General features: G+C 66.4%; 100 protein-coding genes, 2 tRNA genes and 1 riboswitch (2 of these 103 running past the window's edge). Of the genes, 54 read left to right on the top strand and 48 right to left on the bottom strand.

Features of this window, described 5'->3' with window-relative positions; all coding sequences use genetic code 11:
* The 3 genes from yihA to dapE form a co-directional block, all read left to right on the top strand.
* A protein-coding gene (gene yihA / locus IP65_RS11500; protein WP_171793292.1) for a ribosome biogenesis GTP-binding protein YihA/YsxC crosses the window boundary here: on the top strand, positions 1-479 show its 3' portion. The gene continues 148 nt to the left of window position 1, outside the view; the window shows 479 of its 627 coding nt (coding positions 149-627); its start codon lies off the left edge, out of view; the stop codon is at positions 477-479.
* 175 nt (positions 480-654) lie between these two features.
* Entirely contained in the window at positions 655-1323 is a 669-nt protein-coding gene (locus IP65_RS11495) for a glutathione S-transferase family protein (RefSeq protein ID WP_022676808.1), read from the top strand.
* Positions 1320-2471 carry a succinyl-diaminopimelate desuccinylase gene (gene dapE, locus IP65_RS11490; protein WP_156306543.1) on the top strand — a complete coding sequence of 384 codons (1152 nt, stop codon included), beginning with the start codon at positions 1320-1322 and terminating at the stop codon, positions 2469-2471. Before IP65_RS11495 ends, dapE begins: the two co-directional genes overlap by 4 nt.
* 112 nt (positions 2472-2583) lie before the next feature.
* Here dapE and IP65_RS11485 read toward each other — a convergent pair whose 3' ends face one another.
* Genes IP65_RS11485 through gluQRS form a run of 5 tightly spaced genes read right to left on the bottom strand, consistent with a single transcriptional unit; the run spans position 2584 to position 5533 of the window.
* Positions 2584-2904 (bottom strand): hypothetical protein, encoded by a 321-nt coding sequence (locus tag IP65_RS11485; RefSeq protein ID WP_022676806.1) that lies wholly within the window; start codon positions 2902-2904, stop codon positions 2584-2586.
* A 55-nt stretch (positions 2905-2959) separates the two neighbouring features.
* Positions 2960-3829 (bottom strand): 3-hydroxyacyl-CoA dehydrogenase NAD-binding domain-containing protein, encoded by an 870-nt coding sequence (locus IP65_RS11480; RefSeq protein WP_054131797.1) that lies wholly within the window; start codon positions 3827-3829, stop codon positions 2960-2962.
* A gap of 25 nt (positions 3830-3854) precedes the next feature.
* Positions 3855-4415: a cob(I)yrinic acid a,c-diamide adenosyltransferase gene (locus tag IP65_RS11475; RefSeq protein WP_054131796.1), complete on the bottom strand. Its 561-nt coding sequence runs from the start codon at positions 4413-4415 to the stop codon at positions 3855-3857.
* A gap of 18 nt (positions 4416-4433) precedes the next feature.
* Positions 4434-4667, bottom strand: a complete 234-nt coding sequence (locus IP65_RS11470; RefSeq protein WP_054131795.1) for an HIG1 domain-containing protein — start codon at positions 4665-4667, stop codon at positions 4434-4436.
* Positions 4664-5533, bottom strand: coding sequence for a tRNA glutamyl-Q(34) synthetase GluQRS (gene gluQRS / locus IP65_RS11465; RefSeq protein WP_231627665.1), 870 nt, complete (start codon positions 5531-5533; stop codon positions 4664-4666). The genes IP65_RS11470 and gluQRS overlap by 4 nt, the downstream gene beginning before the upstream one ends.
* Positions 5534-6156: 623 nt before the next feature.
* Here gluQRS and guaA point away from each other — a divergent pair.
* Entirely contained in the window at positions 6157-7728 is a 1572-nt protein-coding gene (gene guaA, locus IP65_RS11460; RefSeq protein ID WP_022676802.1) for a glutamine-hydrolyzing GMP synthase, read from the top strand.
* A gap of 58 nt (positions 7729-7786) precedes the next feature.
* On the opposite strand, the gene IP65_RS11455 is transcribed toward guaA, so the two are convergent.
* Positions 7787-8527: a MauE/DoxX family redox-associated membrane protein gene (locus IP65_RS11455; protein WP_054131793.1), complete on the bottom strand. Its 741-nt coding sequence runs from the start codon at positions 8525-8527 to the stop codon at positions 7787-7789.
* An 88-nt stretch (positions 8528-8615) separates the two neighbouring features.
* On the opposite strand from IP65_RS11455, the gene IP65_RS11450 reads away from it, so the two are divergent.
* From IP65_RS11450 to IP65_RS11425, 6 genes are all read left to right on the top strand, one after another.
* Positions 8616-9044 carry a MerR family DNA-binding protein gene (locus IP65_RS11450; protein WP_054131792.1) on the top strand — a complete coding sequence of 143 codons (429 nt, stop codon included), beginning with the start codon at positions 8616-8618 and terminating at the stop codon, positions 9042-9044.
* A gap of 123 nt (positions 9045-9167) precedes the next feature.
* Positions 9168-9941 (top strand): trehalose-phosphatase, encoded by a 774-nt coding sequence (gene otsB, locus IP65_RS11445; protein WP_054131791.1) that lies wholly within the window; start codon positions 9168-9170, stop codon positions 9939-9941.
* Positions 9942-9952: 11 nt separating this feature from the next.
* Positions 9953-11782: a glycoside hydrolase family 15 protein gene (locus IP65_RS11440; RefSeq protein WP_231627664.1), complete on the top strand. Its 1830-nt coding sequence runs from the start codon at positions 9953-9955 to the stop codon at positions 11780-11782.
* Complete coding sequence (locus tag IP65_RS11435; RefSeq protein ID WP_054131877.1) at positions 11779-13182, top strand: trehalose-6-phosphate synthase; 1404 nt, start codon at positions 11779-11781, stop codon at positions 13180-13182. The genes IP65_RS11440 and IP65_RS11435 overlap by 4 nt, the downstream gene beginning before the upstream one ends.
* Positions 13183-13296: 114 nt before the next feature.
* Positions 13297-14112: a siderophore-interacting protein gene (locus IP65_RS11430; protein ID WP_054131790.1), complete on the top strand. Its 816-nt coding sequence runs from the start codon at positions 13297-13299 to the stop codon at positions 14110-14112.
* Between the two features lie 6 nt (positions 14113-14118).
* Positions 14119-14544 (top strand): GNAT family acetyltransferase, encoded by a 426-nt coding sequence (locus tag IP65_RS11425; RefSeq protein ID WP_054131789.1) that lies wholly within the window; start codon positions 14119-14121, stop codon positions 14542-14544.
* A 6-nt stretch (positions 14545-14550) separates the two neighbouring features.
* Here the strand turns inward: IP65_RS11425 and pgeF are convergent, their stop codons facing one another.
* Entirely contained in the window at positions 14551-15312 is a 762-nt protein-coding gene (pgeF, locus tag IP65_RS11420) for a peptidoglycan editing factor PgeF (RefSeq protein ID WP_054131788.1), read from the bottom strand.
* Complete coding sequence (gene pepN, locus IP65_RS11415) at positions 15309-17918, bottom strand: aminopeptidase N (protein WP_054131787.1); 2610 nt, start codon at positions 17916-17918, stop codon at positions 15309-15311. Before pepN ends, pgeF begins: the two co-directional genes overlap by 4 nt.
* Before the next feature lie 223 nt (positions 17919-18141).
* Here pepN and IP65_RS11410 point away from each other — a divergent pair, with 223 nt between their 5' ends.
* On the top strand, positions 18142-18966 hold the full coding sequence (locus tag IP65_RS11410; RefSeq protein WP_054131876.1) for an epimerase: 825 nt from the start codon (positions 18142-18144) through the stop codon (positions 18964-18966).
* Here IP65_RS11410 and IP65_RS11405 read toward each other — a convergent pair.
* Positions 18876-19799, bottom strand: a complete 924-nt coding sequence (locus tag IP65_RS11405) for a DMT family transporter (protein ID WP_054131786.1) — start codon at positions 19797-19799, stop codon at positions 18876-18878. The genes IP65_RS11410 and IP65_RS11405 overlap by 91 nt on opposite strands.
* A complete protein-coding gene (locus tag IP65_RS11400) occupies positions 19796-20812 on the bottom strand; it encodes a low specificity L-threonine aldolase (RefSeq protein WP_054131785.1) in 1017 nt (338 codons plus the stop codon). The genes IP65_RS11405 and IP65_RS11400 overlap by 4 nt, the downstream gene beginning before the upstream one ends.
* A 72-nt stretch (positions 20813-20884) precedes the next feature.
* On the opposite strand from IP65_RS11400, the gene IP65_RS11395 reads away from it, so the two are divergent.
* A complete protein-coding gene (locus IP65_RS11395) occupies positions 20885-21181 on the top strand; it encodes a GNAT family N-acetyltransferase (RefSeq protein WP_022676789.1) in 297 nt (98 codons plus the stop codon).
* A gap of 37 nt (positions 21182-21218) precedes the next feature.
* Here IP65_RS11395 and IP65_RS11390 read toward each other — a convergent pair.
* Positions 21219-21293: transfer RNA gene (locus IP65_RS11390), tRNA-Thr, on the bottom strand.
* 150 nt (positions 21294-21443) lie between these two features.
* Between IP65_RS11390 and IP65_RS21710 the strand changes: the two genes are divergently transcribed.
* From IP65_RS21710 to IP65_RS11340, 11 genes are all read left to right on the top strand, one after another.
* Entirely contained in the window at positions 21444-21608 is a 165-nt protein-coding gene (locus IP65_RS21710; protein ID WP_167542861.1) for a hypothetical protein, read from the top strand.
* 75 nt (positions 21609-21683) lie between these two features.
* Positions 21684-22370 (top strand): 2,3-diphosphoglycerate-dependent phosphoglycerate mutase, encoded by a 687-nt coding sequence (gpmA, locus tag IP65_RS11385; protein ID WP_028657981.1) that lies wholly within the window; start codon positions 21684-21686, stop codon positions 22368-22370.
* A 32-nt stretch (positions 22371-22402) separates the two neighbouring features.
* A complete protein-coding gene (gene purE, locus IP65_RS11380) occupies positions 22403-22900 on the top strand; it encodes a 5-(carboxyamino)imidazole ribonucleotide mutase (protein WP_054131784.1) in 498 nt (165 codons plus the stop codon).
* Positions 22897-23967, top strand: coding sequence for a 5-(carboxyamino)imidazole ribonucleotide synthase (locus IP65_RS11375; RefSeq protein ID WP_054131783.1), 1071 nt, complete (start codon positions 22897-22899; stop codon positions 23965-23967). Before purE ends, IP65_RS11375 begins: the two co-directional genes overlap by 4 nt.
* Positions 23968-23970: 3 nt before the next feature.
* On the top strand, positions 23971-24483 hold the full coding sequence (locus tag IP65_RS11370) for a dihydrofolate reductase (RefSeq protein WP_054131782.1): 513 nt from the start codon (positions 23971-23973) through the stop codon (positions 24481-24483).
* On the top strand, positions 24480-25409 hold the full coding sequence (locus IP65_RS11365; protein WP_171794908.1) for a bifunctional riboflavin kinase/FAD synthetase: 930 nt from the start codon (positions 24480-24482) through the stop codon (positions 25407-25409). Before IP65_RS11370 ends, IP65_RS11365 begins: the two co-directional genes overlap by 4 nt.
* A 109-nt stretch (positions 25410-25518) precedes the next feature.
* Complete coding sequence (locus tag IP65_RS11360; protein ID WP_054131781.1) at positions 25519-26571, top strand: glycerophosphodiester phosphodiesterase family protein; 1053 nt, start codon at positions 25519-25521, stop codon at positions 26569-26571.
* Between the two features lie 223 nt (positions 26572-26794).
* Complete coding sequence (gene ileS, locus IP65_RS11355; protein ID WP_054131780.1) at positions 26795-29551, top strand: isoleucine--tRNA ligase; 2757 nt, start codon at positions 26795-26797, stop codon at positions 29549-29551.
* On the top strand, positions 29548-30066 hold the full coding sequence (gene lspA / locus IP65_RS11350; RefSeq protein ID WP_022676780.1) for a signal peptidase II: 519 nt from the start codon (positions 29548-29550) through the stop codon (positions 30064-30066). Before ileS ends, lspA begins: the two co-directional genes overlap by 4 nt.
* A 3-nt stretch (positions 30067-30069) precedes the next feature.
* Positions 30070-30483 carry a DUF3035 domain-containing protein gene (locus IP65_RS11345; RefSeq protein WP_022676779.1) on the top strand — a complete coding sequence of 138 codons (414 nt, stop codon included), beginning with the start codon at positions 30070-30072 and terminating at the stop codon, positions 30481-30483.
* Positions 30484-30805: 322 nt separating this feature from the next.
* Positions 30806-32869 carry a TonB-dependent receptor gene (locus IP65_RS11340; protein WP_054131874.1) on the top strand — a complete coding sequence of 688 codons (2064 nt, stop codon included), beginning with the start codon at positions 30806-30808 and terminating at the stop codon, positions 32867-32869.
* Positions 32870-32926: 57 nt separating this feature from the next.
* On the opposite strand, the gene IP65_RS11335 is transcribed toward IP65_RS11340, so the two are convergent.
* The gene (locus IP65_RS11335; RefSeq protein ID WP_054131779.1) at positions 32927-33775 is read right to left on the bottom strand and encodes a class III extradiol ring-cleavage dioxygenase; all 849 of its coding nucleotides are present in this window, start codon (positions 33773-33775) and stop codon (positions 32927-32929) included.
* A 423-nt stretch (positions 33776-34198) separates the two neighbouring features.
* Here IP65_RS11335 and IP65_RS11330 point away from each other — a divergent pair, with 423 nt between their 5' ends.
* A complete protein-coding gene (locus IP65_RS11330; protein WP_054131778.1) occupies positions 34199-37594 on the top strand; it encodes a glycosyltransferase in 3396 nt (1131 codons plus the stop codon).
* Between the two features lie 108 nt (positions 37595-37702).
* On the opposite strand, the gene IP65_RS11325 is transcribed toward IP65_RS11330, so the two are convergent.
* Together IP65_RS11325 and IP65_RS11320 are read right to left on the bottom strand one after the other, a co-directional pair.
* Positions 37703-39067, bottom strand: coding sequence for a HAMP domain-containing sensor histidine kinase (locus IP65_RS11325; protein ID WP_231627663.1), 1365 nt, complete (start codon positions 39065-39067; stop codon positions 37703-37705).
* Between the two features lie 49 nt (positions 39068-39116).
* A complete protein-coding gene (locus IP65_RS11320; protein ID WP_022676774.1) occupies positions 39117-39803 on the bottom strand; it encodes a response regulator transcription factor in 687 nt (228 codons plus the stop codon).
* A gap of 66 nt (positions 39804-39869) precedes the next feature.
* Between IP65_RS11320 and IP65_RS11315 the strand changes: the two genes are divergently transcribed.
* Positions 39870-40622, top strand: a complete 753-nt coding sequence (locus tag IP65_RS11315; RefSeq protein WP_231627662.1) for a virulence factor — start codon at positions 39870-39872, stop codon at positions 40620-40622.
* Between the two features lie 23 nt (positions 40623-40645).
* Here the strand turns inward: IP65_RS11315 and IP65_RS11310 are convergent, their stop codons facing one another.
* Together IP65_RS11310 and IP65_RS11305 are read right to left on the bottom strand one after the other, a co-directional pair.
* Positions 40646-41581: a hypothetical protein gene (locus IP65_RS11310; protein WP_054131777.1), complete on the bottom strand. Its 936-nt coding sequence runs from the start codon at positions 41579-41581 to the stop codon at positions 40646-40648.
* Positions 41578-42144, bottom strand: coding sequence for an RNA polymerase sigma factor (locus IP65_RS11305; protein WP_231627661.1), 567 nt, complete (start codon positions 42142-42144; stop codon positions 41578-41580). The genes IP65_RS11310 and IP65_RS11305 overlap by 4 nt, the downstream gene beginning before the upstream one ends.
* Between IP65_RS11305 and IP65_RS21705 the strand changes: the two genes are divergently transcribed.
* The 3 genes from IP65_RS21705 (at position 42127) to IP65_RS21335 (ending at position 46082) form a co-directional block, all read left to right on the top strand.
* Positions 42127-42486 (top strand): hypothetical protein, encoded by a 360-nt coding sequence (locus IP65_RS21705; RefSeq protein ID WP_166643336.1) that lies wholly within the window; start codon positions 42127-42129, stop codon positions 42484-42486. The genes IP65_RS11305 and IP65_RS21705 overlap by 18 nt on opposite strands.
* Positions 42487-42630: 144 nt before the next feature.
* Positions 42631-45768, top strand: a complete 3138-nt coding sequence (locus IP65_RS11300) for an autotransporter domain-containing protein (protein ID WP_054131776.1) — start codon at positions 42631-42633, stop codon at positions 45766-45768.
* A 137-nt stretch (positions 45769-45905) separates the two neighbouring features.
* Positions 45906-46082, top strand: coding sequence for a hypothetical protein (locus tag IP65_RS21335; protein WP_156306541.1), 177 nt, complete (start codon positions 45906-45908; stop codon positions 46080-46082).
* A 12-nt stretch (positions 46083-46094) separates the two neighbouring features.
* Here the strand turns inward: IP65_RS21335 and IP65_RS11295 are convergent, their stop codons facing one another.
* From IP65_RS11295 to metA, 14 genes are all read right to left on the bottom strand, one after another.
* On the bottom strand, positions 46095-47036 hold the full coding sequence (locus tag IP65_RS11295; protein WP_054131775.1) for a prephenate/arogenate dehydrogenase family protein: 942 nt from the start codon (positions 47034-47036) through the stop codon (positions 46095-46097).
* Positions 47033-48190 (bottom strand): histidinol-phosphate transaminase, encoded by a 1158-nt coding sequence (gene hisC / locus IP65_RS11290; protein WP_054131774.1) that lies wholly within the window; start codon positions 48188-48190, stop codon positions 47033-47035. The genes IP65_RS11295 and hisC overlap by 4 nt, the downstream gene beginning before the upstream one ends.
* A gap of 41 nt (positions 48191-48231) precedes the next feature.
* Positions 48232-50484 (bottom strand): bifunctional diguanylate cyclase/phosphodiesterase, encoded by a 2253-nt coding sequence (locus IP65_RS11285; protein WP_231627660.1) that lies wholly within the window; start codon positions 50482-50484, stop codon positions 48232-48234.
* A gap of 225 nt (positions 50485-50709) precedes the next feature.
* Positions 50710-52122 carry an ammonium transporter gene (locus IP65_RS11280; protein ID WP_107716457.1) on the bottom strand — a complete coding sequence of 471 codons (1413 nt, stop codon included), beginning with the start codon at positions 52120-52122 and terminating at the stop codon, positions 50710-50712.
* 23 nt (positions 52123-52145) lie between these two features.
* Positions 52146-52484 (bottom strand): P-II family nitrogen regulator, encoded by a 339-nt coding sequence (locus IP65_RS11275; RefSeq protein ID WP_022674711.1) that lies wholly within the window; start codon positions 52482-52484, stop codon positions 52146-52148.
* A 175-nt stretch (positions 52485-52659) separates the two neighbouring features.
* Positions 52660-53388: an endonuclease/exonuclease/phosphatase family protein gene (locus IP65_RS11270; protein ID WP_054131773.1), complete on the bottom strand. Its 729-nt coding sequence runs from the start codon at positions 53386-53388 to the stop codon at positions 52660-52662.
* A 17-nt stretch (positions 53389-53405) separates the two neighbouring features.
* On the bottom strand, positions 53406-54275 hold the full coding sequence (locus tag IP65_RS11265; RefSeq protein ID WP_054131772.1) for an alpha/beta fold hydrolase: 870 nt from the start codon (positions 54273-54275) through the stop codon (positions 53406-53408).
* 147 nt (positions 54276-54422) lie between these two features.
* The gene (locus tag IP65_RS11260; protein ID WP_022676507.1) at positions 54423-55946 is read right to left on the bottom strand and encodes a peptide chain release factor 3; all 1524 of its coding nucleotides are present in this window, start codon (positions 55944-55946) and stop codon (positions 54423-54425) included.
* Between the two features lie 12 nt (positions 55947-55958).
* Positions 55959-56846, bottom strand: coding sequence for an aldose 1-epimerase family protein (locus IP65_RS11255; protein WP_054131771.1), 888 nt, complete (start codon positions 56844-56846; stop codon positions 55959-55961).
* Between the two features lie 150 nt (positions 56847-56996).
* The gene (gene pheT, locus IP65_RS11250; protein WP_054131770.1) at positions 56997-59387 is read right to left on the bottom strand and encodes a phenylalanine--tRNA ligase subunit beta; all 2391 of its coding nucleotides are present in this window, start codon (positions 59385-59387) and stop codon (positions 56997-56999) included.
* Positions 59384-60484, bottom strand: a complete 1101-nt coding sequence (gene pheS / locus IP65_RS11245; RefSeq protein WP_054131769.1) for a phenylalanine--tRNA ligase subunit alpha — start codon at positions 60482-60484, stop codon at positions 59384-59386. The genes pheT and pheS overlap by 4 nt, the downstream gene beginning before the upstream one ends.
* A gap of 237 nt (positions 60485-60721) precedes the next feature.
* Entirely contained in the window at positions 60722-61084 is a 363-nt protein-coding gene (rplT, locus tag IP65_RS11240) for a 50S ribosomal protein L20 (RefSeq protein WP_054131768.1), read from the bottom strand.
* 12 nt (positions 61085-61096) lie between these two features.
* Positions 61097-61300 (bottom strand): 50S ribosomal protein L35, encoded by a 204-nt coding sequence (gene rpmI / locus IP65_RS11235; RefSeq protein ID WP_054131767.1) that lies wholly within the window; start codon positions 61298-61300, stop codon positions 61097-61099.
* 261 nt (positions 61301-61561) lie between these two features.
* Positions 61562-62458, bottom strand: a complete 897-nt coding sequence (gene metA / locus IP65_RS11230; protein ID WP_054131766.1) for a homoserine O-succinyltransferase — start codon at positions 62456-62458, stop codon at positions 61562-61564.
* Between the two features lie 72 nt (positions 62459-62530).
* Positions 62531-62642: riboswitch (SAM-I-IV-variant riboswitch) on the bottom strand.
* A gap of 144 nt (positions 62643-62786) precedes the next feature.
* On the opposite strand from metA, the gene IP65_RS11225 reads away from it, so the two are divergent.
* Together IP65_RS11225 and bfr are read left to right on the top strand one after the other, a co-directional pair.
* The gene (locus IP65_RS11225) at positions 62787-62966 is read left to right on the top strand and encodes a bacterioferritin-associated ferredoxin (RefSeq protein ID WP_022676501.1); all 180 of its coding nucleotides are present in this window, start codon (positions 62787-62789) and stop codon (positions 62964-62966) included.
* A gap of 97 nt (positions 62967-63063) precedes the next feature.
* On the top strand, positions 63064-63543 hold the full coding sequence (gene bfr, locus IP65_RS11220) for a bacterioferritin (protein WP_054131765.1): 480 nt from the start codon (positions 63064-63066) through the stop codon (positions 63541-63543).
* Positions 63544-63667: 124 nt separating this feature from the next.
* On the opposite strand, the gene IP65_RS11215 is transcribed toward bfr, so the two are convergent.
* The 3 genes from IP65_RS11215 to IP65_RS11205 all read right to left on the bottom strand — a co-directional run bounded on the left by IP65_RS11215 (position 63668) and on the right by IP65_RS11205 (position 66617).
* Positions 63668-64951: an amidohydrolase family protein gene (locus IP65_RS11215; RefSeq protein WP_022676499.1), complete on the bottom strand. Its 1284-nt coding sequence runs from the start codon at positions 64949-64951 to the stop codon at positions 63668-63670.
* Positions 64952-65028: 77 nt separating this feature from the next.
* Entirely contained in the window at positions 65029-65799 is a 771-nt protein-coding gene (locus IP65_RS11210) for an SDR family NAD(P)-dependent oxidoreductase (RefSeq protein WP_054131764.1), read from the bottom strand.
* A gap of 26 nt (positions 65800-65825) precedes the next feature.
* Complete coding sequence (locus IP65_RS11205) at positions 65826-66617, bottom strand: inositol monophosphatase family protein (protein WP_054131763.1); 792 nt, start codon at positions 66615-66617, stop codon at positions 65826-65828.
* 151 nt (positions 66618-66768) lie between these two features.
* Between IP65_RS11205 and IP65_RS11200 the strand changes: the two genes are divergently transcribed.
* Positions 66769-67713, top strand: a complete 945-nt coding sequence (locus IP65_RS11200; RefSeq protein WP_054131762.1) for a helix-turn-helix domain-containing protein — start codon at positions 66769-66771, stop codon at positions 67711-67713.
* A gap of 24 nt (positions 67714-67737) precedes the next feature.
* Here IP65_RS11200 and IP65_RS11195 read toward each other — a convergent pair whose 3' ends face one another.
* Positions 67738-68673: a ribose-phosphate pyrophosphokinase gene (locus tag IP65_RS11195; RefSeq protein WP_022676495.1), complete on the bottom strand. Its 936-nt coding sequence runs from the start codon at positions 68671-68673 to the stop codon at positions 67738-67740.
* Between the two features lie 170 nt (positions 68674-68843).
* Between IP65_RS11195 and IP65_RS11190 the strand changes: the two genes are divergently transcribed.
* Together IP65_RS11190 and IP65_RS11185 are read left to right on the top strand one after the other, a co-directional pair.
* Positions 68844-70511: an NAD+ synthase gene (locus IP65_RS11190; protein ID WP_054131761.1), complete on the top strand. Its 1668-nt coding sequence runs from the start codon at positions 68844-68846 to the stop codon at positions 70509-70511.
* Positions 70512-70657: 146 nt separating this feature from the next.
* Positions 70658-71104 carry a hypothetical protein gene (locus IP65_RS11185; protein WP_156306539.1) on the top strand — a complete coding sequence of 149 codons (447 nt, stop codon included), beginning with the start codon at positions 70658-70660 and terminating at the stop codon, positions 71102-71104.
* A 405-nt stretch (positions 71105-71509) separates the two neighbouring features.
* Here IP65_RS11185 and rpoC read toward each other — a convergent pair whose 3' ends face one another.
* Together rpoC and rpoB are read right to left on the bottom strand one after the other, a co-directional pair.
* A complete protein-coding gene (gene rpoC / locus IP65_RS11180) occupies positions 71510-75790 on the bottom strand; it encodes a DNA-directed RNA polymerase subunit beta' (RefSeq protein ID WP_022676492.1) in 4281 nt (1426 codons plus the stop codon).
* Between the two features lie 87 nt (positions 75791-75877).
* The gene (gene rpoB, locus IP65_RS11175; RefSeq protein ID WP_022676491.1) at positions 75878-80041 is read right to left on the bottom strand and encodes a DNA-directed RNA polymerase subunit beta; all 4164 of its coding nucleotides are present in this window, start codon (positions 80039-80041) and stop codon (positions 75878-75880) included.
* A gap of 511 nt (positions 80042-80552) precedes the next feature.
* Here rpoB and IP65_RS11170 point away from each other — a divergent pair.
* From IP65_RS11170 to IP65_RS11100, 15 genes are all read left to right on the top strand, one after another.
* Positions 80553-81776 carry a diguanylate cyclase gene (locus tag IP65_RS11170; protein WP_054131759.1) on the top strand — a complete coding sequence of 408 codons (1224 nt, stop codon included), beginning with the start codon at positions 80553-80555 and terminating at the stop codon, positions 81774-81776.
* Positions 81777-82092: 316 nt separating this feature from the next.
* Positions 82093-82608: a 50S ribosomal protein L10 gene (rplJ, locus tag IP65_RS11165; RefSeq protein WP_022676489.1), complete on the top strand. Its 516-nt coding sequence runs from the start codon at positions 82093-82095 to the stop codon at positions 82606-82608.
* Positions 82609-82686: 78 nt separating this feature from the next.
* On the top strand, positions 82687-83061 hold the full coding sequence (gene rplL, locus IP65_RS11160; RefSeq protein ID WP_022676488.1) for a 50S ribosomal protein L7/L12: 375 nt from the start codon (positions 82687-82689) through the stop codon (positions 83059-83061).
* A 386-nt stretch (positions 83062-83447) separates the two neighbouring features.
* Entirely contained in the window at positions 83448-84779 is a 1332-nt protein-coding gene (locus IP65_RS11155) for a chloride channel protein (protein ID WP_054131758.1), read from the top strand.
* A gap of 44 nt (positions 84780-84823) precedes the next feature.
* A complete protein-coding gene (locus IP65_RS11150) occupies positions 84824-86221 on the top strand; it encodes an MATE family efflux transporter (protein WP_054131869.1) in 1398 nt (465 codons plus the stop codon).
* Positions 86222-86417: 196 nt separating this feature from the next.
* Positions 86418-86705 (top strand): co-chaperone GroES, encoded by a 288-nt coding sequence (groES, locus tag IP65_RS11145; RefSeq protein WP_022676485.1) that lies wholly within the window; start codon positions 86418-86420, stop codon positions 86703-86705.
* 48 nt (positions 86706-86753) lie between these two features.
* The gene (groL, locus tag IP65_RS11140) at positions 86754-88397 is read left to right on the top strand and encodes a chaperonin GroEL (protein WP_054131757.1); all 1644 of its coding nucleotides are present in this window, start codon (positions 86754-86756) and stop codon (positions 88395-88397) included.
* Between the two features lie 132 nt (positions 88398-88529).
* The gene (locus tag IP65_RS11135) at positions 88530-89486 is read left to right on the top strand and encodes an alpha/beta hydrolase (RefSeq protein ID WP_156306537.1); all 957 of its coding nucleotides are present in this window, start codon (positions 88530-88532) and stop codon (positions 89484-89486) included.
* Positions 89487-89563: 77 nt separating this feature from the next.
* Entirely contained in the window at positions 89564-90877 is a 1314-nt protein-coding gene (locus IP65_RS11130; protein WP_051146346.1) for a M48 family metalloprotease, read from the top strand.
* A 4-nt stretch (positions 90878-90881) separates the two neighbouring features.
* Positions 90882-91712: a DsbA family protein gene (locus IP65_RS11125; RefSeq protein WP_082350089.1), complete on the top strand. Its 831-nt coding sequence runs from the start codon at positions 90882-90884 to the stop codon at positions 91710-91712.
* Entirely contained in the window at positions 91709-92743 is a 1035-nt protein-coding gene (locus IP65_RS11120) for a hypothetical protein (RefSeq protein WP_054131755.1), read from the top strand. The genes IP65_RS11125 and IP65_RS11120 overlap by 4 nt, the downstream gene beginning before the upstream one ends.
* Before the next feature lie 12 nt (positions 92744-92755).
* Positions 92756-93934, top strand: coding sequence for a sensor histidine kinase (locus tag IP65_RS11115; protein ID WP_043609233.1), 1179 nt, complete (start codon positions 92756-92758; stop codon positions 93932-93934).
* Positions 93935-94037: 103 nt separating this feature from the next.
* Entirely contained in the window at positions 94038-94835 is a 798-nt protein-coding gene (locus IP65_RS11110; protein ID WP_054131754.1) for a LytTR family DNA-binding domain-containing protein, read from the top strand.
* 101 nt (positions 94836-94936) lie between these two features.
* Positions 94937-95800, top strand: a complete 864-nt coding sequence (nadC, locus tag IP65_RS11105; RefSeq protein WP_054131753.1) for a carboxylating nicotinate-nucleotide diphosphorylase — start codon at positions 94937-94939, stop codon at positions 95798-95800.
* A gap of 16 nt (positions 95801-95816) precedes the next feature.
* Complete coding sequence (locus IP65_RS11100) at positions 95817-96530, top strand: hypothetical protein (protein ID WP_054131752.1); 714 nt, start codon at positions 95817-95819, stop codon at positions 96528-96530.
* Between the two features lie 18 nt (positions 96531-96548).
* On the opposite strand, the gene IP65_RS11095 is transcribed toward IP65_RS11100, so the two are convergent.
* From IP65_RS11095 to IP65_RS11085, 3 genes are all read right to left on the bottom strand, one after another.
* Complete coding sequence (locus IP65_RS11095; protein WP_231627659.1) at positions 96549-97079, bottom strand: GNAT family N-acetyltransferase; 531 nt, start codon at positions 97077-97079, stop codon at positions 96549-96551.
* A 96-nt stretch (positions 97080-97175) separates the two neighbouring features.
* A complete protein-coding gene (locus IP65_RS11090; RefSeq protein ID WP_231627658.1) occupies positions 97176-97859 on the bottom strand; it encodes an NnrU family protein in 684 nt (227 codons plus the stop codon).
* 168 nt (positions 97860-98027) lie between these two features.
* The gene (locus IP65_RS11085) at positions 98028-99827 is read right to left on the bottom strand and encodes a peptide MFS transporter (RefSeq protein WP_022677881.1); all 1800 of its coding nucleotides are present in this window, start codon (positions 99825-99827) and stop codon (positions 98028-98030) included.
* A gap of 194 nt (positions 99828-100021) precedes the next feature.
* Between IP65_RS11085 and IP65_RS21700 the strand changes: the two genes are divergently transcribed.
* From IP65_RS21700 to IP65_RS11075, 3 genes are all read left to right on the top strand, one after another.
* Positions 100022-100216, top strand: a complete 195-nt coding sequence (locus tag IP65_RS21700) for a hypothetical protein (RefSeq protein WP_168351971.1) — start codon at positions 100022-100024, stop codon at positions 100214-100216.
* A 106-nt stretch (positions 100217-100322) separates the two neighbouring features.
* Complete coding sequence (locus IP65_RS11080; protein ID WP_022677879.1) at positions 100323-100604, top strand: integration host factor subunit beta; 282 nt, start codon at positions 100323-100325, stop codon at positions 100602-100604.
* A 321-nt stretch (positions 100605-100925) separates the two neighbouring features.
* Positions 100926-101012, top strand: a tRNA-Leu gene (locus tag IP65_RS11075).
* A 43-nt stretch (positions 101013-101055) separates the two neighbouring features.
* Here IP65_RS11075 and dxs read toward each other — a convergent pair.
* The 6 genes from dxs to IP65_RS21325 form a co-directional block, all read right to left on the bottom strand.
* A complete protein-coding gene (gene dxs / locus IP65_RS11070; protein ID WP_054131749.1) occupies positions 101056-102978 on the bottom strand; it encodes a 1-deoxy-D-xylulose-5-phosphate synthase in 1923 nt (640 codons plus the stop codon).
* A gap of 98 nt (positions 102979-103076) precedes the next feature.
* Positions 103077-104267, bottom strand: coding sequence for a DUF445 domain-containing protein (locus IP65_RS11065; protein ID WP_054131867.1), 1191 nt, complete (start codon positions 104265-104267; stop codon positions 103077-103079).
* Positions 104268-104368: 101 nt separating this feature from the next.
* Positions 104369-107584 carry an efflux RND transporter permease subunit gene (locus IP65_RS11060; RefSeq protein ID WP_082350088.1) on the bottom strand — a complete coding sequence of 1072 codons (3216 nt, stop codon included), beginning with the start codon at positions 107582-107584 and terminating at the stop codon, positions 104369-104371.
* A gap of 33 nt (positions 107585-107617) precedes the next feature.
* On the bottom strand, positions 107618-108769 hold the full coding sequence (locus tag IP65_RS11055; RefSeq protein WP_022677618.1) for an efflux RND transporter periplasmic adaptor subunit: 1152 nt from the start codon (positions 108767-108769) through the stop codon (positions 107618-107620).
* 532 nt (positions 108770-109301) lie between these two features.
* Positions 109302-109601, bottom strand: a complete 300-nt coding sequence (locus tag IP65_RS11050) for a DUF1153 domain-containing protein (protein WP_022677617.1) — start codon at positions 109599-109601, stop codon at positions 109302-109304.
* The gene (locus IP65_RS21325; protein WP_156306533.1) at positions 109598-109948 is read right to left on the bottom strand and encodes a hypothetical protein; all 351 of its coding nucleotides are present in this window, start codon (positions 109946-109948) and stop codon (positions 109598-109600) included. Before IP65_RS21325 ends, IP65_RS11050 begins: the two co-directional genes overlap by 4 nt.
* Before the next feature lie 139 nt (positions 109949-110087).
* On the opposite strand from IP65_RS21325, the gene mnmA reads away from it, so the two are divergent.
* Entirely contained in the window at positions 110088-111293 is a 1206-nt protein-coding gene (gene mnmA / locus IP65_RS11045; protein ID WP_054131748.1) for a tRNA 2-thiouridine(34) synthase MnmA, read from the top strand.
* 36 nt (positions 111294-111329) lie between these two features.
* Here the strand turns inward: mnmA and IP65_RS11040 are convergent, their stop codons facing one another.
* Positions 111330-111605 carry a hypothetical protein gene (locus IP65_RS11040; protein ID WP_231627657.1) on the bottom strand — a complete coding sequence of 92 codons (276 nt, stop codon included), beginning with the start codon at positions 111603-111605 and terminating at the stop codon, positions 111330-111332.
* Positions 111606-111839: 234 nt separating this feature from the next.
* Between IP65_RS11040 and IP65_RS11035 the strand changes: the two genes are divergently transcribed.
* Positions 111840-112928, top strand: a complete 1089-nt coding sequence (locus tag IP65_RS11035) for a serine hydrolase (RefSeq protein WP_231627656.1) — start codon at positions 111840-111842, stop codon at positions 112926-112928.
* A 30-nt stretch (positions 112929-112958) separates the two neighbouring features.
* On the opposite strand, the gene IP65_RS11030 is transcribed toward IP65_RS11035, so the two are convergent.
* A complete protein-coding gene (locus IP65_RS11030; RefSeq protein ID WP_231627655.1) occupies positions 112959-113354 on the bottom strand; it encodes a polymer-forming cytoskeletal protein in 396 nt (131 codons plus the stop codon).
* The gene (locus IP65_RS11025) at positions 113344-114561 is read right to left on the bottom strand and encodes a M23 family metallopeptidase (protein ID WP_231627654.1); all 1218 of its coding nucleotides are present in this window, start codon (positions 114559-114561) and stop codon (positions 113344-113346) included. The genes IP65_RS11030 and IP65_RS11025 overlap by 11 nt, the downstream gene beginning before the upstream one ends.
* 192 nt (positions 114562-114753) lie before the next feature.
* Between IP65_RS11025 and IP65_RS11020 the strand changes: the two genes are divergently transcribed.
* Positions 114754-115343: the start of a glutamate-5-semialdehyde dehydrogenase gene (locus IP65_RS11020; RefSeq protein ID WP_054131745.1), read on the top strand. 691 nt of this gene lie beyond the right edge of the window; the window shows 590 of its 1281 coding nt (coding positions 1-590); it begins with the start codon at positions 114754-114756; the stop codon falls past the right edge of the window.

Raw genomic sequence — 115343 nt, 5'->3', positions numbered from 1 at the left:
ATGCCCTCACCGGGCGCAAGTCGCTGGCGCGCACCTCGGTCACGCCAGGCCGCACGCAGGAGTTGAACTATTTCGAGGTGGGCACCCCCACCCTGTTCCGCCTGGTCGACATGCCCGGCTATGGCTTTGCCAAGGCGCCGCCCAAGGTGGTGGAACAGTGGCGCCGCCTAGTGCGCGACTATCTGCGCGGGCGCGTGGTGCTCAAGCGCACGCTGCTGCTGGTCGACAGCCGCCACGGCATCAAGACCGTCGATACCGAAATGATGCAGATGCTCGACGAAGCCGCCGTCGGCTATCGCGTGGTCCTGACCAAGGCCGACAAGATCAAGGCCAGCGAACTGGCCGACGTGGTCGCCCAGACCCAGACTATCGCGCGCAAGCACATCGCCGCCCACCCCGAGGTCAGCGTGACCTCGTCGGAAAAGGGCCTGGGCATCGCCGCCCTGCGCGGCGCCGTGCTGGACGACGCGGCGGTCTAAGCCCCTCCACCACCGCTTCGCGGCGGTCCCCCTCCCCGCCGGCGGCAGGGAGGATCACGATCCTCCCCATCCCTGATGGGGAGGTGGCAGCCCGCAGGGCTGACGGAGGGGCCACTCGACAGCCCGCCCCCCAGGCTTTAGGCGGAAAGGCCACGCCCCACGCGAAAGGCCCCGCATGAAGCTGGTCATCGGCAACAAGAATTATTCCAGCTGGTCGCTGCGCGGCTGGCTGGCCGCCAAGCAATCGGGCCTGGCTTTCGAGGAAATTACCGTTCCGCTCTATGGCGACGATTGGGACGAGGCCAAGCGCCGCGATGCCAACCTGGCGCCGTCATCGGGCAAAGTGCCGATCCTGTGGGATGGCGACGCCGTGGTGTGGGACAGTTTGGCGATCATCGATTATCTGGCCGACAAGGTCGGCCGCGATCGCTTCTGGCCCAAGGACGATGCCGCCCGCGCCATGGCGCGATCGATGGTGGCGGAAATGCATTCGGGCTATTTCGCGCTGCGCGGCCACATGCCGATGAACATTCGCCGCAGGCAGGCCCAGCCCGAGGTGCGCGACGATGTGCGCGCCGATATCGTGCGCATCCTGCAACTCTGGGCTGAAGCCCGCGCTCGCTTTGGCCAGGGTGGTCCGTTCCTGTTCGGCACGTTCAGCGCGGCCGACATCATCTATGCCCCGGTGGTCTCGCGCTTCGTCACCTATGGCGTGGGCGTGCCCGGCTTTGCCGTCGCCTATATGCAGGCGCTGTGGGAGCATCCGTGGATGCAGGCCTGGATCGAGGCAGCGGAAGACGAAGAATGGACCATCGAACAGTTCGAGGAAGCCAGCCACACATGAGCGCCGATCCCGTTGCCCTGACTGAACGCCTGATCGACTGCCCCAGCGTGACGCCGGCCACCGGCAGCGTGTTCGACGTGCTGCAAGCCATGGTCGTGCCCATGGGCTTTGCCGTGCACCGCTATATTGAGGGCGAAGCGCCCGATGGGCCGGTGGAGAACCTGTTCGCCATTCGCAAGGGCCCGGCCGGCAGCCGCCACTTCGCCTTTGCCGGGCACCTTGACGTGGTGCCGCCGGGCCAGGGCTGGAGCAGCGCGCCGTTCACCGCCGAGCGGCGCGGCGAACTGCTCTATGGCCGTGGCGCGGTGGACATGAAGGGCGCGATCGCCGCGTTCGTGGCCGCCTTGGCCGATATTCCGCAAGATGCCGGCACGATCAGCCTGATCATCACCGGCGACGAGGAAGGCCCGGCACGCTATGGCACCGCGGCCCTGATCGAGCGCATGCGCGCGCTGGCTGATGCCGGAGAGGGTAGCCTGCCCGACCTTTGCCTCGTCGGAGAGCCCACCTCGGTCAACCGGCTGGGTGACATGATGAAGATCGGCCGGCGCGGCTCGGTCAATATCTGGCTCACCGTCGATGGCGCGCAGGGCCATGTCGCCTATCCGCACCTCGCGGACAATCCCATTCCCCGGCTGATTGCCATGCTTGGCGAACTCGATGGCCTGGTGCTGGACGAAGGCAGCGACTGGTTTCAGCCGTCCAACCTGGAAATCACCGATATCGAGGTGGGCAACCCCGCCACCAACGTGATCCCGGCCCAGGCCCGCGCCCGGCTGTCGATCCGTTTCAACGATCTGCACACCGGCCAGGGGCTGGTCGATCGCGTCAGCGCCATTGCCAACCGCCATGGCGGCACGGCCCGAGCGGTTATTTCGGGCGAAAGCTTCATCACGCTGCCCGGCGATTTTTCCACGCTGATCGCGCAGGCAGTGCAGACAGAAACCGGCGTCACGCCGGAACTGTCGACCACCGGCGGTACATCGGATGCGCGCTTCCTGCGCGCACTGTGCCCAGTGGTGGAATTCGGCCTGTGCAATGCGACCATGCACAAGAAGGACGAGGCCGTGGCGATGGAAGACCTGCGCGTGCTGGCGCGCATCTATCGCCGCATTGCCCTGGCGGCGCTCCAACAACCATCGGCCTGAATTGTAAGCCTCAAGGCTTCGACAAGCTCAGCCCGAACGAAACCAGGATTGTCGTTATGGTTCCGTTCGCCCTGAGCTTGTCGAAGGGCGCTATCACAGCGCCCGGCAAGCCTTATTCCGCGCCGCGCGGGGTGTCGTCGTCGATGCCCGCTTCGCCCAGGCCGCCTTCCTCGTCGTCGTCGTTGCGCTCGCCGCGATAGGCGCCCATGTCGATCCGGCCCGAAGAGACCATCTGCTTCATGTGATCGACCAGATCGGGGGTTGAGCCAGGCTCGTCGCCATCGCCAGACACGCGTTCGCTGTCTTCGGCGGCGCCCAGCACGGCGGTGGCACGGCCCAGCGCTTCATCGGCCAGAGTCTGGGCCTGGGACGACGAATCGTCCTGTTCCTGGTTGTGCGCCTCGGGGGCGAGATCGGGGATTGCCTTGCTCATGCGCGTCACTCCTTTGCCGGAACTACGCGCCGCGCGGCGCCCCGTTCCCCCGCACTCACCGCGTGGGGACAGGCACCTCGCCGCTATAGTCATAGAACCCGCGCCCGGTCTTGCGGCCGTGCCAGCCAGCCTCGACATATTTCACCAGGAGCGGCGCGGGGCGATACTTGCTGTCGCCGGTGCTGGAATGCAGCACGCGGATAATTTCCACGCAGGTATCCAGCCCGATGAAATCGGCCAGTTCCAGCGGCCCCATCGGATGGTTGAGGCCGAGGCGACAGGCCTTGTCGATATCGACGATGCTGGCCGTGCCGCTGCCCAGCACGAAGGCCGCTTCGTTGAGCATCGGCATCAGCACGCGGTTGACGATGAAGCCAGCCTCATCCTGCGAGAGCACCAGTTCCTTGTTGAGCCGCCCGACCAGCGCGCGCATCGCATCGAGCGTGGCGGCCGAGGTGGCGAGGCCCGGGATCACCTCCACCAGGTTCATCACCGGCACGGGGTTGAAGAAATGCAGCCCGATGAAGCGCGCCGGATCGGGCGAGGCCGCCGCCATGCGGGTGATCGGGATCGAGCTGGTATTGCTCGCCAGGATCGCGTGCGGCGCCAGGACCGCGCCAGCGGCGGCAAAGATCTTCTGCTTGATGTCTTCCCGCTCGGTCGCGGCTTCCACGATCAGGTCCGCCGCGGCCATCGGCGCATAGTCACCCACCGGGGTGATGCGCGCCAAGATCGCATCGGCATCAGCGGCGGCGATCTTGTCCTTGGCGACCAGGCGCGCGAGCGCCTTGGCGATCTTGTCACGCCCCTTTTCGGCGGCGGGCAGGTTCACGTCGGCCAGCAGCACGGCCAGCCCGGCCTGGGCCATGACCTGCGCGATGCCTGCGCCCATCTGCCCGGCCCCGATCACGGCAACGGTCTGCATGCCCACTATCCTTCCACACGGTTGATCAGCGGCTGGCCCCCGGCACCCACAACGGATCGCGCCCGGCATTGAGCGCGCGGGCCAGCACGAACAGATAATCCGACAGCCGGTTGAGATAGGCAAGCGCCGCCGGATTGACCGGCTCTTGCGCGGCCAGCGCCACGGCGGCGCGTTCGGCGCGGCGGGTGATGGCGCGGGCCAGGTGCACGCGCGCGGCGGCCTCGCTGCCGCCCGGCAGGATGAAGCTGGTAAGTGGCGGCAGCGCGGCATTGCGCGCGTCGATCATCGCCTCGAGCCAGGCAACCTGCCCCGGCACCACGCGCAGCGTCATCTCGCCAGGAGCGAAATCGCTGCCGGGTGTGGCCAGATCGGCGCCGAGGTCGAACAGGTCGTTCTGGATGCGCGTCAATTCCGCGCCGGCATCGGGCGGCACGACCAGTGCGGCCAGGCCGAGCGCGCTGTTGGCCTCGTCCACCTCGCCGATCGCGGCCATGCGCGGCTCGTGCTTGCCGCGGCGCGAGCCATCGACCAGCCCGGTCGTGCCATCGTCACCCGTACGGGTGTAGATCTTGTTCAGCTTTACCATGAAATGGAACGAACCCGTTCAGTTCTTGCCGCCGACCATCAGCAGCACGATGACCACGACGATGGCCAGCCCCTGGAACTTGATGCGGTTGAACATCATGCGGTTCTGCAGCAGCTGCATCTCGCGCACGCCTTCCTCGCCCCGCTCCAGGCCTTCGCGCGTGGTGCGCAGAAACGCGACCACGCCGCGCAGCAGCGACCAGACGGTCAGCGCCATGAGCACGATCAACAGGGGCACGAGCACATAGGTCATGGCAGCAGGTCTATGGTGTCTGCCAGGCAAATGCCAGTGTCAAAAAGGCCAGCGCGCAATGCAGCGGCCAGCGCCACGCCATCCTCTCCGGCCAGGCGCCGCTCGGCCAGGCCCGGTGCATCGCGACGCTTGGCCAGCTTGCGGCCATCGGGGCCGATCAGTACGGCATGGTGGTGCCAGCGCGGCACCGGCAGGCCCAGCAGTGCCTGCAGCAGGCGGTGCACGTGGCTGGCGCGGAACAGGTCTATCCCGCGCGTGACCACGCTCACCCCATCGGCGGCATCATCCACCGTTGCGGCGAGGTGGTATGACGCCGGCGCATCCTTGCGCCATAGCACGACATCGCCAAACATCTCTGGCGTGGCGCGCTGCTCTCCGCGCCGCTCGTCCACCCAGCAAAGCGGCCCGGCTAGCGCGGTGGCCTTGGCCATGTCCAGCCGCCAGGCCACATCCGGGCCGGGCGCCACCGGGTGCTGGCGGCAGGTGCCGGGATAGATCGGCCCGTCCGGCCCCTGCGTGGTGGCGGCAGCGGCAATCTCTGCCCGGGTGCAGCGACAGGGATAGAGCAGCCCCGCTGCGCGCAGGGCATCGGCGGCTTGGCGGTAATGCGCCACGCGCTGCGACTGCGGCAAGACTTCGTGCCACGACAGGCCGAGCCAGGCGAGGTCAGCGCGGAACGCCGCGGCCAGTTCGGGCCGGCTGCGCGCGCCGTCGATATCCTCGATCCGCAGCAGGAACGTGCCGCCATCGGCCTGCGCGCGATCGTGCGCCACGATCACGGCCCAGGCATGACCAAGATGCAGCGGGCCATTGGGGCTGGGCGCGAAACGCGTGACGGCAGAAGGCATGGCGAGAGCGGCGGACATGGCCGGATGGGTAGAAGGTTTCCCCAGAGGAACAAGTGTATCCCATAAGACACAATTGTCCGAAACGCAAAACGGCGGCCCCACCGGACCGCCGCTTTAAGACCCGCCGCGATGCGGTGACATCGCGCTGCGGGGCTTTACTTACTATCTTATAGATATGCCATGGTCGCTTGAGAGGACCGACCAGACATATATCAGTGCTGCCGCCAGCGCTTAGACAAGCGTGGCAGTGAACATCGCGCCGCTGAGACCAGCGGCGAGGATGAGCGGCAGCACAACGGTTGCGATCTTGCGCATGGTGTGCTCCTGATTTCCTGCGAATTGCAAAGTTTATTGTTGAACCTTGCAGGATCCTCTCAGTCCGTCGCGCCGGCAGGGTAAGGCTCGGAGCCGCGAACTGACGCCCACATAAGACGAGGCGGTTTTGTTACAAGTGCGATCCTGGCGCCAGCACTTGCGCAAAACGCAATCCACATCGCGCAACCGCAGTTATCGTGACATATCCGCAACAGTTTTACCGCATTGCGCGGCCATGACGCCACACTGCAGGCTGTGGCGCAGAATTTGCGCCGACAGCTGGCCAAGTGCTGGACAGTCTGGCCCGCCTTCCTTATCGGCCAGCCATGACTATCCAGCCCGAAGAATCGGCCCCCGAATCGATCCTCATCGTCGATTTTGGCAGCCAGGTGACGCAGCTGATCGCACGCCGCGTGCGCGAGGCCGGCGTCTATTCCGAAATCGCCCCGTTCACCCAGGCCGAGGCGGCATTCCACCGCATGAAGCCCAAGGGCATCATCCTGTCGGGCTCGCCCGCCAGCGTGCCCGCCGATGGCAGCCCGCGCGCGCCGCAGGTGCTGTTCGACAGCGGCTTGCCGATCCTGGGCATCTGCTATGGCCAGCAGGTGATGAGCCATCAGTTGGGCGGCGAAGTGCAGCCCGGCGATTCGGGCGAATTCGGCCGCGCGTTCCTGACTGTGACCGAGCCTTGCGTGCTGTTCGATGGGCTGTGGACCGTGGGCGAACGCCATCAGGTGTGGATGAGCCACGGCGACAAGGTGACGCAGTTTGCACCGGGCTTCCGCATCGTCGCGGTGTCCGATGGCGCGCCCTTTGCCGTCATCGCCAACGACGAAAAGAAGTATTACGGCACGCAGTTCCACCCCGAGGTGGTCCACACCCCCGATGGCGGCAAGCTGATCGCCAATTTCGTGCGCCACGTCTGCGGCTGCACCGGCGATTGGACCATGGCCGAATTCCGCAAGACCAAGATCGCGGAAATCCGCGCTCAGGTGGGTGATGCCCGCGTGATCTGCGGCCTTTCGGGCGGGGTCGATTCGGCCGTTGCCGCCGTTCTGATCCACGAGGCGATCGGTGACCAGCTGACCTGCGTGTTCGTCGACCATGGCCTGATGCGCCTGGGCGAGGCGGAACAGGTGGTCTCGCTGTTCCGCAACCACTATCACATCCCGCTGGTCCACGTGGATGTGTCGACGCTGTTCCTGAAAGGTCTGGAAGGGGTGACCGACCCCGAGGCCAAGCGCAAGTTCATCGGCAAGACCTTCATCGACGTGTTCGAGGCCGAGGCGCGCAAGGTGGGTGGCGCCGATTTCCTCGCGCAGGGCACGCTCTATCCCGACGTGATCGAAAGCGTGTCGTTCACCGGCGGGCCGTCGGTGACAATCAAGAGCCATCACAACGTGGGCGGCCTGCCCGAGCGCATGAACATGAAGCTGGTCGAACCCTTGCGCGAACTGTTCAAGGACGAAGTGCGCGCACTGGGCCGCGAACTGGGCCTGCCCGATATCTTCGTGGGCCGCCACCCGTTCCCCGGGCCGGGCCTGGCCATCCGCATCCCCGGCGAAGTGACGCGCGAGCGCTGCGACATCCTGCGCAAGGCCGACGCGATCTACCTCGAGGAAATCCGCAACGCCGGGCTCTACGACGCGATCTGGCAGGCCTTTGCCGTACTGCTGCCGGTGCGCACCGTGGGCGTGATGGGCGACCATCGCACTTATGATTCGGTCTGCGCACTGCGCGCGGTTACCTCTACCGATGGCATGACCGCCGATATCTATCCCTTCGACGCCGGCTTCCTCAGCCGCGTGGCGACGCGCATCGTCAACGAGGTCAAGGGCATCAACCGCGTGGTCTATGACTATACGTCAAAGCCGCCCGGCACGATCGAGTGGGAATGATCTGATCGATCCCAAGGGGTGCCGCGAACCATAGGTTCCGGCACCCTTTTTCGTGGCGTCAGTGCAGCAACATCCACAGCGCCATGGCCACCATGGCGAGGTTTTCGGTCAGCGAGACGAAGCCGAGCGGCACGTTGCTCGATCCGCCGACGCAGGCGCATTTCAGCTCGCGGCGGTCGACATAGACGGCCTTGAAGACCGAGACCGCGCCGATCGTGCCGATGAACAGCGCCACTGGCACCGACAGCCAGGTCCACACCCCGGCGATCATCAGCACGCCGGCCAGCGCCTCGGCAAAGGGATAGATGCTGGCATAGGGCACCCAGCGCTGGGCGAGCAGGTCATAGCCCAGGAACATCGTGGCGAAGCGATCGAGATCCTGCAGCTTTAGCAGGGCCAGCACGGCCATGCTCATGCCGACGAACCATTCCCCCGCGCGCAGGGTGAACGGCGTGCCGAACGCGGCCTGGCTGGCGGCCAGCGCCATCAGCGCGGTAATGGCAAAGAGCACCGCGACGGGCGTATAGCTGGTGGCCTTGGGATCGGGCACCGAAAGGCCGAAATGCCGGCGCAGATCATCATAGCCGCCGATCCGCTCGCCATCGATAAAGACCTGCGGCGTGGTGCGCACATCGTGCGCCGCCTTGAACGCGTCGGTTTCCGCGCGCGTGCGCAGCCAGTGGTCTTCCACCGCAAAGCCGCGCTGGCGCAGCAAGTGCCTAGCCTTGAGGCCGAATGGGCAAATATGCTTGTCCATCACCATGCGATAGAGAACGGCGCGGGGCGCGGAAGTGGTCATGGCAGCGGCCTTTTTTACAACGGACACCGGCTGGAAACAGCGCAGCTGCGCCCCATATAGGGTCCGTACCATGGTACGGAGTCAAGGGATGCTTGCGCAAAATGCTGCTTCTTCACTGCCCGGCCGCCTGACGATCGCCAGCCTGGCCAGCGCGGCAGAAGTGGGCGTGGAAACCGTGCGCTATTACCAGCGGCGCGGGATACTCGAAACGCCCGAGCGCGAGGATGGTGCCGGCGGCGCTATCCGCCGTTATGACGAAAGCCACGTGCGCCGCTTGCGCTTCATCCGCGCTGCCCAGGCCGCCGGGTTTACGCTGGAGCAGATCAGCGAATTGCTCGCCCTCGATGCCACGAGCGATCGCGCCCGCGTGCGTGCATTGGCGGCGCAGCAGATCGCCACGCTCGACGCCAGGATCGCCGCGCTGGAAGAAGCACGCGCAGCGCTGCAACAGCTGGCGCTGGCATGCCATGCTGGCGAAGCTGGACCCTGCCCGATCCTGACGGCATTCGATCGTTAAAAAACAATTACTTGCCGATCGCGTCAGGCGACAAACGGGAACCAAAGGGGGTTTTGGCGATTGATAAGGCGCGTCAGCCGACAGCCACAGCCAAGGAGCGCCCCCATTCCTTTTACCGCCACCATGCCCGCCACACTGCCTGCGCCGCGCCCCGGCTTGCTGGACGGCGCGACCGTGTTTCTCGATATCGACGGCACCCTGCTGGAGCTGGCCGACGATCCCGAAGCCGTGCGCGCCGATGGCCCGACGCGGGCGCTGCTGCGCGATCTGGCCGAGCGCCTGGATGGACGGTTGGCCATGGTCAGCGGGCGTTCGCTCGAACAGATCGACCGCATTCTCGGCCCGATTGCCCAGGCCCTGCCCGTCACCGGCAGCCATGGGCTGGAATACCGCTGGAACGAAGTATGGGCGCGGCCCGAACGCCTGGCCGTGTTGAATGACGTGGCCAGCGCGTTTCATGGCCTGGCGCAAACCTGGCCGGGCTGCCTGGTCGAGGAAAAGTCATACGGCGTGGCGTTTCACTGGCGCCTGGCACCACAAGCGCGCCAACAGGCCGAAACCATGGCTGTGCAACTGGCCGATAGCCACGCTCTCAAGATCCAGCACGGCAAGGACCTGGTGGAACTGCGCATGCCCGGCGGCGACAAGGGGCAGGCCGTACGCCGCCTGATGGCGCGCAAGGGCATGATCGGCACGCGGCCAGTATTTTTTGGTGATGATCTGACCGACGAGGCCGGGTTTGCCGCTGCCCGCGCGCTGGGCGGCCATGGCGTGCTGGTGGGCGAACGGGCGCTTAACGGCAGCAGCACGGCCGCAACCTTGGCATTGCCTTCGCCGCATGCGGTGCGCGCGTTCCTGCGCGCCTTTGCCGATGGCACGGCACAGGTGCCGGAATGACCCAGGCACGCATGCAAGAGACGGGAATGCCCGAAGACAACACCCCCGTCGCCAGCGTCGATCTCTGGCCGATCGGCAATTGCCAGGTGGCCGGCATGATCGATCGCAGCGGCAGCCTGGTCTGGGGCTGCGTGCCGCGGCTCGACGGCGACCCGACGTTTTGCGCGCTGCTCGACGACAAGGCGCCGGGTGATCCGGCGGCCAAGGGCTTCTGGTCGATCACCCTGGACGATGTGGTGGCCACGCGGCAGCATTATATCCGCAATACTCCGGTGCTGATTACCACCCACACCGATGCCCAAGGCGGCGCGATCGAAGTGGTCGATTTCTGCCCGCGCTACAAGAACCACGGGCGCATGTACCGGCCGGTGGCGTTCGCCCGCATCGTGCGGCGCCTGGCCGGCAGCCCGCGCATCCGCGTAGCGCTGCGGCCGGCCAGCGAATGGGGCGCCACCGTCCCAGCGCGCACCAGCGGTTCGCACCATATCCGCTATCTTTTGCAAGACCTGACCCTGCGCCTGTCCACCGATGCGCCGATCGGCTGGGTGAATGACGAGCGATCGTTCCGGGTGGAGCGCACGCTGCATTTCTTCCTGGGGCCGGACGAAAGCTTTGCCAACGATCTGGGCCACGGCCTGGAAGAAATGCTGGCGCGCACGATTGCCGAATGGCGGCACTGGACCCGGGGCCTGGCCACCCCGCTGGAATGGCAGGACGCGGTGATCCGCAGCGCGATCACGCTCAAGCTTTGCCAGTTCGAGGAAACCGGCGCGATCGTGGCGGCGCTGACCACCTCGATTCCCGAACACGCCGATTCCGGGCGCAACTGGGACTATCGCTTCTGCTGGATTCGCGATGCCTATTACACCATCCAGGCCTTGAACCGTCTGGGCGCACTCGATGTGCTGGAAGGCTATCTGGAATACTTACGCAACGTGGTGGAAGGCGCGCGCGGCGGCCATATCCAGCCGCTCTATGGCCTGGGCGGCGAAGACAAGCTGACCGAGTGGGAGGCGCAAGGGCTGCCCGGCTATCGCGGCATGGGGCCGGTGCGCGTGGGCAACCAGGCCTATGAACAGATCCAGCACGATGCCTATGGCCAGATCGTGCTGTGCAACACCCAGGCGTTCATCGACCGCCGGCTCTATCGCATGGCCGGCATGGCCGATTTCGAAGCGCTGGAAGCGGTAGGCGAGCGCGCCTTCCAGGTGCATGACCAGCCCGACGCGGGCCTGTGGGAGTTCCGCACCCGCGCCGATGTACACACCTATTCGGCGGCGATGTGCTGGGCCGCCTGCGACCGGCTGGCCAACATCGCCGCCGAACTGGGCCTGCCCGAACGCGCCGATTTCTGGCAGAACCGCGCCGATGCCATCCGCGCCACGATCGAGGCGCGCGCCTGGCGCCCGGAAACGCAGCGCTTTTCCGCCACGTTTGGTGGCGATGACCTCGACGCCAGCCTGATCCAGTTGCTCGACATGCGCTTTCTACCGCCCGATGATCCGCGTTTTCAGGGCACGTTGCGCGCGGTGGAAGAAGGCCTGCGCCGCGGCAGCCACATGCTGCGCTATGCCAGCGAGGATGATTTCGGCTTGCCGACGACCGCCTTCAACGTCTGCACGTTCTGGCTGATCGAAGCGCTTCATGCCACCGGGCGGGCGCCGGAAGGGCGCGAACTGTTCGAAGAAATGCTCGCCCGCCGCACCGCGGCCGGGCTGCTGTCAGAAGATATCGACCCCGTTTCCGGGGAGCTGTGGGGCAATTACCCGCAGACCTACTCGCTTGTTGGCATGATCAACTGTGCCGGCCTGCTGAGCAAGCCATGGAGTGCCATAAGGTGAAGCGCCTGATCGTCGTCTCGAACCGTGTCCAGCCGCCCAGCGAGGATGAGCCGGGCAACCAGGGCGGACTGACCGTCGCATTGTCCACCGTGCTGCGCGAAAGCGACGGCATCTGGTTCGGCTGGTCGGGCGGGGAAACCGAAAGCTTTACCGGCCATATCAATTTCCAGAAATCGGCCGGCGTCACCACCGCCACGGTCGACCTGGAGCCGCAGGACATCCATGAATACTACGATGGCTTTGCCAACCGCACGCTGTGGCCGCTGTTCCACTATCGCGTGAGCCTGGCCGAGTTCGAGCGCGGGTTCGTCGATGGCTATGAACGCGTCAACACCCGCTTTGCCGATACGCTGCTGCCGCTGATCGCCAAGGACGATCTGGTGTGGGTGCACGATTACCACCTGATCCCACTGGGCCAGCGCCTGCGCGAACGGGGCGTGGCCAACCGCATCGGCTTTTTCCTGCACATCCCCTGGCCGCCGATGCGGCTGATGGTGTCGCTGCCCAATCACCAGGAACTGGTCGAATCGCTGTTCGCCTATGATGTGGTGGGCTTTCACACCCAGGATTGGCTGGAAAGCTTCATCGATTATGTCCGCGCGCAGATGGACGCTACCATCGGCGAGGACAACACCGTCACCTGGAATGGTCGCACCCTGCGCGCAGTGGTCTGCCCGATCGGCATCGACGCCCAGGAATTTGCCGACACCGCCAATGGCCCGGTGGCCGAGGCGATGCGCCAGCGCATGGAAGAAAGCGCCGGCGGCCGCGCGATGATCGTGGGCGTGGACCGGCTCGACTATTCCAAGGGCCTGCAGGAACGCTTCATCGGCTATGAACGCCTGCTCTCGCAACGCGAAGACCTGCACGAAAAGGTCTTCCTGCTGCAGATCGCGCCGCCCAGCCGCGAAAGCGTGCAGACCTACCAGGAAATCCGCGCCAGCCTGGATTCGCTTTCGGGGCGGATCAACGGTGAGTTTTCCAGCGTGGAATGGGTGCCGCTGCGCTATGTCAACAAGGGCTATCCGCGCGACGTGCTCGCCGGGGTCTATCGCGCGGCCAAGGTGGGCCTGGTTACGCCCCTGCGCGACGGGATGAACCTGGTGGCCAAGGAATTCGTCGCGGCGCAAGACCCGGCCGATCCGGGCGTGCTGGTGCTGTCGAACTTTGCCGGAGCGGCCGCGCAGATGAGCCAGGCGGTGCTGGTCAATCCCTATAGCCCCGAAGAGATTGCCGATGCCCTGGGCCAGGCGCTGACCATGCCGCTGGCCGAACGCCAGGAACGCTGGCGCGCGCTGATGGATACCGTGCTTGAGCAGGACGTGATGTGGTGGCTGGGCCAGTTCATGGCCGCGCTCGATCCCGGCGAGGCGCAGGAACCAGCGTTGAGCGCAGCGTGATGGTGACCGTCGCGGCCTGACATGGGGGTAGGGCTTGCCAAAGAGCGATCAAAGATATATCTTATAACTCGTTCACAGCAATTCCCTGCCCCACTCCGCACAGACAGGCCCCCGATGACCAGCCAAGCCAGCCAGACCTCCACCCCCCACTCCGATCCTGCCGACGCGCCGGTGCTGCGCCGCATGCGCCACGAAACCACGCTGCGCACCCTGCGTATCGCGCGGCACGAGCGGCTGACCCCCAACATGATCCGCATCGTGGCCGAAGGGCCCGAACTGGCCGGCTTTGTCAGCGGCGCACCCGATGATCACATCAAGGTTTTCGTCGAAGGCGGGCCGGATGAACGTATCATGCGCGATTATACGCCGCGCCACCACGATGCCGCCGCCGGCACCCTGACCATCGATTTCTTCGACCATGAAGGCGGCCCGGTGTCTGACTGGGCGCGCGCGGCCCAGGTGGGCGATCCCATACGCATTGGCGGCCCGCGCGGTTCGCAGGTGATCGAGGGGCCGATTGCCCATTGGCTGCTGGTGGGCGATGAAACCGCGCTGCCGGCGATCGGCCGCCGCGTGGAGGAACTGCCCGCCGGGGTGCGTGCCACGGTGATCGGCGCCGTGCCCGGCGCGGCCGACGAGCAGACTTTTGCCACCGCCACCACGCTGGAAACGCACTGGCTGCATCGCGACGCTGCGGCCGCTACCGATCCTGCGCCGATCATCGCGGCGCTGGCGCAAATCGACCTGCCGCCCGCCACATTCGTGTGGATCGCGGCCGAAGCCGGCGTGGCGCGCGCCGCCCGCGAATACCTGGTGGAAACGCGCGGCCTCGACAAGCGGTGGATCAAGGCGGCCGGCTATTGGGTGGCGGGCCAAGCGGATTCCTCGGCCAAGAACCTGGGCGAAGCCGACGCGGCCGGTGGGCACTGACCGCGCATGGCCCAGCCTGTCTTGCGCGAAGCCGGCCCTGCCGACGCCCACGCCGTGATCGCCTTGTGGCAGGCGGCGGGGCTGACCCGGCCGTGGAACGATCCGGCCACCGACTATCACCTGGCGATGGCAAACCCGGCCTGCACCGTGATCCTGGCCGAGCAGGAGGGGACGCCTGCGGCCACGATCATGGTCGGCTATGACGGCCATCGCGGCTGGGTCTATTACCTGGGCGTGGTCCCGGCGTTTCAGCGCCAGGGGCTAGGCCGCGCGCTGATGCAGGCGGCCGAACAGTGGCTTGCCGCGCGCGATTGCCCCAAGGTGATGCTGATGGTCCGTGCCGACAACCTGGCGACCAAGGCCTTCTATGCCGCGCTGGGATACGAACCGCAGGCGGTGGAAACCTTGGGCCGCCGCCTCGACGGGCGATAGGTTGCCCTACTTCAGCCCGATCAGCGAAATCTCGCGGCCATAGCCCGGCTCCCCGGCGTGGGTGGCGCGGCGGAACGAGAAGAAGCGGTCGGGCTGGGCATAGGTATCTTCGTCCAGCATGCCGATCACGCCCACGCCAAAGGCGTGGAGCCGATGCGCGACATAGCCGGGCAGATCGAACCAGGCGTGACCCGCCTTGCCCGCGCGGAAAAAGCGTTCGTTTTCGGCTGACTGGGCCAGGAAGCGGTCTTCGAACCCGGCATCCACCTCATAGCTTTTCTGGCCGATACAGGGCCCGACCACCGCCACGATCGCCGCGCGATCGGCGCCCAGAGCCTCCATCGCCGCCACCGTGCGATCGGTGACACCATCGAACGCGCCGCGCCAGCCGGCATGGGCCGCGCCGATCACCCCGGCATGGGGATCGTGAAACAGCACCGGCGCGCAATCGGCGGTCAAAATGCCCAGCAGCACGCCGCGCTGGCGGGTAACCAGCGCATCGCCACGCGGGCGGTCCGCTTCGTCCCACGGCTGGTCCACGGTGATGACATCGGCCGAATGCACCTGATAGGCGCAGACCAGCGTGGCCCCCGGCAGCACCGCAGCAGTCGCGCGGCGGCGGTTTTCGGCCGTGGCGGCCGGGTCATCCTCGCTGCCCCAGCCCACGTTGAGCCCGGCATGAATGCCAGCAGAAACCCCGCCCCGCCGCCCGAGGAAACCATGGGCGGCGCCGTCCAGCGCGGGGTGGGTGAGAACCTCGACGCTCATCCGTCCAGGCTCTTGCTCACCTGTTCGCGCACATCGCGCGACAGGCGCGGCGCGGCGGCGATCCGCTCCAACTGGGCACGCATCAGCGCGGCGCGCACCGGCTCGATCCGCCGCCAGCGGCCCAGCGGCGCCACGAACCGTGCCGCCACGTTGCCGTTGATCGGATCGAGTGCCAGGATCAGATCGGCAATCAGCGCATAGCCGGCGCCATCGGCCGCATGGAACGCCTGGGCATTGGCGGCAAAGGCCATGTAGAGCGCCCGCACGCGGTTGGGGTTGGTCAGGGTGAAATCGGCATGCTGCGCCAGGGCGCGGACATGATCGAGCGCGCGCGGGTGCAGCGAGCCGGCCTGGAGCGAGAACCACTTGTCGATCACCAGCCGGTTCTCGGCAAAGCGAGCGTGGAAATGCGCCAGCGCTTCATCGCGCGCGGGCACGTCCAGCCCGCACAGCACCATCAGCGCGCCCTGGCGATCGGTCATGTTGTCGGCCGCGTCATACTGCGTCTTGGCGCGCTGCGCCGCCTCGACCGGATCGGCAGCAGCGAGATAGACCAGCGCCTGGGTCTTGAGCTTGCGCGCGCCGCGTGCGGCAGCGTCGAGGCCATAGGGCACCGCCGTGCAGCGATCGTGCAGGCCGCGCCACGCGTCGCCCAGTTCACGGCCCAGCCAGGCCTTGAGTGCTTCGCGTTCGGCATGGACGCGCGCCGGATCGACCGGATTGATCTGCTCGGCCAGATAGGCCTCGCCCGGCAGCATGACCAGTTCGCCGCGCATCAGGTCATCGAGCGCGGTATCGGCCAGGATCGCGCCCAGCGCCCCGCCGATCGCGGCGCGGCCAGCCTCGCGCGATGCATCATCGAGCCGCCCTTCGACCGCTGCCACCAGATGCTGCACCACCAGTTGCTGCATCGCTTCATAGCGGGCAAAGGCATCGTCATCGTGGCCGGCGAGGAACACCAGGTCTTCCACGCTTTGCGGCGCATTGATCGCCACCGGCGCCGAAAACCCACGGTTGATCGACAGCACCGGCGCCTGGGCAAAGCCGTCAAAGGTAAAGGTCTGCGCCGCATCAGCCAGCACGATGAGGTGTTCGCCGCCATGGCGGCCGGTGGCGCGATCGAACAGCGCCGTGCGCAGCGGGATGACCATCGGCTGCTTGACCGGCTGGCCCGGCGTGGGCGGCACGGTCTGCTTGAACGCCAGGGTCACCGTGCCGCTGGCGGCATCGTGGGTCATGCCCACGTCCACCTGCGGCGTGCCGGCCTGCTCGTACCAGCGGCGAAACTGCTTAAGGTCGAGCCCGGCGCCATCCTCGATCGCGGTGACGAAATCCTCGCACGTCGCCGCCTCGCCATCATGGCGCTCGAAATAAAGGTCCGTCCCCGCGCGGAACCGCTCCGGCCCGGCCAGCACGGTCATCATGCGGATCACCTCGGCGCCCTTGTTATAGACGGTTGCCGTGTAGAAATTGCTGATTTCCTGATAGGAATCGGGCCGGATCGGATGCGCCAGCGGCCCCGAATCCTCAGGGAACTGGGCGCTGCGCAACACGCGCACATCCTCGATCCGCTTGACCGGGGCAGAGCCCTGATCAGCCGAGAACTGCTGGTCGCGCAGCACGGTGAAGCCTTCTTTCAGGGACAGCTGGAACCAGTCGCGGCAGGTCACGCGGTTGCCCGACCAGTTGTGGAAATACTCGTGCGCCACCACGCCTTCGACGCCGTCGTAGTCCGCGTCGGTCGCGGTTTCCGGGTCGGCCAGGATATAGCGGGTATTGAAGATGTTGAGGCCCTTGTTCTCCATCGCCCCGGCGTTGAAATCGGAAACCGCCACGATGTTGAACAGGTCGAGATCGTATTCCCGGCCATAGACCTTTTCATCCCAGTCCATCGAGGCGATCAGCGCGCGCATCGCATGGGCAGTGCGCGTTTCATCGCCCGCGCGCACCCAGATCGCCAGGTCAACCTCGCGCCCCGACATGGTGGTGAAGCGATCACGCGTGGCAATCAGATCACCGGCCACCAGGGCAAAGAGGTACGACGGCTTGGGCCAGGGATCGTGCCAGATCGCCCAGTGCGTGCCATCGTCTTCCTCGCCGCTGTCCATCGGGTTGCCGTTCGACAGCAGCACCGGGAACGCCGCCTTGTCCGCCGTGAGCGTGACGGTGTAGCGGCTGAGCACGTCGGGCCGATCGGGGAAGAAGGTGATGCGGCGAAAGCCCTCGGCCTCGCACTGCGTGCACAGCAGCCCGCCCGAGGCATAGAGGCCGGACAGCTGGGTATTGGCGGTGGGATCGATCGTGGTTTCGATCGTCACCTGGTGCGCATCGCCCGGCAGTTCCACCACCAGATCGTCGCCGTCCATGGTCCAGGCACTGTGCGGTTCGCCATCCACGGAGACGCTCTGCGCCACCAGGCCATCACCATTGAGGCGCAGCGGCCCGCCATCGCCAGCCGCGTTGCGCTCCACATCGAGCGTCGCCGTCACCTGCGTGGCGGCAAGATCGAGCAGGAAATCGAGCGCGATATCGGGCACCAGCCAGGCGGGCGGGCGATAATCGGCGCGCTGGATCACGACGGGCGGCTGGCTGGCTGAATCCTTCATGGCCCTGACTTAGGAAGCCGCAGGCCTTGGGGCAATTGAGCAAATCGGAAACAGGGGATAATTGCCGGGTTTAAGCCCTCTCTGCTTCGCAAGAAGGGGCTGGGGTGGTGGAGGCCTCGCGCAACCGATGACCGATAGCAAACACAGCGGAACCCCGGATCAAGTCCGGGGTGACGAGGAACAAGCAGATACAGCGCAAGAAGGCCACCTGTTCATCTTCGGCATGGGCTATGCCGCGCAAGTCCTGGCCAAGGCCCTGCGCGCGCAAGGCTGGCAGGTCAGCGGCACCGGCCGCGCCGGCACGATCGACTTTGCCGATAGCGCCGCCGTCCACGCCGCCCTGGCGCAGGCCAGCCATGTGTTGTCTTCGGTCCCGCCTGCGCGCGAAGGCGGCGATACGGTGCTGGGAACCTATGGCGCGGCACTAGCCAACTGGCCGGGCGCGTGGATCGGCTATTGGTCGTCCACCGGGGTCTATGGCGATGCGCGCGGCGCCTGGGTGGATGAAACCGCACCGATCGGCGGCGGGCGGCGTTCCGCGCGCGTGGCGGCAGACCTGGCGTGGCAGGCGCTTGACCCTCGCGTGCGCGTGCTGCGCCTGCCCGGCATCTATGGCCCGGGGCGCAGCGTGATCGACAAGCTGCGCGAGGGCACGGCGCATCGCATCATCGCCCGCGACCAGGTGTTCAGCCGCATCCATGTGGACGACATTGCCGGCGCCACGATCGCCGCCTTTGCCGGGCCGCCCGGCGTCTATAACCTGGCGGACGACGAACTGGCCAGCCAGAACACCGTGGTGGAAGAGGCCGCGCGGCTCACCGGCCTGCCCCTGCCGCCGCTGCGCACTGCCGATGAAGCGCAGCTTTCGCCCATGGCGCGCGGGTTTTATGCCGAAAGCCGCCGCGTTGCCGCCGGCAAGGCGCGCCGCGTGCTGGGCTGGCGCCCGGTCTATCCCACCTATCGCGAAGGATTGCGCGCCTTGAGCGCCATGACCAGCCCGACCATCGCCAGGGCAGAGCCACCCGCCGCCAGCAGCGACCAGCGGTAATCCTCGAACACGGTCGACAGCGCCATGGCCACCACCGGCACCAGCACCCCGTTATAGGCCGCGCGGCCCGCGCCCATGTCTTTGAGCAGCTGGAAATAGAGCGGGAACGTGATCACCGACCCCACGATCGCCAGATAAAGCACGCCCGAGACATAGGACCAGTGCCAGTCGATCACCGGCGGCCCGGCCAGCACCAGCGCCACCACCCCATCGACCAGCGCGCCGATAGTCATGGCCCAGGCCAGGATCGGCAGCACCGGCCGCGCCCGCGCCGCGCCCGAGGCCTGGATCACGTTGGCTACCGATGCCGCCAGGATCGAGACCGTGACCATGGCGATGCCCAGCCACGGCGTGGTGGTGGCCGGCGCCACGCGCACTTCGTGCAGGACCAGCAGGGCAATCCCCGCCAGCGCCACGGCCGAACCGGCCCAGAACCCGCGCGGCACCCTTTGCCCCAGAAACAGGTGGGCCAGCACGGCATTGGGCACCATCAGCAGGGCATAGAGCACGGCCACCAGGCCCGATGTCAGGTGCTGTTCGGCCGGATAGAGGAACTGGTAGTTGACCGTGAAATGAAAGAAGCCGATGCCCAGCGCCAGGGTCCAGCCCTGGCGATCGAGCGCCAGGCGATCCTTGCGCAGCACGGCCAGCACGAACGTGCCCAGCGCCGCGACGATAAAGCGATAGCACACCGACCAGCTGGGCGGCACGGTGCCGGCCTGGCCCTTGATCACCAGCCAGGTGGAACCCCAGATCAGCGCCACGGCCAGGAACGGGATCACCACGCGCGGCCGCCACAGGCTGTCGGGCGCGGCGGGCACGGCCCTGCTCACAGCGCGCGAATCGCGCGGGCCAGCGCGGCAACATGGCCCGGATCGCTGTTCCACGCCGTCACCAGCCGGGCCGCACCCGGCGTGCCGGCCGGCGCGGGCCAATCATAGAAATCAAACCCCATGCCGCGCAGCGTGGTCTTTTCCACATCGCTCAGCGTCACGAACAGCTCGTTAGCCTCCACCGCGTGCAGCAGGCGCCCGGTGCAGGCCGTGGCCAGTTCCTGCGCGGCGGCATTGGCGGCACGGGCATTGGCCAGCCACAGGTCATGCTCCAGCATGGCCAGGATCTGCGCCGCCAGATAGCGGCCCTTGGATTGCAGATGCCCGGCGCGCTTGCGGCGGAAGCGGATCACATCGGCCAGATCCTCGTCGAACAGCACGATCGCCTCTGCCCCCAGGCCGCCGTTCTTGACGAAGCCAAAACTCAAGGCATCGACCCCGGCCTGCGCGGTGAGCGCGGCGGGATCGCAATCGAGGAACGCCACGGCATTGGCAAAGCGCGCGCCATCCATGTGCAGCATCAGGCCGCGCGTGCGCGCCAGCGAGCCGATCGCGGCCACCTCGTGCGGACGATAGGCGCGGCCATATTCGCTGGCCTGGGTGATCGATATGGCATGGGGCTGCACCTGGTGCACGCCGGGGCGAATCGGATCGATCGCGGCGGCAATGCTTTCGGGCGTCAACAGCGCGCCATCGCCCTGGGCCAGGATCAGCTTGGCGCCATGGGTGAAAAAGCCCGGCGCGCCGCCCTCGTCCATCTCGATATGCGCCTCGCGGTGGCAGACCACGGCGCCGTGCGGCGGCACCATCGCGCTCAACGCCAGGCAATTGGCCGCCGTGCCGGTGGCCACCCACAGCGCGGCGCAGGGCGTGCCGAACAGCGCGGAAAACGCCTCGTCCAGCGCGCGGCTCTGCGCATCGGCATCATAGGGAAAGTCGGGCGCGTCGGCGGCCTGCATCGCGGCCCAGACGCGGGGGTGGACGGACGCGGCGTTGTCAGAGAAGAAATGCATGGAAACCGCACTGCCTGCGAAGGCGTTGTGCGGTCAAGCCACCCGTTGTTGCAGGGTGCAGGGAGAACTGCCGTGGACCAGACCGTTTCCATCACCCACGACAACCAGGGCAGCCACGGCGCCTATCATGCCAGCGTGGCCAATGAATCCGCCCAAGGCGTGCTGACCTGGCGCGAGGCGGCGCCCGGCGTGGTCGTGGCCGATCACACCCTGGTGCCCAGCGCGATCGGTGGGCGCGGCGTGGCCGCACGGCTGGTGGACGCGCTCATTGCCGATGCGCGCGAGCAGGGCTGGAAAGTGGTGCCGGCGTGCAGCTATGTTGCCGCGCAATTCCGCCGCCATCCCGAATGGGCCGACCTGCAGGCCTGAGCGCGAATGTTTTGATCTGGCTGGGTTTGCCGGGAAATGGTGCTGCTGGGGAGGATTGAACTCCCGACCTCAGCCTTACCAAGGATGCGCTCTACCACTGAGCTACAGCAGCACACCATTTCCGCGAAAGCCGGGGCGCCGGGCGCCTGGGCTTCGTGCCATCGGGGCCTTGCCGCCGGTGGAGGCGCGCTATTGGCCGCACGGGTTGGCAAAGTCAAGCGGGGTTGCCGGCAAAAAATTCGCGCGGCAAAGAACCATGGCCATGAACCTGTCGAAAACCCCATCGCCTGCCGCCCGCCGCGAAGAGCGCCTTGCCCAGCGCCTGCGCGAGAACCTGCGCCGCCGCAAAGCACAGGCGCGCGCGCTTTCAGAGACCCAAGAAGAAATGGCGCCGCAGCGCGGGGAGAATGGCGGCGAATCGGCGTGACTCGCCTTTCCAAATCGCCCCCGGCCCGCTAGGGGCCGCGTTCTCTTGTCTCCTTTCTTGCAGCAGGAAGCCTCGATGCCCCGTTTGATCCTGATTCGTCACGGCCAGTCGCAATGGAACCTGGAAAACCGCTTCACCGGCTGGTGGGACGTTGATGTGACCGAAAAGGGCGCGGCCGAGGCCTTTGCCGCCGGCCAGCTGCTGAAAGACAAGGGCGTGCTGCCCACTGTCGCGTTCACCTCGCTCCAGACCCGCGCGATCAAGACGCTGCACCTGGCGCTGGAAGCCGCCGGCCGCCTGTGGGTGCCCGAAACCAAGGACTGGCGCCTCAACGAGCGGCACTATGGCGGGCTGACTGGCCTCGACAAGGCGGAAACCGCCGCCAAGCATGGTGACGAGCAGGTCAAGGTGTGGCGCCGCAGCTTCGACATTCCGCCGCCGGTGCTCGAAGCGGGCAGCGCGTTCGATCTGGCCAGCGATCCGCGCTATGCCGGCATTCCTGTGCCCGCCACCGAAAGCCTCAAGGACACCATCGCCCGCGTACTGCCGGCCTATGAAGAGCTGATCGTGCCCGCCCTCAAGGCCGGGGAAACCGTGATCGTTTCGGCCCATGGCAATTCGCTGCGCGCGCTGGTCAAGCACCTGTCGGGCATTTCCGATGCCGATATCACCGGCCTGGAAATCCCCACCGGCCAGCCGATCGTCTATGAACTGGACGACAACCTGGCCGAAGTGGAACGCTATTACCTGTCGGAGCGCTGAGGAGCGCACCGACGCCCGATGGGGGATTTGGGATGAGTGAAAGTGCGCAAGTCGGCGCGCAGGTTGCCATCATCATGGGCAGCCAGTCCGACTGGGAAACGATGAAGAACGCCGCCGCCGTGCTGGAAAAGCTGGGGGTGGCCCACGAATGCCGCATCGTTTCGGCCCATCGCACGCCTGATCGGCTGGTGGACTTTGCCAAGACCGCGCATACCGCCGGCTTCAAGGTGGTGATCGCCGGGGCCGGCGGCGCGGCGCACCTGCCGGGCATGGTCGCGTCGATGACGCACCTGCCCGTGCTGGGCGTGCCGGTGGAATCCAAGGCTCTGAAGGGCATGGATAGCCTGCTCTCGATCGTGCAGATGCCTGGCGGCATTCCCGTGGGCACGCTGGCGATCGGCGCGCCGGGCGCCACCAACGCCGGCATTCTGGCGGCATCGATCCTGGCCACCACCGACGCGGCACTGGCGCAGCGCCTGATCGCGTTCCGCCAGGCGCAGACGGATGCCGTAGCCGAGCGTCCGCAATGAAGACCTTTGGCCCTGGCGCGACGATCGGCATCCTGGGCGGCGGGCAACTGGGCCGGATGATGGCCCTGGCCGCCGCGCAGCTGGGCTATTGCGCGCATGTCTATGCCCCCGAACCGCGCGCGGAATCCGTCGCGGCGCAGGTGAGCGCGGCCTATACCCAGGGCACGTATGACGACGAAGCCGCGCTGGCTGCCTTTGCCGCGCAAGTGGCCGTCGTCACTTATGAATTCGAGAACGTGGCAGCCGCGCCGCTGGCAGCGATCCTGCCCCATGCCGCGCTCTTTCCGCCCGCGCGCGCGCTGGAAGTGGCGCAAGACCGGGTGAACGAGAAATCGTTCGTGGAAACGCTCGGCGGCCGCCCGGCGCCGTGGATGCAGGTGGACGGGCCGGAGGATCTTGCCCGCGCCGTGGCAACGATCGGTGCTCCCGGCATTCTCAAGACCCGGCGCGATGGCTATGACGGCAAGGGCCAGTGGCGCATCATGACGCCGGCCGACGCCGCCGGACTGGACTTGCCCGCCGTGCCGCTGATCTACGAAGGCTTTGTCGAGTTCTTCGGCGAATTTTCGGTGATCCTGGTGCGCGCCCAGGATGGCAGCGTGCAGTTCTGGGACAGCGCCTGCAACGAGCACGAAGACGGCATCTTGGCGCGCTCCACCGTGCCCGCCCCAGCCGAGATCGCCGCGCAAGTGCCCGCCGCGCGCGCGCTGGCCAAGCAAGTGGCCGCCGCGCTGGACTATGTCGGCGTGCTAACGCTGGAATTCTTTGCCACCCGCGATGGCCCAGTGTTCAACGAAATGGCGCCGCGCGTGCACAATTCCGGGCACTGGAGCATCGAAGGGGCCATCGCCAGCCAGTTCGAGAATCACGTGCGCGCGATCCTCGGCCTGCCGCTGGGCAGCACCGAACTCGTCACCCAGGGCGCGGTGATGGACAACCTGATCGGCGAAGCGGCCGATGCCTGGCCGCAACTGCTGGCCGATCCGGCCAACCACCTGCACCTCTATGGCAAGGCGGAAACGCGCCCGGGCCGCAAGATGGGCCATGTTACCCGGCTGGTGAAGTAAGCCATGGGCGCGGCGTTGTTCCTGATCGTGGCGCGGGCCCAGGACGGCACGATCGGCGACAAGGGCACGCTTGCCTGGCACATTCCCGCCGATCTCAAGCGGTTCAAGGCCCTGACCATGGGCAAGCCGATGATCATGGGCCGCAAGACCTTCGAATCGCTGCCCGGCCTGCTGCCCGGCCGCCGCCATGTGGTGCTGACCCGCGATGCAGCCTGGTCGGCGCCGGGCGCGCAGGTGGTACACAGCCTGGCCGAAGCGCTGGCGAGCGTGGCCGATGAGGCGGAAGCCGCGGTGATCGGCGGGGCGGAAATGCTCGCCCTGTTTGCGCCGCTGGCCCGCCGCTTTGAACTGACCGAAGTGCATGGCGCGTTTGGCGGCGATACAACGATGCCCTATCCCGATGCCGCCTGGCACGAGATTGCCCGCAGCGAACATGACGCCGGCCCCGGCCATCCGGCCTTTGCCTTTGTCACGCTGGAACGGGCCGATGCACAACAAGAAGGCAGCACGCCATGATCCGGCTCTATGCACGCGAGCGCGTGCCTGAAAACTGGCGCGGCGCCATCGTGGCGCTGGGCAATTTCGACGGGTTCCACCTGGGCCACCAGGCCGTGGTGGCCGAAGCGGTGCGCTGGGCGCGGGCCGAAGGCCGCCTGGTGATGATCGCCACGTTCGATCCCCATCCGGTCTGCCATTTCGATCCCAAGGCGCCGCCGTTCCGCCTCACCTCGCTCGACCAGCGGCAGGAACTGTTCGCCGCCGCTGGCGCCGATGCCATGCTGGTGTTCGAATTCGACGCCACCCTGGCACAGACCAGCGCGCAGGATTTCGTGGGCCAGTTGCTGGCCGATCGCATCGGCGCCGCCGGCGTGGTGACCGGCGAGGATTTCACCTTTGGCAAGCAGCGCGGCGGCAACATCTCCGTGCTGCGCGAACTGGGCGCGCAATACGGGCTTGCCGCCCGCGCGGTTGGCCCGGTGCAGCGCGACGGCGTGGTGGTGTCATCCAGCCGCGTGCGTGAAGCGCTCAAGGCCGGCGATTGCGCCACGGCGGCGGCGCTGCTGACGCGGCCCTTTGCCATTCGCGGCATTGTCCAGCATGGCGACAAGGTGGGCCGAACGATCAATTTCCCTACCGCCAACCTGGCCATGGGCAAGTATCTGCGCCCGGCCTATGGCATCTATGCCGTCAAGGGCCGCCTGTGCGACGGGCGCGAACTGCTGGGTGCGGCCAACGTGGGCATCCGCCCCACGTTCGATCCGCCCAAGGAACTGCTGGAGCCGCACTTCTTCGATTTCACCGGCGATCTCTATGGCCAGGAAATCGAAGTCAGCTTCCACCATTTCCTGCGCCCCGAGGCCAAGTTCGACAGCCTGGATGCGCTGGTGGCGCAAATGGCGCGCGATTGCCTGGAAGCGCGCCGGCTGCTGGAAAACGCCTGATTTTTCCTCCGTTTCGACGCGATTGGCGGCTGCCTGGTTGACAGGCCAGCCCGCCACGGCTTGATCGCGCGGGGCCCGATCTTATCGGGCTGGGTGGAAAGGACATGGCATGGTGTGGTTGCGGGGCGCTCTGTTTACCGGGGCGCTGGCCTTTCTGGTGCTCACCTTCGTCAATGCCAGCTGGATCGTCACCGCCGCGCCCGGACGGCCGCGGCTGATCGCCAACGGCGGCATCACCCAGGATTACAAGCCGGGCGGGCGCAATGCCCCCTGCCCGGCGCGGGAAATCCTGCCCCCGCTCCATGCCATTCTGGAAGATACCGCCCGCTCGGTGTTTACCGCACGGCGCATGGGCGCCGATTACGTGGCGATCGACGTGGTGCGCACCGCCGACAACCATCTCGCGCTCTATCCCGATGCCGATCTGGGTTGCCGCACCGAGGCGACCGGCCCGGTCACGCAGATGACCATGGCGCAGCTGGCCCGGCTCGACGCCGGCTATGGCTATAGCGCCGATGGCGGCAAGACCTTTCCCCTACGCGGCAAGGGGCGCGGGCTGATCCCCTCGCTCGACGAGATCCTGGCCGCAAGCGCGAGCGGCCGCTTTATCTATCGCTTTCCCGGCAATGACGTGGCCGCCGTGCCGCTGCTGGTCGACGCGCTCAAGCGCAATGGCCACGATGCGCGGGCGCTAGGCGAGGGCTTTGTCGGCAATGCCGCGCTGGTGGCAGCGGTGAACCAGGCGCTGCCCGGCGCCTGGACGATCGATCCTGTCCAAAGCCGCACCTGCACCAACGACTATCGCTGGAAGGGCTGGACCTCGCTGGTGCCAGCCAGCTGCCAGGGCGCCACGATGATCGCCGCGCTCGAAGACAGCTTTCCCAAGGGGGCGATGACGCTGTGGGGCTGGCCCAACCGCGTGCAGCAGCGGATCGAGGGCGTGGGCGGCCATGTCATGGCGGTGGCCAGCGAAGGCAGCGGCGATGCCCTGGGCACCGGCCTGCGCCACGCGCGCGAACTGCCGCAAGTGCCCGCATCGTTCCACGGCACCGTGCTGATCGACAATTTCTGGACCGTCGGCCCCGCCCTGCGCCCCGACATGGACGCGCGCACCAATGCCGAAGCCGTGGCCGCGCAGGACCGCGACGAGAATACGCCGTGATGGGGGCGGTGTCGCCCCCACTCCCAACCCCAACCTGTTCGTCACCCCGGACTTGATCCGGGGTCCAGCTTCTTTTGGCTACCTTGCGCTGTTCGTCGAAGAATAGCGGGACCCCGGGTCAAGCCCGGGGTGACGTGGAATGCTGACGGCGGGACACCTCTTGTACCTCTCACTGCATCCGGCATTTGCAGGAATCCGCACAGATCGCTAAGGCCCGCCGATCATGACCGAAACGCGCGACTATCGATCGACCGTCTTCCTGCCGAAGACCGATTTTCCCATGAAGGCCGGGCTCCCGCAAAAGGAGCCGGGGATTCTCGCGCGGTGGCAGGATGAAGACATTTATGGCCAGCTGCGCGCCGCGCGCGAAGGCCGGGAAAAGTTCATCCTTCACGATGGCCCGCCCTATGCCAATGGCGACATGCACATCGGCCATGCGCTGAACCATATCCTGAAAGACATGGTGGTGCGCACCCAGACCCTGCTGGGCAAGGACGCGCCCTATGTGCCCGGCTGGGACTGCCACGGCCTGCCGATCGAGTGGAAGGTCGAGGAAGAGTACCGCAAGAAGAAGAAGAACAAGGACGAGGTTCCGCCCAAGGAATTCCGCGCCGAATGCCGCGCCTATGCCCAGAAGTGGGTGGACGTGCAGCGCGAGCAGTTGAAGCGCCTGGGCATCAACGCCGCCTGGGACCGGCCCTACCTGACCATGGATTTCCAGGCCGAAGCGACGATCGTGGGCGAACTTTTGAAGTTCGCCGAATCCGGCCAGCTCTATCGCGGCGCCAAGCCGGTGATGTGGAGCCCGGTGGAAAAGACCGCGCTGGCCGAAGCCGAAGTGGAATACGAGGACATCGTTTCCACCCAGATCGACGTGGCGTTTGAAATCACGGATTCGCCGATCGAAGCGCTCAAGGGTGCCTATGCGGTGATCTGGACGACCACTCCGTGGACGATCCCGGTCAACCAGGCGCTCGCCTATGGGCCCGAGGTGGAATACGTGTTGGTGCAGGCAGGCGACAAGCGCGTGCTGCTGGCCGCGCTGCTCGCCGAGGCGGCAGCCACGCGCTTTGGCTTGACACTCGAAGCCCCGCTGTGGACCGGCAAAGGCGCTGACCTTGCCGGCACCGTCGCCCGCCACCCGATGCACGCGCTGGGCGGCTTCTTTGCCGAGCCGCGCCCGCTGCTCGCCGGCGATTTCGTCACCACCGAATCGGGTACCGGCCTGGTGCACATGGCGCCCGACCATGGCGAGGACGACTTTGAGCTGTGCAAGGCGCACGGGATCGAGCCCAAGTTTGCCGTCACGGCCGATGGCAAGTATCGCGAAGACTGGGGCTGGCTGGCCGGCCAGGGCAGCGTGATCAACCCCAAGTTCAACGCGCCCGATGGCCCGATCTGCGCGGCCCTGGCCGAAGTGGGCGCGCTGATGGCCGCGAGCGCGGACTACAAGCATTCCTACCCGCACTCGTGGCGCTCCAAGGCCAAGGTGATCTTCCGCTGCACGCCGCAGTGGTTCGTGCCGATGGACCAGGCCCGCGAGGGCGGCAGCTTGCGCGAAAAGGCCGTGGCGGCGATCGCGGCCACCCGCTTCGTGCCGGAAAAGGGCCGCAACCGTATCGGCGCCATGGTCGAAGGGCGGCCTGACTGGGTGCTGTCGCGCCAGCGCGCCTGGGGCGTGCCGATCACGCTGTTCGTCAACCGCCAGACCGGCCAGTACCTGGCTGATCCAGCGGTCAACGCCCGGATCATCGCCGGGATCATGGCCGAGGGCGTCGACGCCTGGGACGACGAGCGCGCGCAGGAATACCTCGGCGCCGATTACAGTGCCGACGATTACGAGCGCATCACCGACATTCTCGACGTGTGGTTCGATTCGGGTTCCACCCACGCCTTCGTGCTGGAATCCGGGCGCTGGCCCGAACTGCGCTGGCCGGCCGATCTCTACCTGGAAGGCAGCGACCAGCATCGCGGCTGGTTCCAGTCCTCGCTGCTCGAAAGCTGCGCCACGCGTGGCCGCGCGCCCTATGATGCCGTGCTCACCCACGGCTTCACCATGGACGCCAAGGGCCTCAAGATGTCCAAGTCGCTGGGCAACACGATCAGCCCGCTGGACCTGATGCGCGATTACGGCGCCGATATCCTGCGGCTGTGGGCGCTGTCGGTAGATTTCACCGAGGATCACCGCATCGGCAAGGAAATCCTCGCCGGGGTGGCCGACCAGTATCGCAAGCTGCGCAACACCTATCGCTATCTCTTGGGCGCGCTCGACGGGTTCAGCGAAGACGAGCGCGTGGCCCCGCAGGACATGCCCGAACTGGAGCGCTACATGCTGGCCCGCCTCGCTGGGCTCGACGCCACCCTGCGCCAGGCCGTGGCGGACTATGACTTCAACACGTATGTCCGCAGCCTGACCGAGTTCTGCAACGAAGACCTGTCGGCGTTCTTCTTCGATATCCGCAAGGACAGCCTCTATTGCGATGCGCCGGCCGATGCCAAGCGCCGCGCCTATCGCACCGTGCTCGACGTGCTTTTCCACGCGCTGGTGCGCTATGGCGCGCCGGTCATGGTCTTCACGGCCGAGGAAGTGTGGCAGAGCCGCTATCCCGGCACCTCGGTCCACCTGCTGGAATGGCCCGAACTGCCGGCGGCAGAGGCCGACATGGCGCAGTGGGAACGCTTGCGCGCGCTGCGCACCAGCGTGAACGAGGCGATCGAGCCGCTGCGCCGCGAAAAGGTGCTGGGTTCGGGCCTGGAAGCCAAGGTCACCGTGCCGGCCGACGCCCCCGAAGCCGAAGGCGGCCTGGCGGAACTGTTCATCAGCGCGACAGTTGCGCGTGGGCAGGAGCTTTCCGTGACCCGAACCGATGACCACAAGTGCGGCCGTTGCTGGCGCCACCTTCCCGAAGTGACCGAAGACGGCGCGCTGTGCGGCCGCTGCGAAAGCGTGGTTGCCGCCATCGACGAGCCCGCCGCGTGAGCCTGCTGACGCGCAACCGCCTGGCCGGGTTCGCCCTGGCCCTGGCCACCTTTGCGGTGGACCGGGGGGTGAAAGCGTGGATCGCCGGGCCGCTGGCCCTGCCCGAACAGGGCGCGATCTACATCACCAGCTTTTTCAGCCTGCGCTGGACGCAGAACCTGGGCGTTTCGCTGGGCCTGCTCAGCGCCAGTTCCAGCGAGGGCCGGCTCGCGCTGCTGGCGATGACCGGGCTGATCGCGCTGGGCGTGGCGATCTGGATGCTGCGCGAAAAGGCCATGGGCGAGCTGGCTGGCCTCGCCGTGATCCTGGGCGGGGCGATGGGCAACATCTATGACCGCTTCACCCGTGGCTATGTGATCGACTATGCCGATCTGCATTTCGGTGAGGTTCGGCCCTTCCAGATTTTCAACCTGGCGGACGCGGCAATCACGCTGGGCGTGCTGATCCTGCTTGCCCGTTCGCTGTTTTCGCGCGAAAAGCGCGAGCCGGGCAGCCCCAGCCCAACGGAGATTTAAGTAATGCGCAAAGCCGTCGCCCTTGCCTTTCTCGTTTCGGCCGGGAGCTTTTTGGCTGCGTGCAGCTCCAACAGCTCGCTGTTCAACCGCGTGCGCCCTGACGAATTCGCCGTCAGCCGCCAGGCGCCGCTGGTCGTTCCGCCCGATTTCGCGCTGACCCCGCCCAACCCCGGCGCGCCGCGTCCGCAGGATGTCGATTCGTCGAAGCAGGCGCTCGATGCCCTGTTCGGCGGCCCCGCACCGCGCAGCGCGGTGGAGACCGACACCCTGGGCAAGGCTGGCGCTTCGGCCGTCGGCATCCGCAGCACGGTGGGCGATCCGCAGACCAAGACCGTCGCCAAGGGCGCCCAGGTCAAGGATATCCTCGCCGCGCCGCAGGGCGATGGCGCCGCTGCCCGCGCGTCCATCCCGGGCTGATCGCGCCGCGCCAGGACATGTTTTGCAAAAGGCCCGCCGGCATTCCCGGCGGGCTTTTTCATGCCCCGCCGCGCCGCCGCCCTTGCGGTAAGTGACGCCGGTAGCAGCATTTCCTGACATTGCTTCATGTTACGTTCAGGTAAAATAGGGCCAGAAAGCGCCGCAAGCGGCCCTTGCTGGCTGCAATGATGAAATGTTATATCGTTCCCGAACAAGGGAAACGAACCCGGCGGAGAGGCCGACGAACACCACGCCTGCGCCAGGCGGCGCTGCCAACAGCGCGCCAGCGTGGGTGCATGCAAGGTTTATGGAGGAGATTTCGATGCGTTCCATCCTGATGCTGGGATCAGCGGTCCTGGCTCTGGCCCCTGCTGTGGCCTGGGCCGATGCCCCGTCCCCGGCGGCTGATGCCCCAGCGGCCGACGCGCCTGCCAGCGACGGCGCGGCCGATGGCGGCACGGCGGGCGGCGGCAGCAGCAATGCCATGCCGATCGTGGTCACCGCCACGCCGTTTGGCCACACCATCGATGATACGCCCACGGTTTCTGCGCGCGTCGATGCCGATGCGATCTCGCGCGCCGGCGGTGCCAGCATTGCCGATGCCCTGCGCGATGTGCCCGGCGTATCGTCCACCGGCTTTGCCTCTGGCGCCAGCCGCCCGATCATTCGCGGCATGGACAGCAACCGCGTGCGCCTGCTCGAAGACGGCACATCCAGCTCCGACGTGTCGGACATCGGCCCCGACCACGGCATTCCCATCGATCCGCTCTCGGCCCGCTCGATCGAAGTGGTGCGCGGCGCGGCCACGCTGCGCTATGGCAGCCAGGCAATCGGCGGCGTGGTCAACACGATCAACAACCGCGTGCCCACCACCCTGCCGACCGAGGCGATGTCGGCCGAAGCCAGCACCAGCTACACCACGGTGAACAAGGGCGTCGAAACCGCAGCGCTGGTCGATGGCAAGGCCGGCCAGCTGGCCCTGCATGCCGACGGGTTCTGGCGCACCACCGACAACTATGACACGCCGCTCGGCACCCAGCAGAACTCCTGGTTCAACGGCTGGGGCGGCTCTGTTGGTGGCTCGTATTTCCTGCCTGGCGACAAGAGCCACGTGGGCCTGGCCGTCACGCACTATGACGCGCGCTACGGCATTCCCAGCGACACCACCTATATCGACATGCGCCAGACCAAGGTGATGACGCGCAACAGCTTTGCGCTGGATTCGGGCCTGCTCAAGACGTTTACGCTCGACGGCAGCTATGGCGATTACCAGCATTCGGAAAAGAACCCGGATGGCTCGATCAACACCACCTTCAAGAACAAGGAATGGAACGGCCGCGGCGAACTGCTGCTCAATGCCATGGGCCCGGTGCGCAACACGGCGCTGGGCGTGGAATACCAGCACCGCGATTTCTCGGCCGTGGGCGAAGACAGCAGCTACCTGAACCCGGCCACCAGCCAGAACATCGCCGGCTACCTGTTCACCGAAATCCAGCTCGCCGATCCGCTCCACGTGGAAGCCAGCGGCCGCGTGGAACACGTGCGCATCACCGGCACCCCGGCCGATGATGCCTTCACCGTGCGCAAGTACACGCCGGTAAGCGGCGCGATCGGCGTGCTCTATACGCCGATCAAGGCAGTCAAGTTCGGCCTCAACTTCTCCAGCACCGGGCGCGCCCCGGCGCTGACCGAACTGTTCGCACGCGGCGCCCACGATGGCCCGCAGACCTATGAAACCGGCGACCCCAACCTCAAGATCGAGCGCGCCAATTCGCTCGAAGGCAGCCTGCGCGTGCGCCAGGGCGGCTTTGCCTTCACCGGTTCGATCTATTACACCTGGTACAAGAACTATATCTATGGCGAGCTGACCGGCCGCACCTGCGATGATGATGGCGTGTGCACCGCCAGCCCCGACGGCGAACTGCGCGAGCTGTTCTATCGCCAGCAGGGCGCCAAGTTCCGCGGGCTTGAAGCGGAAATGAGCCAGGAACTGGTCAAGACCGACGAAGGCACGTTCACCGCCAAGGTGCTGGGCGATTACACCCGCGCCACGCTCGACAACGGCTCCAACGTGCCGCGCATCCCGCCCTATCGCATCGGTGGCGGCCTGGCCTGGGCGGGCAAGACGCTCGATGCCGGGATCATGTTCAGCCATTATGGCCGGCAGGACAAGGCGGGCGATTTCGACACGCCCACCGCTGGCTACAACAACCTCAACATGAATGTCGCGTGGCGCCCGTTCAAGAGCCACCCCGGCATCGAGCTGGCGATCGTGGGCCAGAACCTGACCGACGATACCCAGCGCCTGGCCACCGCGCTCAACAAGGATCTGGTGGTCATGCCGGGCCGCTCGGTCCGCTTCGTGATCAAGGCCGCCACGTTCTGATGGCCATGGCGTGCGGTTCCCCATGACAGGAACCGCACGCCATCCTTCATCCCGGCTTCAGCGGCCACTGCCGCCGATGCGATCGAAACCGCTGGGCGTGGCATCGCTGCCAAAGCGATAGCTGGACGCGGTAATCGCGCCGCGCAGGTCGTTTTCCGAATAGACGCAGATGCCCGGATCATTTCCGGCCGCACCCACCGCAACCATCAGCGGGATGAGGTGATCGGCCTGCGGATGGCAGATGCGCGCGGCCGGCGCCTTTTCCCATTCCAGCAGCGCCGCCGCGCGTTCGGTCGGCGCCAGATCGATCAGGGCATGGCGCAGCCAGGCATCGAAGGCTGCCGATGGCGCCGCCGCCGCGGCGTTGAACTGGCGCAGGTTGTGATAGCTGAACCCCGACCCGATGATCAGCACGCCTTCGTCGCGCAAGGGCGCCAGGGCGCGGCCCAGCGCCAGGTGCGCCGCGACATCATAGTCGGCGCGCAGCGACAGGCTGAGCACGGGAATATCCGCCTCGGGCCAGATCGGCTGCAGCATCGAGAACGTGCCGTGGTCGAAACCGCGCGTCGGATCGGTGCCCATCGCGATGCCGGCTGCCTTGCCCAGTTCCACCACGCGCCGCGCCAGATCGGGCGCACCGGGCGCGGGATAGCGGATGTGATAGGTGTGTTCGGGAAAGCCGTAATAGTCATAGACCATGCCCGGCTGCGCGGCGGTCGACACGGTGAACTGCGGCTCTTCCCAATGGCCTGAAACCACCAGCACCGCGCGCGGACGGGCAGGCAATTGCGCGGGCAAAGCCTTGAGCGAGGCTTCCAGCCAGGCAAAGCCTTCGCGGAACGGGCCATCGAGCCAGGGCCAGGGGCCGCCGCCGTGCGAGAGAAAGAACACCGGCTGTTGCTGCATGCGAAATCCATCCTTTCCCGTCCTATCTATGGATTGTTGTGGCCAATGACAGCGGCCAAAACCCTGCGCATCTTGTTGGCCCAAGTTGAACGCGCCGCTCCCTTGCGGCAGATGGCCGGATGCAGGGCGCAAAACCGCAGCAAAGGGTGGCACCATGGCCAAACCGTAATGTTTTGATCACGCCCCCGGCAGGGCACACGGGCTAGACCGCTTTTCGACGGTGAGCAGCTTGGACCCGCGACGTGACGGTCCCCTGTTCCGGTTCCGCTTGGGCTGCTCGCCGTCACCCTGCCGCATGGCGCAGACCCCGCTTTCCCGATCCCCGGTTTTCCGGTAGCCGTCGATGCGCACAGGGCCCTTGCCCTTTCCGCGGCATACCATCCAGTACGTCGGAAAACCTCTCGTTTCGGAACATCCCAGGCCGTGTCACGCCCCATCTTCTTCGATCCCACCGGCCAGCGCCGTCGCTGGACCCGCCGCCTGGCCTTTGCCGTATTGGCCATTCTGGTTGGCATGTGCGTGGTCTTTGCCACCACCGTGGCCACGGTTACGCCGCGCGAACCGCTGAACTTTGCCCAGGAACACATGGCGCCGCTGCGGCTCAAGGGCCAGGTCAGCCGCCTGTCGCACCGCCTGGCCGCGCTGCTGGGCCGGCCCGCGACCGTGGTGCCCGCGCGCCAGCAGACCGCGCCGATCACCATCGGGTTCTACCAGGCAGAAAGCGATGAAAGCGCTGGCGCGCTGCAACACCACGTCGGCCAGCTCGATTGGGTTGCGCCCACGCTGATGTCGATCGATCACGCCGGCAACCTGACGGTGACCGACGATGCGCCGATGCGCCGGATCATTACCGGGTCGCTGCACCGCCCGCTGGTGGTGCCGGTCTTGCAGAACGTGCGCGAGAACACCGGCTGGGATGGCGCCGGCACTGCCGCCGTGCTGGCCAACCCGGCGCGCCGCCTGGCCCTGGCCACCGCGATCGATGCCGCGCTCGACAAGTCGGGCGATGCGGGCGTGATGATCGACTTCGAAAATCTGCCGCAGACCGCGCTGGCCGGGCTGCACAAGTTCACCGCCGATCTGCATGCCCGCCTCGCCCCCAAGCACCGCGTGGTGGCGATCACCATGCCGGTGGATGACGAGAACTGGCACCCGCGCGCCTTTGCCGATGTCGCCGACAAGATCGTGCTGATGGCCTACGACGAGCACTGGCAGGGCGGCCAGCCTGGGCCGATCGCCTCGAACGGCTGGTTCCTGGGCCACGTGGCTGACATGATCAAGGGCACCGCGCCGGGCAAGGTCGTCGTCGCGCTGGGCAGCTATGGCTATGACTGGCACGAAGGCCATGCCGATGCGCTGACCATCGAAGAAGCCTGGCTGGCCGCGCACGACAGCGGCACCATGCCGGCGTGGGACAAGGCCAGCGGCAACGTCGGCTTTGCCTATACCGACGATGCCGATACGCAAGATGGCACGCCGGCGGTGCGCCACGATGTGTGGATGCTCGATGCCGCCACCAGCTGGAACCAGATGCTGATGCTGCGCCAGTTGGGCGTCGGCTCGGTGGCGTTGTGGCGGCTGGGTTCGGAAGATCCCGGCTTCTGGGACGTGCTCAAGACCTGGCGCAGTGGCAGCAAGACGCTGCCCGATCTTTCGCGCATCACGCAAAGCAGCAATGTGGACGTGGAAGGCAATGGCGAAATCCTGCGCATCGATGCCACGCCCACGCCCGGCACGCGCACCCTCGCCACCGATCACCGCCTCGGCCTGGTCACCGGCGAACGCTATGATTCGCTGCCCACCCCCTATGTCGTGCGCCGCACCGGCGACCGGCCCAAGCTGGTATCGCTGACGTTCGACGATGGCCCCGATCCGACCTGGACGCCGCAGATCCTGGCGATCCTGGAAAAGTATCACGTGCCCGGCACGTTCTTCGTCATCGGCGAAAACGGCGTGGCCAATCGCGGCCTGCTGCAACGCATGGTGGCCGACGGCGATGAGATCGGCAACCACAGCTATACCCATCCCAACATGGCCAACAGCACGCCGACCGGGATCAAGCTGGAACTCAATGCCACGCAGCGCCTGATCGAGGCCTATACCGGCCGATCCACCCGCCTGTTCCGCGCGCCCTACTTCGGGGACGCCGAACCGACCACGGCCGACGAACTCGATCCCGCGCTGGTCGCGCAGAACCAGGGCTATACCATTGTCGGCCTGCACGCCGATCCGGGCGACTGGATGCGCCGCCCGGCCGACGAGGTGGTGAAGCTGACGGTCGATGCGGTCAACGCGGGCAATGCCGATCGCTCTGCCAACGTGATCCTGCTGCATGATGGCGGTGGCGATCGTTCGCAGACCGTGGCCGCCCTGCCGCGGATCATCCAGCAGCTGCAGGCCCAGGGCTATCGCTTCGTGCCGGTGTCCACGCTGGCCGGGCTCAAGCGTGATGACGTGATGCCGGCCGTCAAGGGCTGGGATCTCATGGCAGTGCGGCTCGACATCGGCATCTTTGCCGTGCTGGCTGCAGCGCTTGCCACGCTCAACTGGACGTTCTTCTTTGCCATTGCGCTGGGCACGCTGCGCGCTGTCGGGCTGACCGGCCTGGCGCTGTTCCCGCAGCGCAAGCTGGACCTGCCCTGGCTCGATCGCACCAAGGACGGCGGAGAAGATCCCACGCCCTACCAGCCGCGCGTGACCGTGATCATCCCGGCCTATAACGAAGAGCGCGTGATCGAGGCCTCGGTGCACCGCATCCTGGCGAGCACTTATCCCGCGATCAACGTGATCGTGGCCGATGACGGATCCAAGGACGCGACCAGCGCGATCGTGGCCAAGGCATTCGGCGACGATCCGCGCGTGCAGCTGATGACGCTGGTCAATGGTGGCAAGGCCAGCGCGCTCAACCGCGCGCTCGCCGCCGCCGATGGCGAAATCATCGTCGCGCTCGATGCCGATACCCAGTTCGAACCTGCCACCATCGGCAAGCTGGTGCGCTGGTTCGAAAAGCCGGAAATCGGCGCGGTGGCCGGCAATGCCAAGGTCGGCAACCGGGTGAACCTCGTCACCCGCTGGCAGGCGGTGGAATATGTCACCGCGCAGAACATCGAACGCCGCGCGCTGACCCGGTTCGATGCGATCATGGTCGTGCCCGGTGCCGTCGGCGCCTGGCGCCGCGAAGCGCTCAACGATGTAGGCGGCTATCCCGAAGATACCCTGGCTGAAGACCAGGATCTGACCATCGCCATCCAGCGCCACGGCTGGAAGGTGGCCTATGACGAAGACGCCGTGGCCTGGACCGAAGCGCCCGAAACCCTGCGCGCCTTGGGCAAGCAGCGCTTCCGCTGGGCGTTCGGCACGCTGCAATGCCTGTGGAAGCACCGCGCCGTGGTGGCGCAGCAGCGCCCCTCGGGCCTGGCCTTCGTGGGGATTCCGCAGGCCTGGCTGTTCCAGATCGCCTTTGCCATCGCCTCTCCGCTGATCGACCTGGCGCTCGGCATCTCGATCGTCGGCACGATCGTGCGGGTGATCCAGCACGGCTGGGCCCAGACGCAGACCGACGTGCTCCGCATGGGCGCCTATTGGCTGGGCTTCACCATGATCGACCTCGCCTGCGGCCTGGTGGCGTTCCGGCTCGACGTGCGGGAAAAGCGCCTGCCGCCGTTCCTGCTGCTCAGCCAGCGCTTCGTCTATCGCCAGCTGATGTACGGCGTGGTGATCCGCGCGGTCAGCGCCGCCCTGGCGGGCCTGGGCATCGGCTGGGGCAAGCTGGAGCGTACCGGCCGGGTAAGCGCGCCGGAAGGCAAGAAGACCTCCTGACCCGGCAACCGGCCTCCCGCCCTTCTCGTCGCGGCGCGACGAACGGAAGGGCGGGACGACTGCGGGCAGGGCCAACTGCCCCGTTTGGCTCGCTGCTGGCGCGCGGCTTTATCGCGGCAGATGCAGCGTCAGCGACAGGCCCCCGCCGGCCGCCTCGCCCAGTTCCAGCCGCCCGCGATGCAGCCGCGCCACGGCATTGACCATCGACAGGCCCAGACCGCCGCCGGGCAGAGTGCGGGCATTGTCGAGCCGCACGAACCGCTCGATCACGCGGGGGCGATCCTCCGGGGCAATGCCCGGCCCATTGTCGGCCACTTCCAGCACGGCCTCCCCCTCTGCCACGCAGGTGCGCAGGGTGATGGCCGTGCCACCATATTTCAGGGCATTGTCGATCGCATTGGCCAGCGCGCGCGAAATCAGCTCGCGGTCGGCCATGATCCAGGCCGGCGCCAGGTCCAGCGTCATGGTCACGCCCGATTGCTCGGCCAGCGGCTCGTAAAGCTCGGCCATGTCGGCCACCACTGCCGCCAGGTCGAGCGAGACGCGCCGATCCTGCGCCGTGCCGCCTTCCAGACGGCTGATTTCCAGCGCGGTTTCCAGCATTGCGCGCAGCCCATCGGCATCGGCGCGCGCCGCCTGCAACGCCTCGATCGCGCCGGGTTCATCGACGCGGGCCAGCGCCGTGTCGATCGCGGCCGAAAGCCGCGTGACCGGAGAGCGCAGATCGTGCGCTAGCGCGCCCGACACCGCACCCAGTTCCGCCACCAGGCTGGCGATCCGTTCGGCCATCTGGTTCATCTGCAGGCGCAGGTGGTCAAAGCCATCGCCGCTTTGTCCCTCGGCCAGGCGCATGCCGAAATTGCCGGCGGCCAGTTCCTCGGCCGCCTGGGCGATTTCATGCGTCCGGCTGCTGATCGCCACGCCCAGCACCACCGCGCTCAACAGCGCCAGCGCCACGGCCACGGCAATGGTCAGCCCGATCGCGGCAGCAAAGGCCAGGTTGAAGCGCCGCTCGCTGGCGCCCATCAATCCCACGGTCAGCTTGGCCCCATCGGGCAGGGTCGTGGCCAGAACCAGCGCTTCCTGATCCGTGGCGCTATCGCCGCGCCGCACCAGCACCGATTGCGGGCGTGGGCCCGGCGCAATAGCCGGGACGAAATCGATATTGCTGGTCAACGCCGGCGCGCTGCCGCCGGCCAGCGCCACGAAAACACCGGGATCGGCCACGCTGCCGCGTTGATCGCGGATGAAATCATCCAGCGATTCCCGGCCGCCGCTGTAGAACGCAGCGAGCAGATCGTCGCGCACGTCGATCACCTGGTCTTCGCGATCGGCGCGTACGACGTCGAGCATCTGGGTGCGCAGGAAGAAGATCGCCGCCGCGCTCGACAGCAGCTGCAACACGAAGACCGCCGCCACCAGCCGCAGCATGGTGGGCGACAGGCGCCGCTGGTGCATGGCCCGGCCGAACATCGTCACAGCCCGCCTATGTTCGATCTGGGCATCATCGGCCCGGCCACGCTCAGTCGGCCGCCATGCGATAGCCCGCGCCGCGCACGGTGTGGAACAGCGCCTGTTCCTCGCCATCGTCGATCTTGCGACGCAGGCGGCTGATGTGCACGTCGATCACGTTGGTGCCGGGATCGAAATGATAGTCCCACACCGCTTCCAGCAGCATGGTGCGGGTAACCACCTCGCCCTGGTGCAGCAGCATGTATTCGAGCAGGCGGAACTCGCGCGGTTGCAGCGTGATCTTGCGCGTGCCGCGCTTTACCTGGCGGGTCAGCCGGTCGAGTTCCAGATCGGCGCAGCGCAGCACGGTGTCCTGCGCCTTTTGCCGGCCTGTGCCGCGCCGGGTCAGCGCCTGGACCCGCGCCAGCAGTTCGGCAAACGAGAACGGCTTGCCCAGGTAATCGTCTGCCCCGGCGGTCAGGCCCGCCACGCGATCATCGGTGCTGCCCAGCGCCGACAGCACGATCACCGGTGTTTCCACCTCGGCCGCGCGCAGGGCCTTGAGCACGGCGAGGCCATCCATGCCCGGCAGCATGCGATCGAGCACGACCACGTCGAACTGGCTGTCGGTGGCCAGGAACAGCCCGTCCCGGCCGTTTTCAGCGCGGTCCACGGTATAGCCTTCTTCGGCAAAACCGCGCGCGATATAGTCCCCGATCTGGGGATCGTCTTCAACCAGGAGGATGCGTCCGGCCACAAGCCACTTCCATGACAACGAGTTAATCTTGCCCCCACTGCCCGGACAGGGCGTGGGGGCCATGCCATGACCATCATGGCTATTGGCTTTCCCGGTCGCAAGCTGTTTGCCCTTGCCGCCGCCCTGCCCTTGCTGGGAGGCGCGACCATGGCCGCGACCGGGTATTTCGCCGGCTATTTCGATCGCCAGGCCATGGACTACCGCCCCGCGCTTGGCCAGCCACGCCAGGATCTGGTGGCGATCTACTTTTCCGGAGACATGGGCCTGCGGCTTGGCCCAGGCTGCCGCACCGTGGCGGCGCTGCGCCGCCAGGGCCTGGCGGTGATGGCAGTGGATTCGCCGGCGCTGTTCCGCCTGACGCGCGATCGCGCCTTTGTCGATGCCCTGGTGGCCGATACCATCCGCGCCGCGCTGGCCCGCAGCCATGCCGCCAAGGTCGCGCTGATCGGCGCGGCGTTTGGCGCGGGCATTCTCGATACCGGGCTGGGCGCCGTGCCGGCCGATCTGCGCAGCCGCATCGCCTCGGTCGTGCTGGTGCAGCCAGGAACGGCGGTCTATTTCCAGGCCAATCCAGGCGGCCTGATCCACCCCGGCGCGCCTGACAGCGACCCGTACCGCACCGTGCGCCTGCTCAACGGGTTGCCGGTGACCTGCATTGCCAAAAGCAGCCAGGACCAGGGCCTGTGCGCGGCCGGCCAGCTTGCCGGGGCCAGCCATGTCCAGCTTGATGCGCTGCGCCCACGCGGCCCGGCGTACAAGGTCGATATCGCCAGTATCGCCGCCAATGCCGCGCTGTTTCCGCCCGAGCCGATGCACTAAATCAGATCAGGTCCTCAATGAGATCAGGGCAGGGAAGGGCCGACCGGAAGATGGCCCGGCATGGGCTGCATCGTGCCGGGCATCGCGCTGCCCGGGCCCATCGTTGCCGGCGCGCCGCCAATGGCGCCGCTATAGCCATAGCCCTGCTGCATGAACGGCCCCATCGCACCGCGGGTGGCACCCAGCGTCGGCCCGACCTGGCCGGGTTGGTCTGGGCCGGGATCGGGCGATTGCGCAGCCAGCCGCTCGCGATCGGTGGTTGCGGCCGGCGGCAGCACCGGATCGGGATCGCTGGTATCGTGGCCTGGAGCGCCGGCGGCCGGCGGCACGATGATCACCGGCGGCGTGGCCGCGGCCAGCGCATCGGCCTGGCCCTGCCCCGGCACTGCCGTGGCGCTGGCCTTGTTCGCCGATCCGGCTGACGCGGGGCTGGCAGATCCTGCCGCGGTCGCTGGCGCCGACGATGCCGCTGCCACCAGGGCGGGCGCACCCGCCGCCTGGCCGGCAACGGCGGCCTGGTCTGAGGCCTGATTCTGAAACGGAGAGCCGAAGATCGCCATCGCGGCAACGCTCGCTGCTACGGCACCGATGCCGGTGCCGCCCAGCATCAACAGCGCGCCGCGCCAGGCCGTGAGACGCGCTGCGATCGGGCGCTTTCCGCCCTGGTCGGTGCCGCCAACCACGCGCAGCGGAACCACCTGCGCGCCGGCGCGCATGGGGGCAATCGCCACGCTGGCTGCGCTGTCATACCCCGGCATCGCCAGTTGCGGGCGCAAGGGCACGTCGCGCAGGATGCGCGCGGTCAGCCCAGGGGGCAGCGCCGGCGCTTCATGCAGGCCAAGAATTTGGTCGAGCGCCGCGTCGGCAGGCGACGCATCGGCATGGCGCAAGGGGGCCGCTGACAAGCCTGCCGCCTGATCCCGGCCCGGATCGGCGATGCGAGGCTGCTGGTCGGTCACGCGCGGGGGCCTGCGCCCGTAGCAAAAGCGTGAGCGGCCGGTGAATTGGCAAAGTCGGCCGCGCCGGCAAAGGCCACATCGCGGCAGGTAATGTCACGCGCTTCAAGCAGTTCACGCATCTGCCGCCTCGCCCTGAACAACAGCGACTCCATCGCCTTGATATTAAGATCAAGCACCTGTGCCGCAAGTGCATTGGAGAAGTTCTCGTAATAGCACAAGACCAAGGCAGCCCGATAGCGTTCAGGCAGATCGGCAAGCGCCGCCGCCACCTGGGCACAGGCCTGGCGCTGTTCGATCAGGCGATCGGCCAGCGGCGCCTGGTCGGCGCAATCGGGCACCTCGTCGGTCACCACCACGCGAAAGCGCCGCTTGCGATCGAAACACAGGTTCATCGCCACGCGATGCAGCCATCCGACCAGGCCAGCGCCGGTCGGCTGCCAGCGCGGCGCGTTCTGCCACATGCGGGCAAAGCAGTCCTGCACCACGTCCTCGGCATCGTGGCCATCGCCCAGCATGCGGGCGGCCACGCGATAGAGCGCGGCGGCATGGCGTTCGACCAACACGGCAAAGGATGCCTGGCAACCCTCGCCCACGCGTCGCATCAGCGCCACGTCGTCGCGCAGGGCCAGGCCCCGCCCATCGCGGGGCGGCTCCGGCTCGGCAACAGGCAGCGCTCGGGGCGAAAGCGCCCCGGCAGTGCCATGTCGATGATCGATGACTGGTCCAGCCGGATGAAGACCGCCAGGATCTTCGACCGGGGAAAGGGGCTCGCCCTGCAAGTCACCGCAAAAGGTCATGCGGTCCACCCGTCGCGCACGATGGTTGCTCCGTCCATTCCCTTGTCCCACAGCCCTGCTGGCGGGTTTTGTCTGAACGGCAAATTTACAGTCACGGAAATTGTCTGAACATTTCTTCATCTTCGCTTGCGACGGATAGTGGTTACGGCGCATTTCAGGCACTGGTAAAGCCGGCCTGCCCCGGATATGAAGCCCGCCATGTTGCCACCGGCCCGCCCCTGCTGGCCCTTTTGCCCAACGAGACGAGAGCCCATGCAGCGCCTCCCCAAGATTCGTTTTCTTTCGACCGTCGCCACCATGGCGATTCCGGCCGCCCTGGTGGCCGTTGCCACCCCGGCGCTTGCCGATACCACGGTGGGCACCAGCACGCTGACTGCCCTCAACACCTCGTCGGCCGGCAATATCACCGTCAACGGCAGCGGCGCGATCAAGCTGCCCAGCGGCGTTCCGATCACGATCGATTCGTCGAACACGGTCAATGTCAATTCCGGTGGCTCGCTGACCGTCGCCGGGGTCAGCAACAGCGCCGGCATCGTCGCCAACGCCGGGGTGACCACCACGATCACCAACGATGGCACGATCACCGTCAGCGAAGACTATACGCCGCCGGTCCTGGGCAACAGCTCGGTCGTCAATGGCTCGGTCTCGCAGCTGACCAACCGCTATGGCATCCACATCCTGTCGGGCAACGCCACCACGGCGACGATCTCGAACACCGGCACGATCGGCGTGGAAGGCAACAATTCGGGCGGCATCGTCGTCAGCTCCCCGCTCACCGGCTCGATCACCAACACCGGCACGATCTCGGTCAAGGGTGACAACTCGGTTGGCGTGAGCACCGGCACCGTTACCGGCAACCTCGCCATCGGCGGCACCGTGGCGGTGATCGGCACGGGCGCGCAGGCGGTTGTCGTCAATGGCGACATCAACGGCGCGTTCAAGATCGACGGCGCCATGACCCAAGCGGTCAGCTACACCGCCGACGATGGCACCACGCAGACGCTGTCGCCCACCGCGCTGAGCAGCGGCAAGGCCGCCGTGCAGGTTTCGGGCAACGTCACCGGCGGCGTGATCGTCACTGTGGCGTCGAGCACCAACAACGTCACCGAAACCACCGGTTCGATCCAGTCCTACGGCACCAGCCCCGCGCTGCTGATCGGTGGCGCCGGCAACACCACGATCGGCTCGGTCGTGGCGACTTCGGGCACCTATTCGGTTGCGGTTGACGGCAGCGTCAGCGCCACCGCCTATTACAGCGGCCTCAACGCCTATGGCGTCGTCGTTGGCGGCCAAGGCGGCACCGTCAGCCTGCCCAACGGCATCGGCGTGCACGGCACCGTCACGGCCACCACGGTCAACGGTGATGCCACCGCGATCCTGCTCAACCAGGGTGTTACGGCCACGTCGCTGTACAACGAAGGCACGATCAAGGCGACGGCGAGCGGGGTTGCCTCGGGCAATCTCTATGGCATCCGCGATCTGTCGGGCACGCTCAACACCGTCAACAACACCGGCTTCATCACCATCAGCGGTGCATCGACCGGCAAGACCGCGGCGATCGATCTGTCGGCCAACACCAGCGGCGTGACGATCAAGCAGTACCTCAATGCCACCGGCGTCACCAGCCAGGCATCGGACAAGGCCGCGTCGGGCTACAACGTGGCGACCGCGCCGGTCTACACCGCGATCACCGGTGACATCTACACCGGCAGCGGCAACGACACGGTGGACATCGAATCCGGCAAGGTGACCGGCAACGCCTATCTCGGCACCGGCAACAACACCGTGATCATGGCTGACGATTCCAAGTGGATCGGCAACATCGATTTCGGTACCTCGGGCACCGCCTCGATGACGATGAGCGCCAATGCGCGCTTCACCGGGCAGATGGCGCTCAACGACCAGGTCGGCACGCTGACCATCGGCGGTTCGGCCATCTGGGCCGGCACCATCACCGGCGGTTCGCAGCTCAACGTGACGGTCAATGGCGGCTCGTTCGGCGCCAACGCCGTCGGCACCACCACGATCAACAACCTGACGGTCGGTTCGGGCGGTGCGCTCGGCGTCTATGTGGACTCCACCGGCACGGCTTCCAAGCTGGTGGCCAACACCGCAACCTTCGCCTCGGGTGCCAAGATCAACGTCTCGGTGTCCTCGTTCCTGAGCGCGACCACGCCGCAGACCATCGTCTCGGCCGGCACGCTGACCGGCGGCAGCAATGTCACCACCAGCTCGCTGTCGCTGCCCGTGCTCTATACCGGTTCGATCTCGCAGAACGGCAACGACCTCATCCTGTCGCTGTCGCGCAAGACCGCCGCGCAGCTTGGCCTGACCACGCCCCAGGCAGCCGCCTATGATGCGATCATCGGCAATGCTGCCAACTACACCAACCTGCAGTCCAGCCTGCTCCAGGTCACCGATACGCCGACGCTGCAGAGCCAATTCAACCAGCTGCTGCCCGATTATGCCGGCGGGGCGTTCGATTTCGTCACGCGTGGCTCGCGCCAGGCAGCGCTGCACGTGGCCGACGATTCGTCGCTGTTCACGATCAGCAACACCGGCATGTGGCTCGAGCCGCTCTATTTCCGCGCCAGCAAGCACGACGATGATTCGGTCGGCTACAGCCTGAGCGGCGGCGGCGTGTCCTTCGGGCTCGAACGCGCCACCGCGCTGGGCAACATCGGTGCCTACTTCGACTGGACCAGCGGCACGGTGAACAACCACAACCAGCAGTCGCTGGGCGTGAACAACATCGAAATCAACGCGTTCTGGCGCAAGGCGTTCGGCAAGCTCTACACCTTTGCCCGTGTCGGCTACGGCCGCTCGTCGTTCAAGCTTGACCGCACCTTCACCGGCGCGGTCGACTCTGCAACGATCACCTATGCGGCGCACGGCGGCTGGAAGGGCCACTCGCTGTCGGCCACGGGCGGGTTCAGCTATGACATCGATCTGAGCGACACGTTCAAGATCAAGCCCAAGGCGAACATCGAATACTTCCGCCTCAAGGAAAACGGCTACCAGGAAACTGGCACCGACGCGATGATCCTGCTGGTGCGTGACCGCAGCAGCACGGCCGTCAACGCCACCACCACGCTGGGCTTTGCGTGGAGCAGCGGCCCGAGCAGCTACGAAGGCCGCCCGTTCACCGTGGAAGCCGACGTGGGCCGCCGCAGCCACCTGTCGGGCGACCTGGGCGCCACCACCGCGATCTTCGGTTCGGGCCAGCAGTTCACGCTCACCCCGGAAAACGTGCAGTCGGCCTGGATCGGCTCGATCGGCATTCTCCAGGGCGGTCTCGACTATACCTGGAAGATTTCGGCCGGCGCGGAAAAGCCGCAGAACGGCGGCATCGCCGCCAACGTGCGCGCTTCGCTCAGCATCGCGCTCTGATCGCGGCGCCTGGCGCAAAAAAGGGGGCGGCAACCACGCGGTTGCCGCCCCTTTCTTGTTTGCACAGGTTGGCCCCGCCATCGCGCGCGCGCCGCGGCGCGTTGGCCAGGGGTCACCTACCCGCAAAAGGAAACATCATGGAAGATCCCCGCAACCTGCCGCCTGAGCAGCGCGCACGCCGCTTTGGCCGCGCCGGCCTGACCGTTGCGATCATCATCGCGGCCATCATTCTGGTGATCTTCGTGGGCCGCAACCTGTGGCACGCCCGCGTGCTGCACCAGGAAGAGCGCACCGGCGTCGCCAACGACGCCTGATGGCGCGCTGGCTCAGTCTGGCGTTGAAGGTGTCGCCACGGCGCCGTGATCGCGGCCGAAATCGGGGCGGGCATCGTCCTGGCCCATCGCGATGATCGAGCGGCGGATCGCCCGGGTGCGGGTGAAATGGTCGAACAGCGCGGCGCCATCGCCCTTGCGGATCGCCTTCTGCAACTCGGTCAGGTCTTCGGTAAAGACCTGCAGCATGGTCAGCACGGCATCGCGGTTGTGCAGGAACACGTCGCGCCACATCGTCGGGTCAGAGGCGGCGATGCGGGTGAAATCGCGAAAGCCGCCGGCCGAATACTTGATCACCTCGCTCTGCGTCACCTCTTCCAGGTCAGACGCGGTGCCCACGATCGTGTAGGCGATCAGGTGGGGCAGGTGGCTGGTCACCGCCAGCACCAGATCGTGGTGGGCCGCGTCCATCATTTCGACGCGCGCGCCCAGGCCTTCCCAGAACGCGGCGACGCGCGCCACGGCCGTGGCATCGGCGCCATCGGGCGGGGTGAGGATGCACCAGCGCCCAGCGAACAGCGTGGCAAAGCCGGCGTCGGGCCCGCTCTGCTCGGTGCCGGCAACGGGGTGGGCGGGCACGATCGTGGCATGGGGCAGCGCATCGCCCAGGGCCTTGAGCACGCTGGCCTTGCTGGACCCCACATCGCTGACCACGCAGCCGGCGGGCAGATACGGCGCCACGGCGGCAGCAGCAGCGGCCATGGCACCCACCGGCACGCAGAAGACCACGAGGTCTGCATCGGCCACCGCCTGCGCTTGCGTGGCGGCGATGGTGTCGGCCAGGCCGATCTGCGCCGCGCGCGCCCGCACCGCCGCATCGGCGTCATAGCCGGTGACGATCACCCCGGCCATGCGCGCGCGTGCAGCCAGCGCCACCGATCCGCCCAGCAGGCCCAGACCGATGACCGTGATGCGCGTGAAGGGGGCAGCGCTCACCGGGCCGTGCCTGGCGCAGCGTCTGCCATGGTGCGCAGCGCGCCGGCGATGGCATCCATCTGCGCGGGCGTGCCGATGGTGATGCGCAGGCACTGCGGCAGCCCCTGCCCGGGCAGCCAGCGGGTGATATACCCAGCATCCATCAGGCCCAGATACGCCGCCTCTGCCGTGAGCGCGCCGGTAAACTCGATCAGCACGAAGTTGGCCTGGCTCGGCAGCGCGCGTAGCCCGTGGTTGCCCAGCGCCTCCAACGCGGCGACGAACCGCGCGCGCTCGGCCCGGTTGTGCGCGGCCGATGCCTGGACGAACGCCTGGTCGTGCACCGCCGCCAGCCCCATCGCCTGCCCGGTGAGCGAGACATTGAACGGCCCGCGAATGCGGTTGAGCATGTCGATCACGTCGGCCGGCCCGGTGGCCCAGCCGATCCGCTCTCCGGCCAGGCCATAGATCTTGGAGAACGTGCGCGTGACCAGCACATTGGCGGCCGTGCGCGCCAGATCGAGCGCGCCATCGTCATCGTCTGCCGCGACATATTCGGCATAGGCCTGGTCCACCACCAGCAAGACATCGGGGCGCAGGCCGGCATGCAGCCGCGCCAGTTCGGCACGGCCGATATAGCTGCCGGTGGGATTGTTGGGATTGGCCAGGAACACCACACGGGTCCGCTCGGTCACCGCCGCGAGCAGCGCATCGACATCGGTGCCGAAATCGGTGTCGGGCGCTTCCACGGGCGTTGCGCCACAACGCCGTGCCGCGATCGGATAGACCGAAAAGCCATAGCGCACGAACAGCACTTCATCGCCCACCCCGGCATAGGCCTGGGCCGCGATATGCAGCAGTTCATCCGAACCCGTGCCCATCACGATGCGCGCGGGATCGAGCCCGTGCAGCGCGGCCAGCGCGCCGCGCAGATCCTTGCTGTCAGGATCGGGATAGAGCGCGGCATTGGCCACCTGCGCACGCGCCGCCATGGCCGCCGCGCTGGTGCCCAGCGGGTTTTCGTTGGCCGACAGCTTGATCAACGGCTGCCCATCCAGCCCGGCCGATTTGCCCGGCACATAGGCATGGATCGCCTTGATCCAGTCCTTGGGCTGCGGCCGCGAACGGTCGAGGCTGGCGGTCTGGGCGGATGCGGGCGCGGTCTGGTCGGTCATGATGGCATGGGCTTTACGCCATGAACCGCGCAATTCAAGCGTTACGCAGCATCCGTCCAAGCGAGCCCGGCGCCGTTCCAGTCGGTCGCCATGGCAAAGGCGGGCATAGTCACCTTGGCATTGGGGCCACGGTTGATCTGCAACGGCCCGTTGGGGCCGGCGCCCAGGGTCAGCCCGGCAGCGGAAAGCTGATAGGGCGAGACGCGATAGCGCGTGCACAGGCCGCCGTTGCCATCGCTGACCAGTTCCTGTTCGAACTCCAGCCCCTGCTGATGGCCCTGGCTGCGCCGCACGCGCGACACCACCAGTTGCCCATCGCCCAGGTCGAGCACGAAGGGCGTGTCGAGCGGCACTTCGAGCAGCCCCTCGATCAGCGCGCCCGATTTCGAGAGGTTGCGCAGCACCACGGGGTAATAGTGATCCTCGTGCACCACGCCCACGCGGCGGAACATCGCCTGCCGCTGATGCCGCTGGCGCGCCGGGCCGGATGGCTCGATGGTCCAATCGCCACCGGAAAGGCCGGCAACGAACGTGTCGTTGTCGAGCGGCTGGCTATAGATGAAGCCCTGGACATGGCTGACGCACAGCGCTTTCATCAGGTCGAACTGGTCAAAGCTTTCCACGCCTTCAGCCGTGGTTTCCATATCCAGCGCCTGGGCCAGCGCGACGATGGCGGTGATGATCGCGCGGTTGCGGTTGCCCGGCTGGGTCGCGCCGCGCACGAACGACTGGTCGATCTTGATCTTGTCGAACGGCGCGCTTTTGAGATAGCCGAGACTGGAATAGCCGGTACCGAAATCATCGAGCGCCAGGCGCACGCCCAGGCCCTTGAGCGCGTTGAACCGCGCATCGGTCTGGCCGCCTTCTTCCAGAAACACGCCTTCGGTGATTTCCAGTTCCAGCCGCGCGGGATCGAGCCCGGATTGCGCAAGGGCCGAGGTGACCAGCGCAGGAAATGCCTCGTCGGCAAACTGCACGGGCGAGACATTGACCGCCACGCGCAGTGGGACTTCCCAGCCAGCTGCATCGGCGCAGGCCTTGCGCAACACCCATTCGCCGATCGTGCGGATGAGATTGGATTCCTCGGCAATGGGGATGAACCGCGCCGGCGATACCTGGCCATGTTCGGGATGGTTCCAGCGCAGCAGCGCCTCCACCCCGATCACCTGGTTGCTCTGCGCCTTGACGATGGGTTGGTAGTGCAGGGCAAACTGGCCCTGCGCCAGGGCATCGTGCAGGTCCTCCTCCAAGGCCTTGCGATCCTCCGCCGCCTTGAGCAGGTCGCTGGAAAAGAAGCGGAAGCGCCCGCGCCCGCTGCCCTTGGCGGCATAGAGCGCAAGATCGGCGCTGCGCACCAGGTCGTCGGCCGCCGCGCCATCGAACGGGGCAATCGCCACGCCGATCGACGCGCCGATCAGGCAGCGGCTGCCATCGATCAGATAGGGCTGGGAAATATCCTCGATCAGGGCTTCGGCCAATTCGCCCAGATGGCCGCGATCCTCCACCTCGGGCAGGATGATCTGGAATTCATCGCCGCCCAGCCGGCACACGCGGCTGGCATCGCCCACCAGGCGCACCAGGCGATCGGCCACCTGCTTGAGCAGGGCATCACCGGCAGCGTGGCCCAGCGTGTCGTTGACCTGCTTGAAGCGATCGAGATCGATCAGCATCGTGGTGCAACCACGCCGGGTGGAGGCCAGCGCGGCAAGCTTGCGCGCCAGCGTCTGGTTCATGTGGCGGCGATTGGCGAGGCCGGTCAGCGGATCGTGCAGCGCCATGTGCGAGCTTTCCTCGGCATGGCGGCGCTGGTCGCTGATATCGGCGCAATGGCCGTGGAAGCCGGCAAACTGACCGCGATGGTGCACGGCTTCGCCCGACAACGACCACCAGCGCGGCTGGCTGGCCGGCCCGGTGCGCACGGTCAGCCGTTCAAAGCGGGTGCGCCGCGCCAGCACGAAGCGCAGCGAGCGCTCGCTGCCATTGTCGCCCTGGGTTTCATCGTGGTGGAACAGATCGAGCAGGGTGCGGCCCAGCGGATCACCATCGCCCGCAAGCAGCGCGCGCGCGGCAGGGGATAGATAGGTCAGCCGGCCATCGGCATCGCTCGACCAGAATGCCCCCAGCCCAAGCGCTTCATAGGCGCGGCACAGCGCGGTGGCATGATCGGGCGCGAGGCCAGTGGCCTTGGCCGCATCCCTGGCCGTGGGCGCAGCGGCAGGCGCACCCGCAACACCATCGGACCGTTCATTGCCACTGTTGCCTGGCCTGCCCCAGGCCATGCGCCGGATCACCATCAGAATCTCCGCCCAAGGGACGCTTTCGCTCAGGTGTTCTACGATGGGACGATTGCGTGATCGTTAACTTTGCAAAGCCGCCCGGGGGCTGCCGAGCGAACAAAAAAGAAGGCCGGAAGCGCGTGCGCTTCCGGCCCAGGTCGTTCGCAGGAGGAACATGGTTTGGCGGAGGAGGGGGAGAGAGGGAGAGGATCAGGCCCCCCACCCCGCCAAGCTGGTGAAAACTTACATGTTGTAGGCGCGTTCGCCGTGTTCGGAGATGTCGAGGCCTTCGCGCTCGGCTTCTTCGGTCGGACGCAGGCCGATCGTCTTGTCGAGAGCGATGAACAGGACCGCCGAGACGCCGCCCGAGAGCACCAGGGTGACGCACACGGCCTTCACCTGGGTGATGATCTGGGCAACCATGTCATAGGTGCCGGCCTTGGCGGGGAACACGGTGTAGTCGATCCAGCCCTGGCCACCCAGCGAAGGGTCAGCCACGATGGCGGTGCCGATGGCGCCGACGATCCCGCCAACACAGTGCACGCCGAACACGTCGAGCGTGTCGTCATACTTGAGGGCGTTCTTGACGGTGGTGACGAAGAAGAAGCAGATCGGCGAGACGACGAGGCCGAGGACGATGGCGCCCATCGGCGCGGCATAGCCGGCCGCCGGGGTGATCGCGACGAGGCCAGCGACGGCACCCGAGGCAGCGCCCAGCATCGAGGGCTTGCCATGCTTGATCTGTTCGACAACCGACCAGGAGACGGCGGCGGCGGCAGTGGCGACGAAGGTGTTGATGAAGGCGAGCGCGGTGGCCGCGTTCGATTCCAGGCCCGAACCGGCGTTGAAGCCGAACCAGCCCACCCACAGCAGCGAGGCACCGATCATGGTCATGGTCAGCGAGTGCGGCGGGGTGGCTTCCTTGCCAAAGCCCAGGCGCTTGCCGATCACGAGGCAGCCGACGAGGCCAGCGATACCGGCGTTGATGTGCACCACGGTGCCGCCGGCAAAGTCCAGGCCGCCCCAGCCATAGATCAGGCCGGCGTCGGAGGTGTTGGACGACAGGAAGTCAGGACCGGCGAAGTACCACACCATGTGGGCCATCGGGAAATAGACCAGGGTGAGCCACAGCACGGTGAAGATCATCAGCGGCGTGAACTTCACGCGCTCGGCAAAGGCGCCCACGATCAGCGCCGGCGTGATGCAGGCGAAGGTCATCTGGAAGATGACATAGACATATTCGGGCAGGTAGACGTTGTTGGAGAACGTCGCTGCATAAGTCGAGGTGGAAACCCCCGCCAGGAACATCTTGGAGAAGCCGCCGACATAGGGCGAGCCGCCGGTGAAGGCCATCGAATAGCCCCAGCAGACCCAGCACAGCGCCGCGACCGACACGATCATCAGCACCTGCATCAGCACCGAAAGCATGTTCTTGGTGCGCACCAGGCCGCCGTAGAACAGCGCCAGGGCGGGGATGCTCATCATCAGCACCAGAGCGGCCGAGACCAGCATCCAGGCGACGTCACCCTTGTTGACCATGGTGGCCATCTGGTCGGCCGTGGGGGCCTTGATCGGCCCGGTTTGCGCAAAGGCGGCAGAGGCCATGCCGAGGCTGAGCCCGGCTGCCGTCATGCCACTGATCATCTTGCGGATCATATGGTTTCCCCTCTGTTCGGAAGTCACAGCGCCATATCGCCGCTTTCGCCGGTGCGAATGCGCACCGCCGAAGCGAGATCGAGCACGAAGATCTTGCCGTCGCCGATCGCCTCGGTGCTGGCGGTTTGCTGGATGGTCTCGACAATCTGCGCCGCGAGGTCGTCGCTGGCAGCGATTTCGAGCTTCACCTTGGGCAGCATGTTCGTGGAGTATTCGGCGCCGCGGTAGATCTCGGTCTGGCCCTTCTGTCGGCCAAAACCCTTCACTTCCGACACCGTCATCCCAGCAACGCCCAGACCCGACAGCGCTTCACGCACTTCGTCGAGCTTGAACGGCTTGATGATGGCGATGATGAATTTCATTCATGCCCCCTTTCACGGCCTCAACCAGCCGGTGCGGAACCGGCATGAATTGTTAAAGCAAAGGGCGTGCCAAATCCGTTTTCTTACGAAATCAGCGATTCACGGAAACCATATCCATTGTCGAGCGTTTCGCCGCCGCTCGATTCTTGTGCAGTGCACAGAATCTGCCTAAATTTTAGGCAGGAGCTTTCCCACTCAGCCGCAGCCGTGCCCACACCGGCAGGTGATCTGACGCCTGCTGCGCCAGGGGGCTATGGTGCACGCCCATGCCTTCAACCACCCAGTCGTGACTGGCGACGATACGGTCGAGCTGGCCCAGCGGGCGCCGCGCGGGAAAGCTGCGGCCGGGCGCGAGAACTGAAAGATCGCCGGGAAAGGCCTGGAGCGCGCCGCCGCGCGGCGCCCATTCGTTGAAATCGCCCATCAGCACGCGCGGTCCGCGCCCGGCCGCCGCGCAGGCCACGCGCACCTGCTGGCGGCGGCGCAGGCCCGACAGGTCAAGATGCATGCCGATTACGCGCACGCCCTGCCCGGCCCATTCGAGATCCACCGCCACCGCCCCGCGCGGCTCCAGCGTGGGCAGGGGCACGGCATGGCACCCGGTCACCACCAGGTCACGCCGCACCAGGATGACATTGCCGTGCCAGCCCAGGCTGCCCGCCCGGCGCGCGCGATCGATCACGCCCGGTGCTACCGCGCGCCACGGGCTGCCGTGCGCGAGCAGTGTGGGCGGGATCACCGCCTCGCGCGTGCCAAAGCGATTGTCCGCTTCCTGCAGCGCGATCACGTCGGCGCCCACCTCGTGCAGCACCATCAGGATGCGCTCGGGATCGCAGCGCCGATCGGCGCCCACGCCCTTGTGGATATTGTAGCTGGCAAAGACCAGCGAATCGGCCGCCTGCATGGCCGGCACCCGCGCGGTCAGAGGAAATCGCGCAGGGTGGCGACGAAGCGATCGAACTGGTCGTGGTGCAACCAGTGCCCGGCGTTCTCGAATTCGACCACCTCGGCCGAGCGGAAGTGCTCGATCCGCCCGTCACGAATCGGATTGCCCGCCCACGAATCCGCCCCGTTGAGCAGCAGGGTGGGGCTGGTAATCGCCTCCCACAGCTCGTGCTTGCGGTTCTGGGAAATGTCGTAGGGGTGTTCGATGTGCACGTAGGGATCGAACTTCCAGGTAAACGTGCCGTCTTCGTTGCGGTTGATGCCGTGGATCGTCAGGTGGCGGGCCTGGGCATCATTGATGTAGGGGTTCTGCGCCTTCATACGGGCGATCGCCGCCTCGATCGTGGGATAGCGGCGCGGCAGGCGCCCGGCGGCCTTGCGCTTTTCGGCGATATAATCGCGGATGCGGCGGGCAAAGGGCACGGCGCGCATGCGCGCTTCCCAATCGGGGGTAGGGAAAATGCCCTCGATCGCCACCAGCTTGGCCACGTCTTCGGGAAACAGCCCGGCATAGCGCAGCGCCACGGCCGCGCCCATCGAATGGGCCACGATGGTCACCGGCGCCAGGCCCAGTTGGTGGATCAGCTGCGCCACGTCATAGACCATGTCCATCACGCGATAGTTGCCGTCAGAGGCCCATTCGCTGTCGCCATGGCCGCGATGATCGAGCGCGATGACATGCCAATCCTCGCGCAGCGCCTCGGCCGTCCAGTCCCAGCTGCGACAATGGTCGCGCCCGCCATGGATCAGCAGCAGCGGTGGCTTCTCGGCATTGCCCCAATCCACATAGTGGAGGCGCAGGCGTTGCGAGATGAAGGTGTTCGAAGTGGGACCGAGCAGATTCATGGCCCCACCCTGCCCATGCTGCACTGCGCTGGCAAGAGCGGGAACCATGCTGTCACCGACTTGGGGGAAATACCCCAAGGGCATTTGCGCGGACGGCACCCGAGAGATGATGCCGCCCAATCCGCGTACCCGATCACAAACAGCGCTTTAACGTTCCTTGGTGGCGCTGAACGCCAGGTCGGGGTTGCGTTCCTGCTGATAGCTCACGTCCCAGGCCGAGCGCGCCATGAAGACGGGATCGCCATCGCGGTCCTTGGCCAGGTTCGACAGGTTGAAATCGGCAAAGGCCCGCAAGGCCTCGGGCGTGCCCTTGAGCCAGCGCGCGGTATCGAATGGCGAGGGTTCGAGCACGGCCTCGACCTTGTATTCCGCTTCCAGCCGGCTGATCAGCACGTCGAGCTGCAGCTGCCCGACCACGCCCACGATCCACTGTGAGCCGATTTCCGGGTAGAACACCTGGATCACGCCCTCTTCGGAAAGATCGTCGAGCGCCTTGCGCAGCTGCTTGGTCTTGGTCGGGTCTTTCAGCACCACGCGGCGCAGGATTTCGGGCGCGAAGTTGGGCAGCCCGGTAAAGCGCACGTCGTTCTTTTCCGACAGCGTATCGCCCACGCGCAGCGTGCCGTGGTTGGGAATGCCGATGATATCGCCCGCTTCGGCACTATCGGCAATCTCGCGGTCCTGGGCAAAGAACAGGATCGGCGAATGCACCGCGATCGGCTTGCCCAGGCCTGAGGGGGTCAGCTTCATGCCGCGCTTGAACGTGCCCGATACCATGCGCATGAACGCGATGCGGTCACGGTGCTGCGGGTCCATGTTGGCCTGCACCTTGAAGATGAAGCCGGTCACGTCCTCGCGCGTCGGGTCGATCGTGCCCTGGTCGCTGGCCTGCGGGCGCGGCGGCGGGGCAAAGCGGTCGATCGCGGCGATCAGTTCGGCCACGCCAAAGTTCTTGAGCGCCGATCCGAAATAGACCGGGGTCAAGTCACCATGGCGATAGGCGGCCAGATCAAACTGCGGATAGCCTTCGCGGCCCAGCTCGATCTCTTCGGCAAATTCATCGGGAATGGCCCCAGCGGCCGGATCGCGCTTGCCCAGGAACTCGCGGCTGTCACCTTCGGGACGGGCGATGGTTTCGCTGGCAAAGTCATAGACGCCTTCGAAGATGCCGCCCATGCCCACCGGCCAGCTCATCGGCGCAACGTCGAGCGCCAGGGCATCGGCCACCTCGTCGAGCGTTTCGAACACCGGGCGGCCTTCGCGGTCCACCTTGTTGACGAAGGTGATGATCGGCACTGAGCGCATGCGGCACACTTCGAACAGCTTGCGCGTCTGCGGCTCGATCCCCTTGGCCGCGTCGATCACCATGATCGCCGAATCGACCGCGGTGAGCGTGCGATAGGTATCTTCGGAAAAGTCTTCGTGGCCCGGGGTATCGAGCAGGTTGAAGACGGTGCCGTCCTTCTGGAACGTCATGACCGACGAGGTCACCGAAATGCCGCGCTGCTGCTCGATCTTCATCCAGTCAGACCGGGCACGCCGCGCCTGGCCGCGCGCCTTCACTTCGCCAGCCAGGTGGATGGCGCCGCCTTGCAGCAGCAGCTTTTCCGTCAGCGTGGTCTTGCCCGCGTCGGGGTGGGAAATGATGGCAAAGGTGCGGCGATTGGACATAGTCCGCGCCGCTTAGCCGCCCCTGACGGTCACGTCCATGCGGAAGCTGCGGCTCTCGCCCGGGGCAAGCAGGACGATGCCCGGCTTTTGCGTGATATCGCCGGTAAAGCCTTCGGGATCGGCATGGCCCGCCCAGGGCTCGATGCAGATATAGTGCGCGCCGGGCACCTGCCACAGGCCCAGCATCGCCATGTCGGGGAACGCCACGTCGAGTGCCGGGCCGCCTTCCACGCCATAGGTCAGCGCGCGGCTGGCGAGGTCGGTCCAGATCACCGCGTCGTTGGTGAACAGTTGCTCGCGCAGCGGCAGCATGCGGCCGCGCACCGGGGTGGCATAACGGCGTTCGAGCACCAGCCCGGTCTGCTTGTTGACCCGCGCGATCGGCTCAGGCTCGTCCTTGGTGAAGACCAGGCGGTGGGCATGCTTGTCGGTGCTGCCCGGCAAAGGCCAGGCAAAGGCTGGGTGATAGCCAAAACTGAACGGCAGCGTTTCATTACCCGGATTGCTGACGGTCGCGGTCACCGCCAGGGTCGCCCCTTCCACGGCAAAGGCCATGTCGAGCACGAAGGCAAAGGGATAGACCGCCCGCGTCTCGGCCGAATCGCGCAGGCGGAAATGCGCCGTGGCGCCATCATGGGCGACGAGCGCAAAATCAGACCGGCGGGCAAAGCCATGGCGCGGCAGCGTATAGGCCTTGCCAGCGTGATGCAGCGTATCGCCGGCCAGCGAGCCGACGATCGGGAACAGCACCGGGGCATGGCCCGTCCAGAACGCCGGATCGGCATCGGTCATCCACTGTTGCCCGGCGCGGTCGGTGATCGACCACAGCTCTGCCCCCAGCGGATTGATCGCGGCGGTCAGCGTCTCGGACGCGATCGTGACAAGAGCAGGCTGGGTCATGGCCACAGGGTATGGCCAGAGCACGCGCTCTTCGCAAGTGCGGTATGATCAGGCGTTGCGCGAGTGCCCTTCGACAAGCTCAGGGCGAACGGGCACAGACAAAACCTGAAATCCCGTTCGGGCTGAGCCTGTCGAAGCCCAAAGGCTGCTCTAGCCGCGCAGAACGCCGCCCTGCTTGGCCGCAGCGGCGACGATCTTGTCGGAAATCGCCTTGAGAGCGGCTTCGTCAAAGCTCTTGTCGCCTGGCTGCAGCGTCACCTCGATGGCCAGGCTGCGCTGTCCTTCGGGAACGCCCTGGCCGCGGAAATCGTCGAACACGCGGGCAGCGACAATGCTGGCCTTGTCCGCGCCCTTGACCGCACGCAGCACGTCGCCCGCCGGCACCTTGGCATCTACCAGGAACGCAAAGTCGCGCGTCACGGCCTGGAGCGCAGGCGGAGCAAAGTGCGGGCGGGCAAAGCCCGGCGCAGCCTTCTTGGCCGGCACGCGATCGAGGAACAGTTCGACCACCGCAACCGGCACATCCAGGCCAAAGGCCTTGGCCGTGGCGGGATGGATCATGCCAAAGCGCGCCAGAACCTGCTTGGGGCCAAGGCGCAGCGTGGCCGACTGGCCGGGATGGAACTGGCTGCCCGCCTCGCCCATCACCTGCAGGTTCTCCACCGGAGCGCCGGCCTGGGCCAGCAGGGCCATGGCTTCGGCCTTGGCATCGAACGCGTCGAACGGCTGCGCCTTGCCGCTGGCCCAGCCGCGCGCGGTGCGCTCACCGGCCAGGACCACGGCCAGGCTGAGGCGTTCATCGCTGCTACCATCGTCGGCGCGCAGATAGCGGCGGCCGATCTCGAACAGGCGCACGCTGGACGCGCCGCGATCGCAATTGCGCCGTGCCGCCGCCAGCAAGCCGGGCAGCAGCGAGGGGCGCATCGCCTTCAAGTCTTCCGAGATCGGATTGGCCAGCGTCCACACGAATTGCCCATCGGCAAAGTGTTCGGCCTGGGCCGGGGGCAGGAACGACCAGGTCACCGCCTCATGCAGCCCACGCGCGGCCGCCGCGCGGCGCAGGCGGCGTTCGAGCATCTGCACTGGCGTGGCCGTGGGCCGCGCCACGCCATCGGTGCGCGGCAGCGGGGTGGACGGCACGGCATCGAGGCCGTGCACGCGGATCACTTCCTCTACCAGATCGGGCGCGCCGGCGATGTCAGGGCGCCAGGTCGGCACGGTGACTGTCCAGTCCGCGTCCACGCCAAAGCCCAGGGCAGCGAGGATACGCTTCTGTTCGCCCTGGGCCACGGCAACGCCGCCAAGCTGCCCGGCCAGCGCCGGGTCATAGGCCAGGCTGCGCTGTGCCACCGGGGCCACGCCCACGCGCACCACTTCACTGGCCTGGCCGCCGCAGATCTCGAGGATCAGCGCGGTCAAAAGGTCCATGCCGGTATCGAGGAACGCAGGATCGACCCCGCGCTCGAACCGGCCGCGTGCGTCGCTGGCCAGCGCCAGCGCCTGCCCGGTGCGGGCGATATGCGCCGGGTCGAAATAGGCCACTTCGAGCAGCACATCGGTGGTCGCTTCCGAACAGCCGGAATGCTCGCCGCCCATGATGCCGCCGATATCGTGCACGCCAGCGTCGTCGGCAATCACGGTCATGAACGGCTGGAGCACATATTCCTTGCCGTTGAGCGCGACGACGGTTTCGCCTTCGCGCGCCAGCCGGGCGGTGACGGCGCCGGTCAGCTTGGCCAGGTCATAGGCATGGGCCGGGCGGCCATAGCCGAGCATGACGTAATTTGTGATGTCCACCAGTGCCGAGATCGGGCGCTGGCCGGCAGCCTTGAGCCGGTCCTGCAGCCACTGCGGCGAGGCGCCGTTGGTCACACCCTTGATCACGCGGCCATAGAATGCCGGGCAGCCGGCCGCATCCTCGATGCGGATGTCGATCGGGCACGGTCCGGTGCCGGCCACCGGGGCCACGTCGATGGCGCGGAGCGTGCCGATGCCGGCCGCCGCCAGATCGCGGGCAATGCCATAGACGCCCATGCAATCGGGGCGGTTGGGCGTGATCGCCACGTCGAACACCGGGTCAGACCCGATATAGTCGGCAAACGATTGCCCCAGCGCGGTGTCTTCGGGCAGTTCGATGATGCCGTCGTGTTCCTCGCCCAGGCCCAGTTCGCGGGTGGAGCACATCATGCCGTTGGATTCGACACCGCGAATCGCGCTCTTGCGCAGTTCCATGCCATTGGCCGGAACGACTGCGCCTGGCAGGCCGAGCACGCCAACCAGGCCCGCGCGCGCATTGGGTGCGCCGCAAACCACCTGGAGCGGCGAGCCGTCACCCAGATCGACGCTGAGCACCTGGAGCTTGTCGGCCTGCGGATGCTTTTCCGCCGTCAGCACGCGGGCGACGCGGAACTGCTTGAGCGCGGCCGACGCGTCGGTCACGCTTTCGATTTCCAGGCCCAGGCTGGTGAGCTTTTCGGCAATCTCGGTGGCGCTCGCCTGGGTGTCGAGCAGGGCCTTGAGCCATGACAGGGAAAACTTCACGGCTTCACTCCCACGCCGCCCGAAAGGGTGGGCACGTCGAGCGCCCCGAATCCATAGTGGCCAAGCCAGCGGGCATCGCCATCGAAGAAGGCGCGCAGGTCATCCAGGCCGTACTTGAGCATGGCCAGGCGATCGACGCCGGTGCCAAAGGCAAAGCCCTGCCATTCATCTGGATCGAGCCCGCCAAATTCGATCACCTTGCGGTTGACCATGCCCGAGCCGAGCACTTCCATCCAGCCGCCGCCCGGCGCATCGCCGCTGCCGCCAACAACGCGCTTGCCACCCACCAGGGTATAGCCCACGTCCACTTCCACCGAGGGTTCGGTGAACGGAAAATAGCTGGGGCGCAGGCGCAGGACGATGTCGTCGCGCTCGAAGAAGGCCTTGAGGAAGGTTTCCAGCGTCCACTTGAGGTGGCCCAGGTGAATGCCCTTGTCGATCACCAGGCCTTCGATCTGGTGGAACATCGGCGTGTGCGTGGCGTCGCTGTCAGAGCGATAGACGCGGCCTGGCGCGATGATGCGCAAGGGCGCACCGTCTTTCAGCATGGCACGGATCTGCACCGGCGAGGTGTGCGTGCGCAGCAGCATGTCGCGCCCTTCCCCGTCCTTGTCCGGGAAATAGAACGTATCGTGCATCGCGCGCGCCGGATGCGTTTCGGGCATGTTGAGCGCGGTGAAGTTGTGCCAATCGTCTTCGATTTCCGGGCCGCTGGCCACGGCAAAGCCCATGTCGGCAAAGATTTCGGCCAGTTCGTCCATCACCTGACTGACCGGGTGGACGCTGCCGCGCGGGCTTTCCGGCGCGGGCAGCGACAGGTCCACCGCCTCGGCCGCCAGGCGCGCATCGAGCGCGGCGCTTTCCAGCGCAGCCTTGCGGGCAGCAAGCGCAGTGGTCACCGCCTCGCGCGCGCCGTGGATCTGCGGGCCCTTGGCCTGGCGCTCTTCCGGGCTCAACTGGCCCATGGTCTTGAGCAGGGCGGAAACCCAGCCCTGCTTGCCGAGCGCTGACACGCGGATCGCCTCCAGCGCATCGAGCGTGGTGGCATCGGCAATGGCGCCGAGCGTTTCGGCCTGCTGTTGGTCTAGCTGTTCCATCGCGCCTGCCGCTAGCGCTTTGCGGGGCAGAAGGGAAGATGGGTTGCGTGTGTTGGGGAGTGGCAACATGCCCTCCCCCAACCCCTCCCGCAAGCGGGAGGGGAGCCTGGTTGCTCTCCCCCTCCCGCCTGCGGGAGGGGGGCGGGGGGAGGGCATGTTCGCGGAAACCCCCAAAAGCAAAAGGCGCCCGCTCCTTTCGGAACGAGCGCCTTTAAAAGCTGTCTCGCGATCAGGCGATCAGGCGTCCGGAAGGGCAGCCTTGGCCTGGGCGATCACGGCCGCGAACACGCCGCCTTCGTTCATGGCGAGATCCGCCATGGCCTTGCGATCGAGTTCGATGCCGGCAAGCTTGGTGCCGTGGATGAACTGCGAATAGGTCAGGCCTTCAGCGCGGACGGCCGCGTTGATGCGCTGGATCCACAGAGCACGGAACGTGCGCTTCTTGACCTTGCGGTCGCGGTATGCGTACTGGCCAGCCTTTTCAACGGCTTGGCGGGCAACGCGGATCGTGTTCTTGCGACGGCCGCGGTAACCCTTGGCCTGGTCGAGAATACGCTTATGCTTGGCACGCGTGGTGGTGCCGCGCTTGATACGGGACATGGATCAGCCTCCTCAGTTCAGCCCGTAGGGCGCCCACTTCTTGATCACCCGCGCGTCAGCGTCGGAGATCACGTCGGTGCCGCGGTTCTGGCGGATGTACTTGGCGTTGTGGCTGATCAGGCGGTGGCGCTTGCCGGCCACGCCGTGCTTCACCTTGCCCGTAGCGGTAAGCTTGAAGCGCTTCTTCACACCGCTCTTGGTCTTGAGCTTGGGCATTTTCGTCTCCTTGTTCGACGCGGTGTACCTGCCGTGGCAGCCCTATGTGGCCAGGCAGGAACGCAGATCCGCGTGGATTGAAGGGGCGGCCCTTAACGAGGGTGGGCCGGTTTGGCAACTTGATTCGGGCGGGTGGGGAACTGCCCCCCCACCACCCGCTGCGCGGGCGGTCCCCCTCCCCACGGCGTGGGGAGGATCGAGGAGGTCCTCCCCGCTTGGCGGGGAGGTGGCAGGCCGCAGGCCTGACGGAGGGGCAACAGGTCAGCCGATATCGTCCAGATTGAACGGCGTGGTCTGATAGACCTCGTTGATCCAGTTGCCGAACAGCTGGTGCCCATGCGTGCGCCAGGTGTTGCGCGGCAGCTGGGCCGGGTCGTTGTGCGGATAATAGTGGCGCGGCACGATCCGTTCGCCATCGCGGCGATATTCGGTATCGAGCGTGAGCGTATCGTATTCCAGGTGGTTGAACATGTGGATGGCGCGATGGGCCGGATCATCGACCAGGCACGGCCCGACCTCTTCACTGTCGAGCAGCACGGCAAGGCCGGCGGGCAGATCTGCGGCGCGAATCTCGCTCCAGCGCGAGACGGGCACGGGCACCACATCAGACATCCCGCGCAGCCAGGGGCTGGCCGGGGCGCGGTTGACGTGATCGAACACGCCATGCGCCTTGGCGCCCAGGGCATGCTTGGGCACGCCGTGGAAATGCGCCAGCGCCGCCATTGCGCCCCAGCAGATCGTCAGCAGGCGGTGGCAGTGGGTCTGGCTCCAGTCAAAAATCTGGCGCAACTCGTCCCAATAGGTCACCTCGCCATAGTCCATGGTTTCGACCGGCGCGCCGGTAACGATCAGGCCATCGAAGCGCTCTTCGCGCACGGCGGAAAACGGCGAATAGAACTCGGCAAGGTGCCCGGCCGAGGTGGTCTTGCTGACATGGCCCGACAGGCGCACCAGCTTCAGCTCGATCTGCAGCGGCGTGGCGCCAAGCAGGCGCGCCACCTGGGTTTCGGTGGTGATCTTGTCGGGCATCAAGTTAAGCAGGGCGATGCGCAAGGGGCGGATATCCTGCCGCGCGGCCTCGGTTTCGCCCATCACGATCACGCCTTCGGCTTCCAGCGTGCGGCGGGCGGGGAGGTTATCGGCGATCCTGATCGGCACGGGCGTAGCTTTCCTTCAAATCCTGCACAGCCAAATCCTGTACAGCGCGAGAGGAGGGAAAGACGCCTGGGGCTTGCTCCGCTTGGTTGCCGGATCGGCCACATCCTCCCGTCAGGGAGCGCCACCTTGCCCGGAAACCGGCAGGTTGGCGTTGGGGCGTCGCCCCCAACTCTCGATGCTGGCCGCCCATGTAGCGGGCGCCCATGCGCATTGCAAGGCGTGCCCGGAACGCTACGCAACCGGCGGCAAGGATCGCTTTACCCCTTGCTCATGAGAATGAATCGCATTACCTTGCGAATCGTTCTCATGAGCGAAAGCACTCAGCGCCATGTACATCTGCATCTGCAATGCCATCCGCGAGAAAGATCTGCGCCAGGCCGCCCGTTGCCACGCCCGCGGCGATGCCGAAGCGCTCTATGGAACGCTGGGCTGCCAGGCACAGTGCCGACAGTGCCTGGACGATGCCGACGACGTGGTGGCCGACGAGCGCGCCTGCGCGATGGCGTGATAAGGCGGACCGTGGTGCGCGGCGCAACTGCGCATTGCCCCGGCTCCCTCGCTCGCTTACCCTGCCTTCCAGTTCAACGGCATAGGAAGGTTCGGCCATGAAGGGCGATGCCAAGGTCATCGAGTTTCTGAACAAGGCCCTGTTCAACGAACTGACCGCGATCAACCAATACTGGCTGCACTATCGCCTGCTCTCGCACTGGGGCGTGAAGAAGCTCGCTGATTTCGAACGGCACGAATCGATTGACGAGATGAAGCACGCCGATCTCCTGGCCGATCGCATCCTGTTCCTGGATGGGTTGCCCAATTTCCAGGCGCTGGGCCGTCTGAAAGTGGGCGAGTCGGTGGAGGAAGTGCTCAAGGCCGACCTAGCCCTGGAATACGAGGCGGTGCCCCTGCTGAAAGACGGCATCGCCCATTGCGAGACGGTGCGCGACTATGTCAGCCGCGATCTGCTGCAAAAGATCCTCGAAAGCGAGGAAGAGCATATCGACACGCTCGAAACCCAGCTCGACCTGATCAAGCAGATGGGCATCCACAACTATATCCAGTTGAACAGCCAGGCGGCGGAGGAGTGAGCGCGGCTTGGGGCGGGTGGGAACATGCCCTCCCCCAGCCCCTCCCGCACGCGGGAGGGGAGTAGAGGTGCCCCCTTCAAGTCCCCCTCCCGCGTGCGGGAGGGGTTAGGGGAGGGCTTGTTGCTTACTGCGCGGCCTTCACCACCTCGCCACCCTTCATCACGAAAGCGACGTGTTCCAGCGTGCGCACGTCAGCCAGCGGATCGCCGTCGACGGCGATGAGATCGCCATAACGGCCCGTGGCAATGGCGCCCACGTCAGCCGTGCGATCGAGCGCTTCGGCGGCGCTCTTGGTGGCGGCCTGGATCGCCTCGATCGGGGTCATGCCCCATTCCACCATCTTCGCGAACTGGCGCGCGTTGTAGCCGTTGGGATAGACGCCGCCATCGGTGCCGAACAGCAGCTTGACCCCGGCAGCATGCGCGGCGCGGAAGGTTTCGCGCTGCTTGCGGCCGATCATCTTTTCCTTGGCCAGGCTTTCCGGGAAGACGCCGTTCTTCTCGCCTTCGGCCAGGATATAGTCGTCGTTGTAGATATCCATGTCGAGCCAGGCGCCCTTGGCCTTGGCCAGCTTGAAGCTTTCCTCGTCGGCCAGGCTGGCGTGCTCGATCGTGTCGATCCCGGCGCGCAGCGCGTCGTTGATGCCGGCGGTGCCATGGGCATGGGCCGCGACGCGCATGCCGAGCATGTGGGCCTCGTCGGCCACGGCCTTGAGTTCGTCAAAGCTCATCTGCTGGGCGCCGACCGAATCGGTCTTGGAAAAGACGCCGCCGGTGGCGCAGATCTTGATCACTTCCGCGCCATACTTGCGCACCTTGCGCACCAGCGCGCGGAACTCTTCGGGCGTGTTGGCGATCTGCGGCGAAGGCACAGTGATCGAGGGCGGAAATTCGGTAGAATCGCAATGGCCGCCGGTGGCACCCAGGGCATAGGTCGCTGGCACGATGCGCGGCCCGGGCACATAGCCCAATTCGATCCCCTGCTTGAGCGCGACGTCGTCATAGTTGGCCGAGCCGACGTTGCGCACCGTGGTAAAGCCGGCTTCCACCGTCTTGCGGGCATTGGCGACACCGATCACGGTCGACAGGTTGTCGGTAAACTCCAGCCCGCGATAGCCGCTGAGCGTGGGATCGCCGGTCAGGTGCACGTGCATGTCGATGAGGCCGGGCAGCAGCGTGCGCTGTCCCAGATCGACCACTTCGGCCCCGGCGGGCACCGCATCGCCACTCTTGCCAACGGCCGTGATACGGCCATCGGTGATCACCACTTGCGCGCCATCGACCCGCTTGCCGGCCAGCACGTCGATCATGTGCGCGGCGCGCACCACCACGGTCTTGGCCTGCGCGCTGCCGGTTGCCAGCGCCACCAGCGCGGCCGCTCCCAGCGCCACGCTCTTTATCGTTGTCATGCACCATCCTCTTGTTGGGGGATGGCAGGCAAGGTTGCATGAGCAACGATATTGAACAAGTGTCTAATCGGCCGCCATCATTCGGCGTAGATCATCTTGCGGGTCATGCCGCCGTCCACCACGATCTGCTGCCCGGTGACGAAGCCGGCATCCGGGCTGGCGAGCCAGGCAATGGTGGTGGCAATGTCCTGCACCGTGCCAACGCGCCCGGCAGGATGCTGCGCTTCATCGATGGGGCGGTGGTCCGCCGCGCGAGCGAGGTCGGTACGCTGCCACGGTCCGGTCTCGATCCAGCCGGGCAGCACGGCGTTGACCCGCACCTTCGGCCCCAGCCCCACCGCCATGGCATGGGTGAGCGCGCAGAGGCCGCCCTTGGCCGCAGCATAGGCGTATGTATCGGGTTCGGACTGCAAGGCCCGCGTTGACGCGATGTTGACCACGCTGGCGCCGCTGCGCCGTTGCAGCAATGGCAGGGCGGCACGGCTGCACAGGAACGCGGCGGTGAGCGAAGCATCGATCCAGCGCTGCCAGTCGGCCAGGGCCAGGTCTTCCAGCGGGCCGCAATAGGGATCGGCGATGCCGGCGTTGTTGACCAGGCAATCGATACCATCGCCTGCCCAGGCGGCAATGCGGGCAAAGGCGCGGGCCACGGGCTTTTCCCGGCCCACGTCGCAAGCGATCGTCAAGCCCTGCCCGCGCGGCAGCATGGCCCCCAGTTCCTTGAGCGCCTTGGCATCGCGATCAAGCGCGACCACGCGCCAGCCGAGTGCGGCAAAGTGCAAGGCGGTGCCCCGGCCGATACCGGCGCCCGCGCCCGTGATCACGATGGTGGATGCAGCAGCCGTCATGCCAGGCACAACGCGGCCGAAGCCGTTCAGTGCCGGTGGCTGTGCCCTGCGGCCAGCGCTTCGATCACGTCGTCCAGGCGCGCCGGATCGCCCAAGGCAAGGACGTGGCCTTCCGAACCGATATGCAGCGGATCGCCATTCCAATCGGACATCGTGCCGCCCGCCCCTTCGACCACTGGCACCAGCGCGGCCCAATCGTGCAGCTTGAGGCCCGCCTCGCACACGATGTCGAGCTGGCCAGTGGCGAGCATGGCATAGTTGTAGCAATCGCCACCCATCACCATGCGGCGGTAATCGGTCTGGCCGGCCAGCGCCATGAAGTGATCGCCTTCATGCTGGCTGAAATAGTGCGGCCCGGTGGTGGCGATCGTCGCCTCGGCCAGTTCGCGGCAGGGGCGGGTCTTTACCGGCTGGCCGTTGAGCGTAGTTTCGCGGCCCGAGGCGCCCAGCCAGCGTTCGTTGGCAATCGGCTGGTCGATCACGCCCATCACCGGAAAGCCATCGACCAAGAGCGCGATCAGCGTGCCGAACAGCGCGCGCCCGGCGAGGAAGCCGGCCGTGCCATCGATCGGATCGAGCACCCAGCTGCGGCCCGAAGTGCCCTCGCGCGTGCCGAATTCCTCGCCGATGACGGTGTCATCGGGGCGCTCAGCGGCCAGAATGGTACGCATCGCCTCTTCTGCCGCGCGGTCTGCCAGGGTCACCGGCGTGGCATCCCCCTTGCGTTCAGCGGTCACACTGCGAAAATAGGGGCGGATCGCGGCGCCAGCAGCGTCGGCCAGGCGGTGGGCCAGGGCAATGTCGTCATCGAGCTTCATGGCCCAGTGCTTTGCCGATCGGGCCGAAGCGGTCAAGAACGTTGCTCCGGCCCGGTGCGGCACGGCGGCAGTACAGGGGCAGGATGCAACATTTGAGGTTTGCGGAAGGCGGATAAGAGCGCAAGCAGGGCATTCAGGGGGCAAAGCAAGCATGAGTCGCCAGATCAGGCCGGCTGTGGACCGGGCGATTGCGCCGGCCGCGGGATTCACCCGCCAGGGGCAGCCACTGTCTTACAACCGCGCGCCAGCGCCCGACCTGGCGCCGTGGATCGGCCGTTTCTATGTCACCGTGGTCGATGCCCCGGCGGGCCATGCCCTGCAATGCGGGCTACTGGCCGATACCGCCTGCATCCGCGTGCAACTGCGCGGGGAATGGACAGCGCAGACCCGCGATGGCTTGCGCGCGCTGGGCCGGGCGGCGCTGGTGTTTGGCCCCAATACCAAGCGCATGGCCGTGGGCGTGACCGGCAGCTTTACCAGCGTGGGCGCCGTGTTGCGTCCGGGCGCGGCCCACGTTCTGGCCCGCCTGCCCGAGGCCGAACTGACCGACCGCTTTGCCACGATCGACCAGTTGGGCCTGAACCCCGATCATTGGCTGGAGATGTTCGATCCGGCCGCCTCGCCCGAAGACTGGTGCCAGGCGATGGAAGAGGCCCTGCGCGCCGTGATCGCCTGGCGCGGCACGGCAGAACCCGATGCGGTTTCCGCCCGGTTCGAGGCGGCGGCGCTGGCCAACCCCGCCATCGGCGTGGGCGAATTTGCCCAGCAATGCGGGATCGAGCAGCGCCGGCTGGAGCGGATCGTACGGCGCGATTTCGGCATGACGCCCAAGCAGGTGCTGCGCCGGGCCCGCGCGCTCGACATGGCGAGCCACCTGCGCGGCGTGGCCGACGATGCCGAAGGGGAAACCCTGGCGCTGCGCTATTACGACCAGAGCCACCTGATCCGCGAATTTACCGCGATGTTCGGCATGTCGCCACGCCAGTTCGTCGATCTGGCGCAGCCGCTGATGACGCTGTCGCTGGAAACCCGCCAGGCACGCCGCCTGGAAATGACCGAGCGGATTGCACCGGGCGGCATCCGGCCCTGGCAGTAATACCCAGGACCGGATCGCGCGGGATCAGTCGAACAGGCTGGAGACCGAGCTTTCGTCGGCAATGCGGCGGATCGCCTCGCCGATCAGCGGAGCGATGGTCAGGATGCGGATGCTGTCGCAGTCCTTGGTCGCTTCGGTCGGCAGGATGGTGTCGGTGATCACCAGTTCCTTGAGCGCCGAATTGCCGACGCGGGCCACAGCCGCGCCCGACAGCACGCCGTGGGTGATATAGGCCGCGACCCCGGCCGCACCGGCATCCATGAGGGCCTGCGCCGCGTTGCACAGCGTGCCGCCCGAATCGATGATATCGTCGATCAGGATGCACATGCGGCCCTTCACGTCGCCGATGATGTTCATCACTTCGGACTGGCCGGGACGATCGCGGCGCTTGTCGACGATGGCCAGCGGCGCATTGTCGAGCCGCTTGGCCAGGGCGCGGGCGCGCACCACGCCGCCCACGTCGGGCGAGACAACCATCAGTTCCTGCCCGCCGTAACGGGTCTGGATATCGGCGGCCATGACCGGCGCGGCAAACAGGTTGTCCGTCGGGATATCGAAGAAGCCCTGGATCTGCCCGGCGTGAAGATCGACCGCGAGCACGCGATCGGCCCCGGCCGTGGTAATCAGGTTGGCCACCAGCTTGGCCGAGATCGGCGTGCGCGGACCCGGCTTGCGGTCCTGGCGGGCATAGCCGAAGTACGGCACCACGGCGGTGATCCGCTTGGCCGAGGCGCGGCGCAGCGCGTCGATGCAGATCAGCAGCTCGAGCAGGTTGTCGTTGGCGGGATAGCTGGTGGACTGCACTAGGAAGACATCTTCGCCGCGCACGTTCTCGTGGATTTCCACGAAGACTTCCTCGTCGGCAAAGCGGCGCACCGAGGCGTCGGTCAGCGGCAGTTCCAGATAGGCCGCAATGGCGCGGGCCAGCGGCAGGTTGCCGTTGCCGGACATGATCTTCATGGCGTTTCCCTCGAGTCCTTTGGTGATCCTGATCCTCGCGCCGCCCTTAGCCCAAGATGACAGTTTTGCAACGCCCCAGCGTCCCGAACGGGCCGCAAACAGGCCGTTTTGCGCCCCACCACGGTACAGCCCCCTTGCCCGCCATGGCTGATGCCGCCTAGGGTCTGGCCATGGCCGACACACTGATCATCACGCTTGCACAACTCAACCAAAGGGTTGGCGACCTTGCCGCCAACGCCGCCGCGATGCTGGAGGTGCGGGCAAAGGCCCCGCGCAGCGACCTGATCGTCTTTCCGGAAATGCAGCTGATCGGCTATCCGCCCGAAGACCTGATCCTGAAACCCGCGCTGATCGAACGTGCGGCGGTGGAACTGGAACAGCTGGCGCGCGCCACCGCCGATGGCGGCCCGGCGATGCTGGTGGGATCGGTGTTCGTGCGCGACGGCGCGCTGCACAACGGCGTGGCGCTGCTCGATGGCGGCAAGATCGTGGCCACGCGCTTCAAGTACGAGCTGCCCAACTATGGCACGTTCGACGAAAAGCGCCTGTTCCTGCCCGGCCCGCTGCCCGAACCGGTGCCGTTTCGCGGCGCCGTTCTGGGCCTGCCGATCTGCGAGGATATCTGGCATCCCGACGTGTGCCGCCACCTGGCGCAGCTGGGCGCGGAAATCTTCCTCTGCGTCAACGGCAGCCCTTACGAGATCGACAAGGACGTGCTGCGCATCGATGGCGTGGCGAAGCGCCGCGCGATCGATACCGGCATTCCGCTCGCCTATGTCAACCGCGTCGGCGGGCAGGACGAGGTGGTATTCGATGGCGCCAGCTTCGTCGTCGGCCCGGAAGGCGCGCTGTGGGCGCAGCTTCCCGAATGGGAAGAGGCCGTGGTCGAAACGGTGTGGAACAAGGTGCCGTCCGGCAACAGCCACCGCTGGCGCTGCCAGGCAGCCGAGGTGGCCGAGCCGACCGAGCATCCCGAAGACATCTATTGCGCCATGGTCATGGCGCTGCGCGACTATGTGAACAAGAACCGCTTTCCCGGCGTGCTGCTCGGGCTTTCCGGCGGGATCGATTCGGCGCTCTGCGCCGCGATCGCGGTCGATGCATTGGGTGCCGACCGGGTGTGGTGCGTGATGCTGCCCAGCCGCTATACCAGCCAGGAAAGCCTGGACGATGCCGCAGGCTGTGCCCAGATGCTGGGCGTGCGGCTCGATACCGTGCCGATCGCGCCGGCGGTGGACGGCTTTACCGATATGCTCAGCCCCCTGTTTGCCGGGCGTGAGCCCGACCTGACCGAAGAGAACCTGCAATCGCGCATCCGCGGCACCACGCTGATGGCCCTGTCCAACAAGTTCGGGCCGATGCTGGTCACCACCGGCAACAAGAGCGAGATGAGCGTGGGCTATGCCACCATCTATGGTGACATGAACGGCGGCTACAATCCGCTCAAGGACGCCTACAAGACCACCGTCTTTGCCCTCTCGCGCTGGCGCAACGAACACCGCCCGCGCATCGGCATGGGACCGGACGGGCCGGTGATGCCCGAGCGGATCATCACCAAGCCACCCAGCGCAGAACTGCGCCCCGACCAGAAGGACGAGGATTCGCTGCCGCCCTATGACGTGCTCGATGCCATCCTGCTGGGCCTGGTCGAGCACGAAAAGAGCGTATCGCAGATCACCGCCGAAGGGTTCGAGCGCGCCACGGTGGAGCGCATCGAGCGGCTGCTGCACCTGGCCGAGTACAAGCGGCGCCAGGCCCCGCCGGGGGTGAAGCTGGGCATGCGCAATTTCGGGCGCGATCGGCGCTATCCGATCACGCAGGGCTTCCGTACGGCCTGACATCTTTTCGCGCGATGTTTGCAAACGCCGGCTGCCCCTGGGGTGGCCGGCGTTTGTTGTTGCGCTCAAGCGTGCCATTTTTGCGAATGATTCGCATTGACGACGCGGAGCCACCGCCGTACGCTGCGAATCGTTCTCAAAAAGGAGTGCCGCTCTTGTCCACTTCGACCACTGCATCGGCCGCGGCCACGATTGCCGCGTTGGCCCGCCCCCAGGATGTGCGGGCATTGTCCCTGACAGCCCTGCACGTGGTCATGGCCATGCGCCTGTCGGCCATGTTCGAGCGCGCGGGGCGCGACCCTATCCCCGACCTGGCGCAACGCTATCGCAGCATCGAGACCGCCGCCGCGGTCCATGCGCTGGTGCGCCGGGTGATCCGCACCTGGCCCGAACGCTTCCTCGTCAACCGTCCGTGCCAGCTTACCATGACGCCCGACGAGGCAACTCTGGCGGCCATGGTGCGCCATGCCCTGCTGGCCGATAACGAGGGTTTTGCCGGCATGCTGCAGGGGTTCGTTCGGGCCGACCGGCAGGACGGCCTCTACCACGCCACCCAACACGCGGCCGCGTTGCTGTCAGGACGCAGCGCGTAACCGCGTGCCCGTTCCGGGCCGGCACTCCCCCGGCGCTGCAGTGCCCCGCTCCTGCCCTGGCAGCGCCGGAAGCCGGCCCGGAACGGGCCTTTCTTTTGTGAACATGGAACGCGATGCGGCCATGGTTCTCGTCCGCACTTCTGCTTCTCGGCCAGCTTTCCCTGTCTTGAGCATCGAATGTGGCGACGTAACCTTTTTCACACGAAGACACGAAGACACGAAGGAAGAAGGGTGACGTTCTGGCTGCGCCAGTCTTTCCTTTCTTCGTGTCTTCGTGGCTTCGTGTGAAAAAATCCAAGCAGCTTCGCTGCACACACACACACTCACACACCAGGGCCAAACAAAAACCCCGCCGGTTGCCCGACGGGGTTTCTGCTGTTTGCGTTGACCGCAGCGCGGCGAGGATCAGTCCTCGTCGCCCTTGATCAGGTAATCGGCCGCATCGGCGTCGGTGCCGTGGGTTTCCCCTTCGACCGAAGCGAGCGGATCGTCACCAATCGCGGCTTCGGGGCCCTGGGCCAGTTCGGCGGCATGCTCTTCAGCGGCGGTGCGCGGCGCGATCAGGGCTTCCTGAAGGCGACGGTTGGCGGCGCGAAGGGCGGCGTCGCGGCTGTTGGCCGCCACGCGCATGCGGTTCATGCCCGCGCCGGTGCCGGCGGGGATGAGACGGCCGACGATGACGTTTTCCTTGAGGCCGATCAGGCTGTCGCGCTTTCCTTCGACCGCCGCCTGCGTGAGCACGCGGGTGGTTTCCTGGAACGACGCGGCAGAGATGAACGAACGCGTCTGCAGCGAAGCCTTGGTGATGCCGAGCAGCACCGGCTTGCCTTCCGCGAGGCGCGAGCCCCCCGGCATCTTGGCGTTGGTTTCGTTCATTTCCTCAAGGTCAACCTGCTCGCCCGGCAGCAGGGTGGTGTCACCGCCATCGGTGATTTCCACCTTCTGCAGCATCTGGCGAACGATCACCTCGATGTGCTTGTCGTTGATCTTCACGCCCTGCAAGCGATAGACTTCCTGGATTTCCGCGACGAGGTATTCCGCCAGGGCCTCAACACCGAGAACCTCGAGAATGTCGTGCGGATCGGGCGAGCCCGAGATCAGGTTGTCGCCCTTCTTGACGTAGTCGCCTTCCTGGACGTCGATCACCTTGGACTTGGGGATCAGGTACTCGACCGGTTCGCCTTCTTCCGGGATGATCGCGATCTTCCGCTTCGCCTTATAGTCGCGGATGAACTCGATGCGGCCCGAGATCTTGGCGATGATCGCGTTGTCCTTGGGCTTGCGCGCTTCGAACAGCTCGGCCACGCGCGGCAGACCGCCCGTGATGTCGCGGGTCTTGGCGGCTTCGCGGCTGGCGCGGGCCAGCACGTCACCGGCCTGGACTTCCTGGCCGTCTTCCACCGACAGGGTGGTGCCCGGCGCCATCATGTAGCGCGCGGTTTCACCCGAGGCGTCGTCGAGCAGGGTCAGGCGCGGACGCAGGTCTTCCTTCTTGGCGCGGCCACCGGCACGGTTTTCGGTGACGACGCGCTGGGCGATACCCGTCGCTTCGTCGACCTGTTCCGTCAGGGTGCGGCCGTCGATCAGGTCCTGATAGCGCACGATACCGGGCTTTTCCGTGATCACCGGCAGGGTGAACGGGTCCCACTCGGCCAGGCGCTGGCCCTGGGCCACCGTCGCACCGTTTTCGTGCAGCAGGTGGGTACCATAGGGCACGCGGTGCATGGCGCGTTCGCGACCATCGGTGTCCATGATCACGATTTCGCCGTTGCGGGCGAGCGACAGGCGGCGGTTGCGGCTGTCGGTGATCGTCGGGATGTCGCGATAGTGCACGGTACCGTCGCAGATCGATTCGAGGTGCGACTGTTCGTTGACCTGCGCAGCGCCACCGATGTGGAACGTACGCATGGTCAGCTGCGTGCCGGGCTCACCGATCGACTGGGCGGCGATGACGCCAACCGCTTCACCGATGTTCACCGGCGTACCGCGGGCAAGGTCACGGCCATAGCAGGTGCCGCACACGCCCTGGGGCGCTTCGCAGATCAGCGGCGAGCGGATGCGCGCCGACTGGACACCAGCCGCTTCGATCCGGGCGATCGCGGCTTCGTCAAGCAGCGTGCCCTTTTCGCAGATCACGTTGCCGGTCTTCGCCTCGATCATGTCTTCGGCCAGGGTACGGCCGAGGATGCGTTCGCCCAGCGAGGCGATGGTGGCGCCGCCCTGAACGATCGCGCGCATTTCCAGCGCCCGCTCGGTCCCGCAGTCGTTCACCGTCACCACGCAGTCCTGCGACACGTCGACCAGACGGCGGGTCAGGTAACCCGAGTTCGCCGTCTTGAGCGCGGTATCGGCCAGGCCCTTACGAGCGCCGTGGGTCGAGTTGAAGTATTCAAGGACGGTCAGGCCTTCCTTGAAGTTCGAGATGATCGGCGTTTCGATGATTTCGCCCGAAGGCTTGGCCATCAGACCGCGCATCCCGGCCAGCTGCTTCATCTGGGTTGGCGAACCACGCGCGCCCGAGTGGCTCATCATGTAGATCGAGTTGATCGGCTTTTCACGGCCGTGCTCGTCGCTCGGCGTGGCGCGGATCTCGTCCATCATGGCGTTGGCCACCTGGTCGCCGCAACGGCTCCAGGCGTCGATCACCTTGTTGTACTTTTCCTGCTGGGTGATCAGGCCGTCCTGGTACTGCTGTTCGTAGTCAGCGACGAGTTCCTTCGTCTCGGCCACGAAGGCGTCCTTGGTCGCCGGGATGATCATGTCGTCCTTGCCGAACGAGATGCCCGCCTTGAACGCGTTGCGGAAGCCCAGGCTCATGATCGCGTCGGCGAAAAGGACAGTCTCCTTCTGGCCGGTGTGGCGATAGACCTGGTCGATGACGTCGGCGATTTCCTTCTTCGTCAGCAGGCGGTTGACCAGCTCGAAGGGCACCGTGTGGCTCTTGGGCAGGCACTCGCCGATCAGCATGCGACCGGGCGTGGTTTCATACCGCTTGAGATAGGACTTCCCGTTCTCGTCGGTCTGCGGCACGCGCGCCACGATCTTGGTGTGCATGGTGACCGCGCCGGCAAACAGCGCCTGGTGCACTTCGGCCATGTCGGCCAGCAGCATGCCTTCGCCCGGCTCGCCCTTGCGGTCCATCGACAGGTAATAGAGGCCCAGCACCATGTCCTGCGAAGGCACGATGATCGGCTTGCCGTTGGCGGGCGAGAGGATGTTGTTGGTCGACATCATCAGCACGCGCGCTTCGAGCTGGGCTTCCAGCGAAAGCGGCACGTGGACGGCCATCTGGTCACCGTCGAAGTCGGCGTTGAAGGCCGAGCAGACGAGCGGGTGCAGCTGGATCGCCTTGCCTTCGATCAGCACGGGTTCGAACGCCTGGATGCCCAGACGGTGCAGCGTAGGCGCACGGTTGAGCATGACCGGGTGTTCGCGGATCACTTCGTCCAGGATGTCCCAGACTTCCTTGCGTTCCTTTTCCACCCACTTCTTGGCCTGCTTCAGGGTCATCGACAGACCCTTGGCGTCAAGCCGCGCATAGATGAACGGCTTGAACAGCTCGAGCGCCATCTTCTTGGGCAGGCCGCACTGGTGCAGCTTGAGTTCCGGGCCGGTCACGATGACCGAACGGCCCGAATAGTCGACGCGCTTGCCGAGCAGGTTCTGACGGAAGCGGCCCTGCTTGCCCTTGAGCATGTCGGACAGCGACTTGAGCGGACGCTTGTTGGCGCCGGTGATCACGCGGCCACGGCGGCCGTTGTCGAACAGCGCGTCGACCGCTTCCTGCAGCATGCGCTTTTCGTTGCGCACAATGATGTCGGGCGCGCGCAGCTCGATCAGACGCTTCAGGCGGTTGTTGCGGTTGATGACGCGACGATAGAGGTCGTTCAAGTCCGAGGTGGCGAAGCGGCCGCCGTCGAGCGGCACCAGCGGGCGCAGTTCGGGCGGAATGACCGGCACCACGTCGAGGATCATCCATTCCGGGCGGTTGCCGGAATCGATGAACGATTCCACCACCTTGAGGCGCTTGATGATCTTCTTGGGCTTGAGTTCCGACTTGGTCTCGGACAGCTCCTTGAGCAGGTCTTCGCGCTCCTGGACCATGTCGAGGTCCATGAGCATGTGCTTGACCGCCTCGGCGCCGATGCCGGCCGAAAAGGCGTCTTCGCCATATTCGTCCTGCGCGTCGAGCAGTTCGTCTTCGGTCAGCAGCTGGTAGCGTTCAAGCGGGGTGATGCCCGGCTCGATGACCACGTAGCTTTCGAAGTAGAGGATGCGTTCGAGCTGCTTGAGCTGCATGTCGAGCAGCAGGCCGATGCGCGAGGGCAGCGACTTCAAGAACCAGATGTGCGCAACCGGCGCGGCCAGTTCGATGTGGCCCATGCGCTCGCGGCGCACCTTGGTCACGGTCACTTCGACGCCGCACTTTTCGCAGACGACGCCCTTGTACTTCATGCGCTTGTACTTGCCGCACAGGCACTCGTAGTCCTTCACGGGACCGAAGATGCGGGCGCAGAACAGGCCGTCACGTTCGGGCTTGAACGTGCGGTAGTTGATGGTTTCCGGCTTCTTGATTTCGCCGAAGGACCAGCTGCGGATGCGCTCGGGCGACGCCAGACCGATCTGGATCTGGTCGAAGGTTTCGGGCTTGGGCAGCTGGTTGGTGAATTTCGTCAGATCGTTCATTGCGTGATCCTCACTGGGAGGGAAACTCTGTGCATGCGGCAGGCCAGGGCGGCGGCGGAGCATGTCCGCCGCCGCACCACGACCGGCTTATTCGGCTGCCTCGGCCAGGCCATCGTCGTCTTCGGTCTCGTCGATCGACGAGAGTTCGACGTTGAGACCCAGGCTGCGCATTTCCTTGACCAGCACGTTGAAGCTTTCGGGAATGCCGGCCTCGAAGGTGTCGTCACCCTTGACGATCGCTTCATAGACCTTGGTACGGCCGACAACGTCGTCGGACTTGACCGTGAGCATTTCCTGCAGCGTGTAGGCCGCGCCATAGGCCTGGAGCGCCCAGACCTCCATTTCCCCGAAGCGCTGACCACCGAACTGGGCCTTACCGCCCAGCGGCTGCTGGGTGACGAGGCTGTAGGGGCCGATCGAACGGGCGTGGATCTTGTCGTCCACCAGGTGGTGCAGCTTGAGCACGTACTTGCAGCCAACGGTGACCTTGCGGTCGAACGCCTCGCCGGTGCGACCGTCGAACAGCGTGACCTGGCCCGATTCATCGAGCCCGGCCTTGCGCAGCATGGCGGTCACATCGGCTTCCACCGCGCCGTCGAACACCGGCGAACCCATCGGCACGCCTTGGCGCACGTTCTGGGCCAGCTCGACGATTTCGGCATCGCTGCGGGCCTTGATCTCTTCGGCGTAGTTGTCGCCATAGATATCGACCAGCAGTTCGCGCACCGCTTCGGGCGGCTCGCCCGCCTGCGGATCGGGATTGGCTTCGCGCCAGGCGTCGAGCGCCGCCCCGATCTTGTGGCCCAGGCCGCGTGCGGCCCAGCCCAGGTGGGTTTCGAAGATCTGCCCGACGTTCATGCGCGAGGGCACGCCCAGCGGGTTGAGCACGAAATCGACCGGGGTGCCGTCTTCCAGGAAGGGCATGTCTTCCTGCGGCAGGATGCGGCTGATGATGCCCTTGTTGCCGTGACGGCCGGCCATCTTGTCGCCCGGCTGCAGCTTGCGCTTCACCGCGACGAAGACCTTGACCATCTTGAGCACGCCCGGCGCCAGTTCGTCACCGCGCTCCAGCTTTTCCTTGCGGTCCTCGAACTTCTCCTGGATCGCCTTGATCGCCGTGTCGTACTGGCCCTTGGTCGCTTCCAGCTGCTGCTGGCGCGCATCGTCGGCCACGGCGAACTTCCACCATTCGTGACGTTCCACATCGGCCAGCAGCTGCTCGTCGATGTCGACACCCTTCTTGATGCCCTTGGGCGCGGCCGTGGCCACCTGGCCCAGCAGCATGTCCTTCAGGCGGTTGAAGGTGGCACGGTTGAGAATGGCGCGTTCGTCTTCGCGGTCCTTGGCGAGGCGTTCGATTTCCTCGTTCTGGATGGCGCGGGTACGGTCGTCGATCTCGATGCCGTGGCGGTTGAACGTGCGCACGTCCACGATCGTGCCCGAAACGCCCGGCGGCAGGCGCAGCGAGGTATCGCGCACGTCCGACGCCTTTTCACCGAAGATCGCGCGCAGCAGCTTTTCTTCCGGCGTCATCGGGGATTCGCCCTTGGGCGTGATCTTGCCGACGAGGATGTCACCGGGGTGCACTTCGGCGCCCACATAGACGATGCCCGCTTCGTCGAGGTTGCGCAGCGCTTCCTCGCCCACGTTGGGGATGTCGCGGGTGATGTCTTCGGGCCCGAGCTTGGTGTCGCGGGCCATGACTTCGAATTCCTCGATGTGGATCGAGGTGAAGACGTCTTCCTTGACGATGCGCTCGCTGATCAGGATCGAGTCTTCGTAGTTGTAGCCGTTCCAGGGCATGAACGCGACGAGCACGTTACGGCCCAGCGCCAGCTCGCCGAACTCGGTCGAAGGACCGTCAGCCAGGATATCGCCCTTTTCGACGATATCGCCCACGCTCACCAGCGGGCGCTGGTTGATGCAGGTGGACTGGTTGGAGCGTTCGAACTTCTGCAGGGTGTAGATGTCCACGCCCGACTTGCCCGGTTCAACGTCGCCGGTCACGCGGATCACGATACGGGTCGCGTCCACCTGGTCGACAATGCCGCCGCGCAGCGCGGCAATCGCGGCGCCCGAATCGCGCGCCACGGTGCCTTCCATGCCGGTGCCCACGAACGGCGCATCGGCCTTGACCAGCGGCACCGCCTGGCGCTGCATGTTCGAGCCCATCAGCGCGCGGTTGGCGTCGTCGTTTTCCAGGAACGGAATGAGCGAGGCGGCCACCGAGACGAGCTGCTTGGGGCTGACGTCCATCAGCGTCACGGTTTCGCGCGGCGCCATGACGAATTCGCCGTTCTGCCGGGCCGAGACCAGTTCTTCCACGAACGAGCCATCGGCCGTGGTTTCGGCCGAAGCCTGCGCCACCGTGTGCTTCTGCTCTTCCATGGCCGAGAGATAGACCACTTCGGACGAGACCTTGCCGTCGAGCACCTTGCGGTACGGCGTTTCGATGAAGCCGTACTTGTTGACGCGGGCGAAGGTCGAGAGCGAGTTGATCAGACCGATGTTGGGCCCTTCGGGCGTTTCAATCGGGCAGATACGACCATAGTGCGTGGGGTGAACGTCGCGCACTTCGAAGCCGGCGCGCTCACGCGTCAAGCCGCCCGGCCCGAGGGCCGAGACGCGACGCTTGTGCGTCACTTCCGACAGCGGGTTGGTCTGGTCCATGAACTGCGACAGCTGCGAGGAGCCGAAGAATTCACGCACCGCAGCCACCGCCGGCTTGGCGTTGATCAGGTCGTTGGGCATCACGGTCGACACGTCGACCGAGCTCATGCGTTCCTTGACCGCACGTTCCATGCGCAGCAGGCCGACGCGGTACTGGTTTTCCAGCAGCTCGCCCACCGAACGCACGCGACGGTTGCCAAGGTTGTCGATGTCGTCGACTTCGCCCTTGCCGTCCTTGAGGTTCACCAGTTCCTTGACCACGGCGAGGATATCGTCGGTGCGCAGGGTGGTGATGGTGTCCGGGCAATCCAGGCCCAGGCGCATGTTGAGCTTCACGCGGCCCACGGCCGAGAGGTCGTAGCGGTCAGCATCGAAGAACAGGCCGTCGAACAGCGCTTCGGCGGTTTCGCGCGTCGGCGGTTCGCCGGGGCGCATGACGCGATAGATATCGGCCAGCGCGTGGTCGCGATCTTCGGCCTTGTCGGCCTTCATCGTGTTGCGGATCCACGGGCCGGTGCTGACGTGGTCGATGTCGAGCAGGTCGAGCTGGTCCACCCCGGCGCGGTCGAGCACGTCGAGGTTTTCGGGGCCGACTTCATCGCCCGCTTCGATCCAGATGCGGCCGGTCGATTCGTCGATCAGGTCCTTGGCGGCATAGCGGCCAAAGATTTCCTCGGTCGGAATCAGCAGCGACTGCAGGCCGTCCTTGGCCGCCTTGTTGGCAGCGCGCGGGCTGATCTTCTGGCCAGCGGCAAACACCACTTCGCCCGAAGCGGCATCGACGATGTCGAACGTCGGCTTCGCGCCACGCCACTGGTCGAGCACGAAGGGCACCTTCCAGCCGCCCTCGGCGCGCACCCAGGTAACCTTGTTGTAGAAGTGGTCGAGGATCTGCTCGCCATTGAGGCCCAGGGCATAGAGCAGCGCGGTGACCGGCAGCTTGCGCTTGCGGTCGATACGCACGTTGACGATGTCCTTGGCGTCGAATTCGAAATCGAGCCACGAGCCGCGATAGGGGATGACGCGCGCGGCAAACAGGTACTTGCCCGAAGAGTGCGTCTTGCCACGGTCATGGTCGAACAGCACGCCCGGCGAACGGTGCATCTGCGACACGATCACGCGCTCGGTGCCGTTGATGATGAAGGTGCCGTTGTCGGTCATGAGCGGGATATCGCCCATGTAGACGTCCTGCTCCTTGATATCGATGAGGCTCTTGGTCTCGGTCTCGGCGTCCACTTCAAACGTGGCGAGCTTGAGCGTGACCTTCATCGGCGCGGCGTAAGTGATGCCGCGCTGGCGGCATTCGTTCACGTCGTACTTGGGCGCTTCGAGCACATAGCCGTCACGCTCCTTGATATCGAGCGAGGCGGTGCCGGCAAAGTCCTGGATCGGGAACACCGAGCGCAGGGTCTTTTCCAGGCCCGAGACATAGCCGGTCGACGGATCGGAGCGGAGGAACTGCTCGTACGATTCGCGCTGAACCTCGATCAGGTTCGGCATCTGCACGACTTCGTGAATGTCACCGAAGATCTTGCGGATGCGCTTCTTCAGACCGGCGCGGACTGGAGCCTTGGTTGCCATAGGAGGTGAATGCCTCTTTGCTTGTCACGAGCCGGCCAAAACCGGCGGAAATCTGCCATGCGCGGCGGGTGGCACGGCACAAACGCAAACAAGGCCACGGGGCACCGCACACCCTTCCCGGATGCCCGTGGCCCGCAGCCTTCGCGTTGTACCGATGCCCGCTGCTTCCTTCCTTGAGCCTTCCCCCGCGCATGGGAAAGCCTTGCTCGAAACAGCAGGTGTTGGATCGCCATATAGGAGCACCGCCCTGCAAAGTCAAAGGCCGGCCGGGCAAGAGCAGCCCGATGCGGCGACGCGATGCCCCTCCCGGCCGGCAGCGCCCGACGACACGGCGCGGGAAATTGTAATTAATTCTAAAATGCGCCTGTTTCTCCGCACAAACCACTACCAGGATGGAGCAAAAGTTTGCGTTCTGTTTACCGTGACCGCATAGGCATGGCGCACCGCAGGACGCACATCGCGCTGGTTTGCGCGCTGTTGCCTCGTGCCTATTGCCCTAGCCGCGAGTTTCATGGACGATCGATTCGCCTTTATCTTGCCGGTCATGCAGGTTGCCTTCGGCATTGCCGCCGTCCTGGCGGGGCGCTGGCGAGTCTCCAGCGCGGGCTGGTGGGCGGGCGGATTCCTCGCCAGCGCTGCCGGCTTTGCCATGCCGGCGCTCACCTTCCTGATGCCCGAAGGCGGCCGGGCCGTGCTGGCCTCGGGATTGTTTGCAGCAGCGTTTCTCTGTTTCGGCCAGGCGATGGGCGAACACTTCGGCCTGCGCCGCAGCCATGTCTCGCTCCGCCTGGGAATCGCAGCCCTGTCGGTAATGGCAAGCGCCTGGGGCGTGATGAGCGACAGCTTGCGCCTGCACCTGGCCGCATCGGACGCGGGCTGCGCGCTGCTCATGGCAGTGCCGCTGCTGGCGGCGCGCGGGCGCACGCGGCGCAGCGGGGATCGCGCGCTGATCGTGGTCAGCTGGGTGGTGGTGGCCGATGCCGGCCTGCGCGCCGCTGCCATTCGCTGGCTGGCGAGTGGCGGCCTTGGCGAGTTTGCCACCAGCCCTTACGCCTTTGTCTATCAGATCACCGGATCGCTGATCGGCGTGGCCTTTGCCATGGCGGCGCTCGCCTCGGTGATGATCGGCGTGCTGATGCGCTATCGCGACTGGGCGATCTGCGATCCCCTCACCGGCCTGCTCAACCGCCGCGGGTTTGACGAGGCGCTGGCCGGGCGCAGCGCGCATGAAAAGAGCCATGCCGCCGTGATCGCCTGCGACATCGATCACTTCAAGGCCGTGAACGACCAATTCGGCCATCATCGCGGCGATGAAGTGATCGCTCTCCTGGCCAACGCGATCGACGCGCATCTGCCGGCACGGGCCTTTGCCGCGCGCTTTGGCGGCGAGGAATTCGTGGTCTATCTGCCGCAGGGCGCGCTGGCCTTGGCGGGGGGCCTGGCTGGCACCGGTGCGGTTGGCACGGCGGCAGATCTGGCCGAAACGGTGCGCCGCGATTTTGCCCAGCGCGTGCAGCGCCTGCTCGGCCGCGATTTTGCCGTCACCGCCAGCTTTGGCATCTCGGCCATGTCGCCGGGCGAAGTCATGCTCGATGCCGCGCTGCGCCGCGCCGACCAGGCGCTGTACCAGGCCAAGAGCGCGGGACGGAACTGCTGCGTGGTCAAACCCGCCCTGGCTGGCCAGCCCGCCTTGCACCTGCCGCGCCATGGCAGCAGCGCCACGCTGCACGCCTGACGCGACAGTCCCGCTTGACTGCGCGCCCGCGTCTGCTATGGGCCGCACCCGAGTGGCGGACCTGGTCCCCGCTCATCCGTCCGAGACCGTCGGCGCCGGGGTTTGCCCAGGCTTAATTTCCGACCTAGGCGGGGAAAAGAGATTTCACGGCCGCACGCTCCGTTTTCGGATCGTGGCGCCCACCGCACTGGCCATGGCCGGCGCGCAACCTCCTTCCCTTGTCGAACGGACTCGCCCCAGGTCGCTTGCGGCCCGGGACAAACGTAGCCGGCTGCAGGGGGCTTTGCCCCAGGCAGCCATTGTGAAGGAGTAAGGCATGGATCGTTCGCAAAAAGCCGAATCGGTCGCTTTCCTCAACGAACTCGTGAGCGGTTCGGGGGCGGTTATCGTCACTCGCAACCTCGGCATGACGGTGGCCCAGTCCACTGCCCTGCGCACGAAGATTCGTGAGGCCGGTGCGACCTACAAGGTTGCGAAGAACCGTCTTGCCAAGCTTGCCATCCAGGGCACCGATTACGAAGGCATTGGTGAATTTTTCACCGGGCCGACCGCCATCGCTGCCTCGGCTGATCCCGTCGCCGCCGCCAAGGTGATCGTCGAGTTCGCCAAGACCACCGACAAGATCGAAATCGTCGGTGGCGGGATGGGTTCGCAGGTTCTCAGCCCCGATGGTGTCAAGGCCCTGGCCACGATGCCCTCGCTCGATGAACTGCGTGCCAAGCTTATCGGTCTCATCCAGGCTCCGGCCACGAAGATCGCCCAGCTCACCACCGCTCCGGCGGCGAAGCTGGCTCGCGTCTTCAACGCCTATGCCGAGAAGGATGCGGCCTGAGCCGGTTCAAACGACTTTTGCCCGTGCGCACCGCATGCCGCGGACGCCGGGCGCCACATATTAACGGAGTGAAACATCATGGCCGATATCGCCAAGCTCGTTGAAGAACTGTCGCAGCTCACCGTTCTCGAAGCTGCTGACCTCGCCAAGGCTCTTGAAGAAGCATGGGGCGTGAGCGCCGCTGCTGCCGTGGCCGTGGCCGCTGCCCCCGCCGGTGAAGCTGCTCCGGCTGCTGAAGAAAAGACCGAATTCGACGTCATCCTGACCGGCGACGGCGGCAAGAAGATCCAGGTCATCAAGGAAGTCCGCGCGATCACCTCGCTCGGCCTGACCGAAGCCAAGGCCCTGGTCGAAGGCGCGCCGAAGGCTGTCAAGGAAGGCGTGTCGAAGGCTGAAGCCGAAGACATCAAGAAGAAGATCGAAGAAGCCGGCGGCACCGTCGAAATCAAGTAATCTTCTTCGGGTTCTTCCCGACGAAATGGAGAAAGGGCGGGCCTGCAAGGCTCGCCCTTTTTTCGTTGCGCCCACTGATAGATGCTCTCGCCGTCACAGCGGGACCCCGGGTCAAGCCCGGGGTGACGGTAACGGGGCGAACATCGATGCATTTTTCGTCACCCCGGACTTGATCCGGGGTCCCGCTTGTTACCCTGCGCCAAGGCGGCAGTCGCTCTTACACGGCAGTTGCTTGATTCCCGCCTTCGCAGGAATGACGAGGTTGAAGGCGACAAAGGCAACCAGCCACCCAATACCGGTTGCCACGCTACCTCTGGATTCATCCGCCTTCACCAGCCGCCATTTTTCAGGCGCAATTCAGGTTCGGGCGCGCTAGGCCCTGCCGCATGCCCACCCGCCAATTCCGCAAGCCGCTGGCCGCCGCCAGAAACCTGCAACCGCGCATCGCCGCCCTGGGCGGCGCGCTGGCCCTGGGGATTGCGGCCATCCTGTTTGCCCGCGCCGGCGAGGCGGTGCAGGGCCTGTTCACCCGGATCGTTACGGCCCATCCGCTCGTGCCGATCGTGCTGACCCCGGCGATTTTCGTGGTCGCCACCTGGGCCACGCGCACGCGTTGGCCGGCCGCGCGCGGATCGGGCATTCCCCAGGTCATGGCCGCAGCCGAAGCGCCCGATCATCCCGTGATGGCGCCGCTGCTGTCGATGCGCACCGCGCTCGCCAAGGTGGCCGGCACGCTGGCCATGCTGCTGGGCGGGGCCTCGGTGGGGCGCGAAGGGCCGACCGTGCAGTTGAGCGCGGCGATCATGGTGGCGGTACACAAGTTCCTGCGCGTGCCGGTGGGCGCGGGCGTGATCATCGCTGGTGGCGCAGCCGGTGTTGCCGCCGCGTTCAACACCCCCCTGGCCGGGGTGGCATTCGCCATCGAGGAATTGGCCTCTGCCTTCGAGCAGCGCCTGGCGCTGCTGGTCATGCTGGCGGTGATGACCGCAGGCCTGGTCAGCCTGGGATTGTCTGGCGATTACATCTATTTCGGGGCCATGAGCCAGCACGTGCCGATCGTGCCGGCGATGGTGGCCGCGCTCGGCTGCGGGGTGGCCGGCGGCCTGGCCGGTGGCGTGTTTGCCCGCGTGCTGAGCGGCTTTGGCAATATCGATCATGGCTGGATCGGCGCGCTGCGCGCCCGCCCCGTGGCGCTGGCCGCAGGGCTGGGCCTGATCGTCGCGGTGGTTGGCGTTGCCACCCAAGGCCTTGGCCCCGGTGGCCTCGCTTGGGGCACCGGCTATGGCACCACGCGTGGGCTGCTGTCGGGTGCGGAAACCTCGCTGTGGTTCGGGCCGGCCAAGTTCGTCACCTCGCTGGCCACGGCCTTGAGCGGCGCGCCGGGCGGCATCTTTGCCCCGTCGCTGTCGGTTGGCGCCGGGTTGGGCCAGTTGGTCAGCACGCTGTTTCCGCCAGACTATTCGGGCGCCGTGGCGATGCTGGGCATGATCGCCTATTTCGCCGGGGTGACGCGCGCGCCGCTGACCGCCGTGATCATCGTCATGGAAATGACCGCCGACCGCGCAATGATCCTGCCACTGTTTGCCGCCGCGCTGGTGGCCGACCAGGTGAGCGCGCAGGTCTGCCCGGAAAAGCTCTATCATGCGCTGAGCCATCCTTTTCGCGCGCCCGGCGGGAAGCATGGCACCACGGCTGCGCCTGACCAAAAGACGCACTGACCTTTTCCTTTCCCCGGCGCGGGCCATTCCCTATGGCCCAAGCCATGACCGTCGCCACTCTGCCTACCTCTCCCGATCTTGCCGGGCCGCATGCCACGGCCGAATGGCGCGAGATGCTGCGCCTGGCTGCGCCGCTGGTCGGGGCAAACCTGTTGCAGATGGCAGTGTTCGCCGTCGACGTGCTGTTCGTGGCGCGCCTGGGGGCAGAGGCGCTGGCCGCGTCATCGCTGGCGGTATCGATCTTTGGCCTGCTGATCTGGAGCCTGACCGGGCTGGTCGGCGCGACGTCTCCATTGATCGCGGCGGAACTGGGCCGCCGCCGCCATGCAGTGCGCGAGGTGCGCCGCACCGTGCGCATGGGTGCGTGGGTGGGCGTGCTCGCGGCCGTGGTGGCCATGGCGCTGTGCCAGCTGGGTGGGCCGCTGCTGCGCGCCACCGGGCAGAGCGAAGCGGTGGTGGTGCGCGCCGTGCCGTTCCTGGCCGTGCTGTCGCTGGCCTGCGTGCCGGCGGTGCTTTCCTCCCTACTGCGCACGGTCGTTTCCACGCTGGGCCGCCCCGGCATTGGCACGGCGATCACCGCGCTGGCCGTGGTGGTCAATGGCACTGGCAACTGGATCTTCGTCTATGGTCACGCCGGGATGCCGGCGCTGGGGCTGATGGGTTCGGCCTGGTCGAGCGTGGTGACGAGCAGCGCGATGCTGGCGGCCTATGGCCTGGTGCTGCGGTTCGACCGGCGGCTGCACCGCTATCACCTGCTCGGCCGCTGGTGGCGCGCGGAATGGCGCCGCTTTGCCGATGTGTGGAAGATCGGCCTGCCGATCTGCGCCACGATCGTGGCCGAAGCCGGACTGTTCAACGGCGCGGCTCTGTTGATCGGGCGCATCGGCGAAGTGCAGCTGGCGGCCCATACCGTGGCGATGCAACTGGCGGGCATGACCTTCCAGGTGCCGTTCGGCCTGGGTCAGGCCGCGACGATTCGCGTCGGCCTGGCCTATGGCGCGCGCGACCATGCCGGCATCGCCCGCGCCGGATGGACCGCCCTGGCGATGAGCGTGGGCTTCATGGGGGCCATGGCCGCCGTGATGCTCGCCATTCCCCGGCTGATCCTGGGCCTGTACATCGACGTGGGCGATCCGGCCAATGCCGCGCTGGTGGGCTATGCCCTGCAATTCCTGATCGTGGCCGCCGCATTCCAGCTGTTCGATGGCGCGCAGGCCACCTGCGGCGCGGTGCTGCGCGGCCTGCAGGATACCCGCGTGCCGATGACCATTGCCATGTTCGGCTATTGGGTGCCGGGCCTGCTTACCGCGATCGGCCTAGGGCTGTTCACGCGGCTGGGTGGGATGGGCGTGTGGCTGGGCCTGATGGCCGGGCTGGTCTGCGTGGCGGCGCTACTGATCTGGCGCTGGCATCGCCGCGATCGGCTGGGCCTGCTGCCCTGATCAGCCGGCCGCATTCGCCCCGTGGCGATTCTGGCGCGTAGCAACGCACGACACGCCAAAACGAAACAAAGAATCTGTAGCTGCCCCCTTGACGCTGGCGGGCGGCGCCACCCATATGCGCCCCGCTGGCACTCTCGAGGTGAGAGTGCCAGCGCAGATTTCGTAAGCCAATTCTGATTGGAAGAGGGAGCAACCCATGACTTTCCGTCCGCTGCACGACCGCGTGCTGGTGCGCCGCGTCGAAGCCGAGGAAAAGACCGCCGGCGGGATCATCATCCCCGACAGCGCCAAGGAAAAGCCCGCTGAAGGCGAAATCGTTGCCGTTGGCACCGGTTCGCGCGCCGAAAACGGCACGATCACCCCGCTCGACGTCAAGGTCGGCGATCGCGTGCTGTTCGGCAAGTGGTCGGGCACCGAAGTGAAGGTGTCGGGCGAAGACCTGCTGATCATGAAGGAATCGGACATCCTGGGCGTGATCGGCTGATCACCCGGATATCCTTGCCTTTTCAACCCGAATTCAAAGGAATAGAACATGGCTGCCAAGGACGTACGCTTTTCGCGTGACGCACGCGAACGCATCCTCAAGGGCGTGGACATCCTCGCCGATGCAGTGAAGGTGACGCTCGGCCCCAAGGGCCGCAACGTCGTGATCGACAAGAGCTTTGGTGCGCCGCGCATCACCAAGGACGGTGTCTCGGTCGCCAAGGAAATCGAACTCAAGGACAAGTTCGAGAACATGGGCGCCCAGATGCTGCGCGAAGTGGCATCGAAGGCCAACGACAAGGCCGGTGACGGCACCACCACCGCCACCGTGCTGGCCCAGGCCATCGTGCGCGAAGGCATGAAGTCGGTTGCCGCCGGCATCAACCCGATGGACCTCAAGCGCGGCATCGATATCGCCGTGACCAAGGTTGTCGAAAACCTCAAGTCGCGTTCGACCCCGGTTGCCGGTTCGTCGGAAATCGCCCAGGTCGGCATCATCTCGGCCAACGGTGACGTGGAAGTCGGCGAAAAGATCGCCGAAGCCATGGAAAAGGTCGGCAAGGAAGGCGTGATCACCGTGGAAGAGGCCAAGGGCCTCGAATTCGAACTCGATGTCGTCGAAGGCATGCAGTTCGACCGCGGCTACCTTTCGCCCTACTTCATCACCAATCCCGAAAAGATGGTGGTGGAGCTCGAAAACCCCTACATCCTGATCCACGAGAAGAAGCTCTCGTCGCTGCAGTCGCTGCTGCCGATCCTGGAAGCCGTGGTGCAGTCGGGCCGTCCGCTGCTGATCATCGCCGAAGACATCGAAGGCGAAGCGCTGGCCACCTTGGTGGTCAACAAGCTGCGCGGTGGCCTCAAGATCGCCGCCGTCAAGGCGCCGGGCTTCGGTGACCGTCGCAAGGCCATGCTGGGCGACATCGCCACGCTGACCGCTGGCGAAATGATCTCGGAAGACCTGGGCATCAAGCTCGAAACCGTGACGCTCGGCATGCTGGGCCAGGCCAAGAAGGTCACGATCGACAAGGACAACACCACGATCGTCGACGGCGCCGGTGCGGCCGAAGACATCAAGGGCCGTGTCGAGCAGATCCGCGCGCAGATCGAAGTCACCACTTCGGACTATGACCGCGAAAAGCTGCAGGAACGCCTGGCCAAGCTGGCTGGCGGCGTGGCCGTGATCAAGGTTGGCGGTGCCACCGAAGTCGAAGTCAAGGAACGCAAGGACCGCGTTGACGACGCCCTCCACGCCACCCGCGCTGCGGTGGAAGAAGGCATCGTGACCGGCGGTGGCACGGCTCTGCTCTATGCCACGCGCGCTCTCGAAGGCCTCACCGGTGCTAACGAAGACCAGACCCGCGGCATCGACATCGTCCGCAAGGCGATCACCGCCCCGGTCAAGCAGATCGCTGAAAACGCCGGCAGCGATGGCGCCGTCGTGGCGGGCAAGCTGCTCGACCAGGCTGACGAAGGCATCGGCTTCAACGCTGCGACCGACGTCTATGAAAACCTCAAGGCTGCTGGCGTGATCGACCCGACCAAGGTCGTGCGCACGGCGCTGCAGGACGCGGCTTCGGTCGCCGGTCTGCTGATCACCACCGAAGCGGCGATCAGCGAAAAGCCGGACGACAAGCCCGCCCCGGCCGGCATGCCCGGCGGCATGGGCGGCATGGGCGGCATGGACTTCTAAGTCCACGCCAACCGCTTGGAAAAATGGGAAGGGCCGTTCGGGAAACCGGGCGGCCCTTTTCCTGTTGTGGGCCCGCCCGGGCAGTGCCATCGGACGGGAACCGCCATCGGCGTGGGGGAGTTTGCACAAACGATGAAATTCTCTCGATGGTTCGTTGGCTCAGGCTTGCTGGGCTGGGCAACGATTGGCCTTGTCGGCCACGCCCTTTATCGCCGCGCCCTGGCCCGCAACCCGGTGGCCCTGCTCGACGCCGCAGACCTGGCGCTGCGCGGCGGCCGCAGTGGCATCGCCTGCCAGGCGCAGGCCCGCTTTGGCCCCGATCCGCAGCAGCGCCTGGAAGTCTATGCCCCGCCGGGCACCGCGCCCGATGCGCGCCTGCCGGTGGTGGTCTTCATCCACGGCGGCGCCTGGGACAGCGGCCGCCCGCAGGACTATCGCTTCATGGCGCGCAGCCTGATCGGCGCGCTGGCGCCCCAAGGCTGCCTGGTCGTGCTGGCGGGGTATCGCCTGCTGCCACAGGGCCGCTGGCCGATCATGCTGGCCGATGGCGCCCGCGCGCTGCGCTGGGTAGCCGACCATATCGGCAGCGTGGGCGGCGATCCGGCCCGCGTGGTGCTGATGGGCCATTCGGCGGGCGCCTACAACGCGCTGGCCCTGGCGCTGGACAAGCGCTGGATGGCCGACGAAGGACTTGATGCCGATGCCCTGGCGGGGGTGATCGGCCTTTCCACCCCGGCGGATTTCCTGCCGCTGGACGATCCCGCCTCGATCGCCACGTTCGGCCATTGCGCCGACCTGGCGCAAACCCAGCCGATCACCCATGCCCGCGCCGGCGCGCCGCCGCTGCTGCTGCTGCTGCACGGCGCCCAGGACACCCGCGTGCGCCCGCGCAACAGCCTGGCCCTGGCCGCCGCGATGACCGCTGCCGGCCAGCCGACGCAGGCGCAGGTGCTCGACGGGATCGATCACGAGCGGATGATCATGGCCTTTGCCCGCCCCTTTGCGCGCGAGGCACGGCCGCTTGCAGCGGTAACCGCGTTCATCACCACGGTTTGCGCTTCACCATCGGTTCATTCCGCGCCACAATAACCGGTATCGTGAAGCCCGCCCTCATTTCCTCCCGTCTGCGCCGACCCTTGGCTGCGCTGTGTTCGGCCGTCGTGGCCATGGCGCTGACCGTGCAACCGGTCATGGCGCAAGAAGTGCTGCGCGACGCGGAAACGGAGGCCCTGTTCCGCGACATGTCGGCCCCGCTGATCAAGGCGGCCGGGCTCGATCCGCGCAATGTCGATATCATCCTGCTCAACGATGGCTCGATCAACGCCTTCGTCGCCGGCGGGCAGGCGGTCTACATCCATTCCGGGCTGCTGGGCGCGGCCGACAATATCAATGAAGTGCAGGGCGTGGTGGCACACGAATTGGGCCACATCACCGGCGGCCACGTGATCAGCACGGCAGGGTCAAAGCCGGCCACGGGCATCACCCTGCTGTCGCTGCTGCTCGGTGGCCTCGCCGCTGCCGCCGGTTCGGCCGACGCGGGCCTGGGCGTGTTCATGGCGGGGCAGCAGGCGGCGCTGGGCAGCTATCTGTCGTTCAGCCGGGCCCAGGAATCGCAGGCCGATGCCGCCGGCGCGCAGTTCCTGTCCAAGGCGGGGATTTCCGGGCGCGGGTCGCTGGATTTCTTCAAGAAGCTGCAGAATCAGGAATTCCGCTATGGCTTTACCCGCAATGCCGATGCGGAGTTCTATTCCACCCACCCGATGACGGCCGACCGCCTGACCTATCTTCAGGATGTCTACGAGCACGATCCGGCCTGGAACACCCCGATGGACCCGCAGTTGCAGGCCCGCTTCCTGCGCGTGAAGGCCAAGCTCTATGGCTATCTGGCCGAGCCGCAGGACACGCTGCGCGCCTTTCCCGATTACCTGCAGGATGCCCCGGCCCACTATGCGCGCGCCTATGCCTATCACAAGGAAGCGCTGATGGACAAAGCGCTAGCCGAAGTGGACGCCATGCTCAAGCAACTGCCCGATGATCCCTATGCGCTGGAGCTCAAGGGCCAGGTGCTGCTCGAATCCGGCCAGCCGGCCGATGCCATCCCGCCCCTGCGCCGCGCCACGCAGTTGACTGGCAACAACCCGCTGATCGCCACCACGTTTGGCCACGCCCTACTCGCCACCGAGGACAAGGCCAACTTTGCCGAGGCGGAGCGCGTGCTCAAGGCGGCGGTGGCCAAGGACCGCGAAAATCCGTTTGCATGGTATCAGCTTGGCGTGGTCTACGAGGCCGAAGGGGATACCCCCCGCGCCCGCCTGGCCAGTGCCGAGCAGCAGTTGATGCAGATGCAGTTGCCCGAGGCAGCACGCAGCGCCCAGGCGGCCGAGGACGGCCTGCCCAAGGGCACGCCCGACTGGCTGCGCGCGCAGGATATTGCCATGTCGGCCCAGGCGATGATGGAACGGCAAAGGAAGAAGAAGTAAGCCGATGACAGCGCCTGCCCAACGCCGTTCGTTCGTGGTTCTGCTGGTCCTGGTGGCAGCCGTGGCTGCCGCCCTCGCCTGGTGGGTGGCCTCGAGCGGCCACCGTGATGCCGTGGCCCAGACGGAAACGGCCCAGCTTGACGAAGCGCAGCTGACCAAGGCCCTGGCCGATGCCGGCATCGACGGCAAGGAACGCAAGGCCCTGGAAGGACTGGTGCGCCAGACCTTGCTCGATCATCCCGAAATCCTCAGCGATGCCGCCGCCCGGCTGGAAGCGCGCGAGGCATCGAGCCGCGTGGCGCCCTTGCGCGGCGCGCTGGAAACGCCGTTTCCCGGGGCCGTGCTAGGCAACCCGCAGGGCCGCGTGACGCTGGTGGAATTCACCGACTTTGCCTGCACCTATTGCCGCGGCAGCGTGGCTGACGTGGAAGCGCTGGTGGCCGCCAATCCCGATCTCAAGGTGGTGGTGCGCGAGTTGCCGATCATCTCGGCGCAGAGCGTGCCGGCCGCGCGCATGGGCCTGGCTGCCGCCGCGCAGGGCAAATATCCGCAGTTCCACAAGGCGATGTTCAGCGGCGAGCGGCCCAGCCCGGAAAGCATCACCGCAGCCGCCGGCAAGGCCGGGCTCGATACCACGGCAGCGACTGCCTTTGCCGCGCAGCCCGGCACGATGAAGGAACTGCAGCGCAATCTCGAGCTCGCGCGCCAGCTGGGCGTGAGCGGCACGCCCGCCTGGGTGGCCGGTGACCAGTTGCTGAGCGGCGCGGTGGGCAAAGAACGGCTGCAACAGGCGATCGACGCCGCGCGCAGCGGCGACAAGGCGCAAGGCGCATGATCGGGTGGCGCCAGGCAGCCGGCCTGGTGCCGCTGCTGCTTGCCATCGCCACGGCACAGCCCGCGCTGGCCCAACCCACTATGGCCAAGCCTGCTCCCCTGCAGCCGGTTGACGAGATCCAGCGCAATGACGTGACGGTGCAGAGCATCGGCTGGAAGCTCGCTCGCGCCAACGCGCCCTATTGCGCGCGCGTGGCGCCGGGCATCGGCGTGATGCTGCAGGATGTGCGCACGTTCGATGATCCGGCGCTGGCGCGGCAGGTCTATGGCCTCGCCGGCGATATTGGCGTGGGCGCGATGGCAAGCGATGGCCCGGCGGCGCGCGCGGGCCTGCCGCTCAATGCCACGGTGGAGAGTGTCGATGCGCTGGCGGTATCGAGCCTGCCGGTGCCACGGCAAGGCAAGTGGGACCGGCTGTTTGCGCTGCAGGATGCGCTGGAGCGCGATGCCGCGCGCGATGGCCGCGTTACCCTGGGCCTCGCTGGCGGGCAGCGCCTGACGATTGCCGGCGAGCCAGTGTGCCAGGTGCGCTTTTTGATGGATGACAGCAAGGGCAATGCCGGCGCCAACCGCGACACGGTGCGCATCGGCCGGCCGATGGCCGAAGTGGCCAAGTGGGACGAGGCCGAAATCGCCGCGCTGACCGCGCACGAACTGGCCCATGCCGTGCTCGATCACCAGACCTGGCTGGAACACGGCGGCAGCGCCCGCAAGACCGAGCGCGAGGCCGATCGGCTATCAGTGTGGCTGCTGCAAAACGCCGGCTATGATCCGGCCGCCGCCATGGCATGGATGCGGCGCATCGGCCCGCGCTATGAAATCCTGTTCTTCGCCTCGCCCGATCATGGCAGCTGGCGCACCCGCGTGCGCACCATGGCGGCAGAGATCGCGACGATGCAGGCCGCCACCCACCATGGCGTCAAGGCCGATTGGCCACGCCTGTTCCGCCGCGAGGATGGCGCCCCGCCAATGCCGCAACCGGCCGGTGTTGTGGACAAGGCACCCATGGCGCCCGGCGCGCCAAGGCGCTAGAACGCGATGGTCATGGCCATGCTGCCGCTTCGCCCCACGCCGTTCTTCGGCAACAAGAACCGCGCCTTCTGGCGGCTCCAGTTCGTTGGCTGGGGCGGCGCCATGTTGCTGCGCGCCATGTCCAGCCTGGCCAATGCCCAGCCCTGGTCGTTCCTGCTGATCGTGCTGATCGCCTCGATCACCGGCTTTTCGATCTCGTCGATCCTCTCGGTGATCTATCGCGCGTTGATCAACCGGCGCCCGATCATCACCTGGGGTGCCACCGCGCTGGTCCTGGCCGTGGCCGTGGGGCTCTATGCCTTCATCGATGCCTGGGTGATCAGCCTCTATCGCCCGGGCAGCGACGCCGGCTTTGCCCAGCTGTTCCTGGGCGTGTTCTATATCGACCTCACGCTGCTGGGGGCTTGGTCGGCGCTCTATTACGCGATCAATTTCTACATCCAGGTGGAAGAGCAGAACGACCAGCTGCTATATCTGGAGGCGCAGGCGACATCGGCCCAGCTGGCCATGCTGCGCTACCAGCTCAACCCGCATTTCCTGTTCAACACGCTCAATTCGATTTCCACGCTGGTGCTCTTGAAGCAGACCGAGCCGGCCAATGCCATGCTGACCCGGCTGTCTGCCTTCCTGCGCTATACCCTGATCAACGAGCCAACCGGCCGGGTGACGGTGGCGCAGGAGGTGGAGACGCTCAAGCTCTACCTCGATATCGAGTTGATGCGCTTTGAAGAGCGGCTGCGGACCGAGTTTCGCATCGATGACGCTGCGCGGTCGGCGCTGATGCCCTCGCTGCTGCTGCAGCCACTGGTGGAGAACGCCATCAAGTATGCGGTCAGCGCGCTGGAAGACGGCGCCCAGATCACCATCGCGGCGCAACTCGTCGGCCCCATGCTGCGGGTCACCGTGTCGGACACCGGGCCGGGCTTGCCAGCAGGCACCGATCCATCAACGCTGTTCGGTGTGCAAACCGACTCTGCCGATAGCCCATCCGCGCCGGGATACCCGGTTTCCACGGGCGTAGGCCTGCCCAACATTCGTGATCGCCTGGCGCAGGCCTATGGCAGCCAGCAGCGCTTCGAGGTGGGCAACCGCCCCGAAGGTGGCTTTGCCGTAACCATCGAACTGCCGTTCGAAGCGAAGGAGGAGCCCGCCACGCTCGCCCAACCGGGCAACCGGCTGGCACGGGCATGACGACGCAGGTGGGCATGCCTCGGGAACTTTTCGGGCTTGTCGCATTTGTCACGCGGGGGCAAAAAAACCACAACAGGGCAGACGCTCCAGGCAAAGGTAGCAAATGACCATCCGCACGATCCTCGTCGACGACGAGAAACTCGCCATCCAGGGCCTCCAGCTGCGTCTCCAGGCCTTCCCCGATGTCGAGGTGATCGACACCTGTTCCAACGGACGCGAGGCGATCCGCAAGATCAAGACCGAAAAGCCCGACCTGGTCTTTCTCGATATCCAGATGCCCGGCTTTGACGGGTTCAGCGTGGTCAAGGGCGTGATGGAAATCGATCCGCCGCTCTTCGTCTTCGTCACCGCCTATTCCGAACACGCGCTCAAGGCGTTCGAGGCGAATGCCGTGGACTACCTGCTCAAGCCGGTGGAGGAAGACCGCCTGGCCGATGCGCTTGACCGGGCGCGCACGCGCATGGCCGAAAAGCGCGGGCTGGAGGAAGTGGAAAAGCTCAAGAACGTGCTGGCCGAAGTGGCGCCCGACGCCATGCCCGAACTGGAAGACGATGGCGAAGTGGCCGCAGGCCGTTTTGAAAAGCTGATCAACATCAAGGATCGCGGCCAGATTTTCCGCGTCGATGTCGACACGATCGAGCGCATCGAGGCTGCCGGCGACTATATGTGCATCTACACCGGCGACAATTCGCTGATCCTGCGCGAAACGATGAAGGATCTGGAACGCCGGCTCGACCCGCGGGTGTTCCAGCGTGTCCACCGCTCCAAGATCGTCAACCTCGATCAGGTGCGCCAGGTGCGCCCGCATACCAATGGCGAATGCTTCCTGGTGCTGGAATCGGGTGCCGAGGTGAAGGTGAGCCGGTCCTATCGCGACGTGGTGGCCCGCTTCGTCCACTGACGGCCATGCCGGGCTGTGCCAAGCGCCAGCCCGGCACGTCCCGCATGCCCGATCGGCCAATTCCGATTGGCACCTCCGCGCCCAGTCGGTAAAGCCGCGCCATGACCGATTTTGCCATTCCGGGTTTCGACCTCGCCGCCTTTGTCCGCGCCACGCTTGAGGAAGATCTGGGCCTGGGGCTGCCGGGCGGTGGTCATGATGTCACCAGCGAAAGCGTGATCCCGGCCGAGGCGCGCTTTGCCGGGGTGATGGACAGCCGCGATGCCATCACGGTGTGCGGACTGCCGATTGCGGCCGCGTTCTTCCGCGCGCTCGATCCATCGGTCGATATCACTATCCTGGTGGACGAAGGCACCCGCGTGGAACCGGGCACGGCGCTGATGTGCCTCGCCGGCAACGCCCGCGCCATGCTGACGGCGGAACGCTCTGCGCTCAATACCGTGCAGCACCTTTCTGGGGTGGCCACGCTGACGCGGCAGTATGTCGATGCCATGGGGCAGACGCGGGCGCGCCTGCTCGATACGCGCAAGACCATCCCCGGCTTTCGCCACCTGGAAAAATATGCCGTGCGCACCGGCGGCGGGCACAACCACCGCATGGGCCTGTGGGATGCGGCGATGATCAAGGACAACCACGTGCTGGTGGCCGGCGGCGTGGCCGAAGCGGTGCGCCGTGCCTTGGCCGCCGGCGTGGCCGACGTGATTTGCGAGGTGGACCACCTCGACCAGATCGAACCGGCCTTGGCGGCGGGGGCGACGCGCCTGCTGCTCGACAACATGGGGCCAGACATGCTGCGCCAGGCGGTGGCGCTGGTCGCCGGTCGCGTGCCGACCGAAGCCTCTGGCGGGGTGCGGCTCGACACGATCGCCGCGATCGCCGCATCGGGGGTGGATTACGTTTCGGTCGGCCGGTTGACGCAAAGCGCGCCCGCCGCCGATATCGGCCTCGATTTCTCGCCGCTGTAACGCCAAGGTACCGCCGATGAAGCCCCTGCTTGCTGCTCTTGCCCTGCCGCTGGCTGCCCTGGCGCTGCCCGTTGCTGCCCTGGCGACCGAAGCGCCGGCCTGCCGCCTGCCACCGCGCATCGATCCCGAACCGCTGCCCGCCCCCGATGGGCCGCGCCGCACCGGGCCGATGACCGGCACGACGCTGGCGCTGTCATGGTCGCCGCAGTTCTGCCGCAACCACACCGGCGATGCCGTGGGCGGCACGCAGTGCGATGGCAGCCTGGGTCATTTCGGCTTTGTGCTGCACGGGTTGTGGGCCGATGGCCTGCCCGGGCAATGGCCGCAGTGGTGCCCGGCCACGGTGCCCAGCGCCGAAACCCTGCGCCGCGCCATGTGCATGACGCCCTCGGCCCGCCTGCTCGCCCACGAATGGGCCAAGCATGGCGCCTGCATGGCCCCCACGCCAGAGGCTTATTTTGCGCAAGGGGCGCGGCGCATGGCCGCGCTGCACCTGCCCGACATGGACAGCCTGGCCCGCCGCCGCGTGCTGACTGCGGGTGACCTGCGCCGCGCGTTCATCAGCCGCAATCCTGGCCTCACCCCGCAGTCGATCCGCATCAGCGCCAGCCCCGGCGGATGGCTGCAGGAAGTGCAGCTCTGTGCCGACCAGGCCGATCGGCCCAAGACCTGCGACGGCCTGGGCCTGGATGATGGCAGCCTGTTGCGGATCTGGCAGCGCAAGCGCTGAATGCGGGGCGGCGGCGGCCTATCCGTTGCCCCCACCCCGCTCCAGCAGCACCAGCGGCACGTCGCGGGCGCCATCGGCGTGTTCGGCATAGCGGGTAAAGCCCAGGCGTGCCGCCAGCGCGAGCGAGGCCGCGTTGTCCCCATCGATCATGCAGGCCACGCGGCGCGGGCCCTGTGGCGTGGCATGCGCGGCATCGAACCAGTCGAGCACGGCCGTCATCGCCTCGCGCGCCAGGCCCTGGCCCCAGCAGGATGGGGCAAATATCCAGCCGGCTTCGGGCACATCGTCCAGCCCCTGGCCAAAGCCGCGCCAGGAATGGAACACGCCGGCAATGCCGATCACGGCATCATCATCGCGGCGGCGGCAGGTGAAGATGCCATAGCCATAGAGAGCCCATGAGCCGGCGTTGCGCAGCAGGCGCTGGAATTCCTCGGTCACGCTGGTGGGGCGGTTGCCAAGGTGCCGACGCACGTCCTCAGGGGCAAGCAGATCGACCAGCCCGGCATGATCGCGCGGGTGAGGATGCCACAGCGCGAGACGCTCGGTCACAAGGGCGGGCTGCAAGGCAGATTGCTGGGCGGGCGCGGAGACGGTCACAGGTTCCATTCCCGAAACCTGCCCGATTTCCGCGGCGATGCAAGCCGATCAGCTTTCGAAAAAGCGCCAGGGCCCGGCGGGAATGCCAGCTAGCAGCCAGTGCAACGCCGTGATCAGCCCCCACAGGATCAACGCCCCGCCCCAGGCCCAGCCGAGCTGGCCCAGGTTGCGTAGGTCGGGCCAGAACGGCGAGCGGCGCGACCAGATTCGCCATTCCTTGTCATAGAGCGCCTGGAACTTGGCATCCTGGGTGCGTGCACCGCCCACCGCCATCAATGCCAGGCCGCCGTTGAGCAGCAGCGAACGCAGGCTGGGCGCCACGATCAGATGCGAAATGCCCCACAGCGCGATGGCAAACATCATCGGATGGCGGGTCACGCGGAACACGCCCTGGGGCAGCGCGGTGGACAGCCCGTTCATGTTGCGCGGGGCCAGCGCCGGATTGCGCGAGAATGAAGCCAGCAACAGCGCCGTGGCGGTAAAGCTGAGCAGCGAGCCAGCCAGCCAGGGCAGGACGGCATAGCCGTTCCACAGCATTGGCCCATCGGGCGCGCGATCGTGCATGATCAAGACAAGGATCAGCGCGACCAAGGCGATGATGGAATAGACCGCAAGAAAGCCATTCAGCCCCAGCGCCTTGACGGCGGGTTTGCGCAAGGGATGCGAGAGTACCCAGTGGGAACCGGCAAAGAACAGCATCGCCAGGGCCAGGGGTAGATGTGATTCGATCAAGACATGCTCCGTACCCGCTGCATTGCAGCGCTCCCACGCCACTGCAAGCTAGCCTAACAATTGTTTACCATGCTCGCTTAGGCGAGCATAGACGCGTGGCATCCCCCAAGCATGTCTCATTGCCGAACAAATTGATCCGAAGTGGCGCCAGGACGGCGCCACGCCGAACTACCGCACCCCGTGCATCAATTTGCGCAAAACCCCCGAAAGCAGCAGAAGAACGACCCCAATCCCCACCGCGAACCAGCCGATCACATTGAAAACGCTGGTATAGGTGTCAAGACTCAGCTTGAGGTTGGTAACCTCTCCCCCCACGGTTTCCACACTTGCAACCTGCGCAACGATTCCGCCGACATATTGTGCCATGGCAATCGACAAATACCACACGCCCATCATCAGGCCGACGATGCGGGCCAGCGACAGCTTGGTGATCATGCTCATGCCGACAGGCGAGATGCACAGTTCCGCGACCGAGTGGATCAGGTAGAGGCCAGCCAGCCACCACACCGAAACCTTGAAGTCGGGGCCGGCAAAGCGGGTGCCCCAGACCAGGAACAGGAAGCCGGCGCCCACGCCCGCCAGGGCCACGCCGAACTTGACCGGGATCGAGGGTTCCAGCCCGCGCGCGGCCAGCTTGCCCCACAGGATGGTCAGCAACGGCGCCAGGGTGACGATGAACAGCGCGTTGAAGAACTGCGTCTGCCCGGCCGAAATGCTGAACAGGCCAAACACCGAAAGATCCGTGTTGCGATCGGCGAACAGCGTGAGCGAGGAACCGGCCTGCTCAAACAGCGTCCAGAACACGGTGTTGAACGTGGTCAGCACCATGGCCGCCACCATCATCTCGAATTCGACCCGGTTGCCGGTGCGCCAGGCATAGACCAGGATCGCGGGTACGCCGATCAGGAAACTGGCGAAGAGGATCTTGCCCAGCAGCGGCAGCGCCAGCACATAGGCCAGCAGGCTGGACCCGGCGGCGACCGGCTTGGCATCGAGCAGGTTCTGGAACAGCAGGATAACCGCGCCCACGGCGACCAGGCCGCCGACATAGATGAACGGGGTCAGGTCACGGCCGCGCTGGACCGGTGGCTCGCCGTAACCGGCCAGGCGCCCGCCATCGAACTGGATGAGCATCCAGGCAACCGCCATGCCGATCGCGGCCAAGAGGAAGCCAGCCCACCACCCCACGGAATCGGCCAGCCAGGGGCAGAGGATCTGCGAGAACAGCGACCCCAGGTTGATGCCCATGTAGAAGATGGTGAAGCCGGCATCGCGGCGGCGGTCACCCGGGGCGTAGAGTTCGCCCACCACGGTCGCGAGGTTGGGCTTGAAGAACCCGTTGCCCACCGCCACCAGCGACAGGCCGAGCAGCATCAGCAGCACGTAGAACGACGAGCGCGTGCCGCCGGTGGCGAACTGGTCACCCGGCACGGTGCGGGCGACGTGGCCATCGGGCGCGAGCAGCGCCACGCTGCCATCGGCATTGCCCTTGATCAGCAGCTTGCTGCCATCCATGACCACATAGCGCTTTTCCAGGCCCGTGGCGGTAGGACGATCGACGGTGTTTTCGGCCACCACGTCATAGCGCTGGCCGGCGATTTCGGCATGGGGCTTGGCGGTTTCCCCGCCGAAGCACAGCACGAAATAGCCCAGCGACATCATGATCGCGCCATATTTGACCGAGCGCTTGGAGCCGAGCACGCGATCGGCGATCAGCCCGCCCACCAGCGGGGTGAGATAGACTAGCGCGGCAAAGCCGCCATAAAGCCCGTTGGTAGTGCTGTCGCTGAACAGGAAGTGCTTGGTGAGATAGAGCGTCAACAGCGCCCGCATGCCGTAGAAGCCGAAGCGCTCCCACATTTCGGTGGTGAACAGCCGCGCCAACTGGCGGGGATGGCCGAACCAGCCGGTGTCACCATGGGCACTGGTGGACGACGGGGATGAAGGGGGCGTGTTCGCCTCGGTCATGGATGGATGCGCTCCGTGAAAAGCTGCCGGCGGGCGGGGCCGATGAATAGGCAGGGCCGATGGATATGCGACGATCGACGGTTCTGGTGGACGGCTCTTGTCGAGGGAAAAGCAGTCCGGTTGCGGCGGAAACTACCCGGATTGCGCGGTTTGGAAAGGCGCAATTTGCAACCGCGCGCCGCTTTGCAACGAACATGCGCGACAGCGGCAAGCGACTGAATATTCCTTTCTGGAAGCCAAGCCCCACCGAAACAAACCATCGCGGCATGCGTTTTTCGCCACTGACCGCGCCGGTCCAGCCCCACACCGGAGAGAATTTCACCTGGTGGCCGAAAATTGCGCGGTTTTCGGCAAATTTCCCTGCATTTTTTGAACGTTCGATAAGTTGAACACTCGTCCGACATCTGGCACAGTGCAATTTGCGCCGCGACGGGGGTCAATCGGCGCACAAGGGACTTCATACGATGCCGGGGGGCATCGCGTAGGGGGAGTGACATGATACGTTCCGAACTGCTGCAAGCTTTGGCCAAGGACAGCCCGGGCCTTCGCGCCGAAGAGATCGAGCGCGTGGTTGACGTGTTCTTCGACGAAATCGCCGGGCGCCTCGCCGACGGTGGCCGGGTGGAACTGCGCGGCTTTGGCGCCTTTTCCACGCGCGAACGCGATGCGCGCAAGGGCCGCAACCCGCGCACCGGCGAATCCGTCGACGTGCCGGGCAAGCGCGTGCCCTATTTCAAGCCGGGCAAGGAAATGCGCATCCGGCTCAACGCCGAGTGATCCTGCGCGGCTGATACGGTTTGGCGCCGGCGCGGCCCGCCAAGGGCCACCACGGCGCCAGGGACGCTGCTGCCAAGGGGCACGGTAGCAGCGTTACAGGGGGGGCAGGCAGCGTTTTTGCACGAGACAATGGCGCTGCCTGCCATTCATATCCCGCCAACGCACCACAGCCGGCGCGACCAGGCGACAAGCCCCAAATCTACCAAGTCTAACAGGCAGTCAGGCTCGCGTCCGGCATAGGGACAGCGGGCCTTTTTTGCAGGGGTGCCGCGCCGCCCCCTTGGCGCGCGGCGGCCACCTGCCTATAGCCGCACAAGCCGTGCGGGCGTGGCGAAATTGGTTAGACGCAACGGACTTAAAATCCGTCGGGCTTTGCCCATGCCGGTTCAAGTCCGGCCGCCCGCACCACCATCACCTTCATGCGACAGTGGCACGCCGGCCGGCTTGAGGATCAGGCGCGGGCTTCCTGAACCCCGGCGCTGTTGTGGCGCAGTGCCTTGAGCACGGTATCGACGATATGCGGAGCATTGAGCCCAGCCGCGTCATACTGCTTTTCGGGCGCGTCGTGATCCTGGAACACATCGGGCAGGCGCATGGTGCGAATCTTGAGGCCGCTGTCGGTCAGCCCTTCGTCGCTTGCCATGGTCAGCACATGGGCGCCTAGGCCGCCAATCGCGCCTTCCTCGATCGTCACCACCACTTCGTGCGTGGCGATAAGGCGGCGGATCAGCGCATCGTCCAGCGGCTTGACGAAGCGCAGGTCGGCCACCGTGGTGGACAGCCCGCGTGCATCGAGCTGATCTGCGGCCTTGAGCGCTTCGGCCAGGCGCGTGCCGAGCGAGAGGATCGCCACCTTGCTGCCCTCGCGCACGACCCGGCCCTTGCCGATTTCCAGCCGCTCGGGAACGGTGGGCAGCGGCACACCCACGCCATTGCCGCGCGGATAGCGGAAGGCGATCGGGCCGCTGTCATGACAGGCGGCGGTGTGCACCATGTGAACCAGTTCCGCCTCGTCGGCGGCGGCCATCACCACCATGTTGGGCAGGCTGGCCAGATAGGTCACATCGAACGAGCCGGCATGCGTGGCGCCATCGGCGCCGACCAGCCCCGCGCGGTCGATGGCAAAGCGCACCGGCAGGTTCTGGATCGCCACATCGTGCACGACCTGGTCATAGGCGCGCTGCAGGAACGTGGAATAGATCGCGCAGAACGGCCGCATGCCCTGCGCGGCAAGGCCGGCGGCAAAGGTCACGGCATGCTGCTCGGCAATGCCCACGTCGAACAGGCGATCGGGAAAGGCCTTGGCAAACTTGTCGAGCCCGGTGCCCGACGGCATTGCTGCGGTGATCGCGCAGACCGTGGGATCGGCCTTTGCCTCGGCCATCAGGGCCTGGGCAAAGACATTGGTATAGCTGGGCGGGCCGCCCGCGCTTTTCATCTGTTCGCCGGTGATCACGTCGAACTTCTGCACGCCGTGATACTTGTCGGCCGCCGCCTCGGCCGGGGCATACCCCTTGCCCTTTTGCGTGACGACGTGGACCAGGCACGGCCCTTCGGCCGCATCGCGCACGTTTTCCAGAACCGGGATCAGCTGGTCGAGATTGTGCCCATCGATCGGGCCGACATAGTAAAAGCCCAGCTCCTCGAACAGGGTGCCGCCCATGGCCATGCCGCGGGCAAATTCGTCGGTCTTCTTGGCCGCATGGTGCAGCGGGCGGGGCAGCTTGCGCGACAAGCGCTTGGCCAGTTCGCGCAGTTCCAGGAACGGGCGCGACGATACCAGCCGCGCGAGATAGCCCGAAAGGCCGCCGACGGGCGGCGCGATCGACATGTCGTTGTCGTTGAGGATCACGATCAGGCGGTTGCCGGCGGCTTCGGCGTTGTTCATCGCCTCGTAGGCCATGCCCGCGCTCATCGCGCCATCGCCGATTACCGCAATCGCCTTGCCCGGCTTGCCGGCCAGCTTGTTGGCCACGGCAAAGCCCAGCGCGGCCGAGATCGAGGTCGAGCTGTGCGCGGTACCGAACGGATCGTATTCGCTTTCGCTGCGCTTGGTGAAACCGGAAAGGCCACCGCCCTGGCGCAGGGTGCGGATGCGGCTGCGCCGCCCGGTGAGGATCTTGTGCGGATAGGCCTGGTGGCCCACATCCCACACCAACCGGTCATCGGGGGTGTTGAACACGTAATGGATCGCGGTGGTAAGTTCCACCACGCCCAGGCCGGAGCCGAGGTGCCCGCCGGTCTGCCCCACGGCCGAGATCATCTCGGCGCGCAGTTCATCGGCCAGTTGGCGCAATTGACCAGGCACCAGGCGGCGCAGGTCGGCGGGGGTATCGACGGTGTCGAGCAAAGGCGTGGCCGGGATTTCGGTCATTATCGCGCCTTACACCCCTTGCCGCGCGCTGTCGAGAAAACCCCTATGGTTCGCACCAAGGGGCGTGGAAACAGCAGCTTGGGCCTTGTCGCTGGCCCTCACAACGCCATGTCGAGCGCGTGGAGGGCAAGGCCCACCAGCCCGCCCACCAGCGTGCCGTTGATGCGGATGAACTGCAGATCTCGGCCCACGGCGCCCTCGATCCGCGCGGTCACGGTGCGGGCATCCCAGCGGCGGATGGTTTCCGACACCAGCCGCACGATCTGGCTGCCATAGCGGCTGGCCACGCCCACCAGCGTGCGCCGGGCAAAGCGGTTGACCAGCAGCGCCAGTTGCCGATCGGTTTGCAGCGCCCGGCCCAGATCTGCCAGGGCCACGCCGATCTGGCCCGACAGCGCGCCATTGCCACCGCCGCGCACCGCCGCCAGCAAGCCAGCGCGCGCGCGCTCCCACAGCGCGTCGAGCCAATCGGTGAACGCGGGATTGGCCAGCACTTCGGCCTTCATGCCTTCGACGCGGGCGCGCATGGCGGGGTCTTCGACGAGGTCGTGGGCAAGCTGTTCCAGCCCTTCCACGATCTTCATGCGCAGCGGGTGATCGGGGTGCACCACGGCTTCGGCCAGCAGCTTGTAGATGCCATCGAGGATGGTGTTGGCCAGCCGCTCGTCCAGCTTGACCAGCCGCACCAGGGCATTGGCGCGATCGTGGATCAGGGTACGCAGCAGCGCCTCGTTGGCTTCCAGGGTCTGCGCCGTCTTGGCCAGCAGCGCCTCGATCAGCGGCAGATGGCGCCCGTCGGCGATCATCGCCTGCAACATCTGGCCCAGAAGCGGCGCCAGGTCGATCCGGTCGATCTGCTGGCGCAAGGCCTGCTTGGCCATGCCGCCCAGCTTTTCCCGATCGAGCGATTCCAGGATATCGGCCGCCAGGCTGGCGGCACCGGCGGCCAGGCGCCCCTGCTCCCCGCCTTGGCGTGGCGCCGCCAGGAAGGAACCGGCCGCCCCGGCCACGTCCAGCCCGGCCATGCGCCGCGCCACCACCTGGGGGGTGAGGAAATTGGACTGGAGGAAGCCGGCCAGGGAATCGGCAATGCGATCCTTGTTTTCCGGGATGATCGCGGTGTGCGGGATCGGCAGGCCCAGGGGATGGCGGAACAACGCGGTGACGGCAAACCAGTCGGCTAGGCCGCCGACCATCGCCGCCTCGGCAAAGGCGCGCAGATAGCCCCAGCCCGGCGCGGCGCCGGGGGCGGCCAGCATGGTGCGCGCCAGGGCAAACAGCCCGGCCATCACCACCAGCAGGCCGGTGGCGACAAGGCGCGTGGTGCGCGCCCGGTCAACGGGCTGGATCAGGGGCCTTGCAGCGCGGGCCAGACGGCGGGGAGTGATGGTCACTCCGCCGGGAATGCCTCATGCACGGTGTGGTTCCCATCGGCATGGCCGCCGGGGCTGCCAGGCGCACCCTTGGCGCCATGCCCGGCGGCACGCGGCTGGCTGGCCAGGAACACGCGGGCGAGCCAGGGACCAAGCCGCTTTTCAAAGCCGTCGGCCAGGCTGAAACCGGCCGGCACGATCAGCAGCGTGAGCAGGGTGGAGAGCGTGAGGCCGCCGATCACCACCGTGCCCATCGGCGCGCGCCAGCCCGCGTCACCGCCCACCGAAATGGCCGTGGGCACCATGCCGGCGATCATCGCCACGGTGGTCATGATGATTGGTTGCGCGCGCTTGTGCCCGGCCTCGGTAATCGCCTCCAGCTTGCCCTTGCCGGTCGACATTTCCTCGATCGCAAAGTCGATCAGCAGGATCGAGTTCTTGGCGACGATGCCGAACAGCATGAGCACGCCGATGAACACCGGCAGGCTCAGTGCCTGGCCAACCAGGCCCAGCAGCATCAGCCCACCCAGCGGCGCCAGGAACAGCGAGCCCATGTTGACCAGCGGCGAGACGAAGCGGTGATAGAGCAACACCAGCACCGAGAACACCAGCAGCACGCCGGTGGCGAGCGCGATGAAGAAGTTGGTGAGCATTTCCTGCTGCCAGCGGTCTTCCCCGGCCGGGGCGTTGGACACGCCGGTGGGCAGGTTCTGCATGATCGGCAGCTTGGCAATGGCATCCATCGCCGTGCCCTTGACCACGCCGGGCGGCAGATCGGCGCCCACGAAGATGCGGTGGTTCTGGTTGTAGCGCTGGATCGTCGTCGGGCCCGAGCCAAAGCCGATGCTGGCAACGCGCGCCAGCGGCACCGACGTGCCCATCGCGGTCTGCACCGGCAGGTTTTCGATAGTGGACAGATCGCGGCGGGAATCGAGCGGCAGCTTGACCCGGATCGGTACCTGGCGATCGGACAGCGAGAACTTGGCGCTGTTCATGTCGATTTCGCCCTGCGTGGCGATGCGGATCGTCTGGCTGAGTGCCTGGGTCGTCACGCCGAGCGAGGCGGCCAGATCAAGATGCGGGGTGATGACGATTTCGGGGCGGCGCAAATCGGCGCTGATGCGCGGCGCCACCAGTTGCTTGAGCCCGCTCATCTGCTGCACCAGGGTTTGCGCAGTGCGCTGCAGGAGATCGGGATCAGAGCCCGAGAGCATCACGCTGATCGGCCGGCCCGAGCCGCCACCGCCGCCGCCATTCTGGCTTTGGAACGTGACGCGGGCATCGGCGATCTGCTGCAGGCGCGGGGTCAGTTCGCGCTGGAACTGCAGGCTGGTGCGCGGGCGGTCCTTGCGCAGCGTCATGATGATGCGCCCGCTGCCCTCGGTGATCCGCTCCAGCGCCACTTCGATCTCGGGCTCGTTGCGGATCAGGTTGTACACCTCATCCACCTTGGCGGCCGTCTGGTCGATCGTGGTGCCGGGCACCATTTCCACGTTGATCTGCGAGAAATCACTATCGGTATCGGGGAAGAACTGCGTGGGGATGACCACGAACATCGCGCCCGTCAGCAGTAGCGCGCCAAGGCCGATGCCCATCATCCACAGGCGATGATCGCGCAGCCGCGCCCGCACCCGGCGGCGCGGATGCAGCGCGCGATAGGCGGCCGCACGCGTGGTATCGAGCGACCAGCGCAGCACCGCCATGTAACGGTCCATCCACGGGCCTTCGCCATGGGGAATGTCGCGCTGGTCACGCTTGAGGAAATAGGCCGCGACCATCGGCGTGATCATGCGCGCCACCAGCAGCGAGAACAGCACTGCCACCACCACGGTGAGGCCAAAGTTCTTGAAGAACTGGCCCGAGATGCCCGGCATCAGGCCCACGGGAAGGAACACCGCCACGATCGAGAAGGTGGTCGCCACCACCGCCAGGCCGATTTCGTCGGCGGCGTCGATCGCGGCCTGGAACGGGGTCTTGCCCATGCGGATATGCCGCACGATGTTCTCGATTTCCACGATCGCATCGTCCACCAGCACGCCCGCCACCAGGCCCAGCGCAAGCAGCGACATGGTGTTGAGCGTAAAGCCCATGAGATGCATCACGGCGAACGTGGGAATGGCCGAGAGCGGAATGGCGATGGCCGACACGAACGTAGCCCGCCAGTCGCGCAGGAAGAAGAACACCACGATCACCGCCAGCACCGCGCCTTCGACCATCGAGGACATCGAGGTGTGGTACTGCTGCTTGGTGTAGTTCACGCTGGTGAACAGCTGGGTGAAGCGGATCTTGTGGCCCTGCTCGGCCGAGATCTTGGCCAGTTCCTTGACCGTGTCATCATAGACGCTGACATCGGATTCGCCGCGGGCACGGGCAATGCTGAACGTGACGACCGGCTTGCCGTTGAACTTGGCGATCGAGGTGATTTCGCTGAAGCTGTCGCGCACGTCGGCGACATCGGACAGGCGGATCACCCGGCCGGCCGCCACGGAAATCTGCGTCTGCCCCAGATCGAAGGCAGAGCGCGCATTGCCCAGCACGCGCACCGACTGGCGCGCACCGGCCACTTCGGCCTTGCCGCCCGCGGCGTTGAGATTGACCTGGCGCAGCGCATTGTTGACCTGCATCGCGGTCACGCCGAACGACTTCATGCGCATGGGATCGAGCGTCACGGCGATTTCACGGGTCACGCCGCCGGCCCGGTGCACCTCGGCCATGCCGGGCACCGCCAGCAGGCGCTTGGCCACGGTATCGTCGACGAACCACGACAGTTGCTCGATCGTCATGTCGTCGGCCGAAACCGCCCAATAGGCGATGGGATCGGACGAGGTTTCGGCCTTGAATACCTGCGGTTCCAGGATGCCGTCGGGCAGGTCGCCACGCACCTGGTCCACTGCGTTCTTCACTTCGGCCACCGCGCCATAGATGTCGGTGCCGATCTTGAACTGCACCATCGTCTGGCTGGAGCCTTCCGAGGCGGTGGAGGTGATCGTGTCGACCCCGGCGATAGTGCGCACGGCGCTTTCCACCCGCTGCGTGATCTGGGTTTCGATTTCGGTGGGCGCGGCGCCGGGCTGGCTGATCTGCACGATCACCAGCGGAAACTCGATATCGGGCTGGTCCTGCACCTTCATCAGCATGAAGGAGACCAGGCCCGCCAGGGTCAGCCCCAGGAACAGGACGATGGGAACGACCGGGTTGCGGATGGACCAGGCCGAGAGATTGCGAAAGTTCATGGCCGTTTCCCTGGTCCGATCACGGGTGGTCGATCAGTGCGCCGCGGCGGCAGTGCCGGCCGTGACCGGCCGGACCGTGTCGCCGGGATTGAGGAAGCCACCCGCACGCAGCACCACGCGCTCGTTGCCCGAGAGACCTTCGCGCACGACGATCCCATGCGCGGTAACGTCGCCGATCTTCACCGCGCGGCGCGTCACCTTGTTGGCGCCATCGAGGATATAGACGAAGCTGCCGTTTTCATCGCTGAGGATCGCGGTTTCGGGCAGGACCGGCGCCGTGGTTACGCCGCTGCGGATAGTGGCGCTGGCAAAGCCGCCCGGACGCAGCGCCGGATCATAGCGCAACGCGATGCGGGCAATGCCCTCGCGCGTGGTCGGATCGATCGTGGGAGCCACCTGCCACACCGTGCCGGTAAAGCTTTGCGCCGTGCCGACCGGGGTGATCTGGGCGGTCACGCCCACGTGCATACGCGCCAGATCCACTTCGGCAAGGCGTGCCTGCATTTCCAGTTCGCCATCCTTGGCCATGCGGAACAGCGTGCCGCTGCCCGCGCTGACGATCTGGCCGGGCTCTACCGCGCGGGTCAGCACCAAGCCATCGGCCGGGGCCACGATGTTGAGCCGCGCCGTGCTGGCGCGCAGCTGGCCCAGCGTGGCGCGGGCCACGCGCACCTGCGCCACGGCGGCATCGCGCGTGGCGGTCAGCTGATCGATATCGGCCTTGGAGATAAAGCCCTTGGCCACCAGCTTGAGCGCGCGATCAAGGTTGCTCTGGGCGATGCGGGCGTTGGCTTCCTGCACCTGCACCCCGGCGGCCTGGCTGGCCACCTGCTGCACCTGGACCGAACGATCGACGACGGCCAATACCTGCCCGGCATGAACCCAGGTTCCGGCATCGACCAGCACGCTGCGCACGATACCGCCTTCGCCGGCAATGCCCACGGGCATTTCGCGCTTGGCGGCAATCACGCCGCTGGCCACCACGGTGGCGTCAACGGTCTGCTGGCCCGGCGCCACCACCGTAACGGTCTGAGCCTGGGTGGCGGCATCGGGCGCCTTGGGCCCGCCGGCATCGCGGTGCATCAGCCACCAGGCGAGAGCCAGCAGCACGACCAGCCCCGCGCCGATGGCAAAGGCACGCCGCCGATTGCCACCGGTTGCCGGCACATCGGCCAGGCTGCTCATGTCTTGCGTCTTGTCCAGCAGAATTGCCTCCCCAGCCCAACCGGCAAGCGCGTACCATACGGCACCACGCAGCCCGGGCCACGATCCCCTTTGCCCGCCCCATCCTTGCGCCATGCGCAGCGACAGGCCGGGCGATGTGTTCCCAACGTCGGTCTAACGTGGCGGCCGGTTGCCCGGCTGCCTGTCATCGCGGCCGGCCACCGGCATGGGCCAGCCCCCGGCAACGCCGGTCGCCGGCATGGCCCCCGCCTTCGCCAAGCGCCGCGCATCAAGCGCCACGTTCCGAAGGTTCCTTACCTTGCCAGCATTTACGCAGCTTTTAGCGGGCGCAACGACCAGTTGCAATCACGGCTCGACAAACAACGTCATAACCGAAGCATTTGCGCTTCGCCTCGGCAACGAACCCACCGCTGCGGGGCCGAGACGCCAAAACGGCCGCCCGGGTTGCCCCGGACGGCCGCACCGTGGATGGCGGTGTGGCGCGGGCTGCCAGCCCCGGCGCAAAGCACCGGGCCGGCAAACCAGCGCGTGATCAATACTTGAGCTGGCGCTCGTAAAGGTCGCGATAGTGCTGGATACGCGTGACCCGCAGGCCCTGCATCCCCGAGCGATCCACCGCGCGCTGCCACGAGGCGAATTCTTCGAGGGTGAGGCCATAGCGTTCGCACGCCTCATCAATGGTCAGCAACCCACCATTGACCGCCGCGACCACTTCGGCCTTGCGGCGCACCACCCAGCGGGTGGTGTTGGCGGGGGGCAGGTTATCCAGCGTCAGCGGTTCACCCAAGGGACCAATAACCTGCGCCGGCCTGATTTTCTGATTTTCGATCATGGCACTTCTCGTCGGTCAGCTGAGCCTTTCGGCGGGGGGGACGGCCTGTTTGGCTTCATCACCGTTGTGCTTCCCTCCATTTTGCCATTCACTGAAGAGTTTGGGTTAACGAGATCTTCACGACCTGCCGTGTGTTCACCTGCCTTGTGCAACATCCAGGCTGCGACCCGATGGAAGCTGCCAAGGCCCGTTCCGCCCGGCATCGCCAGTACGGAATCCTGCGACACCCGCCGCAGGTCCTGTGCGGCTTCCAGCCGGGCACAGAATTCGGCCCAGTGCAGCTGGCGCAGCACCCCTGCCGATTCGGCGCCCACCAGGCCGCGCAGATCTTCAAAACCCAAATCCATGGGGCTGACAGTAGCCCGATAGGGATAAGGGAGTGTAAAACCGCCCTTTACAAAAAATTAACCACATGGCCAGCGCACCCCGCCCGTTCCGTGCCATTTTTGCGCTGAAAACCGTGGGAAAAGCGCCTATGGGCGGGCCATGTCGCATTGCATCCCCCCTTCCGCGATCCCCAAACTGGTGCCTGATTTTACCGGCCTGGCCGATCCATTGCCCCTGTTCGATCTGGCCGCCCCGGCCAGCGCGCGGCGCATCGTGGTGGCCATGTCGGGCGGGGTGGACAGCTCGGTAGTGGCCGGGCTGGCGGCTGCCAGCGGCGCCGAAGTCATTGGTATCACGCTGCAACTTTACGATTACGGCGCCGCCACTGGGCGCAAGGGCGCCTGTTGCGCCGGCGATGATATCCGCGATGCCCGCGCCGTGGCCGATCGCCTGGGTATTGCCCACTATGTGTTCGATCACGAATCGCGTTTCCGCGAAGACGTGGTCGAGCGCTTTGCCGACGATTACCTCGCCGGCCGCACGCCGATTCCCTGTATCCGCTGCAACATGGGGCCCAAGTTCACCGATCTTCTGGCCATGGCGCGCGAACTGGGCGCCGATTGCCTGGCGACCGGGCACTATGTTCGCCGAGTGGCGACGCCCAATGGTGCGCAGTTGCACCGCGCCGCCGATCCCGCTCGCGACCAGAGCTATTTTCTTTATGGCACGACGCAGGAACAGCTCGATTTCCTGCGCTTCCCGCTGGGTGGCCTGCCCAAGCCGCAGGTGCGCGCCCTGGCTCAGGCCATGGGCCTGGCGGTTGCCGCCAAGCCCGACAGCCAGGACATCTGCTTCGTGCCCGATGGCGATTACGCCAAGATCGTGCGCAGCGTTCGCCCCGAAGGCGGGCGCCCCGGCACGATCGTCCATGCCCAGAGCGGCGCCGTGCTGGGCCAGCACCAGGGCGTGATCCACTATACCGTGGGCCAGCGGCGTGGCCTGGAAATCGGTGGCCAGCCTGAGCCGCTCTATGTCGTGGGCCTGGACGCGGCCAACGCCCGCGTGCTGGTGGGGCCGCGCCAGCTTCTGGGCGTGGCCGCTGCCCGCGTGATCGAGACCAATCGCATCGGCGCCCTGCCGACCGATGGCACGCCGCTGACCGCCAAGGTGCGTTCGCTGGCCAAGCCGGTGCCGGTTACACTGGACGGCCCGTTCGGCGATGGTGCCGCCACCACCTTGCGCTTTGCCACGCCCGAATATGGCGTGGCGCCGGGCCAGGCGGCAGTGCTCTATGCCGGGGAACGGGTGATCGGCGGCGGCTGGATCGACGGCACCGAAGCGGCCGAGCCGCTGGCTGCGCTGTAACCACGACGGTGCAGGGGTGATCCCCCTGCCCGCGCCTCAATCGCGCCAAGCCTGCAACTGGCAGCCCCAGCCTTCGCGATAGGTGGCGGTCTGCGCGGCGGCGAGCGGAACCGTAGCGGTCACGCTGTGGGTAGTGGCATCCTCCGCCAGCGAGACCGGGAAGCGGCCCTTGGGATTGTCCTTTTCGCAGTCCCCCAGCGCCCTGCCGCCAATATAGCGGCACGAGCAGGCCAGGCGAGCCGCGCGCGCCGCCTCGATTCGCGCGTTGTCGTGCGCCGGGCGCCAGACAAAGGCGACGAATACCGCGCCCACGACAAGGCCTATGATGACGATTGCTGCCAGCCCGCGCCAGGCCCAGTGCCCCGCCCGGCGGGGCCCTGGAGATGGAGACGCAGGCGGTTGGCCACCAAAACGGAGCGGATCATTCGGGGATGAAGAAGGCTTGGTGGTTGCCATGTGCATTCGATCTGGTGGAAAGACCGGGCAACCATGCAGAGCGCCCCGCGATTCCGTTTACCCTGTGCCCGCCGGTGGCTGGCCCTTATCGTGCCGGCGGCGCTTGCACCAGTCCTGTTCGCCTGCTCGGCCAGCCAGCCGGCGCAGCAGCCGCTCTCGCCCCAGGCGCTGGCAGCGGTGATCGATGACCCGGGAGTGGAGCGCGAAGGCCTGGCCCGCGCGATCGACGCGCTGTTCACCGCCGATGAGAGTGCCGCCGCGCAGGGCGCGGGGGAAACCCGCGCGGTGATCGTGATGCGCGCCGGACGCATCGTGGCCGAACGCTATGGCCCCGGCTATCATGAGAATACGCGCTTTGCCGGCGGCGGCATCGCCCGTTCGATCACGGCGGTGATGGTCGGCATGCTGGTTTCCGACGGGCGGCTGCGCCTCAATGAGACGGCGCCCGTTCCGGCGTGGCAGCGGCCGGGCGATCCACGCGGCGAAATCACCCTGCGCCACCTGTTGCAGATGCGATCGGGCCTGCGCGAGGAACCGGGTGACGAGGCCCGCATGCTGTTCGGCCCCGGCCGCGACGACATGGCCGGCGCGGCCGAGGACCAGCCCCTGGCCGCAGAACCGGGCGCGCGGTTCCAGGACGATGCCGCCAGCGGAATCATCCTGGCTGATCTGGCCGCACGCGTCCTTGCCCCGGGTGGAGACGCCGATGCCCGGCGCCGGGCCGTGGCCGATTACCTGCGCACCCGCCTGTTCGAACCGGTGCAGATGCGCGGCATCGTGCCTTCGTACGACGCGCATGGCACGATGAACGGCGGCGCGATGATCGATGCCACGGCACGCGATTTCGCCCGGTTTGGCGAGTTCCTGCGCAACCGTGGCGCGGTGCACGGAGCGCAACTGGTGCCCCGGCAATGGATCGAGTTCATGGCCAGCCCCTCCCCTCGCGAAAAGCAGTATGGGGCCGGAGTCTGGCTCAACCGCACGCCCACCGACAGCGAGCCGCGCCTGTTTCCCGCGCGTGGCCCGCGCGACATGATGGCCGCGCTGGGCGATGGCGGACAGGCGGTGCTGGTTTCCCCCGCGCGCAAGCTGGTGGTGGTGCGGCTGGGCGCCACGCCACGCGACGGCGATGCCGCGCTGATGGGCAAGCTGGGCGATATCGTCGCCCTGTTCCGCTAACGCCCGCCGAGGCCCGCCAATTGGCGCGCGTCAGGCCCTGGTGCTGATCGCGATCAGGCTGTCGGGCACGGCGGCGGCGGCATTGGCGCCGCGCGGAGTGAAGCGCCCTTGCACCTGGGCGCCCTGCTCGATGGTCAGCGTGTCATAGGTCACATCGCCGACGATGCGCGCGGTCTTGCCCACGACCAGGTCGGCCACGGTGACCGCACCGTTGACCGTGCCAGCGAGGCGCGCGCTGCGGGCAGTGATGGCGCCGGTGATCACGCTGCCTTGGCCTTGGACCAGCGCGGCGCAGGCCACATCGCCATCGACGCGGCCTTCCACATGCAGATCGGCCGCCGCGGTGATATCGCCCCGCACCGCCACGTCTGCACCGAGCACGGAAAACGTAGCTGCACCAAACGGTGCAGCGCGTTCAGTGCCCACCGTGGCCAGCTTCTTTGAAAACATCGGGCAGGGTCTCCAGGAACGGGCGCGGATCGACCGGGCGATCGTTGATCCGCACTTCGAAATGCAGGTGCGGGCCGGTGGAGCGGCCGGTGCTGCCGATCCGGCCGATTTCCACGCCGGGCGCCACGCGCTCGCCGGGCCGTGCCTCGATCCGCGACATATGGGCATAGCGGGTGACCAAGCCGTGGCCATGATCCACTTCCACGCAATTGCCATAGCCAGAGCGCACCCCGGCAAAGCTGACCACGCCTTGCGCGGCGGCAAAGATCGGCGCGCCGATCGGGCCCTTGAAATCGAGGCCGGGATGGAAGGCGCCACCGCCGGTAAACGGATCGGCGCGATAGCCAAAGCCGCTGGAAATGAAATCGGCGCTGGCCGGCAGGGCATGGGGCAGGCGCGCCAGGCCCTGCTCCAGCGCAGTCAGTCGCGCCATGCTCTGCCCCAGGCGCGCCAGCGCGGGATTGTTGCCGCCCAGCGCGATCAGCGGACCACCCATGGCGCGCCGGCTAGCCGCTGTTCCACGCAGCGGCGCCACTTGCGCGGGGTTGAGGCCGACCCGGCGGATCGCCGTTTCCGCTTGGCTGGCGCGCGCATCGGCATACTGCGTGAGCCTGGCCACGAAGGCCGCCTGGCGCATCGCCAGGCGATCGATGCCGGCTGCCATTGGGTTGGCCGCCATCGGATTACCCGCCGGCGGCATGTTGAACGACAGCGGCTTGGCACCCGGCGCTGCCGATGCATCGGCGGCCGGCAGATCGCCCAGCTGGCCCTTGACCAGCGTTTCGATCATCTCTTGCCGGCGTTCCAGATCCTGCAGCGTGCCGGCCACGCCATTGCGCGTGGCAGTGATATGGCGTTCCGCCTGGGTCACGGCCATTTCGCGCTGGCGCAAGGCAGCGGCATGACGCGCCGCCAGGATCTGCCCGGTTAGCATCGTGGCCATCGCCGCCAGCCACAGCAGCAGCGCCAGCACCACCACGCCGGCCACGCCCATCTGCACGCGGCCCGATACGCGGATGAAGCGCACCTGCCCCTGCGCCCGCATGAAGAATTCGCGATCGGGAAACCAGCCGCGCACCCGCGCCGGCAGTACGGTCAGCCAGGCGGTGGCACGGCGCCAGGGTGCGCGCGGCGCAGGCGGCGTGGCCGTGGCGCGCACGGTGTGAATCTCAGCAGGCGGCAAGATGTGTGATTATCCCAAGGCAAGACAGGTGATGAACAATCCTTGGGGCCGGGCGCTTATCGGCGGGAACCGCAGGAGTCGAATCCGGGGGCCGCAGCACGGGGCGGGCCGTGGCGCAAGGACGATGAATCGATTGCAGCCCCTCTCGCGCCCGTGACAGCGCCTGTCACCGATGGTAAGCCCCGCGCCATTATGTCGACCAAGCCCCAGGAAATCGCCATCGAGTCCCCCCAGTTGCTGGTAGAGCAACTGGCCCGGGCCGGCCGTGCCGCGCAAGCCGAACTCGCGCGCATGCCGGCGCCGGCCAAGGAAGCCGCGCTCAAGCTGGCTGCCGCCGCCCTGCGCCGTGCTGCGCCGGAAATCCTGGCGGCCAATGCGATCGACATGGCCAATGGCGCCGCGCGCGGGCTGACCCCGGCGCTGCTCGATCGCCTGCGGCTGGACGAAGCGCGCGTTGCCGGCATTGCCGATGCCGTGGACCAGGTGGCCAGCCTGGCCGATCCGGTCGGGCAGGAGATCGATTCCGCCACGCGCCCCAACGGCATGGTCCTGCGCCGCGTGCGCGTGCCGATCGGCCTCATCGGCATCATCTATGAAAGCCGCCCCAACGTGACGGCCGATGCCGCCGCGCTGTGCGTGCGCTCGGGCAATGCCGCCCTGCTGCGCGGGGGGAGCGAGGCGGTGCATTCCAACCGCGCGATCCACGCCGCATTGGTGGCCGGCCTGGTGGAAGGCGGCGTGCCCGCAGCGGCGGTGCAACTGATGCCCACGCAAGACCGCGC

This window comes from Novosphingobium sp. AAP1, assembly GCF_001295765.1.
Classification (GTDB): Bacteria; Pseudomonadota; Alphaproteobacteria; order Sphingomonadales; family Sphingomonadaceae; genus Novosphingobium; species Novosphingobium capsulatum.
The sequence above is the reverse complement of the archived record's forward strand: the minus strand, read 5'-3'. Positions and strand labels throughout refer to the sequence as shown.

Excerpts from the sequence above, each read along its gene's own strand:
- IP65_RS11495 (WP_022676808.1), top strand. The coding sequence starts at position 655 with ATGAAGCTGGTCATCGGCAACAAGAATTATTCCAGCTGGTCGCTGCGC.
- dapE (WP_156306543.1), top strand. The coding sequence starts at position 1,320 with ATGAGCGCCGATCCCGTTGCCCTGACTGAACGCCTGATCGACTGCCCC.
- IP65_RS11485 (WP_022676806.1), bottom strand. The coding sequence starts at position 2,904 with ATGAGCAAGGCAATCCCCGATCTCGCCCCCGAGGCGCACAACCAGGAA.
- IP65_RS11480 (WP_054131797.1), bottom strand. The coding sequence starts at position 3,829 with ATGCAGACCGTTGCCGTGATCGGGGCCGGGCAGATGGGCGCAGGCATC.
- IP65_RS11475 (WP_054131796.1), bottom strand. The coding sequence starts at position 4,415 with ATGGTAAAGCTGAACAAGATCTACACCCGTACGGGTGACGATGGCACG.
- IP65_RS11470 (WP_054131795.1), bottom strand. The coding sequence starts at position 4,667 with ATGACCTATGTGCTCGTGCCCCTGTTGATCGTGCTCATGGCGCTGACC.
- gluQRS (WP_231627665.1), bottom strand. The coding sequence starts at position 5,533 with ATGTCCGCCGCTCTCGCCATGCCTTCTGCCGTCACGCGTTTCGCGCCC.
- guaA (WP_022676802.1), top strand. The coding sequence starts at position 6,157 with ATGACTATCCAGCCCGAAGAATCGGCCCCCGAATCGATCCTCATCGTC.
- IP65_RS11455 (WP_054131793.1), bottom strand. The coding sequence starts at position 8,527 with ATGACCACTTCCGCGCCCCGCGCCGTTCTCTATCGCATGGTGATGGAC.
- IP65_RS11450 (WP_054131792.1), top strand. The coding sequence starts at position 8,616 with ATGCTTGCGCAAAATGCTGCTTCTTCACTGCCCGGCCGCCTGACGATC.
- otsB (WP_054131791.1), top strand. The coding sequence starts at position 9,168 with ATGCCCGCCACACTGCCTGCGCCGCGCCCCGGCTTGCTGGACGGCGCG.
- IP65_RS11440 (WP_231627664.1), top strand. The coding sequence starts at position 9,953 with ATGCAAGAGACGGGAATGCCCGAAGACAACACCCCCGTCGCCAGCGTC.
- IP65_RS11430 (WP_054131790.1), top strand. The coding sequence starts at position 13,297 with ATGACCAGCCAAGCCAGCCAGACCTCCACCCCCCACTCCGATCCTGCC.
- IP65_RS11425 (WP_054131789.1), top strand. The coding sequence starts at position 14,119 with ATGGCCCAGCCTGTCTTGCGCGAAGCCGGCCCTGCCGACGCCCACGCC.
- pgeF (WP_054131788.1), bottom strand. The coding sequence starts at position 15,312 with ATGAGCGTCGAGGTTCTCACCCACCCCGCGCTGGACGGCGCCGCCCAT.
- pepN (WP_054131787.1), bottom strand. The coding sequence starts at position 17,918 with ATGAAGGATTCAGCCAGCCAGCCGCCCGTCGTGATCCAGCGCGCCGAT.
- IP65_RS11410 (WP_054131876.1), top strand. The coding sequence starts at position 18,142 with ATGGGCTATGCCGCGCAAGTCCTGGCCAAGGCCCTGCGCGCGCAAGGC.
- IP65_RS11400 (WP_054131785.1), bottom strand. The coding sequence starts at position 20,812 with ATGCATTTCTTCTCTGACAACGCCGCGTCCGTCCACCCCCGCGTCTGG.
- IP65_RS21710 (WP_167542861.1), top strand. The coding sequence starts at position 21,444 with ATGAACCTGTCGAAAACCCCATCGCCTGCCGCCCGCCGCGAAGAGCGC.
- gpmA (WP_028657981.1), top strand. The coding sequence starts at position 21,684 with ATGCCCCGTTTGATCCTGATTCGTCACGGCCAGTCGCAATGGAACCTG.
- purE (WP_054131784.1), top strand. The coding sequence starts at position 22,403 with ATGAGTGAAAGTGCGCAAGTCGGCGCGCAGGTTGCCATCATCATGGGC.
- IP65_RS11375 (WP_054131783.1), top strand. The coding sequence starts at position 22,897 with ATGAAGACCTTTGGCCCTGGCGCGACGATCGGCATCCTGGGCGGCGGG.
- IP65_RS11370 (WP_054131782.1), top strand. The coding sequence starts at position 23,971 with ATGGGCGCGGCGTTGTTCCTGATCGTGGCGCGGGCCCAGGACGGCACG.
- IP65_RS11365 (WP_171794908.1), top strand. The coding sequence starts at position 24,480 with ATGATCCGGCTCTATGCACGCGAGCGCGTGCCTGAAAACTGGCGCGGC.
- IP65_RS11360 (WP_054131781.1), top strand. The coding sequence starts at position 25,519 with ATGGTGTGGTTGCGGGGCGCTCTGTTTACCGGGGCGCTGGCCTTTCTG.
- ileS (WP_054131780.1), top strand. The coding sequence starts at position 26,795 with ATGACCGAAACGCGCGACTATCGATCGACCGTCTTCCTGCCGAAGACC.
- IP65_RS11345 (WP_022676779.1), top strand. The coding sequence starts at position 30,070 with ATGCGCAAAGCCGTCGCCCTTGCCTTTCTCGTTTCGGCCGGGAGCTTT.
- IP65_RS11340 (WP_054131874.1), top strand. The coding sequence starts at position 30,806 with ATGCGTTCCATCCTGATGCTGGGATCAGCGGTCCTGGCTCTGGCCCCT.
- IP65_RS11335 (WP_054131779.1), bottom strand. The coding sequence starts at position 33,775 with ATGCAGCAACAGCCGGTGTTCTTTCTCTCGCACGGCGGCGGCCCCTGG.
- IP65_RS11325 (WP_231627663.1), bottom strand. The coding sequence starts at position 39,067 with ATGTTCGGCCGGGCCATGCACCAGCGGCGCCTGTCGCCCACCATGCTG.
- IP65_RS11315 (WP_231627662.1), top strand. The coding sequence starts at position 39,870 with ATGACCATCATGGCTATTGGCTTTCCCGGTCGCAAGCTGTTTGCCCTT.
- IP65_RS21705 (WP_166643336.1), top strand. The coding sequence starts at position 42,127 with ATGGCGTTCGACCAACACGGCAAAGGATGCCTGGCAACCCTCGCCCAC.
- IP65_RS11300 (WP_054131776.1), top strand. The coding sequence starts at position 42,631 with ATGCAGCGCCTCCCCAAGATTCGTTTTCTTTCGACCGTCGCCACCATG.
- IP65_RS21335 (WP_156306541.1), top strand. The coding sequence starts at position 45,906 with ATGGAAGATCCCCGCAACCTGCCGCCTGAGCAGCGCGCACGCCGCTTT.
- hisC (WP_054131774.1), bottom strand. The coding sequence starts at position 48,190 with ATGACCGACCAGACCGCGCCCGCATCCGCCCAGACCGCCAGCCTCGAC.
- IP65_RS11285 (WP_231627660.1), bottom strand. The coding sequence starts at position 50,484 with ATGGTGATCCGGCGCATGGCCTGGGGCAGGCCAGGCAACAGTGGCAAT.
- IP65_RS11280 (WP_107716457.1), bottom strand. The coding sequence starts at position 52,122 with ATGATCCGCAAGATGATCAGTGGCATGACGGCAGCCGGGCTCAGCCTC.
- IP65_RS11275 (WP_022674711.1), bottom strand. The coding sequence starts at position 52,484 with ATGAAATTCATCATCGCCATCATCAAGCCGTTCAAGCTCGACGAAGTG.
- IP65_RS11270 (WP_054131773.1), bottom strand. The coding sequence starts at position 53,388 with ATGCAGGCGGCCGATTCGCTGGTCTTTGCCAGCTACAATATCCACAAG.
- IP65_RS11265 (WP_054131772.1), bottom strand. The coding sequence starts at position 54,275 with ATGAATCTGCTCGGTCCCACTTCGAACACCTTCATCTCGCAACGCCTG.
- IP65_RS11260 (WP_022676507.1), bottom strand. The coding sequence starts at position 55,946 with ATGTCCAATCGCCGCACCTTTGCCATCATTTCCCACCCCGACGCGGGC.
- IP65_RS11255 (WP_054131771.1), bottom strand. The coding sequence starts at position 56,846 with ATGACCCAGCCTGCTCTTGTCACGATCGCGTCCGAGACGCTGACCGCC.
- pheS (WP_054131769.1), bottom strand. The coding sequence starts at position 60,484 with ATGGAACAGCTAGACCAACAGCAGGCCGAAACGCTCGGCGCCATTGCC.
- rplT (WP_054131768.1), bottom strand. The coding sequence starts at position 61,084 with ATGTCCCGTATCAAGCGCGGCACCACCACGCGTGCCAAGCATAAGCGT.
- rpmI (WP_054131767.1), bottom strand. The coding sequence starts at position 61,300 with ATGCCCAAGCTCAAGACCAAGAGCGGTGTGAAGAAGCGCTTCAAGCTT.
- IP65_RS11225 (WP_022676501.1), top strand. The coding sequence starts at position 62,787 with ATGTACATCTGCATCTGCAATGCCATCCGCGAGAAAGATCTGCGCCAG.
- bfr (WP_054131765.1), top strand. The coding sequence starts at position 63,064 with ATGAAGGGCGATGCCAAGGTCATCGAGTTTCTGAACAAGGCCCTGTTC.
- IP65_RS11215 (WP_022676499.1), bottom strand. The coding sequence starts at position 64,951 with ATGACAACGATAAAGAGCGTGGCGCTGGGAGCGGCCGCGCTGGTGGCG.
- IP65_RS11210 (WP_054131764.1), bottom strand. The coding sequence starts at position 65,799 with ATGACGGCTGCTGCATCCACCATCGTGATCACGGGCGCGGGCGCCGGT.
- IP65_RS11205 (WP_054131763.1), bottom strand. The coding sequence starts at position 66,617 with ATGAAGCTCGATGACGACATTGCCCTGGCCCACCGCCTGGCCGACGCT.
- IP65_RS11200 (WP_054131762.1), top strand. The coding sequence starts at position 66,769 with ATGAGTCGCCAGATCAGGCCGGCTGTGGACCGGGCGATTGCGCCGGCC.
- IP65_RS11195 (WP_022676495.1), bottom strand. The coding sequence starts at position 68,673 with ATGAAGATCATGTCCGGCAACGGCAACCTGCCGCTGGCCCGCGCCATT.
- IP65_RS11190 (WP_054131761.1), top strand. The coding sequence starts at position 68,844 with ATGGCCGACACACTGATCATCACGCTTGCACAACTCAACCAAAGGGTT.
- rpoC (WP_022676492.1), bottom strand. The coding sequence starts at position 75,790 with ATGAACGATCTGACGAAATTCACCAACCAGCTGCCCAAGCCCGAAACC.
- rpoB (WP_022676491.1), bottom strand. The coding sequence starts at position 80,041 with ATGGCAACCAAGGCTCCAGTCCGCGCCGGTCTGAAGAAGCGCATCCGC.
- IP65_RS11170 (WP_054131759.1), top strand. The coding sequence starts at position 80,553 with ATGGACGATCGATTCGCCTTTATCTTGCCGGTCATGCAGGTTGCCTTC.
- rplJ (WP_022676489.1), top strand. The coding sequence starts at position 82,093 with ATGGATCGTTCGCAAAAAGCCGAATCGGTCGCTTTCCTCAACGAACTC.
- rplL (WP_022676488.1), top strand. The coding sequence starts at position 82,687 with ATGGCCGATATCGCCAAGCTCGTTGAAGAACTGTCGCAGCTCACCGTT.
- IP65_RS11155 (WP_054131758.1), top strand. The coding sequence starts at position 83,448 with ATGCCCACCCGCCAATTCCGCAAGCCGCTGGCCGCCGCCAGAAACCTG.
- IP65_RS11150 (WP_054131869.1), top strand. The coding sequence starts at position 84,824 with ATGACCGTCGCCACTCTGCCTACCTCTCCCGATCTTGCCGGGCCGCAT.
- groES (WP_022676485.1), top strand. The coding sequence starts at position 86,418 with ATGACTTTCCGTCCGCTGCACGACCGCGTGCTGGTGCGCCGCGTCGAA.
- groL (WP_054131757.1), top strand. The coding sequence starts at position 86,754 with ATGGCTGCCAAGGACGTACGCTTTTCGCGTGACGCACGCGAACGCATC.
- IP65_RS11135 (WP_156306537.1), top strand. The coding sequence starts at position 88,530 with ATGAAATTCTCTCGATGGTTCGTTGGCTCAGGCTTGCTGGGCTGGGCA.
- IP65_RS11130 (WP_051146346.1), top strand. The coding sequence starts at position 89,564 with ATGGCGCTGACCGTGCAACCGGTCATGGCGCAAGAAGTGCTGCGCGAC.
- IP65_RS11125 (WP_082350089.1), top strand. The coding sequence starts at position 90,882 with ATGACAGCGCCTGCCCAACGCCGTTCGTTCGTGGTTCTGCTGGTCCTG.
- IP65_RS11120 (WP_054131755.1), top strand. The coding sequence starts at position 91,709 with ATGATCGGGTGGCGCCAGGCAGCCGGCCTGGTGCCGCTGCTGCTTGCC.
- IP65_RS11115 (WP_043609233.1), top strand. The coding sequence starts at position 92,756 with ATGGCCATGCTGCCGCTTCGCCCCACGCCGTTCTTCGGCAACAAGAAC.
- IP65_RS11110 (WP_054131754.1), top strand. The coding sequence starts at position 94,038 with ATGACCATCCGCACGATCCTCGTCGACGACGAGAAACTCGCCATCCAG.
- nadC (WP_054131753.1), top strand. The coding sequence starts at position 94,937 with ATGACCGATTTTGCCATTCCGGGTTTCGACCTCGCCGCCTTTGTCCGC.
- IP65_RS11100 (WP_054131752.1), top strand. The coding sequence starts at position 95,817 with ATGAAGCCCCTGCTTGCTGCTCTTGCCCTGCCGCTGGCTGCCCTGGCG.
- IP65_RS11085 (WP_022677881.1), bottom strand. The coding sequence starts at position 99,827 with ATGACCGAGGCGAACACGCCCCCTTCATCCCCGTCGTCCACCAGTGCC.
- IP65_RS21700 (WP_168351971.1), top strand. The coding sequence starts at position 100,022 with ATGCGCGACAGCGGCAAGCGACTGAATATTCCTTTCTGGAAGCCAAGC.
- IP65_RS11080 (WP_022677879.1), top strand. The coding sequence starts at position 100,323 with ATGATACGTTCCGAACTGCTGCAAGCTTTGGCCAAGGACAGCCCGGGC.
- dxs (WP_054131749.1), bottom strand. The coding sequence starts at position 102,978 with ATGACCGAAATCCCGGCCACGCCTTTGCTCGACACCGTCGATACCCCC.
- IP65_RS11065 (WP_054131867.1), bottom strand. The coding sequence starts at position 104,267 with ATGGCCGGGCTGTTTGCCCTGGCGCGCACCATGCTGGCCGCCCCCGGC.
- IP65_RS11060 (WP_082350088.1), bottom strand. The coding sequence starts at position 107,584 with ATGAACTTTCGCAATCTCTCGGCCTGGTCCATCCGCAACCCGGTCGTT.
- IP65_RS11055 (WP_022677618.1), bottom strand. The coding sequence starts at position 108,769 with ATGAGCAGCCTGGCCGATGTGCCGGCAACCGGTGGCAATCGGCGGCGT.
- IP65_RS11050 (WP_022677617.1), bottom strand. The coding sequence starts at position 109,601 with ATGATCGAAAATCAGAAAATCAGGCCGGCGCAGGTTATTGGTCCCTTG.
- IP65_RS21325 (WP_156306533.1), bottom strand. The coding sequence starts at position 109,948 with ATGGATTTGGGTTTTGAAGATCTGCGCGGCCTGGTGGGCGCCGAATCG.
- mnmA (WP_054131748.1), top strand. The coding sequence starts at position 110,088 with ATGTCGCATTGCATCCCCCCTTCCGCGATCCCCAAACTGGTGCCTGAT.